Raw genomic sequence first — 114,034 nt, 5'->3', positions numbered from 1 at the left:
ACCGGCACAAGCGCCCCGAGGCGTCCTGGAAGCGTCGCTGGGACACGGCGATCGTCGTCGGCTCGCTGCTGCCGGCGATCCTGTGGGGCGTCACCTTCGCCAACATCCTGCGCGGCGTGCCGCTCAACGCCGACCACGAGTACGTCGGCGGCCTGCTGGACCTGCTCAACCCGTACGCCCTGCTGGGCGGCGCGACCACCCTCGCGCTGTTCCTCACCCACGGCGCGGTGTTCCTGGCCCTGAAGACCACCGGTGACATCCGCGAACGCGCGGGCGCACTCGCGGCGCGCCTGGGTGCCGGTGCCGCCGTGCTCGCGATCGGGTTCCTGACCTGGACGCTGAGCATCCGCTCCAGCGCGGCCGCCGTCGTGCTCGCCGTCGGCGCGGCCCTCGCGCTGCTCGGTGCGCTGACCGCCGCCCGGGTACGCCGGGAGGGCTGGGCGTTCACCGGCACCGCCGTGGCGATCGGCCTGGCGGTGGCGACCCTGTTCGCGGCGCTGTTTCCGAACCTGCTGCCCTCCACCCTGGACACGGCCGGCACGCTGACGGCCGCCAACGCCGCCGCCACCCCGTACACCCTGAAGATCATGACCTGGGTGGCGGTGATCTTCACGCCGGTGGTGCTGGCCTACCAGGGATGGACGTACTGGGTGTTCCGCAAGCGCATCGGCGTAGCCAACATCCCCCAGCACTAACTTCCCAGCGCCCCAGCCCGGTCCACCCTCATCGATCATGGAGTTGTGGTGCCCAGTTCAGGCCATGAGGTGCCTTTTGTCGCCCACCACAACTCCTTGATCGACGGGGGAGGGCGTTGGAGGGCGACGATCGGTGGGGGAGGGCGGCTGTCGGTGGGGACGCCCTCGCTACGGTTTGGCGATGCACGCCACTGTTCACGTCCGCGAACTCACCGCCGACGACCTTGACGCCGCCTGGGAACTGGGTCGGTTCGCGTTCGGCTCCGACGCGCAGCGACCGGCGTCCACGACCGCCCCGGTGCCCGGCCTGACCCGCTACGGCGCGTTCGACGACACCGGCCGGCTCGTCGGCAAGGCCGTCGACCTGCACCACGGCCAGTGGTGGTCCGGTCAGGCGGTGCCGGCCGCCGACGTGGCGGGGGTGGCGGTCGCACCCGAGGCCCGGGGCCGGGGCGTGGCTCGCGCCCTGCTCACCGCGCTGCTGCGCGGCGCCCGTGAGCGCGGTGCGGCGGTCAGCGCCCTGTACCCGACCGTCGCCGCCCCGTACCGGGCCTGCGGGTGGGAGGCCGCCGGGGTGCTGCGCACCGTCGACCTGGCCACCGCCGCGTTACCCCGGCACCGGCCCGCGTCGCACCTCACCGTCCGGGCCGGCACGACCGCCGACCTGCCGGCTGTCACCGCCCTGTACGAGCGGGTCACCCGGCACCGCAACGGCATGCTGACCCGCCAGGGTGAGCTGTACGACGTCCCCGACCGTGGCCTGCCCGGCGACGGGGTCACCCTCGTCGAGGCCAACGGCGACCTGGTCGGCTACGCCACCTGGCGGCGCGGCCGGGGTTACGGGGCCGATTCCGTGCTCACCGTCGACGAGGCGCTGGCCGTCACCGCCGAGGCCGCCCGGGAACTCGTCGGTGTGCTCGCCAGTTGGGCCAGCGTCGCGCCGACCCTGCGGCTGTGCCCGCTCGACGGCGACGCGGTCAGCGTCCACCTGCCGTTGGAGTCGGCCCGCGAGCACGAGCGGGACCTGTGGATGCACCGGCCGGTGGACGTGGCCCGGGCGGTACACACCCGGGGGTGGCCCGCCCACGCCCGGGGCACCGTCGACTTCCACCTCACCGACCCGCTCGCCGACTGGAACACCGGCACCTGGCGGTTGGCTGTCGCGGACGGGGCCGCCGAGCTGACCCGCGTCGACGGCGAGGCGGATCTGCGGCTGGACGTCCGCGGTTTCGCGTTGCTGTACGCCGGGGCGGCGCAGGCCCGGTCGGTCGCGCAGGCCGGTCTGCTGCACGGTGCCGCCGGCGTCGACCCGGCCGCCCTCGACCTGCTGGGCATCGGGGGCCCGGCGCAGTTGCTCGACTACTTCTGACCGGCCGCGCCGCCGACGGAGCCCGCGCGGTGGACGCGAGTGCCGCACGCGTCCACCGCAGCCGGCCCGCTTCAGCGGGCCTCGCGCAGCTCCGCCAACCGGGCCTCGATCTCGGCCAGCTCGGCGCGCAGCTTCTCGGCCTGCTGCTCCGCCTCGGCCCGCTCGGTGCCGAGGATCTGCTCCACCGCCTCCTGCACCCCCGGCACGTCGACCAGCGCCACCATCTTCAACGCCTCCGCCGGCTTCACCACGTACGGCTTGGCCAGGGCCTTGCTGCCCTGCTGCGCCGCGACGGTCCACTCACCGTCGGCGTACGCCAGGGTCACGGTGAGACCCGCGGGGCCCTTCGGCTTGACGGCCTTGACCGCCCGCCGCGCCGGCGGCTTCTCCGTCTGCTCCACCTTCGGTTCCTCCTGTCGCTGCGCGGGCACCCGCGGCGTGTCCAACACGAACTCCGGCGCGGCCACCGCGGGCGGCTCGGGCTCCGGCTCAGGCTTCGGCTCCACCACCCGACGGCCGGCGCCCTTGGGCGCCACGGCCAGGTCGGCGGGGGAGAACGGCAACTCGTCGCGCCCGAAGCGCACCACCACGAACTCGTCGGACACCTCGGGGTCGGTCAACTCGATCACCTGACCGACCTGACCGGCGATCTGCCCCGCCGCCGCGGTGAACACCACCCGCGGTTTGCGCCCGGCCGCCAACGCCTCCCGGATGCTCTGCACCTCGCTAGTGGACAAACCCTGGCCGGCATCCATCACAACCCTCTTCCGCACACCTGTTTGATTTGTGTCTTGATATCAGCCGGCTGCGACACCCGCCGCACGGGGTTCACGCGCGCTCAGCCGCCCAGTGCGCGCAGCGCCCGGTCCGCGTGCTCGTTCATGCTGACCTCGCTGTGGATCACCTCGATGACCCGCCGGTCGGTGCCGATGACGAACGTCATCCGCTTCGTGCTCAACGGCCCCAACGGCACCCGCCGCTTGACCCCGAGCTGCCGCGCCACCGCGCCGTCGACGTCGGACAGCAGCGGATAGTCGAAGCCGTGCAGCGCGGCGAATTCAGCCTGCTTCGCCACCGGGTCGCGGCTGATGCCCACCCGCGACGCGCCCAGCGCCGTGAACTCCGCGGCGAGGTCGCGGAAGTGGCAGCTCTCCGCCGTGCACCCCCGGGTCATCGCCGCCGGGTAGAAGAACAGCACCACCGGCCCGGCGGCCAGGAACTCCGACAGCCGCCGCGGCGTGCCCGTCTCATCCGGCAGCTGGAAATCCTGCACCACGTCGCCGACACCCACACCCGCCACCGCGCACCTCCGTCGTCTGATCGACCGCGCGGTGAGCGTAAGCGATCACTCCCAGAGCGCCGCCACCTCGTCGGCCTGCGCCCGCCGCGCCCCGGTCACCCCGCCACCGCCGAGCACCAACGCCCGCTGCATGTGACTCTCCTCTCGACGACCGACCCGCGCCGGTCACGGTAGCGTCGGCGCAGCCCGTACGCAGATCTTGGGAGGCACCGTGGCACCCGTCACCGTCATCACCGGCGGCGGCCGGGGCATCGGCGCGGCCACCGCCCGCCGGCTCGCCGCCGCCGGTCACCACGTGGCCCTGTGCTACCGCCGCGACTCCGCCGCCGCCGCGGCCGTCCTGGCCGACCTGCGGGCCGCCGGCGCGCAGGCCATCGCGGTACGCGCCGACACCACCGACCCCGAGCAGGTCCGCGCCCTGTTCGACGCGGCCGAAGACCTGGGCCGGCTCACCGGCCTGGTCAACAACGCCGGCGTCACCAGCCTGATCGGGCCCTTCACCGAGCTGCGCGTCGACGACCTTCGCCGGGTCGTCGACGTCAACCTCGTCGGCTACGTCCTCTGCGCCCAGCAGGCCGCCCGGCGGCTCACCGACGGCGGGGCGATCGTCAACGTGTCGTCGGCGGCCGCCACCCTCGGCAGCCCGGGGGAGTACGTGCACTACGCCGCCGTGAAGGCCGCCACCGACACCCTCACCGTCGGCCTGGCCAAGGAGCTCGCCGGCAAGGGCATCCGGGTCAACGCGGTCGCCCCCGGCATCGTGCGCACCGACATCCACGCCGACTCCGGGGTGCCCGACCGGGCGGAGTCCGCCGTCGGTCGTATCCCGTTGGGCCGCGCCGGCGAACCCGACGAGATCGCCGCCGCCATCGCCTGGCTGCTCGGCCCGGACGCCTCGTACACCACCGGCACGGTGCTGCGGGTGTCCGGCGGTCTCTGACCACGCGTACGCGCCGTCGGAGACCGCCGGACCCGGCTCAGTGGGTGAACAGCTTCGCCGCCGTGATGACGGTCTGCGCGACGCCGTAGCCGAGCAGCGCCGCCACCACCAACCAGGAGATCCACAACCGGGCCTGCTGCCCGGGTCGGCTGTCCTCGCTCATCGCGTACCACTCCTCAGCGCCGTCGTGTCCTCGTTCAGGTCCCGAACCCCGTCCTGTTCGGTCGCCGGTTCGTGGTAGCGCTGCGGCACCGGCCGCACCAGCAGATTCGCCACGAAGCCCACGGCCAGCACACCCACCATCGTGAACAGCGCCGGACGGTACGCCGCGGCCGTCAGCGAGCCCGGCTCGCCCTGCGCGTCGAGGAACCCGTTGATGATCAGCGGGCCCGCGATGCCCGCCGCCGACCAGGCGGTCAACAGCCGACCGTGGATCGCACCGACCTGGAAGGTGCCGAACAGGTCCCGCAGGTACGCCGGCACGGTCGCGAACCCACCGCCGTAGAACGACAGGATCACGCAGGCCAACAGGACGAACAGGGCGGTCGAGGTCTGCCCGATGAGCGCCAGCAGGGTGTACAGCAGCATGCCGACGCCCAGGTACACCAGGTAGATCGGTTGACGGCCGATGACGTCCGAGGTGGACGACCACGCGAACCGGCCGGCCATGTTGAACAGCGACAGCAGACCCACGAACCCGCCGGCCGCCGCGACGGTCACCGCCGAGGTGCCGTTGTCCCGGAAGAAGTCCTGGATCATCGGGCTGGCCTGCTCCAGGATGCCGATGCCGGCGGTCACGTTGCAGAACAGCACCACCCACAGCAGCCAGAACGCGCGGGTCTTCACCGCGTTCGCCGCCGACACGTTCGCCGTGGTGACCAGCGGTTTCGCCGCCACGCTCGCCGGGTCGAAGCCGGCCGGCCGCCAGCCCTGCGCCGGCACCCGCACGTTCGCCACGCCGAACATCATGATCACGAAGTAGCCCAGGCCGAGTGTGACGAACAACCACACCAGGGCGTTGCCCGACGCCGTCGACCCCGCGTTGGCCGGGTCGTACCCGGAGTCGTAGAACGACAGCAGCTGCCGCGACAGGGGAGAGGCGACCATCGCACCCCCACCGAACCCCATGATCGCCAACCCGGTGGCCAGGCCCGGCCGGTCCGGGAACCACTTGATCAGGGTGGAGACGGGGGAGATGTAGCCGATCCCCAGCCCGATGCCGCCGAGCAGCCCGTAGCCCAGGTACAGCAGCCACAGCTGCTTCGTGGCGATGCCCAGCGAACCCACCAGGAAACCCGCCGCCCAGAAACAGGCCGAGACGAACATGGCCTTACGCGGCCCGTTCGCCTCCACCCAGGTCCCGGCGACGGCGGCGGACAACCCGAGCATCACGATCGCGATGCTGAAGATCACCCCGATCGCCGTCTGACTGGTGTCGAAGTGGGCGATCAGCGAGTTCTTGTAGACGCTGGTCGCGTAGACCTGACCGATGCAGAGGTGGATGGCCAACGCCGCCGGGGGGATCAACCACCGGCTGTAGCCGGGCGGCGCGACGGTGTGCCGACGATCGAGTGCGGAAAGCATGGGCTGCTTCCTCTCCGATGGGGACGAGAAACGTCGCACCCAACGTGCCCACACCACTGACCAGCGGCAAACCTCACCGTCGCCGGACGGTCGCTCCGCTGAGCTGAGCGGTCACTCAGCACCGCGTGATCGACCCGGCCGCCGGAGTCGCGGTTCGTGCGAGCCGAGTCTGACCGCTACCGCAGGTCCGGGGTGTGCCAGCCGCCGGCCAGCGCGTCGGCGTCCGCCGGACCCCAGGTGCCCTTCTCGTACGACTGCACCGCCGCCGGCAGGTCCAGGATCGGCTCGACGATGCGCCACTCCTGCTCGATCGTCTCGGCACGCGCGAACCGCAGGTGCTGCCCGTCCATCGCGTCGTCGAGCAACCGCTCGTACGCCTCCTGTCGGCGACCGAGCGCCGCGCCGAAGTCGACGGACAGATCCACCGGACGGCTCGCCACCTCGGCACCCGGGCTCTTCGCCTGGATCGACATCGTGATGCCGTCACCGCGCCCGAGGCGGAAGCGCAACAGGTTCGCGGCCGTCGTGCCGCGCTCCGCCGGGATCAGGGAGCGCTGCGGCTGCTTGAACTCGACCACGACCTCCGTCGCCGTCCCCGGCAGGGACTTGCCCGTGCGCAGGTAGAAGGGGACACCCGCCCAGCGGGGGGAGTCGACCGTCAACCGGGTCGCCACGAACGTCTCCGTGTTCGAGTCCGTCGCCACGCCCGGCTCGTCACGGTAGCCGGCGTACTGCCCCCGGACGGTGGACTGCGGCGACAGCGGCGCGACCTGCCGCAGCACCGCGGCCTCCGACTCCCGGAACGCCTCGGTGTCGTCTCTGGCGGGCGCCTCCATGGCGATGAGCGCGACGACCTGAAGGATGTGGTTCTGCAGCACATCCCGGGTCGCGCCCACCGTGTCGTAGAACCCGGCCCGGCCCTGCGTGCCGAACCCCTCGGCCAGGGTGACCTGGATGTTGTCGATGTGCTCGTTGTTCCACAGCGGCTCGAAGAGCCGGTTGGCGAACCGGAAGGCGTAGAGGCCCTCGACGGCTTCCTTGCCGAGGTAGTGGTCGATGCGGAACACGCGCTCCGGCGCGAAGGCCGCGCCCAGCGTGCGATCCAGTTCGCGGGAGGACGCCAGGTCACGCCCGAACGGCTTCTCCACGATCACCCGACCCCGGTCGGCCAGGCCGACGGCCGCCAGGCCCTCGACGACGGACCCGAACACCGCCGGCGGGATCGCCAGGTAGAAGACCGGCCGTTCGGCGTCGCGCAGCCGCTGCGCGAGCCGCTGGTACGTCGTCGGGTCCGCGTAGTTGCCGGAGATCATCGAGAGGTTGTCCGCCAGCTGGTCGAAGATCTCGTCGTCGATCTCATCGTTGGCCTCGGCGACCGACTTACGGGCCATGGTCACCAGTTGCTGATCATCCCAGGCGGAGCGGGCCACGCCGATCACCGGGACGTCGAGGCGGTCGCGCCGGGTCAACTCGTACAGCGCCGGGAACAGCTTCTTCGAGACGAGGTCTCCCGTGACGCCGAACAGCACGACCGCGTCTGAGCGCATGCGCATGGCACTTCCATTCGATCATGTGCATCTGATCTTCCGAACGGACAACGGCGCGACCCACCGTGCGAATTCCCCTGGGAGCGGCACGAGTGAGCTCGGCGACAACGTTGTCTCGCCACGTACCTACGTTAAGGAAGGTTTACAGTACGGGCGGACCGCCGGTAGCCTGCGAGTCTCATCGACCAAGGTCGATCACGACGAGGCCTGGAGGTACCGTGCGTCGCCGACACACCCCCACACGGCTGCTGGCCATAGCCGCACTCGCCCTACCACTCATCCTGCCCGCCACACCCGCCCCCGCCGCACCTCCCACACCAGCCCGACACCTCAGCGACGTCATCCCCGCACCGGCCCACACCCACCCCGACGCACACAACGCCTTCCGGATCACCCCGCTGACCGTCATCCGCACCACCCCCGGCTCAACCGCCGCCCGGCGCATCGGCCACCAACTCGCCACCACACTGCGCCCCGCCACCGGCCACCCCCTGCCCGTCCTCCCCGTCCGCTCCACCCCGCTGCCCGAGATCGCCCTGCTCCTCGGCGGCACCGACAACCGCATCGGCCAGGAGGGCTACCAACTCGACGTCACCCGCCGCGGCGTCACGATCCGGGCCAACACCCCCGCCGGACTGTTCGCCGGCACCCAGACACTGCGCCAACTCCTCCCCGCCGACATCGAGGCACCCACCCCGCAACGCACCACCTGGACCATCCCCGGCGGACGCATCATCGACTACCCACGCTTCGCCTACCGCGGCGCGATGCTCGACCTCGCCCGGCACTTCCACACCGTCGACGAGATCACCGCCTACGTCGACCTGCTCAGCCAGTACAAAATCAACTACCTGCACCTGCACCTCACCGACGACCAGGGCTGGCGCATCCAGATCGACTCCTGGCCCCGCCTCACCACCGTCGGCGGCGGACCCGGCACCGGAGTCGACGGCGTCGGCCCCGGATACCTCACCAAGGCCGACTACCAGGCCGTCGTCGCCCACGCCGCCGCACGGCACATCACGATCATCCCCGAGATCGACATGCCCGGACACACCAACGCCGCCCAGTCCACGTACCCCGAACTCAACTGCGACGGCGTCGCACCACCCCCGCGCACCGACATCGCCGTCGGCTACAGCTCCCTGTGCATCAACGACGAACTCACCTACCGCTTCGTCGAAGACGTCATCCGCGAACTCGCCGCCATCACCCCCGGACCATTCCTGCACATCGGCGGCGACGAAGCCCACGCCACCACCGACGAGGACTACCGCACCTTCATGAACCGGGTCCTGCCCCTGGTCGCGAAGTACGGCAAACGCGCCTCCGGATGGAACGAGATCACCCAGGCCGACACCTCCACCGACCACGTCGCCCAGTTCTGGGGCACCGGCACCACCAACGCCAGCCTGGTCGCAGCCACCGCCCGCGGCACCAAAGTCATCATGTCCCCGGCGAACAAGGCCTACCTGGACATGAAGTACAACGCCAACACCCACCTCGGCCTACGCTGGGCCGGCCTCATCGAGGTGTCCGACGCCTACGGCTGGGACCCCGCCACCCGGGTCACCGGCATCGGCGAGAACGCCATCCTCGGCGTCGAAGCCCCACTGTGGTCCGAGACGCTACGCACCCTCGACGACATCGAATACATGGCCTTCCCCCGCCTGCCCGCCATCGCCGAACTAGGCTGGTCCCCACCCGCCAGCCACGACTGGGAATCGTTCCGAACCCGACTGGGGGAGCAGGCACCCCGCTGGCGACTGCAACAGGTCAACTTCTACCCTTCCCCGCAGGTGCCCTGGCTCTGAGCCGCACCCACCCGACCCGCCGCTCGTGGGCACCGGCCGACCCGGCCGGTGCCCACGACTATCGGCCGAGGACCATCGCATGCACCTGGCGTTCGACCAATCAGCACACACCGGACCAGCACTGGTGTGCCTACCCATGTTCAGCATGAGCCGCGCCGCCACCGCCACCGCCTTCAGCCCCGCCCTCGCCGGCACGGGCCTACGAGAGATCTACCTCGACTTGCCCGGCCACGGCGACACCCCCGCACACTGCCCACCCACATCCCAGGCGGTGCTCGACACCGTCTGCGCCTGGCTCGACAACCACCTCGACACGCCAGCCCTCCTCGCCGGAGGCTCCTACGGCGCGTACCTGGCGGCCGGCATCGCCCGCCAACGCCCCGACCTCGTCCGCGGCCTCCTGCTCGTCTGCCCCGGCATCACCATGGCCCGCCACAGCCGGCACCTGCCCGACGAACCACCACTCGACCCACCACCAGGCTGGCTCGACGCCGCCCCGGCCGCCCTGCACGCACACCTCGACACCGCCCTGGGCCACCGCACCCCAGCCGTCGTCGCGACCGTGCTCACGGCACTGAACTCCGGCGGTCCCGGCGACGCGAGATTCCAACAACGGCTCCAGAACGGCCCCGACTACGCCCTACCCGACGAGAACACCCACGTCGTCTTCCCCGGCCCGGTCAGCGTGATCACCGGCCGACAGGACGGCATCGTCGGCTACACCGACCAGTTCCACGCCATGCGCCACTACCCCCGCGGCACCTACACCGTGATCGACGCGGCCGGCCACTACCTGCCGTACGAACAACCCACCCTGCTGCGATCGCTCACCCAGGACTGGCTACGCCGCACGGGCGTCAGCACACCTCGCTGACGACGTACCGCCCTCAGGTCATCGTGGGGGATAGGGGAGAGCCAGCTAGGCGCTCTCGTACCGGCTCAGGGCGTAGCGGGCAACCCGGTGCGGCACAGTTCAAGAGCGTCTCGCGCACCGCGCAGAGCTGCGATCACGTTGCGCGAGGGTCGTACGTGCACGTCAGGAAGATCGCGACCAGCCGATCTGTCGGTGAGCGGGTAGGCCAGTTGCTCACGTCCGAGCCGGAACTGGGCGTCGATGCCGGTGCGGTTACCGCGCGGGTCCTGGCGATGCCAGCCGCCCGCGAGGTAGACGGCAACGAGGCCGTGCAGGAAGGGCCTTCGCCCGTCGGTCAGCTGTTGGTAGCACAACCCGGCCGGAACGCCGCCGGCCCGGGCCACGGCCACCAGCAGGTGCGACTTGGCATAGCAGAGGCCGACGCCAGCGCTGAGCACCTCGCTGGCGGTGACGGTGATCCGCGGATCCTGGGCGTCCACGGAGTGCCGGATCCGGTCACGAACCCATGCGAAGGCGGCCCGCGTGAAGTCGACGTCGTCCGGATGCGCCGCGCGTAGTTCACCAGCCAACGCTCGCACTGCCCGATGGTCCACCTCGACGACCGTGTCACCGCCCAGGTACTGCGTCGGTTCGCCCGCGACCAGTTGCATAGCTGTCCCTTTCCCCGCCGCTTGTCGGATCGAGGCCGCTCCATCGCACCATGACCCATCGCGTACGGTGACGGCGCCATCTCACCGCAGCCCCGCTCTGCCTGTCACCCTCATTCCCGGACACCAACTAGCTCCTGTCTGCGTTCGTGACCGACTGATGGGTTGTTTTCGGCGTCACGGAGGGCTTGGGTGGTGACCCGGGAGGCGAACAGGAACGCGGCGAGCGTCAGGCCGAGGGCTGAGGCCAGGAAGGGGGCTCGGATCCCCAGGCCGCGTCCGAGCAAGCCGCCGGCGAGGGCTCCGAGGGGGACGACACCCAGGACGACCAGGCGGTAGGCGGCGGTGACCCGGCCGAGGAGTTCGTCGGGGACCGCCGTCTGGCGCAGCGTGCTGACGACGATCTGGTTCAGCGAGGCGGCAACGGCGGCACAGAACATGCCGGCCAGGGCGAGGATCGTGTGGTGACCCAGGCCGAGGATGGCGTAGCTGGCGGCCGGGACGAGGGCGGCGAGCCAGGTGGTGGGACCGCCACCGATGCGCGGCACGACGTGTTCGGCGAGCAGTGAGCCGGCGATCGCACCGGCGGCGGGAACGGCCACGAACAGGCCGTAGCGCGACAAGGGCAGGTCTTACGGGCCGGTGACCAGCAGGACCAGCAACCCGCCGGTGACCGAGCCGAAAAAGTTGATCGCCGCCGAGATGAACGCGACACGGCGCAGCAGCTCGTGCCGCCAGAAGTGGGCCCATCCGGAGCGGATGTCCTGACCGATGCTGGTCGGGGTCGAATGGCGGCGCTGCCGCTCCCCGCCGGTGGCGCGCAGCGCGGGCAGCAGCAGGGCGGCCAGGCCGGCGAGGGCGAACGAGGCCGCGCCGGTGTAGAAGGCCGCGGACGCGGCCAGCGCGAACAGCGCCGCCCCGGCCGGCGGCCCGATGAAGGTGTTGATGACGGACTGGGTCGCGAACAACCGGCCGTTGGCGCGTTCGAGCTGCTCGCGGGGTAGGAGGCGGGGCGGGATGGTCAGGGCGGCGTTGTCGACCAGCGTCTCGGCGCAACCGGCCAGGAACACGGCGGCGTAGAGCAGCGCGACGTGCCGCCACCCGTTCGTCAGGGCCACGGCGAGCAGCGCGAACCCGGCGGCGCGCAGCCAGTTGCCGGCGGTGAGGATCCGACGCCGGTCCATCCGGTCGGCGAGCGCGCCAGCGGGGAGGGTCGCGATCAGCCAGGGCAGGAACTGCACCACCGTCATGCCCGCCACCAGGAGCGGGTCACGGGTCAGCGTGGCGACGAGCAGTGGCGCCGCGGTCTGCAGCAGCCAGTAGCTGTCGACGTGCACAGCCGAGAGCCCTCAGAACCACAAGCAGGCAGGGCTCCGGGCGCGCAAGTTGCGGGAGGACGCTTCTCCCAGCGTTGTCAGTTAGCGGGCAAGGCGATGGTTTCCAGCCAGGCGCTCAGGCCGGGCACGACGGCGTGGAGGTCAGGGCCGTTGACCGTTGCGCTGGCGGCGGCACGAGCTTCGGGGGTTGCGTTGAACGCGATGGCGCAGCCGACCACACCGAACAGCGGCACATCCGATCGCCCGTCACCGATGGCCGCGCAATGCCGGAGTTCGACGCCCAACTCGGCGGCCACTCTGACGGCGAAATCGCGCTTGGCCTGCTCGTCGAACTGCTCGGCGACCTCGCCGCTGTAGCGGCCGTCGACGACCTGCAAGCGTGGTCCGCACGCTCGGTCGAAGCCGAAGCGGCTGCACAGGTAGGCGCCGACGAAGTCCCACGCCAGCGTGGCCAGCACAGGCACGAGCGAGTGAGCCCGGCACCACGAAACCGTCTCCGCTATGCCGTCCACCAGCGGCATCGACTCCAGAAACGCCTGGGCTTCAGCGGGCGTCCTGCTTGCCCACCCACGAGCCTCGAGCACGCAAGACTCGTCACTGCTCAAGGTGCCGGCTCCGTAGCCGGCTTGTATTTCTGCGATCTCCTTGGCCATTGCCGACGAGCTCGGCGAGGTGCTGGCCGCTGCTGGTCGGCGTCAGCGTTCCATCGACATCAAAGAACACCGCTCCACGGATCATGGATCGCGACGATACCCGTCAGGCGTGGGCTCCAGCACCGGCCCGTAGTGCGATTCGATAATGCACATTATGTAAAGTTAGGTGTTCTGGCGGCCCCCCGTCGTCGTCCGAGCGAGGTCAGTCGCGCGTCAGGCCGGGCGGACACGCGTCCTCGTCCGGGCCGACGAGGCGCAGGTTGACCAGCGGGTTACGCCGCAGCGCCGTGAGCACGGCGACGCTGGCGCCGATGTCGGTCCAGGTGTCGTCCCACAGGGCGGAGACGAGCCAGGACCGATCCGCGGGAAAGAACAGGTCGGGCAGTGACCCGTCGCCGCGTAGGTGACCGGTGCGCCAGGTCAGGGCCTGTTCCGGTCCGGCCTTGACCAACATGTATCGCCAGCCCCAGTAGAGGGACACCCGTGGCGCGTGCGGGAAGACGACATCGTGCGCGCCGGTGTCGAGGAAACCCAACCACCACGGCTGATCCGGCGTGCACGTCACCAGCTCGTCGATCACCGCGTGTTCGTGGGCGTCGATCCCGACCCCGTCAGGTGGGTGGAAGGTGCCGTACGCGTCGAACACCGGCGGGATCGCGGCGGTGACCGAGGAACCCTGCGTGGTACGCCCGGCGAGCCAGGCGACGTCGGTGGCTGTGCCGATCCGCCAGGTCCGACCGTCCTTGCCGACGTCCATGGGCTCCGTCCGGGGCGCCGGGTCCTCCGCGTCGCGGCCGACGTTGCTCGGCGTCGCGTGCGGGGCCCATCCGGGTTGGCATTCGACTCGCCACCGGTGCCCCGCGGAGCAGGCCAGATCCGTCGGACCGCCCACGTCCCGGTACACGGTGGGTGTGCCGGGACGACCGCAGGTGGGACAGGTGCCGGCGGGCGACGTCATGTCGCGCACGATACGGGCTCCCTCGCCGGTCAGCTTGGCCCTCTCCCCTCGCGCACCCGCTTCCCGGAAACCCGAAAATGCTGCATAATATCCCTTATGCATGACAAACAGGACGAATCGCTCGTAGTGCTGATCGAGGAGTTCCTGACCGCCCGCGCCACTCGCAAGCCCTCCCCCCACACGTTGGCGGCGTACCGGCGGGACTTGCTCGCGGTCGCGGCCCTGATCGCCGAGGATGCCACCACTCCCCTCCCCCTGCCTGCGCTGTCGATCATCGAGCTCTCCCCCCGGGTGATGCGGGCGGCCTTCGCCCGGTTCGCCGCTCCCCGGGCACCCGCGTCGGTGCACCGGGCCTGGTCCACCTGGAACAGTTTCTTCACGTTCCTGGTGGCCGACGGGATCGTGGCCGGTAACCCGATGCCGGCGGTCGGGCGACCCCGGGCGCTTCTCCCCCAGCCGAAGCCGCTGCGCGGCGCGGACACCCCCGAGGTGCTGCTCGCGTCCGCCGCGCGCAACGAGGGTCGGCAGCGCGATCCGTGGCCGGAGCGCGACGTCGCGGTGTTGGCGGTGGCGCTCTGCGCCGGGCTGCGCCTGTCGGAGTTGTTGGCGCTGCGGGTCGGCTCGCTGGGTGGCCGCTCTGGTGAGCGGCGGATCGAGGTGCTCGGGAAGGGCGGGCGGCCCCGGGTGGTGCCGATCGAGGCGGATCTGGACCGGGTGCTGAGGGACTACCTGGACAGTCGGGTGCGGCGCTTCGGTTCCCGGTCGGTACGCCCCGACTCGGCGTTGCTGGTGGATCGGCGGGGCGAGCCGTTGCGCCGTGGTGGGCTGCAGTACCTGGTGGAGTCGTGTTTTCGGCGGGCGGGCATCGGTGACCGGGTGCCGCGGGGGGCGCGGTTGCACGCGTTGCGGCACACGTTCGCGACGCGGCTGGCTGAGGATGGGGCGAGCGCGGCGGAGATCATGCGGTTGTTGGGGCACGCGTCGTTGGCGTCGTCGCAGACGTACATCGAGGTGACGGCCGGGCAGCAGCGCGACGCGGTGCGGGCGAATCGCACCAACCGGGCGCTGGCCGGCCTGGGGGCGGTGGGCCGGGTGCGGTGAGCGGGGTCAGTGGGCCCGCTGGTCGGTGTCGTCGGCGGTGGTGGGCAGTGGGCCGAGAACCGCGTTGATGATGTGGATGCGCGCGTTGGTGGCCTGGTAGTCGGCGCACACCGCGTCGGCGCGGTCGTCGAGACGGGCGGTGGGTCCGGTGCGGGTGAGGGTGACGGTGGCGCCGTCGAGGGTGGTGGCGGTGCCGGCGGTCACCAGGTCCTCGATGGAGTGGGCTCCGGCGATCAGGTGCGCCTTGAGCAGGGTGCGCAGCTGGTCGTGGTGGCGGGCCATCAGGTCGTCCCAGTTGTCCTCGGAGAACTTCGCGGCGAAGGCGTCGTCGGAGGGCGCGAGGATGGTGACGCCGGTGTCGGTGGGCAGGTCGGTGAGGGCGCCGCTGGTGCGCAGGGCCGCCTCGAACGTGGTGAGGGTGGGGATCCACCGTAGTGCCTGGTCGACGGGTTGGCTGGCGAGGAAGGTCGGGTTTCCGGGGTCGGTGCCGGTGGGCAGGGCGGCGCAGAGTGGTCCGGTGACCTGGGGTGCGCCGGTGTTGGCCGGTGGTGTGGTGTCCGTGGTGGCGGTGCAGGCGGTGGTGGCCAGTAGGAGGGCCACTGCGAGCAGGCGCGGGGTGTGGGACCGGGGGCGGGTGGGGTGCGGCACGACGGTCTCCACAGGGGTCGGGGGTGGGGTGGGGCGCCGGCGGTACGGGGCTGGTGCCCGTACCGCCGGCGCGACTAGCTGACGGTCACAGTGCCGCGCACTGGTTGGCGCGCGGGCCGTTGACGGTGTTGGTGACGCCGAGGTTGGTCGGGGCGGTGCTGTTCGCGGTGCAGTTGAGCGGGCCACGAATGGTGTTGCCGGCCAGCAGGGGTGCGTCGGTGCCGGTGGTGTTGCCGGTCAGGTTGGCCGGGCCGGCGATCGTGACGTCGATGATGGAGATCGCGTCGGTGGTGTTGGTGATCTGGACCGGGCCGTTGATGGTGCTGTCGGCGATGAGGACGCCGGCGGCGCGGGTGGCGTTGACCGGCCCGCTGATGGTGGTTCCGGTCGCGACGAGTGCCGCGCCGGCCCGGACGGTGACCGGGCCGCTGATGGTGGCGTCGGCGGCGCAGGTGAAGCCGGTGACGGCCAGTGGTCCGTTGTGTCGGCCGGTGAGGGTCGGGTAGACGCGTTCGCCGTCGGTCAGCTTCTCCACGCCCTTGGTGTCGAGCAGGAGCGGGATGAGGCCGCGTTCGGGCTGGTTGAGGGGTACGTAGTAGCCGTCGCTGGTCTTGATGACCTTCCAGCCGTGTGCGGCGATGCGCTGCGCCACGGTGGTGCCGACTCCGCCTGGTCCGTCGGTGCGTGCGCCGTTGTACTGCTCGTCGGTGAGCTTGTAGGCGCAGGGGGCGTTGTCGAGGATGAGGTCGGCCGGCGGTGCGTCCAGCGGCGGGGTGCTGTCGCCGGGGTGCGGGGCGGGGTGGGCGGGGATCGGTCGGGAGCCGCGGAAGACCAGGCGGCCGGTGTTGGCGGCCTGGATTTCGATGGACTCGGCGCGGGAGGTGAGGATGTCGCCGCGGTCGGCGCGGTGGTAGTCGAGGAACTGGTGGAAGGTCCACAGGGCCGAGTAGGTCTTGCGGCGTCGGTTGTTGGCGGTGTTGCCCTCGTCGGGTCGGGTCTGTCCGCCGGAGCTGCGCAGTTCGAGCAGGGAGTTGGCGACGTTCTTGAGGCCGAGGGTGTTGCGCAGGATGGTTTCCTCGCTGAGGCCGACGTTGCCGCCGCCTTCGCAGCCGTACGGGCAGGCCCACCAGCCGGCTTCGGCGCCCTTGGTGTACATGTGGTTTTCGATCATGTCCTGGGACTGGTCGAAGATGGGTTGGGCGACGTTCTGGTGGCGGGGCGGGAGCATGGGCAGGTCGCCGGCGCGGGAGTTGCCGTACTCGTGGCCGTCGTAGCCGGCGACGGGTCGGTAGTCGCGGACCATCTTGATGTACGCGGCGGTCTCCGGCTGGCGGATCAGTGAGTAGTCGCGGTTGAGGTCCTGGCCGGTGGAGTTGCCGCGGGTGTTGTTGGCGCGGCCGTCCCCGTTGATGGTGGGGACGATCAGGACGGTGGTGTGGCTGAGCAGGTCGGTGATGCGGGGGTCGGTGCTGAAGGCGAGTTGCCGGGCCATGATGAGGCAGGCTTCGCGGTCGCCCGGTTCGTTGCCGTGCACGTTGCAGTTGATGGCCACGGGAGCGGTGGCGGCGACGGCCTCGGGGGTGGCGGCCGGGGTGGGGTAACCGATGACCATCATGTTGATGGGTCGGTTCTGGACGGTGCGGCCGAGTTCGACGACGCGGACGCGGTCGCTGAGGGCGTCGATGGCGGCGGTGTAGGCGTACTCGTCGGTGTCGCTGGTGTACTGCGCGGCGTGGGCGGTTTCCCACTGGGTGCGCAGTTGCTCGCCGGGGGTGCCCGGGTTGCCCCAGGGTGTGGTGGTGGTGGCGACGACCGGGTCGGAGTAGGGCTGTTCGGTGGTGCCGGCGCGGGCGCGTACTCGCCATTGGAAGGTGTCGCCGGGGTTGAATCCGGCGTCGGCGAAGGTGGGTGCCTGTTGGTTGATCTGGCGGTTGGGGCGCCAGATGCCGACGATGGTGGGTGCGCCGGTGGGGGTGCCGTTGGTGTCGACGGCGGTGCGTTCGATCTGGTAGTCGGTGGCACCGTCGACGGGTTGCCAGGCGAGGGTGGCGTACCCGTCGCCTTGGCGGATGGTGAGGTTGGCGACCTGGGTGGGGTCTGCCGCGCTCTGGGCGTTGGCGGGGGTTGGTGCGGTGGTGAGGGTGACGGCGAGTAGGGCGGACACGGCGATGAGGGTGGATCGTTGGCGTCTCATGTGGCCTCCGACTAGTTGATCGTGGCGCGTGTCGCCCCAGCATGATCGTCGGAGTTGGTCGATGCAATGATCTTGAGGGAATCTTGCGGCTCGGTGCCGGTCAGGGTTCGATGAGGCCGGCGCGGATGGCGTACCGGGTGAGGTCGAGTCGGTCTCGCAGGCCCAGCTTCTGCAGCAGGTTGCTGCGGTGCCGCTCGACGGTCTTGATGCTGATGAACAGCAGTTCGGCGATCTCCTTGGAGGAGTGTCCCTCGGCGACGAGTTTGAGGATCTCCTCCTCGCGGCCGGTGATGGCGCGTTCGGGTACCGGTTCGCCGTTGCGGACGCGGTCGAGGTAGTTGCGGATCAGCGCGGTGACGGCGCCGGGGTAGAGGAACGGTTCGTCGCGCATGGCGGCGCGGCATGCCTCGACGAGGTCGCGGTCGGCGACGGATTTGAGGACGTAGCCGTTGGCGCCGGCGCGCAGGCCTTCGAAGAAGAACTGTTCGTTGTCGTACATGGTCAGGATCAGGACCCGCAGGCCTGGTTGTTGTCTGATGAGTTCGCGGGTGGCCTGCAGGCCGGTGAGTCGGGGCATCGCGATGTCGAGGATGGCCAGGTCCGGTTGGTGCAGGCGGGCCTGTTCGAGGGCTTCGGCGCCGTCGCTGGCCTCGGCGACGACGGTCAGGTCGGGTTCGCCGTCGAGGATGAGACGCACGCCGCGGCGTACCAGCGCGTGGTCGTCGGCGAGCAGGATGCGGATGGGTGCGCTCATGCCAGGCCTGCCGGGTCGGGTACGTCGAGGGTGACTTCGGTGCCGCCGTCAGGGCCGGGGTCGATGGTGAGGTGGGCGCCGATGAGCAGTGCCCGTTCGCGCATGCCGCGGATGCCGGCGCCTTCCGGCTGGCCGTCGATGCCGCGACCGTTGTCGCGGATGCGCAGCCGTACGCCGTCGCGGTGTGGGATGAGGGTGATGTCGACGCGGCTGGCGGCGGCGTGCCGGGCGACGTTCGTGAGGCCTTCCTGGGCGACGCGGTAGAGCACCAATTCGACTTCCTCGGTGAGTGCGGGCAGATCGGGTGCGAAGTCCCGGCGGACCTGGAGACCGCTGTGGTGGGAGATCTCGGCGAACAGTGAGCGCAGGGCGGCGATCAGGCCGAGTTCTTCCAGGACGCCGGGTCGCAGGCGGCGGGCGATGCGGCGGATTTCGTCGAGGCTGTCGCGGGTGGTCTCCTGCACCTGGTGCAGTTCGGCGCGTAGGTCGGGTGGGGCGTTGTCGGCGACGCGGCTGATCTGTAGGAGGACGGCGGTCAGGGTTTGGCCGATCTCGTCGTGCAGTTCCTGGGCGATGCGCCGGCGCTCGTTCTCCTGGGCGGACAGCGCCCGGGCGTTGCTGGCGGCGCGGTCGGCTTCGAGTCGGTCGAGCATGGCGTTGAACGTGCTGATCAGGGCGGCGATGCCGGCGTGCCCGGTGACCGCGGGGCGGGGCCCGGGGCGGAGCAGGTCGATGGTGGTCATCGCCCGGGTGAGGCGTTGCAGCGGTGCCAGGCCGACGCGCAGCAGGAGCGCGTTCGCGACGAGCATGACGGCCAGTCCGCCGCTGAGGATGAGCGCTTCGGTGAGGACGAACGGTGTCGACACTGTCACGGGGCCCAGCAGGACCAGGACGGTCGCCGCGGTGAGGACCGCGGCATTGATCAGGAAGATCCGCCAGAACAGCGACACCGTGCCCGTCCTCCCTCGGTGTGTCTCGGCCCCTTCATGGTCGCCGGGCGCGGCTTCCCGGGGATGTCGACGCTCCGGTACCTCAGGATCTCGTCGGCGTCGCGTGGGTGTCTATGGGGGCTGGCTCTCATGTTGTGCGGTGGTCAGCGCCGTGGAATGAGTGTTGGCCCCGATGTCAGGAGCACCCCTGGTTGGCGACGGTTGAGGAGCAGACGACACGGGGGCCTTCGGGGCTCGCGGAGAGGGGGGCGGTGGATGACCACGGCGGGCTGGTTGGCGGTGGCGGTGTTCGCGGTCGTGTACGCGCTGATCGCTACGGACCGGGTGGACCGGGTCGCCGCGTCGGTGGGTGGCGCGGTGCTGATGCTCGCGGTGGGGTTGACCGGTACGCAGGAGGCGTTCTTCTCCACGGACACGGGCATCGACTGGCGGGTCATTGTCCTGCTCATCGGGATGATGATCATCGTGTCGGTGCTGGGTCGCACCGGCGTTTTCGAGTATCTGGCGATCTGGGCGGCGAAACGGGCTCGGGGGCGACCTTACCGGCTCATGGTGATCCTGGTGCTGATCACCGCGACGGCGTCGGCGCTGTTGGACAACGTCACAACGGTCCTGCTCGTCGCCCCGGTGACGATCTCCGTGTGTCGGCAGCTCGGCGCGCCCGTGGTGCCGTTCTTGCTGGCGGAGGTGTTCGCGGCGAACCTCGGCGGGACGGCGACGTTGATCGGTGACCCTCCCAACATCATCATCGCCGCTCGGGCGGGGCTGTCGTTCAACTCGTTCCTGGTGCATCTGGCGCCGCTGGTCGTCGTGCTGCTGGGTGTGCTGTTGCTGTTCTGCCGGGTGCTCTTCCGGTCGGCGTTGACGTACCACCCGGAACGGGTCGGGCCGGTGCTGGCGATGCGGGAACGCGACGCGATCCGGGAACCGCGCCTGCTGCTGGTCAGCGGCATCGTCCTGGTCTTCGTCCTCGCCGGGTTCGGCCTGCACACCGTCGTGCACCTGGAACCGGCGGTGATCGCCCTGACCGGCGGTGTCGTCCTGCTGGGGGTGTCACGGCTGGAGACGGGCAGTGTGATGCGCGACGTGGAGTGGCCCACCCTGGCGTTCTTCGCCGGCCTGTTCGTCATGGTCGGCGCGCTGGTCGACACCGGTGTGATCCAGGTGGTGGGCACCTTGGCGACCGACGCGGTCGGCGACAACCTGCTCGGCGCGTCGTTGACCCTGATCGGTGGCGGGGCGCTCATGTCGGCGTTGGTCGACAACATCCCGTCGGTGACCGCCATCAGCCCGATCATCGATCAGCTCGTCGCGGCGAACGGCGGCATGGAACAGGCCGGCATGCTGTGGTGGTCCCTCGCGCTCGGCGCGGGGCTCGGCAGCAACGCCACCGTGGTCGCCGCCGCCTCGAACGTGGTGATGGTGGGCCTGGCGCAACGGGCCGGGTACCCGATCTCGTTCTGGCGGTTCACCCGCGACGGCCTGCTACTGACCATCGTCACCGTGGCGCTGGCCGGCGTCTACGTGTGGCTGCGCTACTTCGTCCTCGGCGGTGCGCCGTGACGTTGCCGTCGCTGTACCTGCTGCTGGCGGCCGGGACGCTGGTCGCGTTGGTCAGCGTGGGCGCGGCGAAGATCGCCGCGAAGGCCGGGATGCCGGTGCTGCTGGCGTACCTGGGCGTCGGGTTGCTGCTCGGCGAGGGTGGGCTCGGGCTACCGTTCGACGACGCCGCGTTGGCGCAGGCGCTCGGGTTGGCCGCCCTCGCGGTGATCCTCGTCGAGGGTGGTCTGACCACGCGGATCAGCGACGTGCGGCGGGCGTTGCGCCCGGCCGGCGCGCTGGCCACCCTCGGTGTGTTCATCAGCGTCGCCGTCACCGCCACCGCCGCGCACTACCTGCTCGGCCTGCACTGGCAGCTGGCGCTGCTGCTCGGCGCGATCGTCTCGTCGACCGACGCGGCCGCCGTCTTCTCGGTGCTGCGCGCCGTGCCGCTGCCCCGGCGGCTGAGCAACCTGCTGGAGGCGGAGTCGGGGCTCAACGACGCGCCCACGTTCATCCTGGTGCTGGCGTTCAGCGCGACCAGTCTGACCACGCTGTCGCCGGGCGGGATGCTCGCCCAGATGAGCTACCAACTGGTGGTCGGCGCGCTCGCCGGCGTCGGGGTGGGCGTGGCGGCGGTGTGGCTGCTGCGCCGGCTGACCCTGCCCACCTCGGGGCTGTATCCGATCGCCACGTTCGCGTGCGGGGTGCTCGCGTTCGCCGGCGCCGGCCTGGTCCAGGCCAGCGGGTTCATCGCCGCCTACCTGGCGGGTCTGGTGCTCGGCAACGCCGGCCTGCCACACCGGCGGGCCACCGAGTCGCTGGCCGAGGGGCTCGGCTGGATCGCGCAGATCGGCCTGTTCGTCATGCTGGGTCTGCTGGTCTCGCCGGCCGACCTGCCGGCGGCGATCGTGCCGGCGTTGGTGGTCGGCGCGGCCCTGCTGCTCGTCGCCCGGCCCGTGTCGGTGCTGCTGACCCTGTTGCCGTTCCGCATCCCGCTGCGTGAGCAGGTGTTCCTGTCCTGGGCGGGGTTGCGCGGGGCGGTGCCCATCGTGCTGGCCACGGTGCCGGTGGTGGCCGGCACCCCGGGCAGCCTGGTCGTGTTCAACATCGTCTTCGTGCTCGTCGTGGTGTTCACCGCCATCCAGGCGCCGTCGCTGCCGTGGCTCGCCCGCACACTCGGGCTGGTCCCGCACCGCGTCGGCCCGGACCTGCAGGTGGAGATCGCCCCGCTGGACAACATCGACGCCGACCTCATCAATGTCACCATCACCGAGGGCTCCAAGCTGCACGGCACGTACCTGGACGAGTTGCGGCTGCCGTACCCCACGGTGGCCCCGCTGGTGCTCCGCGACGGTGTCGCGTTCGTCCCGGCGGCGGACACCCGGCTGCGCACCGGCGACGACCTGCTCGTGCTCACCACCCCGGCGGTGCGTGAGGCCACCGAACGTCGACTGCGGGCGGTCAGCCGCGCCGGGCGGCTGGCGCACTGGCACGGCGAGTACGGCGACCCCGAACGGGTCGCGGAATCACCAAGGAGGAGTCCGGCATGGAAATCGAACGCATCACCCTGCCCAGCGTCGGCGTCTCGTACTCGTTCGTCACCGGCGACGGCACCCGACTCGGCGTGATCTGCCACCCCAACGGGGCCCGCGACATCGCCCTGTACGACCGCGACGACCCGGCCGACACGCGCGCGGCGGTGGCGCTGTCGCCGCTGGAGGCCCACCACCTCGTCAGCCTGCTCGACGCGACCCCGGTCGTCGACCTGATGGCGGACAGTGACGCGGACCTGGCCGCGGTGACGGTCGCCCAGGTGCCCATTCCCGCGGGCGGCGACTTCGACGGTCGACCCCTGCGGAGCCTGCGCAGCGACGCCGCCGTCGTCGCGATCGTGCGCGACGGGCACCTCACCCTCAACCCCGACGGCGGGTGGACCCTGCGCTACGGCGACACGCTGATCGCCGTGGGCACCCGCGACGCGATCGACCACCTGGCGCACGTCGTCGCCGGCTACGTCACCGGCGGCATGACACCACGAAAGGCGTGACGGCGGCCCATGCTCAGCTGCCGGTGGCCTCAGCCGAGGTCGACCAGCAGGGGCCGGTGGTCGGAGATGGTGGACGGCGGGGCGGTGACGGCGCGTACCGGTGGGAGGTGGTAGAGGGCGTGCCGGTCGGCGAGGATGTGGTCGAGTTGGACCCGGGGCTGCCCGGACGGGTAGGTGGGACGTCGGCCCAGCGGGTGCCAGCCGGAGATGAGCCGGGCCGCGCCGGCGGGCAGGTTGAGGTCGCCGAGCAGGACGCGGGGGGCCGGTAGCGCGCGCAGGGCGCGGACGGTCTGGCGCAGTTGGCGGGCGTTCCAGCCCGGCACGAACGACAGGTGCGTCGCGGCGACGGTGAGAGGGCCGTGCGGGGTGTCCAGGACGGCGGCGAGGACCACCCGGGGTTCGTCGTGCAGCAGGACGAGCCCCCCGCGAGGGCCGGGCACGTAGACCGGGGAACGCACGGGCGCCGGTTTGAGCCGGGTGACCTGCCAGCTGCGGACGGGGTGTCGGCTGATCAGGCCGACGCCGTAACAGGGTTCGCCGTGGCCGTCGTCGTCGTGGCGTAGCGGGCGGAACTGTTCGCCGGGAGTGCCGACGACGGCGGCGGCGAAGCGGTGATGCGGTGCGTCCAGGGCGCGGGCGGCGATGGCGGTGAGGTCGAGGTTGCCGCTGCGGTGTTGGTCGCGGTCGACCTCCTGCAGGGCGAGCACGTCGGCGTCGAGGGCGCCGATGGCGGCGGCGAGTCGGTCGGAGTCGACGAGCCCGTCGGTGAGGGACCGTCCGTGCAGCAGGTTGAAGGTGGCCAGGCGCACTCCTGCACCTTACGTCCCCGTGGCAGGGTTGCCGGGTGGTGAAGGTGCTGCTGTGCTCGATGCTGGTGTTCGTGGCGGTCGGAGCGTTGGGGGTGTGGTTGCGCCGTACGCGCGGTCGGTGAGGTGAGGCTGACCACTTCGGGCCTGGTCGGCGCCGCCCCGGTGCGCAGAATTGCCACCCATGGACCCCGTATCGCTGACTACCCTGCTGGCCGCCGCGACGATGGCCGGGTGGGTCGACGCCGTGGTCGGTGGTGGCGGGTTGTTGCTGCTGCCGGCGTTGCTGGTGGCCGCCCCGGGGTTGCCGGTGGCCACCGCGCTGGGCACGAACAAACTGGCCGCGATCTTCGGTACGGCCACGGCGGCGGCGACGTACACCCGCAGGACCAAGCTGGACTGGCGGGTGGCGGGGCCGGCGGCGGGGTTGGCGGTGCTCAGCGCGGGTGTGGGTGCGGCGTTGGCCGGGTCGGTGCCGGCGTCGGCGTACCGGCCGGTCGTGTTGGTGGTCCTGGTGGCGGTGGCGGTGTTCGTGCTGCTGCGGCCCCGACTGGGGGTGGTGGCGCAGTCGCAGCGGCGCACCCCGGCGCGGGTGGCGGTGGTGATCGCGGTGGCCGGGGTGGGCATCGCCCTGTACGACGGGTTGATCGGGCCGGGCACCGGCACGTTCCTGGTGTTGGCGTTCACCGCGCTGATCGGGGCGGACTTCGTGCACGGCTCAGCGATGGCGAAGATCGTCAACGCGGGAACGAACCTGGGTGCGCTGGTGGTGTTCGGGGTGACCGGGCACGTGTGGTGGCTGCTGGGCGCGGCGATGGCGGTGTGCAACATCGCCGGCGCGGTGCTGGGCGCGCGGATGGCATTGCGGCGCGGCTCGGGGTTCGTGCGGGTGGTGCTGCTGGTCGTCGTGCTGGCGTTGGTGGCGAAGCTGGGTTACGACCAGTGGATGGCCCGCTGATGGCGGTGCGGGCGGAGCACGACCGGGCGGTCCTGGCGCGGTTGCTGGGCCGCGATCCGGTGCTGCACGCCTACCAGTTGGGTGACCTGGACGACTTCTTCTGGCCCTACACGTCGTGGTTCCGTCGCGGTGAGCAGGTCGCGTTGCTGTACCACGGGGTGGATCCGCCGACGTTGCTGGCGTTCGCCACAGCGGCGGACACCGCGGCGCTGCGGGTGTTGCTGACGCAGGTGGCGCCGCTGCTGCCCGCCCGGCTGTACGCACACCTCTCCCCCGGGCTGACCGACGCCCTGGCGGGAACGTTCCGGATTGACGCCGGTGGCCGGCACCACCGGATGGCGTTGACGGATCCGGCCCGGCTGGCGGCGGTGACGCCGGCGGGTGTGCCGCTCACCGCGGCGGACCTGCCGTCGCTGCGGGAGTTGTACGCGCACGCGTACCCGGGTAACTGGTTCGACGAGCGGATGCTCGACACCGGGCAGTACCTGGGGGTCCGCGAGGGCGGTGAGCTGGTCGCGGTGGCCGGGGTGCACGTGTTCTCACCGGCGTACAAGGTGGCGGCTCTGGGCAATGTCACGACACATCCGAGCTGGCGGGGGCGGGGGTTGGGCGCGGCGGTGGTGGCGGCGTTGTGCGCGCGTCTGCGGGAGAGCGTCACGCACGTGACGTTGAACGTGAAGGCGGACAACGCGACGGCGGTACGCCTGTACGAGCGGGTGGGGTTCACCCGGTTCGCCGACTACGACGAGTGGACGTTGACCGCGCTGGCGGGCTAGGGCCTGTTTCGGCTGGGTGAGTCGAAGCGCCCGGCGCGGATCTCGCGCAGGGCCCGGCGGCGGGTGTCGCCGCGCAGGGTGTCGACGTAGAGCTGCCCGCGCAGGTGGTCGGTCTCGTGTTGCAGGGCGCGGGCCAGGAACCCGCTGCCGGCGACGGTCAGCGGCTCGCCGTGCTGGTCGACGCCGTGGGCGGTGGCGTGCAGGGCCCGCACGGTCGGGAAGTACAGCCCGGGGATGGACAGGCAGCCCTCCTCGTCGTCCTGGAGCTCCTCGGACAACTCCAGGGTGGGGTTGATGAGGTGGCCGCGGTGCCCGTCGGCGTCGTAGACGAACACCTGGGCGCTGACGCCGATCTGCGGTGCGGCGACGCCGGCGCGGCCGGGGGCGCCGAGCAGGGTGTCCATCAGGTCGGTGACGAGGGCGCGCAGCTCGGCGTCGAACGTGGTGACCGGCTCGCACGGGGTACGCAGGACGGGGTCGCCGATGATCCGGATGGGCCGCATTGTCATGCCGACAAGATTATCCGGCGGCGCGACCGGCGTGGACGGGCACCTTTGACGCCGTGTCGATGGCTGGCCGGCCGCCTCGAACTGGTCGAGGCGGCCCACCGCCACGGCCTGAGCGGGTGTTTCCCGCTCAGGCGCCGGCGCCACCGTCGACCGGCACGATCGCGCCGTTCACGATCGACGCGCGATCGCTGAGGAGCCACCCGGCCACCTCGGCGACCTCCCGAGGCGAGGCCATCCGGTTGAGCGGGCTGAGCGCCCGGATGCGCTCGGTCACACCGGACGACGCCGCCTCCCATGTGTCGATCATCTCCGTCGCGGTGCCACCGGGCGTGATGCCGTTCACGCGGATCCCCTGTCGCCCCCAGGTCACGGCGGCAGTCTCGGTGATGCTGTTGAGCGCGCGCTTCATCGCGCCGTACGCCGGCAGTTCCGGGTTCGCGCGGCGACTGCCGATGCTCGAGTTGTTGACGATCGCCCCGCCACCACCTCGGCGCATGAGAGCGGCCTCAAGGTTCATCGCATACCACTGCGCCCGGAAGTTCACAGCGAACTGCTCTTCAATGTCGTCGTCGCTCGTCGTGTCGAGCGGGCCGGGCTGCTGGATTGCGGCGCCGTTGTTGAACGCGCCGTCGAGCCGTCCGTGCAGCGCCTCGATGCGGTCGACCGCGTCGCGGATGCTCGCCCGGTCGGCGAGGTCGACCGTCACGGCGTCCGCGACGCCCCCATCCGCGCGGATGGCGGCGACGATCCGCTGAAGCGCGTCGGCGCTGCGGGAGGCGAGCACGACCGCCGCGCCTTCGCGTGCGAAGAGCTGGGCGGCGGCCGCCCCGATGCCGCGGCTGGCGCCGGTGATGAACACGACCTTGCCGGTGAGCAGGCCGATGGGTGTGATGTCGGTGTTGTTCGCCATGAGGTGATCCTGGGTCGATTTCCAGGTCGGATGCAGGCACTGTCCGTACCAGGATCCGCCGCCGCGCGGGGTGCAGAATTGCCGTATGGACAAGCAGGACCTCGGCGCGTTCCTACGGAGCTGTCGCGAGCGGCTCCGGCCGCAGGACGTCGGCCTGCCCTCGGGCCCGCGACGCCGGACACCGGGTCTTCGCCGTGAGGAGGTGGCGGTCCTCGCGCACATCTCCACGGAGTACTACGTGCGGCTCGAGCAGGGCAGGGCGCCGCGGCCGTCGAGCGAGGTCCTCGCCGGGATCGCCAGCGCCCTGCGGCTCACCGACACCGAGTCCGATCATCTGCACGTCCTCGCGGGGACCGCACCGAGCCGTACGGGGGTGCATCGGCGCGACGTCCGCCCGAGCATCCTCACGCTCCTCGATCGGCTGCCGCAGACGGCCGCCTTCGTGACGTCCGCCGCTTTCGAGGTGCTGGCCTGGAACGATCTCGCTGCCGCGCTGATGGAGGACTTCGCCCCGCTGACCCCGCAGGAGCGCAATCTCGCCCGCCGGGCGTTTTTCGGGTCGCCGCGCGCGGACGTGGCACTGTACGGGGTCTCCGACGCTGCGGAGTTCCGGCACCACGTCGTCACCGGGCTCCGATCCACCGTCGCCCGCTACCCGTCCGACCCCGCGGTGACCGAACTCATCGCCGAACTCCGCGCGGGCAGCGCCGATTTCGCCCGGCTCTGGGAGCGGCACGACGTGCGGGGCGCGTCGATGCTCACCAAGACCTTCCGTCACCCGGTCGTCGGGGAGATCACCGTCGACTGCGACAGGCTCACCCTCGCCGACCGCGACCAGCACCTCGTGCTCTACAGCGCGCCGCCGGGATCGCGCGACGCCGAGGCCCTGGCCTTTCTGAATGCGGTCGGGGCCGGGTACGGGGTGCGGTGACACCAGCCGGACAGCGCGGTGTGAGTCAGCCGTCGGCGAGGGTGGCCCGGATCGGGCGGCTCTTGGCGGCCGCCTCGGCAACCTCCGCCTGCGGGTCGCTGCCCCAGGTGATCCCGCCACCGGCCCACACGTGTAGCCGCTCACCATCGGCGGCGGCGGTGCGGATGGTGAGGCCCAGGTCGATGCGGCCGGGGGCGACCCAGCCGAGCGCGCCCATGCCGGCGCCGCGTCCGACGGGTTCGAGGGCGGCGATCTGGTCCAGGGCGGCGCGTTTCGGCGCGCCGGTGACCGAGCCGCCGGGGCAGACCGCGCGCAGCAGGTCGGCCAGACCCAGCCCGTCGGCGACGGCCGCGGAGATCGTCGACTCGGCCTGCCACAGGTCACACCAGCGGCGTACCGCGAAGAGCTCGTCGACGCGCACGGTGCCGGTGCGGGCGACGCGGGCCAGGTCGTTGCGTTCCAGGTCGACGATCATCACGTGCTCGGCGCGTTCCTTCGCGCTGGCGCGCAGCTCCCGCTCGCCGGCTGTGGTGGCCGGGCGGGTGCCCTTGATGGGTCGGGTGACGAGGCGGCCGTCGGTGAGTTCGATCAGCGTCTCCGGGGAGGCGCAGCCGATCGCCCAGCCCGCGCCGGTGAGCGTGCCGCCGTAGCGGGCGCCCGGCAGCGCGCCGAGTCGCCCCAGGGCCGGCAGCGGATCACCGGTGTAGGGGGCGGCGGCGTGCCCGACGACGTTGACCTGGTAGACGTCGCCGCGGCCGATGGCCTGGCGGACCGCTTCGACCGCTGCCGCGTGCTGCCCCGGGGTCCAGCTCTCCTGCCAGTCACCGAGCCGCCAGGGGCCGACGCCCCGCAGTGGTGGTGGTGGTGTTTCGGCGTGGCCGTACACCACCACGGCGACCTCCGGCAGCGCCGGTGCCGGGTTCGGTGGGCCGGCTGGCGCGCCGGCGAGCAGTGCGCCCGCGGCCGCTGAGACGTACAGGGCTGCGCCGCAGGGACCGCCCTGGTCGTGGTTGGGCGCGGGACGTGCCAGGTCGTCCAGCGGCAGGCCGTGGGCGGCGAGGAACTCCTCGACGAGCATGGCGGGATCGCCGCCGTCGGCGCGGCGCCACTGCAGGCGGGCGTGTTCGACGAGCGCGCCCCGGCACGCGGGTGGCGCTGCGGGCGCATCGACCAACACCTGTGGGAGCGTTTCCACGCCGTATGGTCCGACCTTCCTCATCCGTTCAGTGGATTTCTCGCGCACCAGGCGGGCACCTGCTCGATGCTGGACACTTTCGCTTGGTACTGTGCGTCACTGGTCATGTGAACCATGACACAGTGCCCCCACAGTCCGGAGAACCCGATGTGCCAGCACCAACCGACCTGTCCCTCCGCTGAAGCTACCGACCGGGAAGCCGCGCGGGTCCTCGCCTGCTTCCGTGAGCAGGGCTGGAGCCTGCTCTGCAACGGTGTCATCGTCTTCGAGGACACCGGCGAGTTGCTTCCCGACGGCAGCAGCATCGCACCGCACCGCGGCCCCGCCCGCCACGCCCTCGTGGCCTGATCGACCACTCAGAGTCACCGAATAGCCGCCGTCGACCCAGGCTAGTCCCCCGGTAAGGGACGTCCCCGCCCAGGTCGCAGCGGCTGCCGGGGCGGCCATACCGCCCGCCCCGGCGCGCCGACGTCAGTCGTCGGTTGTCAGTCTTCGAACGCCTCCGGCGACGGGCACGAGCAGACCAGGTTCCGGTCACCGTACGCGCCGTCGATGCGCCGCACCGGCGGCCAGTACTTCCCGGCCCGGTCCACCCCGGCCGGGTACGCGCCCACCGACCGCGGGTACGCGTGCGACCACTCGTCACCGCTGACCATCGCCGCGGTGTGCGGCGCGTTGGTCAGCGGGTTGTCCCCCGCCGGCCACTGCCCCGACGCTACCTGCTCGATCTCCGCGCGGATCGCGATCATCGCGTCGCAGAACCGGTCCAGCTCGGCCAGGTCCTCGCTCTCGGTCGGCTCCACCATCAGCGTCCCCGCCACCGGGAACGACATGGTGGGCGCGTGGAAGCCGTAGTCGATCAGCCGCTTCGCCACGTCGTCGACGCTCACCCCGGTCGCCTTCGTCAACGGCCGCAGGTCGAGGATGCACTCGTGCGCCACCAGGCCCTTGTTGCCGGCGTACAGCACCGGGAAGTGTCCCCGCAGCCGCGCCGCCACGTAGTTCGCGGCGAGGACCGCGACCCCGGTCGCCCGGGCCAGCCCCTCGGCGCCCATCATCCGCAGGTACGCCCACGGGATCGGCAGGATGCCCGCCGACCCGTACTTCGCCGCCGAGATCGCCGGCGTGGAGTCCACGTGCGCGCCCAGCGGGTCGCCGGGCAGGAACGGCGCCAGGTGCGCGCGGACCGCGACCGGGCCCACACCGGGGCCACCGCCGCCGTGCGGGATGCAGAACGTCTTGTGCAGGTTCAGGTGCGACACGTCCGCGCCGAACTTGCCGGGCTTGGCGAACCCGACCAGGGCGTTGAGGTTCGCCCCGTCGACGTACACCTGCCCGCCGGCGTCGTGGACCTTCGCGCACAGCGACGCGATGCCCGTCTCGTACACGCCGTGCGTCGACGGGTACGTCACCATGATCGCGGCGAGCGCGTCCCGGTGCTTGTCGATCTTCGCGTCCAGGTCGACGAGGTCGACGTTGCCGTCGGCGTCGCAGGCCACCACCACGACCCGCATACCGGCCATCACCGCCGACGCCGCGTTCGTGCCGTGCGCCGACGACGGGATCAGGCACACGTCGCGGTGCGTCTCACCGCGCGACGCGTGGTACGCGCGGATCGCCAGCAACCCGGCCAGCTCACCCTGCGAACCGGCGTTGGGCTGCACGCTCACCGCGTCGTAGCCGGTCACCTCGGCCAGCCACGACTCCAGCTGACCGATCATCTCCCGGTACCCGACGGTCTGCGAGTCCGGCGCGAACGGGTGGATGTTCGCGAACTCCGCCCAGCTGACCGGCTCCATCTCGGTGGTCGCGTTCAGCTTCATCGTGCACGACCCCAGCGGGATCATGCCCCGGTCCAGGGCGTAGTCGAAGTCCGACAGGCGCCGCAGGTAGCGCAGCATCGCCGTCTCCGAGTGGTGGCTGCGGAACACCGGGTGGGTGAGGAAGTCACTGCCGCGGGTCAACGCCGCCGGCAGGGCCGCGTCGACGGGCCCGTCGACGGCGGGCACACCGAACGCCGCCCACACCTCCTGCAGGTGCGCCTCGGTCGTCGTCTCGTCGCAGGACATCCCGACCTGGTCGGCGTCGACCAGCCGCAGGTTGACGCCCCGCTGCGCGGCCGCCTCGACGACCCGCGCCGCCTGACCCGGCACCCGGGCGGTGACGGTGTCGAAGAACGCGACGTCCGCGACCGGCACGCCGCCGGCGCGCAACCCGGCCGCGAGCCGCGCCGCCATCGCGTGGGTACGCGTCGCGATGTCCCGCAGCCCGTCCGGGCCGTGGTAGACGGCGTACATGCCGGCCATCACCGCGAGCAGCACCTGCGCGGTGCAGATGTTGCTGGTCGCCTTCTCCCGCCGGATGTGCTGCTCCCGGGTCTGCAACGCCAACCGGTAGGCCGGGTTGCCGTCCGCGTCACGTGACACCCCGACCAGACGCCCGGGCAGCATCCGCTCCAGGCCCGAACGCACCGCCAGGTAACCGGCGTGCGGCCCACCGAAGCCCATCGGTACGCCGAAACGCTGGGTGGTGCCGGCGGCGATGTCCGCGCCGATCTCCCCCGGTGCGCGCAGCAGCGTCAACGCCAGCAGGTCCGCCGCGACGGTGACGAGGGCGCCGACGGCGTGCGCCGCCTCGACCAGGCCCGCGTGGTCGCGTACCGCCCCGGACGCCCCCGGGTACTGCAGGTGCACGCCGAAGAAGTCCGCCGGCAACTCGTCGCGCTCCACGTCGAGGACCCGCACGTCGATGCCGAGCGGCTCGGCCCGACTGGTGATCACCGCGATGGTCTGCGGCAACGCGTCGGCGTCGACGACGTACACACTGCTCTTGCTCTTGGACGCCCGCCGGGCCAGGGTCATCGCCTCCGCCGCCGCGGTGCCCTCGTCGAGCATGGAGGCGTTCGCGGTGGCCAACCCGGTCAGGTCGGTGACCATCGTCTGGAAGTTCAGCAGCGCCTCCAGGCGGCCCTGGCTGATCTCCGGCTGATACGGCGTGTACGCCGTGTACCAGGCCGGGTCTTCGAGGACGTTGCGGCGGATCACCGCCGGGGTGTGCGTGCCGTGGTAGCCCAGCCCGATCATGGAGACGGCGACGGTGTTACGCGCCGCGAGGGCCCGCAGCTCGGCGATCGTCTCGGCCTCGGTGGCCGGGTCGGGCAGGTCGAGGGTGCCGTGCCAGCGGATCACCTCGGGGATCGCGGCGTCCATCAGCTCATCGATCGAGTCGTGGCCGACGATGTCCAACATTCGACGCTCATCGTCTGGGCCGGGACCGATGTGACGGGTGGCGAACTGCTCTACGGTCATCAGGGGCACTCCCGGGGCGAGGTCGACATGTCGGCCTCCCCCTCTGTCGCACCCACGGGGGCGCTCCACAGTGCCTGCCCACGAGGTCCTTTTGCCTGAGAGGTTCCGGGGAGGATTTGCCCCTTCGGCGCCGCCCTACGTGCTATCGGGCGGTCTCTCCCACGTGGGTGTTACCGGCGTGGTCAACGCTACCAGCGCCCGTGTTTCCGGCAGATGTCCTACCCCCGCGGCCCCTCGCCGCGCCCGGGAGCCCGGACCGGGGCGGCCCGGGTCGTCACACCGGCAGCGGCGCCCCGGCGCCGACGCGCGCGGCCAGCTGCGGCAGCACCGCACCCAACGGCGCGTCGACGCACACGGTGGCGTGCCCGTCACCCCGGGTCGGCCCCTGGTTGACGATCGCAACCGGAATGCCCCGTTTGACGGCGCGAATCACGAAGCGGCGCCCCGACATGACCGTCAACGACGACCCCAGCACCAGCACCGACCGGGCCTGCTCCACGGCCGCGAAACACCGCGCCACCCGCTGCGGCGGCACCGTCTCACCGAAGAACACCACGTCCGGTTTCAACATCCCGGTGCCGCAGATCCCGCAGTCCACCGGCCGGAACGCCGCCACCTGCTCGTCGGGGAGATCAACATCACCGTCCGGGTTGACGCCGGCGACGTGGGCCACGAAGTCCGGGTTGGCCTCGCGCAACCGCCGGTCCAGCTCCTCCCGGGAGGTCAGGTTCCCGCAGTTCAGGCAGGTGACCTCGTCGAGACGACCGTGCAGCTCGATCACCGACGGGCTGCCGGCCGCACCGTGCAGACCGTCGACGTTCTGGGTGATCACCGTGTCGACCAGGCCGGCGTGCTGCAACCCGGCCACCGCCCGATGCCCGACGTTCGGCGCCGCGCCGGCGATCAACCGCCACCCCAGGTGGCTGCGCGCCCAGTACCGCCGCCGGGCCAACGGATCGCGGGTGAACGCCTGGAAGGTCATCGGCGGGTTGCGCCGCGCCACCCCACTGGGCCCCCGGTAGTCCGGAATCCCCGACTCGGTGGACAGGCCGGCGCCGCTGAGCACCACCACCCCACCACCGGCCACCAGTGAGGTCAACACGTCGAGGTTCTCCATCACCTCTCCATGCTGCCTCAACCGATCCGCTAACGCCGAGCCCCGCGCCGGGTGCGCAACCCCACCCGACGCGGGTGACCGCGACCGCTACACCGCTACACCGCGACGACGTCGGCGACGACGCAGGCGATGTTGTCCGGCGCCCCCTCGCCCCGCGCCAGCTCGATCAACCCCCGCACCGTGCCCTCGGGATCGCCGGTCGCCGCCAACGCCGACCGCAGGTCGCCCCGGTCCACGACCGCGGACAACCCATCGGAGCACAGCAGGTACCGGTCACCGGGCTGCGCGGTGCGCAACGCCAGATCCGCCTCGACCTGCCGGCCGCCACCGAGGGCCCGCACCAGCACCGCCCGCCGGGGATGCGCCGCGGCCTGATCCCGGTCGAGCCGGCCCTGATCAACCTGGGTCTGCACCCACGTGTGATCCTGCGTCAGCAGCGACAGCTCACCACCGCGCAGCAGATAGACCCGGGTGTCACCCACGTGCACCACCGCCAGCCGGGAACCGCTGAACAGCAGCGCGGTCAGCGTGGTCACCGGCTGGTCGGTGTCGGACGCCAACCCGCGTACCGCACGGTCGGCGTTGCTCACCGCACCGGCCAGCACCGTCAGCAGGTCGGCGGCCGGCACGTCGGCGAACGCCAACGGCGTCACCGCGGCGACGGCGGCGGCGCTGGCGGCCGCGCCGCCAGGACCCCGCATCCCATCGGCCACCGCCAGCAACCGTCCGCTGGCGTACGCGACATCCTCGTTGCTGTCGCGCACCAGCCCGGTGTCACAACCGGCCGCGTAACGGACGGCAACAGCGCAATTCGAGTCGGACATGGTGGCGCCCCCTTCAGACAGGTGATCCACGAGGAGGGTGGCGAGCCGGGCCCGAACCGCGGTGTCGGCGCTGACCTGCCGCCAGTACGCGGTGACCGCCTCCGCCGCCGCCGTGGGCTCCAGCCCACACACCACCCGGATCTGCGCCAACGGCATGCCGATCCGACGCAACTGGCCGACCAGCCGCGCCACCGACACCTGAGCCGGGTCGTACAGCCGGTAACCGGACTCCGGATCCACAGCGGCTGGCACCAGCAACCCCACCTGGTCATACAGGCGCAACGCCTTCGGCGTCAGCCGCACCGCCCGGGCGAACGCCCCGATGGTCATCAGCCCCACGTCGACATCCTCCTCGTACCGGTCACGGCGACCGGCAACCACCAGGCTCAGGGTTACCCGAAGGTCAAGGTCAAGCCGCCGCCGACGGTAGGTTGGGCGCATGCGCGTCGTCATCGCCGGAGGCCACGGCAAGATCGCCCTACTGGTGCAACGCCACCTCACCGGGCGCGGCGACACCACCGTCGGTCTCATCCGCAACCCCGACCAGGCCGCGACCCTACGCGACGCCGGCTCCACCCCCGTCGTCTGCGACCTGGAACACACCCCCGTAGCGCAGCTCGCCGCGCACCTCGACGGCGCCGACGCGGTGATCTTCGCCGCGGGCGCCGGCCCCGGCAGCGGCGCCGCCCGCAAAGACACCGTCGACCGGGCCGCCGCCGCGCTACTCGCCGACGCCGCCACCCGCGCCGGCGTCCACCGCTACCTGCTCGTCTCCTCCATGGGCGTGGACACCCCACCCACCCCCGGCACCGACGACGTGTGGGCGGCGTACCTGCGCGCCAAACGCGCCGCCGAGGACGACCTGCGCGGCCGCGACCTGGCCTGGACGGTGCTGCGACCCGGCCGGCTCACCGACGACCCACCCACCGGGCGGGTCACCCTCACCCCCCACGCCGCTCGTGGCGCGATCAGCCGCACCGACGTCGCCCACGTCCTCGCCGCCCTGCTCGACGAACCACGCACCACCGGCGCGACCCTCGAACTCGTCGACGGGCCCACCCCGATCACCGAGGCCGTCCGCGCCGCCACCACCTGACCAACCCGGCACGGCGGCGGCGGTCAACCGCGCCGCCGCTCGGCCTGCAACAGCCCCTGGGTCAGCGCTGGTGGTGGCGCGGCAACGCCGACTGCCCCACCACACCACCCACGAACGGCGCCCCCGGCGTCTCCGCCGCGATCCGATCCATCGTGCGCGCCAACTGCTCACTGCCATCGTCGAGATGCCGCGCCGCCGCCTGCATGTGCGACACCATCATCTCGCCGAAAATCCGCAACGCCTCGCGGGTCGCCACCGTGTCATCGAAGCTCGGCCCCGCCGCGCTGCGGTACTCCGCGACCGCCCGCTCAGCCTCCTGCTTCGCCTCCGCCTGCGCCGCCTGCAGGTAACTCTCGTACTGCACCCGGGCGTACTCGGCGACCCGACGCGCATAATCATGCGCCTGCGCGATGATCTGCTCCGCCTCCCGCTGCGCCGCCGACAGCAGATTCACCTCCCGCGCCGCCGGAACCTTCGCCGCCGCCGCCGTACTCGGAATCACCCCATGCCGGTGCAACTCCACCCGGTCGGTCAGCCGCTCGTTCTCCGCCCGCAACGTCGCGATCTGCGTCGCCAACAAGTCCAACTCGTCAGCGACCTGCACCCGGAACCGGTCCACGTCAGCGTTGTCGTAACCACGCCGAGCGAACGACGCGGCACCGAACTCCCACCGCCGAACCCGATCCGCGGTCATCCGCACCTGAACACCGCCGGAAACCTGCACCCCGTCATACCGACTGATCGGCGTCGCGCTCACCTGCGCTCACCTCCGTTCGCGACTGCGGGGCTCGCAAGCTCACTCCTCGCGCTCACCTGCGCCCACTCCCGTTCGTGTCACCCGCAGCCGACTGCGGCACCGCCGTCCGCCATGCCGGGCCGTACCACTGCGCGCCCAGCCCCTCGTGGTGCACCTGACCCTCGTGGTAACCCGCCTGAACCAACGTCCGCACCGCGTGCGACACCATCTGGTCCGACCCACACACGAACACGTGCCGGGAACGCCAGTCACCATCGGCCAACGCCCGGTCCACCGCCTGCACGAACTCCCCCGGCCGGTGCACGTCGGCACCCACCACGTACGTCACCGTCAACCACGGATACGACGACGCCAACTTGTCGATCGCGTCGCTGTCGTAGAACTCGCTGCGGGAACGGGCCCCCACGTAAAGGTCCACCCGCCGGCGGGAACCCTCCGCGGCCACCTGCTCCACCAACGCCTTCACCGGCGCCCAGCCGGTACCCGCGACCAACAGCAACAGGTCACTGGAGCCCGCCGACCACAACCCCAACCGGTCCCCCACCGGCGCCGCCAGGTGCAGCCGATCCCCCACCGCCGACCCGTACACCAGCCGCGACGACACCGCGCCACCCGGCGCGGCCCGCACATGCAACTCCAACGTGCCGTCCGCCCGCGGGGCGTTCGCCGGCGAGTAGTACCGCCACGACCGCACCGACGGGTGCGACACCCCGATCGACTGACCCGGCGTGAACGGCAACAGGTACTGCGGACGCACCGTCAACACCGCCACGTCGAACGCCCGCCGCTCGTGCGCCACGATCTCCGCCACCCACCACGGCGGATTGACCGCCTCAGCCGCCTGCGCGGCCTCCATCATCACCTGGGCGACCAACCCGTACGCGGCCGTCCAGTCCGCCGCCAACTCGTCGGTCCACTGCTCGGCGAGGAAATGCTGCAACGTCGCCACCAGCGCCTCACCGACCGCCGGGTAGTGCTCCGCGCGGACCGCGAACTTGCGGTGATCCGCACCGAGATCCTGCAGAAACCCCACCAACCGATCCACCTGATCCACGTTGGACACGATGTGGCCCAGCGCGGTCACCAGACGATCCCGCTGACCGGCCATGTTCGTGGGGAACATCTGCCGCGTCTCAGGATGAGCGAGGAACAACGTCGAGTAGAAGTAGAGCGGCACCTGGTCACCATGACCGGCGACCACCGACCAGCTCTGTTTGAGTCGCGCCGCGTCCACGCTCAGACGCCCGACCCGTTTCCAGCAGCCACCACCTGGCCCTGCACCTGCCCCAGCACCGTCTGCACGTCAGCCAGGATGTCCGCCGGCACCCCCAGCTCGGTCAACGTCACCGTCAGGTGCTCGCCCACCTTCGCGTAATGCCCCACCGGAATGTTCAACGGCTGGTGCGCCTCGGCCAACCCCCGACCGGTGTACTCGTTCGGGCCACCCAGCACCACGGTCAACATCAACGCCAGGTGCCGCCGCTGACCCGCCATGTCCACACCAGCGAAGTAACCCGCCAACTCCGGGTCCGCGAGCACCTTGTCGTAGAACAGCTCAACCGCCGCCTTGACCGAACTCGCACCGCCAATGCGGTCGTAGTGCGAAACGGGAGCAGTCTCTTCCGTAACCGTCACGGTCGTTCCTTCCGGGGGTGAAGGGTCCAGAACCGTGAGGGACCATAGCGTGTCAAGCGCCTCCGGTCAGGGCCCCCATATCGGATTCCCGACAACGCGCTACCACGCTGCGTCACCACTACTCGAAAGTAGATCCACCGTCGGCCACCACAGCGACACGCACCGTATCCACAATGGACCGTTCAGCTCCATCGACACCCACCACCGTTACCGAGGGTCGCGACAAAACCAACCGGAAAAAGACCGGGAAATGGGAACGCTCAACCGGCGCGTCGCCGCGCCCGCCGCGCCGCCAACTCGTCACCCACCGGATCCGACCCCGACACCACCGACTCCACCGGGCCGCTCGTCGCCGGCTCCGCCGGCAGATGCGACAACGACCCCTGGATCTCCTTGAAAGCCCCACCGATCGCGATGCCGAAGACCCCCTGGCCACCCTGCAACAGGTCGACCACCTCCTCCGGAGACCGACACTCGTACACCGTCGTCCCATCAGAGATCAGCGTGATCCCCGCCAGATCCTCCACACCACGCGACCGCAACGCCTCGATCGCCTTACGGATGTTCTGCAGGGACACCCCCGCATCCAACAACCGCTTCACGACCTTCAACACCACCAGGTCGCGGAACGAATACAACCGTTGCGTCCCCGAACCCGAAGCATCACGAACGCTCGGCACCACCAGCGTCGTCCGCGCCCAGTAATCCAACTGCCGGTAACTGATACCCACCGCGTGGCAGGCCGTCACACCCCGGTAGCCAACCGAACCGTCACCCTCAGCCGCCACACCTGGCGACGAGACACCCGGCTCGTCGAACTCTGCACCCGGATCGGAATCCTGCGGCTCGTGCATCCGGACAACCTCCCCGTCAGTGTGGCAACGCATCGTTTCCTCCGACGCGCACCCCTCGACATGGAAACCCTATAGCGACCGCCAAGGGTTACCACGGAGGAACCGACGCGACACGCCGCGCAGCCACCGAGAAAGATCACCAACCGAGCCCGGGCACACCTCAGCCCGCGAAATCCTCCGGACGCACCTGCTCCAGGAACTCGCGGAACTTCTCCACCTCGTCCTCCTGCTCATCAGGGATAACGATCCCCGCCTCGCTGAGGACCTGCTCCGCACAACGAATCGGCGCACCGACACGCAACGCCAACGCGATCGAATCGCTCGGCCGCGCCGACACCCGCACCCCATCGCCGAGCAACAGATCCGCGTAAAAGACGTTCTCCTTCAGCTCGGTGATCTCCACCGCCTGCAAGGGCGCCTTCAACGCCGCCAACACATCCCGCAGAAGATCATGCGTCAACGGCCGGGCCGGCTTGACCCCCTGCTGCTCATAAGCGATAGCCGTCGCCTCGACCGCACCGATCCAGATCGGCAGATAGCGGTCCCCCTCGACCTCCCTGAGCAGGACGATCGGCTGGTTGCTGGGCAGCTCCACCCGAACTCCGACCACGCTCAGCTCGCGCACCGCCGCCTCCGTGTCGTTGTCACCTACGCCGCACCGCGCCCTTTCCCTGCACGGTACACGGACCGCGACACGGCCGTCCCATGCGCTACAGCACCACGCCCGCGCCGAAAAGGGGTTACCCCGGCAAGCCTACGGCACGCTTCCCGGAAGAGATCTTTCCGCTCAGCCACCACCCACCGGGCACCCGTCACCGACCCAACGTCGACCGCAGACCCACCCGCACCAACGCCGCGTGCAACTGCTCCGACAACGCCACCAACTCACGCGCCGTCTCCGCCGCCCGCGCCCGCGCCGCCGGATCACTCTGCCGCGCCAACGGCGCCACCAACTGCGCGAACAAACCGACCTCCCGGTCCGCCGCCGTCCGATAACCCCGCAGATGCCGCGGCTCCAACCCGTACGACGCCAACCCCGCCACCGCCGACGCGATGATCAGAGCATCCGCGTCATACCACCCCGGCGGATCCGACACCAGCACACCGAGCCGCTCCAACTCCACCAACGTCGACTCGTCGATCCCACTACGCGCCACCAGATCCGCCCGGCCGAGCCGCACCTGCGACGACTCGGCCGGCTCCACCGACTCACGACCCGGCACCGCACCATCAGGACCAACCGCCACCAACGCCGGCCGCGACCGCCCCGGCTGCTCACCAGCCGAATCCCACTGGGCCAACTGCTCCCGGATCACCCGCAACGGCAGGTACTTGTCCCGCTGCGCGGTCAACACGAACCGCAACCGCGCCACATCGTCCCAGCTGTACTTCCGGTAACCCGCCGCCGTCCGCTGCGGCTCGACCAAACCCTCAGCCTCAAGAAACCGCAGCTTGGAAATCGTGGTATCCGGAAAATCCACCCGCAACTGCCCAAGCACCTCACCGATGCTCATCAGCGGCTCAGACCCAGCCGCCCCGGGTGACATGGAGGCCGCAGGCTCGTTCACCCCCGGCCGGCCTCCTCCTCCGGGCGCGGACCGGCGATGAACACCACCCGGAACTTACCGATCTGAACCTCATCACCATTGCTCAACGTGGCCGCCTCAACCCGCTCACGATTCACATACGTGCCATTGAGGCTGCCCACATCCCGCACCGTGAACGTCCCACCATCGCGGTGGAACTCCGCGTGCCGACGCGACACCGTCACGTCATCCAGGAAGATGTCACTGTCCGGGTGCCGGCCACTGGTCGTCACATCGTGGTCCAACAGGAACCGGGCACCCGCATTCGGACCTCGACGAACCACCAGCAGCGCCATACCCGGCGGCAACGAACCGGACATCCGGCTCGGCACCACATCGGTGTCCGGCCCCTCCAGCACTTCGTCGAGCGAACCGAGATTGAGCGTCGAAGTGACGTCGAGTGGGGGGAACTCGTCGTCTGGCCGCGTCATGGGACCACCTCACGGATCTGTTCGGTCGGCGTCGGGTAATGGCGGGTCTGGCCGCCGGGCACGTGAACACCCGGCGGCTGGCTCCCCGTGCCCGGGAAGGCAATTCCGCAACGCTCAACTATTGGGTTCTCGGTCGACTGGGCGAGCCTAGCCAGCGCCGAAATGCAGGGCAACCGGACGCGCGCAGACATCCCACGCACCGGATCAAGCACACTCAGCCTTCGGTGATCTTCTGATACGCGGCTGCCGTGAGCAACCCATCAGTCGCGGTCGGATCATTCGGCGTGATCTCCACCAGCCAACCCGCACCGTACGGATCCGTGTTGATCAGCTCAGGCGTGTCCGCCAACGCATCATTGCGCGCCGCCACCGTACCGGCCACCGGCGCGTAGATCTCCGACACACTCTTGGTCGACTCGATCTCACCCAGCGAGTCACCGGCCGCGACCACCGCACCCGCCTCGGGCAACTGCACGTACACGATGTCACCGAGCGCGTCCTGCGCGAAGTGAGTGATGCCGACCCGGACCGAAGCCGTGCCGTCACCCGCCACCCACTCATGCTCGGCGGTGTATCGCAGATCCTCGGGAATCACCAGACGCGTCCTTCATCCATCGGTGCCCCGGACCACCCGGGTCCGGCGCGGCCGCGCCGGTCAGGAGACCGGACGGGCGTGTTCCAACTTGATCGGCACGTGCAGCGCCGAAACCTCGGCAACCTCACGCTCCCCAAACGTCACGTTACCGCCGCCACCCCGGACCGACGCCACCACCCCACCAGGAATGTTCAACGCCGTACGCATCGTCGCCGGATCACCGATCACCGTGATCGTGTACGGACCCGTCAACCGACGCCCCTCCACCACCAACGAACCGTTCTCGCCATCCAGGAAGTACGTCGACGCGATGATCCGCACGGTCGCCCGATCCCCACCGGAGATCTGCATCGCCTCCGCGCCCGCACCCCGCAACTCCTGCACCGCGTCCAACACTCGGTTCGCCGAGATCGGCTTGGCACCGGAGTCGAACTGCACCGTCAACCCCGGACCCACCGCCGGCAACGTCCCCGCCAGGATGCCCAGTTCGTCCGCCCGCCGCGTCGCCTCATCCAACGCCGCCTGACGACCCTGCTCACCCGAACGCAACTGCCGCTGACTCTCCTCCAGGGCCCGAATGTCCTGCTGCAGACGACTCTCCCGCGCATCCAGATCCGACAGAATCCGAACCAGGTCCTCCTGCCGCGTCGCCCCCAACGTCGGGTCCGTGGACGTCGTCTTGAACTGCACGACCAACGTGAAGCCCAACAACGCCAACAACGCCACGATCATCACCCCGGCCGCACTCCACCGGGACCGACCCGCCACCGGCGACGCCGACTCCCCGACCGGCTCAACCAACCCGTCAGAGCCCGCCACCGGCTCCCCCGACCGCGACACCGCGCTCAGGTCCACCGTCACACCATCGTCAACCGGCTCCACACCCGGCTCCGCCGAGGGCTCGTCATCCGAGCGCCCCGGCCGCGCGGGCTCCTGCGGCGCCAACGGACTCAACTCGTCCGGATCCGGCGCATCCGGCCGCGGATCCGGCTCACCCGCCGGCCCACCCGGCCGCACCGGACCCGCCGGCTGCGGCCACCCCGTCCCCGTGTCGGTCTGCTCGTCACTCATCGCAACCCAACCTACGCCCGGAACAGGTGCCGACGGATCGCCGCCACGTTGCCGAAGATACGCACACCCAACACAACGACCACACCGGTGGACAACTGCCCACCCACCCCCAACTGGTCACCCACATACACGATCAGACCAGCGACCAGCACGTTCGAGATGAACGACACCACGAACTGCTTGTCATCGAAGATGCGGTCCAACCGGGCCCGCACCCCACCGAACACCGCGTCCAACGCGGCCACCACCGCGATCGGCAGGTACGGCTGCAACGCCGCCGGCACCGTGGGATCAAGCCACACGCCCAGCACCACACCGGCGAGCAACGCCAGCACCGCGATCATCGGCCACCTCCGGAGGGGCTAACAGTCGTCGCCGGACCGGACGACCCGGGACTGCCGGACCGGACACCCGACGCGGAAGGGCTCGGACTGACCGACGGCTTGGCGTAGCGTAGCTGCGGCTCCGGTGCCGCCGGCAACGTGAGGTCATCCGACTCCCGCACCCCGAACGACAACCCCGTCTTCTGCGCGACCTCCCGCATCAACGCCGCGTTCCGGCTCTCCTCGAACTTGCGCCGCATCGAACCCGGCCCGATCGCCGACACCTCGTACGGCCCGGTCACCGGCCGGAAATCCACAAGCATCGCCTCACCCGCCGACCGGATCGTCGACGTCGACGTCAACCGCTGCCCGTTGATGGCGATCGCCTCCGCACCGGCACTCCACAACGCGTTCGCCACCCCCTGCAAGTCGCTGTAGAGCACCCGGGGCGGCCCAGCACCGGCACCGGTCACCGCGTCGGCATTGTCCGGCGCGTCCGCCAACCGCACCACCACACCATCACCACGCACCCGACCCAGGCCGGTACTCGCCTCCAGGTTGCGCAACCGGGCGGCGGCCGACCCACTCAACGCCGCGTCCCGCTGCCGGCTGACCTCCTCACGCAACTGGTCCGCGCGGGTGGACAACCGGTCGGTCTGGCGCTCCCGCTCCTTGATCTGCGCCACCAGACCCGACCGGGCCTGACTGCGCCCCGGCTCGTCGGCCATCGTCTGCCGGTACGCCACCGCGAACAGGAAACCCAGCAGCACCACCACGACCAGGCTCACCGACCGCGCCGGCAACGCCCGCCACCCACGCGGCGGAGCGGACTGCGCCGAGCGCCGACGTGCGGCGGCCGCGTCCGCATAACCCGGATCCAGCGGGTTGCGGAACAGCTCGGTGAGGAAATCCGGCGCGTACACCCGGTCCTGGCCGGGTTTCCCCAGCCGCGGGGCGCTCACGCCACCGCCCTCGGGCCGCGCGCCGCGCGCACCAACCGGGCCGCCTGCACGACGTACATCCCGCCGGCCACCCAGTAGAGCACCAACCCCCACCAGCCCAACGCCCAACCGATGGCGCTCGCGGCCGTCGCCACGTCGGTCGCCGCGGTGGCCAACAGCAGCACCGGGAACGCCGCGAGCAGCAGGAAGGTGGCGGTCTTGCCCACGTAGTGCACCGGCGGCGGCCCGTACCCGTACCGGCGAAGCACCGCCAGCGAGGCGAGCAGCAGCAGCTCACGGGCCAGCAGCGCCGCGGTGAACTGCCACGGCACCACCTCCCGGGCGGTGAAGGCGACCAGGGTGGCGAGGATGTAGAGCCGGTCGGCGAGCGGGTCGAGCAGCTCCCCCAGGCGGCTCACCTGATGCAGGCGGCGGGCGATCCAACCGTCGACCCAGTCGGTGGTGCCGCCGATGGCCAGCACCACGACCGCCGCGACGTCGGCCCGTTGCACCAGGAACAGGTAGAGGAACAGCGGCACGCCCAGCAGCCGTCCGAAGCTGATCAGGTTGGGCAGGGTGAGCACCTGGTTGCCGGGTGCCTCGTCACCGGTGTCCCGCGGTTGCTCTGCCCGAGCCGGCCGACGCGACACCGGTCCTCCTTCACGGCACGCGGGCCCCCGGGCCGGCGCGGGGCGCGGCTGAGGGTCGTACGCGCTGTCGGGCCGACCAGCGCCGGCTCTCCCCTGCGGGCCCCGGGTGGGGCCCTTTCCCCTGATGCGGCCCGCGATCACCGAGATCGCGGGCCGGGTAAGTGCGCTGCCACTATATCGGGCTTCCTCGCGCTGGCCGGGCGCCGCCGCCGGGCTGTCGGTGCGGCTGTGCCGCACTGTGGCGTGGATCACCACGCGTAGAGCGTCCTAGGACACTAGTGGAGGAAGGGACACGACCTCAGGCCGTCTGGGCGGCGGAGCCGGTTTGCTGCTCGGGCACCGCGCTCGCCGCCCGAGCGAACCCGGCCAGCGCCAGCAACAGATCGTGTTGCATCCGCGCCGGCATCCGATCCAGCACCGCCTGCACCGCACGCTGCCGCCGCTCGGCCAACTCCCCCAACAGGGTCAACGCGGCGGCGGTCGGCACCAACCGCACCTCACGCCGGTCACGCGGGTCGGCCATCCGGCGCAACAACCCGGTCGCCTCCAACCGGTCGCACAGGCGGCTCGCCGACGAGGGCACCACGTCCAGCAGCTCCGCCAACCCGTTGACGTTGGTCTCCGGGCGGGCGCTGATCAGCGCGAGCACCCTCAGCTGGGTGGGAGGCACCTGGTGGCGCGACGCCGCCGAATCGAGCACGGCGATCAGCGTCCCGGCGGCCGCGTCGATCGCCGCGGCGAGATCCGCAGGTCGCTCCACCTGATGTCCCCTGCCGTCGTCGCGCTGGTGCCCGCCCGGCAACGCGGCCGCAAAGCTCACCCCGTGCCCCGCTCGCGTGGACCGTGCCAGTCCAGGCAGACCACGACGGCGTCATCGCGCAGATCGGAATCCGCGTGGTAGGCGTGCAGTTCGCGCATCACCGTACCAACCGCCTCGGCCGGTGGCTGCAGCCGCGTGGCGCGCAGGGAACGCGCCATCATCCGCTGCCCGTACGGCTCCTGACCCGGCGGCTCGGCCGCCCACACCCCGTCGCTGACCACGAAGAGGCGGTCACCCGGTACGAGTGGCAACTCCTGAACCTCGTAGCGGGTCTCGGCGAACATACCCAGCGGCAGCTGCGGATCCAGCTTCATCGGCTCGACCGTGGACCCGCGCATCCGCAACAGATGGGGTGACCCCGCGTCGACCGCCCGCACCCGGCCGGCGCGGGTGTCCACCTCGAGCAGCAGGGTGGCCACGTACCGGGCACCCCGATGCTGGTAGAAGACCGTGTCCGAGGCCAGCTCGGCCTGTTCCACCAGACTGCCGCCGGAGCGACGCGCGTTGCGCATCGCGTTGACCGTGACGGCGGTCAACAGGGACGCGGCCAGCCCGCTGCCCTCGCCGTTGAGCACCGTGACGGTGAGCCGATCACCGTCCAGCGACCAGTCGAAGTGGTCGCCACCCACCGTGTACGCCGGTTCCAGCTGACCGGCCAGATCGAACGCGTGGTGCGCCACACCGCGACCGGGCAGCAGGTCCCACTGCATCTCGGCGGCCATCGTCAGCCGCTCCCGACGCCGGGCCCGCCGGTAGCGGTCGGTCTCCCGGTCCGCCGCGCGCATCGCCACCGCCAGAGCGCCGGCGATGTCCGTGGCACGACCGGTGACCGCCGGATTCGGTACCGCCGGCAGCTCGATCAGCAGCACGCCCAGCCGCTCCCCCCACACCGTCAACGGCAGGTAGAGCCGGCACGGGCCGGTGCCGTCGCGGACCGGTTGCTGGCTGCTGAAGCAGCGCTGCGCCATGGTGTGGCAGGCCAGGAACCCACCGGCCGGCAGGTCCGGGTCCAGCACCGGCCAGAGGCCACTGATCCGGTAGTCGGCGACGAAGACGTCGGTGCGCAGCGCGCCCATGGTCGACCGGATCGCCCGGTCCGCCGCCTCCGCCAACTGGTCGGGCGGTGCCTCGCGCAACGCGCGCGACACCACGTCCGGCGCGTCTATCATCGTCGCCCTCCCCAGAAACTTGCTACAGGGCAAGCATCATACGGACGGCGGCGGACCGATGATCGGGGCGGTCAATCCTCCACGCGGGTCGCGAGCACGCCGTGGAACGCGTCGGGCACCCGCGCCGGCGACCCTTCCGGCCGCCACTCGACGACCGGGACGATCCCGTCCGCCGTCGGCACCCACCGCCCCAGCAGGGGCGCGAACGCCGCCGGTGGACGCATCCGGAACTGTGGCCCCATCATGGCCAGCGCCTGCGGATGACCGGCGAGCTCCTCGGTGTCGAAATCCACCGCGAGCAGGCTGCCCGGCGCCGCGGCGGCGTACAGCTCGTCGAGGGTACGGGTCAACGTGGCGTCGTCGAGGAACGCGGCCAACCCGAGGAAGACCACTCCGACCGGGCGGCGACCCCACCCCGGCACGAAGCGGTGCAGCTGCGCCGGATCGATCGAGCCGATGTCGGTCGCGTCGCCGAAGCCGTAACCGGCCCGGTCGCTGCCGGCGAGGATGCTCTGTCCCAGTCGGATGGTGACCGGGTCGACGTCGGTGTAGAGCACCGTCGCCTCGGTGGCGACCTCGTGCACGTTGCCCATCGTCGGCACCCCCGCGCCGAACACCAGGAACCCGTCCACGCCCTGCTCGACCATGGCCCGCACCGCTCGACCCAGGAACGCCCGCAGCTCCCGGAACACCGGCGCGCACGGCCCGTACGCCTGCTCGAACGCGCTCGCGGCGGCCACGTCCACGGGGAAGTGATGCTGCCCCCCGAGCCAGAAGTCGATCATGCGAGCGGTGCTCGGTTGGTCTGGTTCACCCATCGGCGACGCTCCCTCCCCGGTCGGTCGTCGCCAGCGTACCGACCGGGGCGCGCTCAGCGGTATCGCGGCGCGGGGGCGTCCGGGCCGGTGATACTGGCCGCGAGCGGAGGTGGGCGGTGAACTCGGCGAACAACGCGGCGGTGGTGGTCGGCGTCGACGGCTCGGAGTCGGCACTGCGCGCCGTACGACTCGCCGCCACCGAGGCGGCACGTCGGCACCGGCCGCTGCGGGTCGTACACGGCTTCATCTGGCCGCTGCTGCACGTACCGCTCTCCCCCGCCCCCGGCGCGCCGCCCGGCGGTGGGCTGCGCCACCGGGCCGAGGAGCTGGTCGAGGCCGCGGTGCGCGAGGCCGAGGCGACCGCGCCCGGGCTGTCGGTCTCCGGCGAGATCATCGACGGCGAGGCCGCCGCGGTGCTGGTGGGCGAGTCCCCCACCGCCGCGCTCATCGTGCTCGGCGACCGTGGGCTGGGCGGATTCGCCGCCCTGGTGGTCGGCTCGGTCGCGGTGCAGGTCGCCGCGTACGCCGACTGCCCGGTGCTGGTCGCGCGCGGCGCGCAACGCCCCGACGAGCCGGTGCTGGTCGCGGTGGACGGTTCGGACGCCTCCCGGCAGGCCACGGAGTTCGCCGCCGAGACCGCCGTGTCGCTCAACGTGCCGCTGGTGGCGGTGCACGCCTACCGGCATCCCGGCAGCAGCGCTCCGGGTGACATGCAACCCCTGGTGTACGACGAGGCGAAGCTGCACGCCGAGCAGGAGCGGATGCTCGCCGGGTGGTTGACCGGGCTCACCGAGTCCCACCGGGGTCTGCGGTTGACCTGCCGGGCGGTGCACGGCCGACCCGGCACTGTGCTCGCCGAGGCGTCCGGCTCCGCCCAACTCGCGGTCGTCGGCGGGCGCGGGCGCGGCGAGGTGACCGGGTTGCTGCTGGGGTCGGTGAGCCAGTCGATGCTGCACCACGCGCAGTGCCCCGTCGTCGTGGTTCGCGGGCCCCACTAGCCCGTCGGGGTTGGTCCGCCGCCAGACGGGTAGACGGCCGCGGTACGCCCAGCGGACGGTGGGCAGCACCAGGCGCCCAGACCGACGGAGGAGGCACAGATGCCAGGACCACGACCGGGCAGTAACGCCTACGACAAGCAGCGGGCGCGGTTGCGCAACGCGATCGACGACGCTGGCCGCCGCGTACCCGACGGCAAGGCCAACCAGGTCGCGAACCGGATCCTCCAGGAGGATCGCGGCCAGCGAGGCGTGGTGCGCGGCGAGCGCACGTACGGCCCGAAGAGCGAGCGCGAACCGGGCGACCCGAAGTGAGGAGGGTCGACGTGGCCGACGGCGCGATCGCAGGCGCCGTCGGCAGTACCGCGCTGAACGTGGTCAGCTACCTCGACGTGGCGCTGCGGGCCCGACCGCAGAGCGACGTCCCACAGGAGACCGTCGACAAGCTGGCCGGGATCGCGCACGTGAACCTGGGAAACGGGGCCCGGGCGGCCAACCGCCGCTCGGGCCTCGGGCCGCTGATCGGGTACGCCCTGGGCATCGCCGCGGGGGTCGGGTTCGCCCTCTACGCCGGTGGTCGGCGTCAACCGTTGCCGGTCGCCACCGGCCTGCTCGGCGCGGGCGTCATGACCATGACCGACGGGTCGATCACCGTGCTCGGGATCAGCGACCCGCGCACCTGGCGGCGCTCCGACTGGATCTCCGACATCATCCCGCACGTGGCGTACGGGCTGGCGGCCGCCGCCACCTGGAACAGGTTGCGGCGGCCGCCAGGTCGCGGTCGCTAGGGTCAGCGGGTGTCGTCCTCGGCCACCGGCTCACCGGCCGGGCCGTACGGCGACACCTGCCCCTTGGGCACCGGTCGACCGGCGTCCCCGCGCGACGAGCCACGGTTGAGCGGGTGCCCGGTCGGCTGGGGCCCCTTGCTGTCCTGGCTGGTGGCGCCCTTCGCGTTACGCCGGAGTTCTGCCTGCTGCGGGTTGACCACGGGTGTCTCCCTTCCGGGTACGGCAGTCGGCATCGACCGCCTGCACCGCCGGCATACCCGCCCGCCCCGGTGGCATTCCGGCCGCGGTCACCGGTGCGGCGGCTAGCGGGCCCGCAAGTGGGTAACCCACCGGGGTGGGCAATGATCGAAGTGTGGTGCGGGTCCTGCTCGACCGGCGTGGCCGCACCTACGCCGAGGAGGCCGGCATCCGGCTCTCCGACCGGCCGGGACCGCTCTACCAGCTGCTGGTGCTGACCACGCTGCTGAGCACCCGGATCCGGGCGTGCGTGGCGGTGGACGCCGCGCGGGAGTTGTTCGCCGCCGGCTACCGCACCCCGCAGGCCATGGAGGCGGCCAGCTGGCAGGAGCGCGTCGACGCGCTGGGCCGGGGCCACTACCGCCGCTACGACGAGCGGACCGCCACGATGCTCGGCACCGGCGCCCGACTGTGCCTGGACCGCTGGCACGGTGACCTGCGACGCCTGCACCGGGAGGCCCAGGGCGACCCCACCGGGCTACGGCGGCGACTCACCGAGTTCCCCGGCATCGGACCCACCGGAGCGGACATCTACCTCCGCGAGGCGCAGGCCGTCTGGTCGGACGTACGCCCGTACGCCGACCGTCGGGCCCTGGCCGGGGCGAAGCGGCTGGGCCTGCCGGGGTCACCGGACCGGCTCGCCGGTCTCGTCGACGAACCGGACTTCGGCCGGCTCGCCTCCGCGCTGGTACGGGTGGCGCTGGGAGAGGAGTCCGCCGGTGAGGTCACCCGCGTCGCCGCCCGCTGAGGCGGCTCACTTGACCGTCTTGTCCCCCGGGCGGGTCAGGTGCCACACCAGCAACGCGGCGAGCAACGCCAGGACCACCACCCCGCCGGAGATGCCACGGCCCTCCTCGGGGCTGCGGCCGGCGCTGCCGAAGTAGATCACCGCGAGGCCGGCCAGCACCGTGACGAACGTACGCAACCCTCGGTCCTTCACGTCTGGCACGCTAGGCGCGCCGTGGGCGTCGTCGCGCCGATTCGGGTGTGGTGTCAGCCTTCCGGGTGATGCTCAGCGTTCGGTGACGAACCCGCAGAGGCGTACCCGGCGCACCGCCCGGTCGGCGACCTCCACCACCTGCAGGGTCAACCCGGGCAACCGCACCGTCTCACCCGGGGAGTCCGGCAGGTGCCGCAGCCGGGCCAGCACCAGGCCCGCCACCGTCGTGTAGTCCCGCGACAGCGGAAAGCTCAGCCGCACCCCCAGGTCGGGCAGGTCGTGCAGCGGAAAGTCACCGGGCACCAGCAGCGACCCGTCCGGTTCGCGCACCACGCCGTGCACGTCGCGGTCGGTCTCGTCGTACAACTCGCCGACCACCTCGGCCAGCAGATCCTCCATGGTGACCATGCCGTCGATGCCCCCGTGCTCGTCGACGACCAGGGCCAGTTGCTGATGCTCCTGCCGCAGTTGGCGCAGCGCGTCGGCGACCGGCAGGGTCACCGGCAGCAGCAGCGGCGCCCGGACCCGCTCGCCCACCGCGACGGTGCCGGCCCGCACCAGGTCACGGATGTGCACCACGCCGAGCACCTCGTCCAGCCCGCCGGGACCGGTGACCGGAGCGCGGGACCGTCCGGCGGCGGCGAGCCGCCGGACGCCCTCGTCGGCGGTCAGACTGGCCGGGAGCGTGGTCACCTCCCGCCGGGCCACGAGGATCTCGCGCAACGTCCGGCCGGCGATGTCGAACGCGCCGGTCAGGATCTCCCGCTGCTGGGCCGACAGGCCACGCTGGCTGGCCAGCATCTCCCGCAACTCCTCCTCGGTCATCTCCTCCCGGTTGGCCCGCGGATCACCGCCGGCGAGCCGCACCACCGCGTCGGTGGCCCGACTGAGCAGCCACACCGCCGGCCGGGACACCCGGGCCAGCAGGTCCAACGGGCCGGCGCTCAGCAACGCCCACCGCTCGGCCCGTTGCATCGCCAAGCGTTTCGGGGCCAACTCGCCGAGCACCAGCGTGACGAAGGTCAGCAGCACCGTCACCAACAGCACCGCGGCGGGACGCGCCGCCCCCCCGAGGAAACCCAACGGTCCGACCAGCGGACCGGCCAACGACACCGCGGCCGCCGCCGAGGCGAGGAACCCCGCCAGGGTGATGCCGAGCTGAATCGTCGCCAGGTAGCGGTTCGGGTCGCGCGACAGCCGCACCAACCGGTCGCCGGCACGGCTGCGTCGCCCCAGCCGCCGCAGCTGCCCCTCGCGCAGGGTCACCAGCGCCATCTCACTGCCGGAGAGCGCGGCGTTGACCAGCACCAGCACGGCCACCAACGCCAACTGCCCGAGCTGACCGCCCATCGCATACCCCCGTCCGCCGCCTGAGGTCACTCAACCGCAGCGGGGCGCACCGCGGGCCTGGTTTGCGACCGCCCGGTCAGTCGACCTCCAGGTCGTCCAGGGAGATGGCATGGGTCATCAGCCACCGGGCCAGCGCCGACATCCCGAACAGCCACAGCGGCACGGACTCGGTGGGGCCATTGGTGGCGTAGATGGCGAAGCGCAGATCCGGCGCGCGGTACGCCTCGATCCGCCACCGGTGCTGCCGGTCCCGCCAGACCGCCGAAGGGTCCATGGCGTCACCGTAGGTGACCACCGCCGACCGGGGGGCCGGTTGGCTCAGCACCGCCCGCTCAGCCCGGCACCACCGTCGTTCCCATCACGATGCGGGCAACGGCCACCAGGAGGTTGATCCCGACGCCGGCGAGGATCAACCAGCCGACACCACGCCAGCCCGAGCCCCGGTCGACGACCGGCACCGGCGGCGGTCGCCACAGCTCCCGGTAGGTCCAGGCCAGCACACCCACCCCGAACGGCAGCAGCCCGATCCAGAACCAGAACCATCGGGTACCGGCCAGCGGCGGCGCACCGCCGATCAGCCGACCCAGCCACAGCACTGTCAGCATGCCAGCGAGCAGACCCGCGGCGTTCCTGATCCGGTACACGGTGACGTCCGCGGGCGTGGTCTCCGAAATGGCCGCGAGCTGGGTGTCCCGCCAGCTCAGCCCGGCACCCGACGGGTCTGGCTCGCCGACGTACGGATCGGAGGCGGGCGGTGCGCCGAAGGCGTACCAGGTCTGGCCGTTGCGCACCGACCAGACCAGCAACCCGCCGTGCGGCGCATACCGCGACCGAGGTTGACTCGCCCAGTACGCGCCGCCGTCGTCCCAGCCGTTCGCCCGGTGGAAGGCCACCACCTGGCCGGTCGCCAGATCGCGGTCGAGCTGGGCTTCGGTCGACTCGCGGGGCTGCACCCACCAGGCCAGACCGGCCCACAGCACCCAGAGCACCGGCAGCCCCCAGCGCAGCGCCACCGGGACGGCCTCCCGCCACCGGCCGCTGGACGGCCGCGACGGGGACGGGGACACCTCGACCATCCGCCCACCGTCGCACCCCGACGCGATCCTGTCAGTCCCGAAGGGGGTGCCTGCTCAGCTGACGACGATCCGGGCGTCGTCGGGCAGGCGGCGGGTCGCGCCCCGCCGGTCCAGCAACTCCAGCAGGGGCACCGCCACCCGGCGGGTGGTGTCCAACGCCTGCCGGGCCGCGGAGAGGGTGAACGGCTGCGGCAGCCCGGCCAGCACCCGCACCGCGTCGTCCAGCGCGTCGGGCAGCAGCACCACGTTGTCGGCCAACCGCAGCAGCGCACCGGCCCGCACCGCGGCACCGATCTCCCGGGGGCCCAGACCGAGGTCGACGAGGCGGTCCGCTTCGGGGGCGCGGAACGGCCGGTCGCCGTACTCGGCGCGGACCCGCTGCACGGCCCGGGCCACCGGTTCGGGCAGTGTGTCGGCGTTCGCCGCCCCGACCCGACCGGAGTTGATCCGCAGCGGCGGCCGGACCAGCGCCTCGACCAGCACCCGGTCGGGCAGGCCGAGGCGTTGCCGCAGCGCCTCCACCGGCATCCCCGGCTCCAACGGGTGCTCCCGAACGTGGCGGGCGACCTCCTCAGTCAGCCGCTCCCCGAGCCGCCGCCAGTACGCGGGGTCGGCCAGCCAGTCACCGGCCACCGGCTCGGCGAACGCCGGCCTGTCCCGCCCCGGGTCGGCGGTCACCGGGACACCCATCCGGATCAACGCGCCGGCCCGGATCAGCCGGCGACGGCGCAGCTCGCTCGCCAGGTCCCCTCGACCGTCCAGGTCGGCGAGGACCTGGGCGCGAGCGGCCGCCGCACCCCGTCGGGCCAGCGGTGGGGGCGACACGTCCAGCACCCGCACCCCGCCGCTGACGTGGTGGCGCCCCGGGTCCCGCAGCAACGCCCGGTCACCCACCAGCAACGGCAGCGGGCGGGCCAGCCGCAACCGGACGGTGTCCGGGCCGAGCGGACGCACCCGTACCGGCACCGCCGCCGACCCGACGTGCAGGGTGAGGGTGGCCGGCAGGTCCGCGGCCGGGTCACCGGCGAGCCGGACGTCGACGAGGTCGGTGTGGTGAAACCGGCCGGGGGTGAGCAACGCGTCGCCGCGGCCGAGCCGGTCGCGGGGCGTACCGCGCAGGTTGACCGCCACCCGGGCGACCGCCGCCGCCTCCGGACGGGCCGCGCCCAACGAGTGCAGGCCCCGGACCCGCACGGGTTCGTCGGCGCCGGCCAGCTCCAGCTCGTCACCCACCCGCAGCCGGCCCGCGCCGAGCGTGCCGGTGACCACGGTGCCGCTGCCGCGCACGGTGAAGCTGCGGTCCACCCAGAGCCGGACCGGGTCGTCCACCACCGGGGCGGGCAGCTCGGCGGCGAGCCGGTCCAGGGCCGCCCGCAACTCCGGTAGGCCGGCGCCGGTCAGCCCACTGACCGCCACCGCCGGCACCGCGCCGAGGCTGGTCGCGGCGATCTCGGCGCGGGCGCGGGCCGTCGCCGGGCCCGGGTCGGCCAGGTCCGCCCGGGTCACCGCCAGCAGGCCGTACGCGACGCCGAGCGCGTCCAGCGCGGCCAGGTGCTCGGCGGACTGCGGCATCCACCCCTCGTCGGCGGCCACCACGATCAGCGCCGCCGGGACCGGGCCGACCCCGGCGAGCATGTTCGGCACGAACCGCTCGTGCCCGGGTACGTCGACGAAGGCGACCGTGCCGCCGGACGGCAACGTCGTCCAGGCGAAACCCAGGTCGATGGTCATCCCCCGGCGGCGTTCCTCGGCCCACCGGTCGGGTTCCATACCGGTCAACGCCCGGACCAGGGTCGACTTGCCGTGGTCGACGTGCCCGGCGGTCGCGACGACGAACACGGTCAGTCGTCCCCGGGGACGCGCAGCACGGCGGCGCGGACGGCCTCGTCGGCGTCGGCCGGCACACAGCGCAGGTCGAGCAGGAGCCGGCCGCGCACCACCCGCCCGAGCACCGGCGGGTGCCCGGTGCGCAGCGGCGTCGCGTACCGCTCGGGCAGGCTCAGCGCCCACGAGTCCAACTCCACCCCGGGGGCGCCGCCCCCGCCGACCACCGCGACGGCCGGCACCACCTCCGCCTTGCGGCCGTCCGCGCCGAGCCGGTCACGCAGCCGCTCCACGCGTTCGCGCAGGACACCCGGGTCGGCGTGCAGCGCCGCCCGGGTGGGGGTGTCCGGTTGGTGCAGGGTGGCGGCCAGCGCCGCCAGGGTGAGCTTGTCCACCCGCAGCGCCCGGGCCAGCGGGTGGCGACGCAGCCGGTCGATGACCTCGACGTCACCCAGCAGCAGCCCCGCCTGCGGCCCGCCGAGCAGCTTGTCGCCGCTGGCGGTGACCAGCGCCGCGCCCGCCCGCAGGGTGCTGGCCGCGTCCGGTTCGTCAGGCAGCAGCGGGTCCGCGCCGAGCAGCCCGGAGCCGATGTCGGCGACCACCGGCACCCCGAGCGTGGCCAGTTCCCGAACGTCGGTGGCGGAGGTGAAGCCGGTGACCCGGAAGTTCGACGGGTGCACCTTGAGCACGAAACCGGTCTGCGGGCCGAGGGCTGCGGCGTAGTCCGCGAGGCTGGTGCGGTTGGTGGTGCCCACCTCCCGCAGCCGCGCACCGGTGCTCTCCAGGAGATCGGGCAGGCGGAAACCGTCGCCGATCTCGACCAGCTCGCCCCGGCTGACCACGATCTCCCGGCCGGCGGCCAACGCGGTGGCGGCCAGCACCAGCGCGGCGGCACCGTTGTTGACCACGTGCACGGCACCCGCGTCGGGCACGGCGGCGGCCAGCGCGTCGAGCGCGCCGCGACCACGGCGGGCCCGCCGGCCGGTGGCCAGGTCCAACTCGACGTCGGTGTGCCCGGCGGCGGCCACCACCGCGGCGACCGCAGTGGACGACAGCGGCGCCCGACCCAGGTTGGTGTGCAGCACGACCCCGGTGGCGTTGAACACCACCCGGGGGCCGGGCGTGGGCAACGCGGCGACCGCCGCGTCGCGTACCTCGTCGGGGTTGAGTTCACCGCGGCGGGCGCGGTCCTGCGCGCGGGTGATGACCGCCTTGACCTGGTCGCGGCCGAGAGTCGCGGTAGCGGCGGCCAGCACCGGATCGGCGAGCAGCGCATCCGTACGGGGCACCCGGCGTCGCCGGTCCACCGGGCCGTCGCCCATCACGTCATCTCCTGCGAGCGGTTTGGCGGAGACGGACGGGAATCGAACCCGCCTGGCCCGGGTCCCGGACCACTCCGGTTTTGAAGACCGGGAGGGGCACCAGCCGCCTGAACGCCTCCACCGGACATTCGATCACACCGCGGGCGGGACCGCCCGATCAGATGGAAGATCCATGCCGCTTCGCCGCGCGTCGACCCGTTCGCGCTGGGGCACCACCGTGTACCGGGGGTCGCGGGCCGAGGCGACCCCACCGTAGAAGATGCCGAACCGGGTCAGCACCGACGCGGCCAGCAGCGCGGCCCCTGAGACCGCCCCGGCCACCCGGCTGCGCCGGCCCAGCAGCGCGCCGGCCACCCCGACGGCGGTCAGCAGCCGCCCGGCGCGCAGCAACCGACCCGGCCGGCCCAACCGGTAGGGCTCGCTGAGCAGGCCGAGGCGGGTCTCCACCCGATGCGCGCCGTACAGCTCCAGGGCCGCGCCGGCCACCGCCATCCGCCGCGCCGGGCCGGCCTGGGCCGGCGGCGCGGCGAGCAGACCCACACCGGCGCCGCTGGCCAGGGCGCTGCCCGCGAAGATCACCGGCAACTCGGGGTACGCCTCATGCCACGACGGCACCGCCGTGTCGGCCAACAACACCCCGGTGTACGTCGCCAGCGCCGGCGCGCTGACGGCCGCGAACAGCCCAGCGGCGTGCCCGACCGGCGGCAACGTCCGGCCGGCCAGCCCCAGCAGACCGCGCCGGGGCAGCACACCGGCCGCCTCGGCGATCGCGGCGACACCCGCCGCCGGCCCGTACGCGGTGAGGATCCAGGTGCCCATCGACATCGGCGAGGTTGGCTTGGCCACCCGCAGCATGTGGTGGAACCGTGCCGGCCGGCCCAGGTCCTTCACCAGGAAGACGGCGCTGGCGCTGACGGCGGCCAACGCGGTGACCCGACCGGCGCGCCGCAGCGCGGGCCGGCCGGTGAGCTGCCCGCCCGCCGCGAGCAGCGACGAGCCGGCGGCCAACCCGCCGGTGAACAGGTACGCGGCGATGTCCCACTTCCAGACCGGCCCCTTGAGGATGGGCCGACCGTAGTACGACGTGAACGTCGCCTCCGGCACCCGCACCTCCTCGCCGCCGCCGCGCCGCCCGCCCCGCCGACGGGAACGGCCTCGCCGCTCTGCACCCGTCGCTGGCTCTGCACCCGTCGTCAGTTCTGCGGCCGTTGTCAGCTCTGCACCCGTCGGGGCGCCGGGCTGCTCGTCGCTCACCTGGGGTCGGTCGCTGCCCTCGGCGACGAGGCGCTCGCGGAAACGACGGAACCGGTCGCCCACGGGGCGCGGCGCGGTCATGAGGAACCTCCGACGAACGCGGCGACGGTCGCCGCCGCCATGGCGAGCGCGGCGAGGCCGGCCCGCTTCCACATCTTCGGCAGGTCGCGGGTGGTCACCACCGGGTCCGGCGGCAGCCCGTACACCTCCGGCTCGTCCAGCAGCAGGAAGAACGCCCCGTCACCACCCACGCCGTCGTCCGGGTCGTGCCCGTACAGACGCGCCTCTGGCACACCCCGCTCATGCAGCGTCGCCACCCGGGCAGCGGCCCGCTCCCGCAACTCATCCAGAACGCCGAACTGGATCGACTCGGTCGGACACGCCTGCGCACACGCCGGCGTCATCCCCGCACCCAACCGGTCATAACACAGCGTGCACTTCCACGCCCGACCATCACCCTTACGCTGATCAATCACCCCGTACGGACACGCCGAAATGCAGTAACCACACCCGTTACAGATGTCCTCCTGCACCACCACCGTCCCGAACTCCGTCCGGAACAACGAACCCGTCGGACACACGTCCAAACACGCCGCATGCGTGCAGTGCTTACAGACGTCCGACATCATCAACCACCGAAAATCCGTACGACCCTCCGCACCCGACCCCCGCCCCGGCGGCTGCGCACCCGGCATCCCCAGAAACTGCGGCCCCGCGTCGTCCGGCCGGTCAGGGCCGGCGTCGACCGGTGCGCCGAGGACATCCGCCGACGCGCCGCGATGCCCGGCCGGACGCGGCTGCTCGATGAACGCCACGTGTCGCCACGAGTTCGCGGTCAACGCACCGGTGTTGTCGTACGACATCCCGAGCAGGTCCAGGCCGCTCGCGGGGACGCCGTTCCACTCCTTGCAGGCCACCTCGCAGGCCTTGCAGCCGATGCAGACGCTGGTGTCGGTGAAGAACCCCATCCGTGGCGGCGCGTCCTCGTAACCAGCGTCCGGCGCCGGGTCCAGCGGACCGTACAGGCTGTTCGGGTCAGGAAGCACCGCGCCCGCTCCCCTCACTGTCGGTGGTCACGGCCGGGGCGTGCTGGCCCGGGGTGATCCCGGCGCGCCGCTGGTAGTCGGCCACCAGGTCGAGCAACGCCGGCCCGGTGGGACGGCGACCCGGGCATACGTCGCAGGTGCCGACCTTGCTCTCCTGGATCAGCACGTTCGGGTCCAGGCTGATGCCGAACAGGTCGTTGGCCGAGTCACCGGTGACCAGGCCCTCGAACCCGAAGTGGTACGGCAACCAGACCTGGTGGATCACCCGGCCATCCACCCGCAACGGCGTGAGCCGGTCGGTGACCAGCACCTTCGCCTCGATCACCGCGCGGCCACTGACCAGGTGCGCCCAGCCCAGGTGCGTCAACCCCACCTCGCCGGCCAACTCCGGGGACACCTCGACGAACATCTCCGGTTGCAACTCCGCGAGGGGTGACACGCTCCGGCTCATCGCGCCCGCCGTGTGGTGCTCGGTGAGCCGGCTGACCGTGAACACGTACGGGAACACCTGACTGTGCTCCTGCGGCGGACTCGGATTCACCGAGTTCACCGGATGCGCGTACATCTTGCGGGTCGGGTTGGCCTGCTGACCGTAGAGCGGGTTACGCACCGGCGACTCGACCGGCTCGTAGTGCGTCGGCAGCGGCCCGTCCAGCACACCACTGGGCGCGTACAGCCAGCCCTTGCCGTCGCCCTGCATGACGAACGGGTCGTCACCGGCGATGCCCTCGGGCCCGGACGCGCCGGCAGGCGGCCGGTACGACGGCGGTTTGGTCTTCTCGAAGTCCGGCACGTCGTAACCGGTCCACTCGCCCTTCTCCGCGTCCCACCACACGTAGCGCTTGCGTTCAGACCACGGGTTGCCGTCCGGGTCGGCTGAGGCACGGTTGTAGAGGATCCGCCGGTTCGCCGGCCACGCCCACCCCCACTCGGCGGCCACCCAGTCCTGCTCGTGTCGGGACCTGCGCCGGGCAGCCTGGTTGACGCCGTCCGCGTACACCCCGCTGTAGATCCAGCAACCGATCGCGGTGGAGCCGTCCGCGCGGGCCTCGGCGAAACCGGAGAGCGGACGGCCGGTCGACACGTCGTACCCGTTGATTTCGCGCAGCACCGCCTCGGCGCTCGGCTCCGCGTGCGGACCGTGCGTCGGGTAATCCCAGGCGAGGTCGAGCAACGCCCGGTCGCGGGGCAGCGGCGAGTCGGCCAGCTTCTCCCGCAGTTTGCGGCCCAGGTGGTAGAAGAACCACAGCTCGGAGCGGGCGTCACCCGGCGGCTCGACGGCCTTCTCCCGCCACTGCAACAGCCGTTGCGTCTGGGTGAACGTCCCCTCCTTCTCCACATGCGACGCGGCGGGCAGGAAGAACACCTCGGTACGGCACTCCTGCGGCACGATCTCCCCGGTCGCGACCTCGGGACCGTTCTGCCAGAACGTCGCACTCTCGATCATGAACAGATCCCGAACCACCAACCAGTCGAGATTCGCCATTCCGAGCCGCTGCGCCCGACCGTGCGCCGACCCGACGGCCGGGTTCTGCCCCAGCAGGAAGTACCCCTTGATCTTCCCGTCGATCATGTTCAGCACCTGCTGGTACGTGCCATGGTCGCCGGTCATTCGGGGCAGGTAGCCGTAGCAGAAGTCGTTCTCCGGCGTCGCCGCGTCACCCCAGTACGCCTTGAGCAGGCTGGCGGCGAACGACCTGGCGTTGCCCCAGAAACCCTTCTGCCCCGGGTGACGGATGCTGTCCACCCACTCGTCGAAGCTCGGGTGCTCCGCGTGATGCGGCATCGGCAGGTAACCGGGCAGCAGGTTGAACAACGTCGGGATGTCGGTCGAACCCTGAATGCTCGCGTGCCCCCGCAGCGCCATCACCCCGCCACCCGGACGGCCCATGTTGCCCAACAACAACTGGATGATCGCGCCCGTACGGATGTACTGCACACCCACACTGTGCTGCGTCCACCCCACCGAATAGATCAGCATCCCGGTGCGGTCCCGACCCGAATTCTCCGTCCACGCCCGCGCCAACTCCAGGAACTGCGCCTGCGAAATACCGCAGACCCGCTCGACCATCTCCGGGGTGTAACGGGCGAAGTGCCGCTTGAGGATCTGGTAAACGCAGCGCGGATGCTGCAACGTCTCGTCACGCCGAGTCTGCCCGTCCACCTGCGCACCGTGCGACTCGTGCGTCAACCCCGCCGCGCTGTCCCGCTCCTGGGCGGTGTGCCCACTGCCCGACGAACCCTCGTGCCCCTCGTACTGCCAGCTGTCCTGCACGTAGGTGCCGGTCTCCGGGTCGAAGCCGGAGAAGAAGCCGTCGCCGTCCTCGGTGTCGCTGAACTCCGCGCTGACGATGGTGGCCGCATTCGTGTACGCGAGCACGTACTCCCGGAAGTCCAACTCATTGTCCAGGATGTAGCGCACCACCCCACCGAGCAACGCGATGTCCGTGCCCGCACGGATCGGCAGGTACGCATCAGCGACCGCACTCGTGCGGGTGAACCGCGGGTCGACGTGGAAGACCTTCGCCCCCCGACGCTTGGCCTCCATCACCCACTGGAAGCCCACCGGGTGCGCCTCAGCCATGTTCGAACCCTGGATGACGATCACGTCAGCGTTGGCGATGTCCTGCTGAAAATCCGTCGCACCGCCACGACCGAAACTGGCCCCCAGACCGGGGACGGTGGCGGAGTGTCAAATACGGGCCTGGTTCTCGATCTGGAGCGCCCCCATCGCGGTGAACAACTTCTTGATGAGGTAGTTCTCCTCGTTGTCCAGCGTCGCCCCACCCAGACTGGAAATACCCAACGTCCGATTGAGCGGCCGACCCTGCGTGTCGACGTCCTCCCAGGTCTGCTCACGGGCCGCGAGGATCCGGTCGGCGATCATGTCGAGCGCCGTGTCGAGGTCCAGGTCTTCCCACTGCGTCGAGTACGGCCGGCGGTAGCGGACAGTCGTCTGCCGCAACGGGCTCGTCACCAGACTCTTACTGGCCGAGCCCTTCGGGCAGAGCCGACCCCGCGAGATCGGGCTGTCCGGATCGCCCTCGATCTGGGTGACCTGCCCGTCCTTGACGAACACCCGCTGCCCGCAGCCGACGGCGCAGTACGGACAGACCGACCGGGCCATGCTGTCTGCGGTGTCGGTACGGGCGGTCAGCGCGCGGGACCCGTCGGACTTCGCCGCCGCACCCCGGCCCAACGGGTCCGTGCCGGTGAGCTGCCGGTAGACCGGCCAACCCTCGATAAAGGTCCGTAGCCCCAACCCCGACACCCCCCTCCCACGCGAGCGACCCCCTGAACATAGGTCAACTGAGACAGGTTCGCGAACCGGGGATACAGACAGCGCCGCCCCCGGCCTTGTGGGCCGGCGGCGGCGCTGGTGTCGGTGTGCAGGTCGCTTCTCCGCGAGAGGCACGACGCGGCTCCAGCCGAACAAGGACATGAAGCGCCGCTGGCCGGCACCCCGGGTTGCGGGTGCCGGCCAGCGGTCGGTGTCCTGCTGTGCTGCTGTCGTGGGGTGGTGCTGTCGTGCGGTGGTGCTGTGGGTCAGCTGTTCCAGTACTGGGCAACCAGGTCAGCAGCCTGCTGCTCCCACTGGGCGTAGGCGTCCGGGTAAGCCGACACCTGCACGGTCTGCGCGGCCTGGGTCAGGGGCATGTCCTGCCACCCGTCGACCTGCTTGAGGCCCTTCAGGAACGCCGTCGTCGAGTACTCAGGGTTGGTGATCTGCTCCGGGGTACCCCAACCACTGGACGGGCGCTGCTGGAACAGGCCCAGCGAGTCGTGGTCGTTCATGTCACCCAGGTGACCCAGGTTCTCCAGCTTCGACTCCTGCAGGCTCGTCGCGATGGAGATGACCGCGGCGCGCTCGGGCATACCGGCCTTCTTCGTGGCGGCGATGATCGCCTTGACGTTGGCGGTCTGCTCGTCGTTGAGGGTGATGTGGGACTGGTCGCCCTGCGGCTTCGGCGCCGACTGCACGGCCATAGCGACGGGCTTGGTGTCCACGGTCGGGGTGGCGGCGTGGGCGGCGATCGGGCCGGCGAAGACGCCACCGGCGAACGCGAGACCAGCAACGGACAGCACGCTCTTACGGATGATCGTGTTCATGAGGGGTAGCTCCTTCGGGGGTAGGAACACCCACGCACACCGAATCCGGGGGGATGGCGGCGGGGTGTGAGCACCTCGTCCGGCGCTGCACAAACAAGGGGAAAAGTCTTGGGGGATGACGCCCCGCTGGGCGTCGTGGTCGGCGACCTGCGAGCGGGGGGCTCGTGGCGCCGGGTCCCTGTGTAACGACCAGGCGGCGGGGGTCATTCCCGGGGGCGACTCACCTGCCAAGCACCTCGTCGAGGCGGTGCGGTCGGTCGTGGGACTGCAACGACCGCCGGGCCGGGGTCATTCCCCGGGGCCCATCCCGTCCGGCACCCACATGGGGGCGGTGCCTGCGGCCGGTCGTAGGGACTTGCAACGACCGGGGGCCGGGGTCATTCCGGGGGTGGCCCAACCGCCCGACACCCGCATGGGGCGGTGCCTGCGGCCGGTCGTGGGGACTGCAACGACCGGGCGGTGGCTGGCATTCCAACCTGCGCGACCACCCTGCGGGGCGGGCGGCGGATCGGGGCTGCCGGGCGGTGGTGCTGCGATCGTCAGGGGATGTAACGACCCCGGGCCCGCCACGATTCCGGCCCACGGGTGCACCCCGCCACACCCCACAACCACCCCTGACCGGACAAACCACCCACACCCCGTCAGGCCGGCGGCGTCAAAACGGCCCTCACCCGGGCGATCCACTCGGGTTCATGAAAACCGGGGGATCCGGGACGCCGGGACACCCCGACTTCCTGAAACCCGAGTCGATCACGAAGCGGCCGGGCCGCGCGGATCGCGCAAAACAGGCACATGCCGCGAACCAGGCACACATCGCGCGCCGCACGGAGGTGTGCGGACACGCCTGGGACAGCCACCTGGAATCATCCTGAGCGACACCGGCTTCGGTGGGCGTTACCCTGACACCATGCAGGCCGTCTCCCCCACCGCGACCGGCGTGGCTTACCTGGCCCGCCCGGGTCGCCCCGCTGTGGTGGCGCGGACGCTCGCCGAGCTGGCCGGGCCCACCCGAGGTGTGGTGGAGCTGCCGGTACGGCTGATGTGGAACGCCGAGCGCACCTTCGACCTCGGCGACCCCGACCAACTGCTCTGGATGTACGAGAACGTGCTTCGCGAGACCACCCGGGCCGAGGATCTGCGCGCTCTGATCAACGGGCGGACACTGCGTCGGGTGTGGCGACTGCTGAACCTGCCTCGGGGCGTACGCCAGGCGTGGGAGAGCCGGCACCGCGGCCTGCGCGCGGCGTGATCCAGCCTCATCTGCACGAGTTCTACCGGGAGGTCGCCCGGGTGGCGTTGGGCGCCGCCGGGCCGTACCGGTTCGTTCTCGGTGGTGGGGTGGCCTGGGCGGCGCACGGGCTGGTTGCCCGGCCGACGGAGGACGTCGACCTGTTCGCGGACGTGGAGGGCGCCGCGGCGGCGGCGTCCACCGGGGTGCGGGTGGCTTTGGAGCGGGCCGGGTTCGTGGTCAGCGACGCCGACCCGGACAGTGAGCTGGCGGAGCTGTTCGACGGGTACGAGCAGGACATGAAGGATTTCGTGGTGAGCCGCGACGGACGGCAGATCCGGCTGAGCCTGGCCCGGTTGGACCGTCAGCAGAGCCCGGTGGTCATGGACCTCGGCCCGGTGATGGACGTCCGGGACCTGGTGGCCAACAAGATCGCGGCGCTGGTCAACCGGCGGGAGGTTCGCGACTTCATCGACGTGGCCGCGGCCCTCGACCACTACGACGTGACCGAGCTGTTGGTGCTGGCGCGGCAGGTCGACCCCGCGCTGGACCCGGACGACGTGCGCGCCGCTGGCCGTTACCTGGACCGGCTCTCCGACCAACGCTTCGGCCGGTACGGCCTGGGAGCCGCCGACGTCGCCGCGATCCGGGAACGCTTCGCCGCCTGGCCCCGCTGACCACCGCGCCCCACGACAACACGCCACCCGCGAACACCCGCCGCGCTAAGACCCGCCGCGGACACACACGACACCGCCGGGTGGGCGTCCCGGCCAACACCCACCCGGCGAACACCCACCCGGCGGCGGATCACTTGGTGGGTCGACCGCCCGTGACCCCCAGGATCTCGCCCGTCACGTAGCTGGACTCCTGTGAGGCGAAGAAGACGTACGCGGGCGCCAGCTCGGCCGGCTGCCCGGGGCGGCCCTCCGGGGTGTCGGTGCCGAACTGCTTCACCTTCTTCTCCGGCATGGTCGCCGGGATCAGCGGCGTCCAGACCGGGCCCGGCGCGACGGCGTTGACCCGGATGCCCTGCTCGGCCAGGTCGGCGGCGAGCGCCTTGGTGAAGTTGGCGATCCCCGCCTTCGTGGTGGCGTAGTCCAGCAGCTGCGGCGACGGGTCGAACGCCTGGATCGACGCGGTGTTGATGATCGTCGACCCCTCGGCCAGGTGCGGAATGGCGGCCTTGCAGAGCCAGAACATCGCGTACAGGTTGGTCTTGAACACCCGGTCGAACTGCTCGGTGCTGATCCCGAGGATCCCCTTGTCCTGCGACATCTGGTACGCCGCGTTGTTGACCAGGATGTCGAGGCCGCCCAGGTCGCGTACCGCCCGATCGACCAGCTCCTGGCAGTGCGCCTCGTCGGTGATGTCACCGCGTACCGCGATGCCCCGACGCCCGGCGGCCTCGACCAGTCGGAGCGTCTCCCGGGCGTCGGCGTCCTCCTCCTCGCCGAGGTAGGAGATGAGCACGTCCGCGCCCTCCCGGGCGAAGGCGATCGCGACCGCCCGGCCGATCCCGGAGTCACCGCCGGTGATCAGCGCCCGCTTGCCGTCGAGTTTGCCGCTGCCCCGGTACGACTCCTCCCCGTGGTCCGGTCTCGGGGTCATCTCCCCGGTCGAGCCAGGCGCTGACTGCTGCTGTCCGGGCTGACCGGACTGCCCGCCGTACTGGCTGGTCGGGTCCTGCTGGGTGTGCTGGTCCTCGCTCACCGATGTCTCCTCGGGCCGCGCGGAAAGCGGGGGCGCTTCCGCGAAATCTCGTCCCTGACCGCCGTACCCTGCGTCGGCCTGCGGAAACCGCTGCACCGGTCGGGGCCGACGTGGCGGGAGGGTCAGCTGCTGGTTATGGTGCGCGAGGCGCTCACGAGGCGCGTCCACCCCATGGAAAGGCACGTCATGACCTCTCCCACCGGCCCGTCGCGCCGCCAGTTGCTCGTCGCCGCGGCGGCCGCGGCGACCACTCCGCTGATCGCCGCCGCGCCCGCCCAGGCGGCCGGCAAGCCCCAGCCGCGCACCTGGGACCTCACCCTCCTGGGCACGTCGGACACCCACGGCAACGTCTACAACTGGGATTACTACCGCGACGCCGAGTACGACGACAGCAAGCAGAACGACGTCGGCGTCGCGAAGCTGGCGACCCTGATCAACCAGATCCGTCGGGAGCGGCGCGGCAAGGCGACGCTGGTGCTCGACGCCGGCGACACGATCCAGGGCACGCCGCTCGCCACCTACTACGCCAAGCAGGAGCCGATCACCGCCACCGGGGAGAAGCACCCGATGGCGCGGGCGATGAACATCATCGACTACGACGCGGTGACGCTGGGCAACCACGAGTTCAACTACGGTCTGCCGTTGCTGGACCTGTGGACCCGCCAGCTCGGCTTCCCGGCGCTCGCCGCGAACGCCGTCAACGCGAAGACCGGCAAGCCGGCCTTCCTGCCGTACGTCATCAAGAAGGTGTCCCTCGGTTTCGCCGCGCCGACCCTGCGGGTCGGCATCCTGGGGCTGACCAACCCCGGCGTGGCCATCTGGGACAAGGGCAACGTCGAGGGCAAGCTGCGCTTCGACGACATGATCGCGACCGCCGCGAAGTGGGTGCCGATCATGCGGGCCCGCGGCGCGGACCTCGTGCTGATCTCCGCGCACGGCGGTGACAGCGGCACCTCCAGCTACGGCCCCGAACTGCCGAACGAGAACCCGGTGGCGTTGATCGCCCAGCAGGTGCCGGGGATCGACGCGATCCTCTTCGGTCACGCGCACAACGAGGTGGTCGAGCGGTTCGTCACCAACGAGCGCACCGGCACGCAGGTGCTGCTCTCCGAACCGTCGAAGTGGGGCCAGCGGCTCACCCGGATGGACTTCACCCTCACCCGTGAGCGGGGCCGGTGGACGATCACCAAGAAGTCCGCCACCATGCTGAACACCAACACGGTGGTCGAGGACCCGAAGGTGCTCGCCGCCGTGCGCGCCCAGCACCAGAAGACCGTGGCGTACGTCAACCAGGTCGTCGCGGCGTCCAGTGTGGAGTTGTCGGCGGCGGAGTCGCGGTACAAGGACACGCCGATCCTGGACTTCATCAACCACGTGCAGACCGAGGTGGTCGGGGCGGCGCTGGCCGGCACCGCGTACGCGGACCTGCCCGTGCTGTCGATCGCGGCGCCGTTCAGTCGTACCGCCGTCTTCCCGGCCGGCGACGTCAAGATCCGCGACGTGGCTGGCCTGTACGTGTACGACAACACCCTCGAGGCGGTCGTGCTCAGCGGCGCCGAGGTGCGCGCGTACCTGGAGTACTCGGCGAAGTTCTTCCGTACCCTCGCGCCGGGCGCCCCGGTCGACCCGGAGCAGATCAGTGACCCGGCCGTGCCGGACTACAACTATGACGTCTTCTCCGGCGTGGACTACGACATCGACATCGCCAAGCCGGTCGGGCAGCGGATCACCCGCCTGGTGCTGGCCGGCACCGACACTGCGGTGGCGGACAACGCGCAGTTCGTGGTGGCGGTGAACAACTACCGGCGCAGCGGCGGCGGCAACTTCCCGGGCATCGTGAAGACGCAGGTCTACAACGCGCAGCAGGAGATCCGTCAGCTGCTCATCGACTGGGCGCAGGCCCGGGGCGCCATCGACCCGGCCGACTTCTTCCAGCCCAACTGGCGACTGGTACGCGAGGGCGTGCCGGTCTTCTGACCGCAGGGCACCGTCAACGGGCCGTGGGTGGCGACACCCGCGGCCCGTTGTGCGTTGTCAGCCGGCGTGGCGCAGGTCCCAGTGGACCGGGTCGTCCCACACCTCGGGCCGATCGCTTCGTGACTCGGTTTCGGTCAGCTCGACCCGCTGCTCGGGGCGGACGGCGGGCGGCAACTCCCCGAACCGTACGTGGCGCAGGAACGCGTACTCGTCGTCGGTGAACGGCTGCTCGGCCATCAGCGCCTCCTCCTACTCCCCTGCGATTGTCCGTCGGCGCAGGGGCTGGGCACCAGTAGCCGTGCACACACCCTGTAAGGCGTCCTAGGATCCTGGGTGAGCGGTGGTGGCCTGGCGCGACGGTTGGGACAACCGGTCGAGCACCGCGAGGGCCGCCCGGATGGGTCGGCGGCGCAGCATCTCGTCAAAGCTCGCCCGCCCCTGGCAGAACTGAACGAACATCCGCCAGCCCGGCGGGGTCGCCAACAGGGCGTGGAACACCTCCGGGCGGCGGGTGAACACGTCGAGCAGCCGGAACCCCGCCCGCATCTCCGGCACCAGACGCTCGGCCACCGCCCGCTCGTACCCGGTCAGATCACCATCGGCGACCGCCGCGCCAGCCAGCTCGCCGGAGCGCAACGCGAAGCTGATGCCCTCCCGACTCCACGGCTCCAGCAGCCCCGCGGCGTCCCCCACAACCAGCACCCGGCCGTTGCGCAACGGCGAATCCTCCGCGCGGCAACGGGTCAGGTGACCGGAGTCGTGCTCCGCCGGCAACCCGGTCAACCCCAACCGGTCGACGAACCGCCGCAGATAGTCGCGGGTCCCCTCCCCCGCGCCGCGAGCGGCGATCACCCCGACCGTCAGCCGGTCACCCTTGGGAAAAACCCAGGCGTACGACCCCGGCATGGCCCCCCAGTCCAGCAGCAGCCGACCCCGCCACCGCTCCTGCTCGGCCGGCGGCACCGGAATCTCCACCTCCAGACCCAGATCCACCTGCCGGTACCGCACCCCGACGTGCCGGGCGGTCACCCCCGACGAGCCGTCCGCCCCGATCACGGCACGGGCCGCGATCGTCGTACCGTCGGCCAGTCGTACGCGTACCCCCTCGGGGTCCTGCTCGATCCCGCGGACCGCGACCCGCTCCCGCACCTGCGCGCCGGCGGCCACCGCCGCCGCGCGCAGCCGGTCGTCGAACTCCTCACGACGCACCATCGTCACCACCGGAGTGCCGTGGCGGCGGGTGAACTCCCGACGGCCATCGCGGGTGAACGTCACCCGGTCCACCCGGTCGTGGGCGGGCACCTCGATCCGATCCCGCACGGCCGCCAGCGAGGTGCCGATCAGGCCACCGCCGCAGGTCTTGTACCGCGGATGCGCGGCCCGCTCGACAACAAGGGTGGAGACGCCCGCACGGGCAGCGGCGTGTGCCGCGGACAGCCCGGCAGGGCCAGCGCCGACGACGACGAGATCCCAAACGATCACGGAAGCAGCCTAGGGCACGCCCCCGGACGACCACCCGACCCGCCTACCGCCGCGACCGCCCGATCGGGTGCGCATCTTCGGTCACCGAGGGGGTAACCGGCGCACGGCAACCGCCACCACGATGGCGGACGGGCAGAGGAGGAATCATGCAGCAGGTGCAACTGTCGGAGGCCGAGCAACGGGTGTACCAGGCGGTCACCACCCTTGAGGCGCGCGGGCAGGTGCCCTACCCGGACCTGATCGCCGAGGAGTCCGGGCTGACCGAGGAGCAGGTGGGCAGCCCCCTGCACCTGCTCACCGAGAAGGGCCTGCTGCACCGCGAGGACTCCCCGATGGCCGGCCTCGACTTCGGTCCCCGGTTCTGCGCCCGCCAAATGGCGTGACCCGCGGGACCCACCGGCACGGTTCGCCCCCCGACGACCCGGGTAGCGGTCAACAATGGGTGATCGACGGTCGACGGGGGGCACGATGAGCGCGGCGTCCACGCCGCAGCCGGTAAGCGCAGCCGAGAACCGCCGACGCTGGCAGGCGGTCGGCGTCGGACTCGTCGCCGCGTTCATGACGCTGCTCGACGTGAGCATCGTCAACGTCGCCGTGCCATCCATCGACCGGGCGCTGCACGCCTCATCCAGTGACCTACAGTGGATCCTCTCCGGGTACGCCCTCACCTTCGGCCTGGCGCTGGTGCCCGCCGGCCGCTTCGGCGACGCCCGCGGACGGCGCAACGCGTTCGTCTTCGGCATCGCGCTGTTCACCATCACCAGCGCGCTCGCCGGCCTCGCCACCTCGCCGACGTGGCTGGTCATCGCCCGACTGCTCCAGGGCGCCGCCGCCGGCGTCGTCAACCCACAGGTCATCGGGCTGATCCAACAACTCTTCCACGGGCCCGAACGCGCCCGCCCATTCGGGCTGCTCGGCGCCACCATCGGCATCTCCACCGCCGTCGGACCACTGCTCGGCGGACTGCTCATCGCCATCGGCGGCGAGGAGCACGGCTGGCGCTGGGTCTTCTTCGTCAACGTGCCGGTCGGTGTCCTCGCGGTGATCCTCGGCTGGCGGTTGCTGCCCGGCAGACCCACCGGTCAGCCCGGGTGGCGACGACTCGACCCCGTCGGCGTCCTCCTGCTCGGCGTCGGCGTGGTCCTGGTCCTGCTGCCACTCGTGCAGGAACAGCAATGGCGAACCCCCTGGAAGTGGGCGCTCATCCCGACCGGCCTGGCGGTGCTGGTCGCCTTCGGGCTCTGGGAGCGACGGTACGCACGCCACCACCAACCCCTGTTCGACCTACGACTGTTCAACCTCCAGTCGTACACCCTGGGCTCGATCCTGGCGCTCGTCTACTTCGGCGGCTTCACCGCGATCTTCTTCATCTTCACCCTGTTCCTCCAGATGGGCCTCGGCTACAGCGCCCTCATCGCCGGCCTGGCCATCACCCCCTTCGCCCTCGGTTCGGCGGCCGCCGCCGTGCTCGGTGGTCGCATCGTCAACCGCTTCGGCCGACCACTGGTCGCCATCGGTCTGCTCACCGTGGTCGTCGGACTCGCCGCGACGGTGATCGCGCTGCACCTCGCCCCGCACGCCCCAGCACCCTGGGTCACCGCCGGCCCCCTGCTCGTCGCCGGCATCGGGAGCGGGCTGGTGATCGCCCCCAACCAGACGATCACCCTCTCCGAGGTGCCGGTAGGGCAGGCCGGCAGCGGCGCGGGCATGCTCCAGACCGGCCAACGAATCGGCGCCGCCGCCGGCATCGCCGCCGTCGGCTCGCTGTTCTTCTCCACCCTGGCCGACAGCCACGGCGACTGGACCTCCGCCTTCGAACAGTCCCTCATGCTGGCCAGCGGCATCATCGCGCTCGCGTTGGTCGCCGCGCTGATCGACATCTGGCGCACCCACAACCACAAGAGCTGACCCGGGTACGCCGCTGGCCGGCACCCCGGGTTGCGGGTGCCGGCCAGCGGTCGGTGTCCTGCTGTGCTGCTGTCGTGCGGTGGTGCTTGTGCGGGTGGTGCGGTCGTGCCGTGGTGCGGTCCTGCTGTGCGGTCGGTGTGGTGCGGTGGTGCGGTGGTGCGGTGGTGTTGTGGGTCAGCTGTTCCAGTACTGGGCAACCAGGTCAGCAGCCTGCTGCTCCCACTGGGCGTAGGCGTCCGGGTAGGCCGACACCTGCACGGTCTGCGCGGCCTGGGTCAGGGGCATGTCCTGCCACCCGTCGACCTGCTTGAGGCCCTTGAGGAACGCCGTCGTCGAGTACTCAGGGTTGGTGATCTGCTCCGGGGTACCCCAACCACTGGACGGGCGCTGCTGGAACAGGCCCAGCGAGTCGTGGTCGTTCATGTCACCCAGGTGGCCGAGGTTCTCCAGCTTGGACTCCTGCAGGCTCGTCGCGATCGAGATCACCGCGGCCCGCTCGGGCATACCGGCCTTCTTCGTGGCGGCGATGATCGCCTTGACGTTGGCGGTCTGCTCGTCGTTCAGGGCGATGTGCGACTGGTCGCCCTGCGGCTTCGGCGCCGACTGCACGGCCATAGCGACCGGCTTGGTGTCCACGGTCGGGGTGGCGGCGTGGGCGGCAATCGGGCCGGCGAAGACGCCACCGGCGAACGCGAGACCAGCAACGGACAGCACGCTCTTACGGATGATCGTGTTCATGAGGGGTAGCTCCTTCGGGGGTAGGAACACCCGAACCACCAAGGGGGGGCGGCGGCAGGGGTGTGAGCACCTCGTCCGGCGCTGCACAAACAAGGGGAAAGTCTTGAGGGGTGACGCCTCATGGGGCGTCGGGGGTCGGCGGCCTCACGGGCGGGGGGCTCGTGGCGCCGGGTCCCTGTGTAACGACCGACCGGCGGGGGTCATTCCCGGGGTTGGCTCACCTGCCAGGCACCCTCGTTGAGGTGGTGCGGTTGGTCGTGGGGGCTGCAACGACCGGGCGGTCGGGGTCATTCCCGGGGGTTGGCCCACCTGCCAGGCACCCACATCGAGGCGGTGCGGTTGGTCGTGGGGACTGCAACGACCGGGCGGCCGGGGTCATTCCCGGGGGGTTGGACCACCTGCCAGGCACCCACATCGAGGCGGTGCGGTTGGTCGTGGGGACTGCAACGACCGGGCCGAGGCTGGCATTCCCACCTGCCGAACCCGGCGTCCCGCGCCGGTGAGGGGCGGCGGTGGTGCTGCGATCGTCAGGGAGTGTAACGACCCTGGGCCCGCCACGATTCCGGCCCACGGGTGCACCCGACCACACCCCACAACCACCCGCCACCGGACAAACCGCCCACACCACGTCAGGGCGGCGGCGTCACATCGGCCCTCACTCTGGTGATCCACTCGCGTTCATGAAAACCGGGGGATCCGGGACGCCGGGACACCCCGACTTCATGAAACCCGAGTCGATCAAGAACGGACCGGCCGCCTGAAATCGGGCATGCGCGGATAAAATTCCCTAGGTTGCCTAGAAAGGCGACCTGCCAGGAGGGCCGGCGCTGGAAGGCCGCGCCGAAGACCGACGCAGGAAGTCGGCACTGGCATGACCTTCGTCGGCACAGCCGGCACTGGAGCGACCGGCACCGGCACGAACGACATAGGCACGACCACCCCACGCACGATCGACACCGGCACGGGCGGCACCGGCACGGGCGGCTCTCTGGACGGGGCTGGCGCCCGCCGGAGTGTTCCGACGGGCGCCAGCTTCACTGCGATCCGGGCACAGCCCGGCGGTGTGGATTAGTGCGCCGCACCACCGAAGCGCTGCCGGCGACGCCACGCCAGGGTCAGCAGAAGCATGACCGCTCCGGCACCGACCAGGCCGCCACCGAGCTTCATGGGTGTGCCGAGGCTGTCACCCGTGACGGGCAGCGGCTGCTTCTTGTGCAGCACCCGCAGCTCCGTGCTGGCGGTACGGCCGGACTCCCGACCGGTGGCGGTGAAGGTCAGCAGACCCGTCACCGACGGCCGGTAGCTCTTGGTGAAGCGGCCCTCGGCGTTGGTGAACGCCGTGAAGTTCAGCGGCGCGCTCGCCTGGTACGCCACCGGCTTCATGGCGACGGTGGTGCCGTCGCTACGACGCGCCGGCGCCTGACCTGCTGCCGGGGCGGCCAGCGGGGTCACCGTCACCGAGATGTCGACGGTCTCGTTCGGGCCGAAGTTGGTACCGGTCAGCAAGACCGTCTCGCCGAGGAAGATCGTCGGACGGTTGACGGTCAGCGACGCGACGGTCGGCGGGTACGGCGGCGGTTGGGGCGGGTCAGTGGTCGCGCTGGGCGCCGGCTGCGGCTGCGCCGCGCCCGCTGCCGTCGGCACGGCTACCACGGCCAGGCCGACCGTGAGCGCCATGATGATGCGGGATAGCCGCATGATTGGTTCCCTCCTACTGATCACAGCTTGGTGCGGAATGAACTTGGGTGGTCCAGGGGCTGGCGGTGGGGGTCAGCCACAGCTCGGCCTGTCCGACGCCGGTCTTGGCCGTCAGGACGGTGACTTCCAGCGCTCTCTCGGTGCCGGGGCCGACGTCGACGTTTGCTGTCGCCACCTGGCGGCGGCGTTCGGTGCCGCTGCCGAGCGCCGTCTCGGTCCCGTCCAGTCGGGCCTCGAGCACCGCTCCACCAGCCGGGCTGAAGATCGACACCAACGTGCGGGCGGTGTACGGGTCGCCAGCCAGACCGAGGCCGAGCACGGACTTGCTCAGTCCGGACTTCGGCGCCGTCGAGCGCAGGGTCACCCGCAGCCGGAGCTCGCGGCGGCCATCGGGCCGACATTCGCCGACCGTCAAGTTCGCCGTCGGCCGCAGGTAGTAGCCGAGCTTCGCGCCGCTGCCGTCGTTGAGGAACACGCCGACAGTTGGCACGGTGTCCTGTTCCGGAAGCGTCCCGGCCATCCGGCTTCCGCCGAATGTCCGCTGTTCCTCGGGTCGGGCACTCCAGAACAATATCCGGCGTTCGGTGATAGCACGGTCAAATGCGGACAACAACACCCGTGGGTTGACATTCTTCTTAAAGAAGGCGTCAAACACCGAGGCGGCGGAGGCCGCGAAGAAGGCGTCCTGCTGGTCGATGTCGAGGTTCTGGTAACTGTCGCTGAGCAGGGTCTGCACGACCTTCTCGCTGGCGAGCGGAACACCGCCGGGCACCAGCACCGGACCGGTCGCCTTGAGCAGGTAGGACAGCACCACCGGGTCGACGGCGAGCACGCCGTCGACCGTGGTGCCGGTCTTGCGGCGGAACATCTCGCGGTACAGCGTCGCGGCGGTCGGGAAGTGCGGGGACAGGTTGACGTCGGCCGGGTACATGCCGGGCAGGTCCGTCCAGAGGGCCTGGACCTCGGCGGGCACCTTCACCGCCGGCCGGAACAGGCCCAGCGAGGCACTGCTGCCCTGCTTGCCCATCTTCACCTTGCCGTTTTCCGCCTCGATCATCGCGTACGCGCCGAACATGCCGCCCGTGGCGCGCAGCTCGGCGAGGTTCTGCGAAACGAGCAGGTAGCGGCGGGGTCCGTTCGCGCCGAGCAGCGGCGGGAGCAGTCGGGCTCCCTGGTCGGCGGCCGTGGTGAGGCTGGCGAGACGGTCGATCTCGTCGCGCAGGTCGCTCAGCGCCTGCCGGATCTGGCTGACCAGGCTGTCGGCCGGCACCGCCGCCAGGTTCTGGCGCGTACGCTGCACCGACTCGTGCACCTCGGTCAGCTGCGACGAGACGGCGGCGAGCCGGGCGAGGTCCAGCCGGCCGCCGGTCGGCACCAGGCTGGTCAGATCCGCCCGGAGCAGGTTCGGGAACGCGTGCCGGGCCAGTTCGTCGATGGCGACGGCGATCTGCGCGACGGCGTCGAGGTCGTCGCCGGCGATGGGCGTACGCCGGGCCAGCCGCCAACTCGGGTCGGCCGTTGCCGCGCGCGCCGCGTCGGCCTGCTCCTGGAGGGCGGCGAGCGTCCGCAGGCCACGCTCGGTGTCCCCGCCGACCACCTGGGCGCTCAGCTCTCGGGCCAGACCTGCGGCGTTGAGCAGGTGAGCGCGCGCCTGCCAACCGCGGAAGCCGACCCACCCGCCGGTCGCCAGCAGCAGCGAGCCGACCACCAGGGCGCCAAGGAGGGCCCGTCGCAGCCGGGCACGCCGACGACGCCGGGACCGGCTCCGCCGCCGGGTCGGTCGTTCGCTCACTGTTACACCACACTCTCGTTCGCGGAACCGGACAGAAGGTCGATTCCCTGACGTTCTTAGCACGCCCTTGGGAATTTCGTACCGTTATTGCAGTTGTCGCCCTTTAAGCGAGCTTTCTTCGTGGTTCCGTGGCGGCCTCGGGGACCCGACCGGCCGCCTCGTGCAACAGCCCTTCGATCTGGTCCACGCCGGCGGGCAGCGACATCTCCCGCAGGTAGGCGGCCCGCCCGCGGCGACCCATCTCGGTGCGGGTCGGTGGCGGAATGGTGGCGGCCAACCAGAACCGGTCGGCCAGCGTCGCCCAGTCCTCCGGTGGGCAGGACAGCCCAGCCCGAGCCCGTTCCACCAGCTCGGCCGTGTCGCCGCCGGCCGACGCGATCACCGGCGCGGCACAGGAGAGCGCGGCCTGGAGCTTGGCGGGCACCGTGCCGCGCAGCTCCGGAAGGTCACGCATCATGACCAGCTGGTAGTCGGCGGCCGCATACAGCTCGGGCATGTCGATCGGCGACCGACGCTCCAGGAACCGGACATTGTCCGCACCCAGCTCGGCGGCGAGCCCCCGCACCCGCCGCTCCGCCGCTCCCGAACCCACCAGGACCAGATCCATCGTCCGGTCCAGCGCCGCGGCCGCCCGGACCGCGGTCTCCAACCCCTGCCGCTCCCCGATGGTTCCGGCGTGCATCACCACGCACCGACCGTCTCGACGGACCAACTGGCGGGCTGCCGCGCCGGCTGTCGCCGGGTGGAAGATCCGCTCGTCGGTCCAGTTCAGCACCAGCCGGACCCGGGCCGGGTCGGCGCCGGCGGCGACCACCAGGTCCCGCATCGACGGCGCGGCGACCGCAATTCGCGCCGCGGTCCGGTAGACCCGCGTCATCGCGCTGCCCAGCCGGGTTGCCCAGCGTCCCTCACCGTCCTCCTCGGCGCCGTCGCGGGCCCAGACGTCCTGCACGTGCAGCACCGCCGGCACCCGACCGAGCAACCGCAGCACCCCGGCGGCGGCGAACGTGGTCGCCGGCAGCTGGAAGACGTAGAGCACGTCGATGCCGGCGAGGAACCGGCGCGCGACCAGCCCGGCGCTGCCGGCGAAGGAGAGGTAGCTGGCCATCCGCCCGCCGATGGAGGCGGCCCGCCCCGGGTACCGGGGCACCCGTCGGACGCTCAGCCGTTGGCTGTGCGTCTCGTGGTGCCACCGCTGTCGCCAGCCGGGGTAGACGTGCCCGCCGGGGTAGTCCGGAAAGCCGGTGAGGACCCGTACCTCGTGCCCACGCGCGACCAACTCCTCGGCGAGGCTCCCGGGGATGAACGCCGGCTCCGGCGGAAAGTGGTACGACAGGATGCCGATCTTCACCGGTTCTCCCCCGTCCCACAGGGATCTCCGGCGGCCGGCGCGGCACCGCGACCGGCGCGCCCCCGGCCCGCGTACGATGCCGACAACCCCTCCCCGCACGGCCACCGGCGTCGACGCACCGCCCCCGCGGTGCGGGCGCCCGTGTCCGTACCGATGAGAGGGGCACCGATGGCTGATCGCGTGTTGTTCGTCTGCCACGCCAACCTGTGCCGGTCGCCGATGGCCGAGTACCTGGCCCGCCGGCTGCTGGCCGGCCAGTCCGTCGAGGTGGCCAGTGCCGGCACCGACGCGATCGACGGGTTGGGCATGCACCCGTACGCCATGGAGATCGCGACCGAGAGCGGCGCGGACCCGGCGGCGTTCCGGACCCGGGGTCTGCGCCCCGAGTACCTGGTCGACGCGACGCTCGTGCTGACCGCCACCCGACGCCAACGCTCGATCTGCACCGCGTTGGCGCCGGGGGCGCTGCACCGGACGTTCACACTGCGCCAGTTCGGCCGGCTGGCCGCGGCGGCCGAACTGCCCGCCGACTCGGCCGACGACCCGTTGCGGGCGGCGATCGCCGCCGCCGCCCAGGCCCGGGGACGGCTGCAACCCACCGCCCCGGACGAGGACGATCTTCGGGACCCGATCGGCGGTACCGCGGCCGACTTCCGACGCTGCGCTGAGGAGATCGAACAGTCGCTACGACCCCTCGCCGCGCTCATCGGGGCAGCCGGGTGAGTTCCTGGGTGTGGTCGGGGACGCCGTTGACCCCGTCGGCGGTCGCGCTGTGCCGGCCGGACGCCGCCCGGTCGGCCGGCACCGAGGCCCCGGTGGTCGAGGTCACCACCCGGTAGGCCTCGTACTGGTACGCCTCGGCCTTGGCCACCTTGGCCATGTTCAGCACACAGCCGAGCAGTCGGACCGAGACCGAGTGCAGGGACCGGGCCGCCGCGGCGACCTGGGTCCGTGAGGTACGGCCCTGCTGGGTCACCAGCAGCGCGCCGTCGGCCTGCACGGCCACCACCACGCCGTCGGTCACCGCGAGCAGCGGCGCGGTGTCGATGATCACGATGTCCGCCGACTCGCGCAGCGCCAGCAGCAGGTCCGACATGGCCTTGGAGCCGAGCAGTTCGCTCGGGTTCGGCGGGGCCGAGCCGCTGGGCAGCACCAGCAGCGACTTGTCGCCCCAGCGCTGCACGACGTCGCCCACCTTGACGTCGCCGACCAGCACGTCGGTGAGTCCGACGCCGGCGTCCAGGCCCAGGTAGTCGTCGACCTTCGGGCGGCGCAGGTCGGCGTCGACCAGCAGCACCCGCCAGCCCGCCTCGGCCAGCGCGATGGCCAGGTTGCAGGAGAGCGTCGTCTTGCCCTCGCCCTGCAGGGCGCTGGTCACCGCGATGACCCGGGCCGGCTCGTGGACGTCCACGAAGCGCAGGTTGGTGCGCAGCTTGCGGACCGCCTCGGCGCGCGCCGACGTGGCGGCGTCGCCCACGATCAGCGGGGCGCTGCGGGCGTTGGCCTCGAACGGGATCTCCCCGAGCAGCGGGCTGCCGGCGGCGCGTTGCAGGCCGGCGGCGTCGCGCAGTCGGACGTCGGCGACGCCCCGCAGGATCGCCAGGCCGATGCCGAGGATCAGGCCGATCACGCCACCGAGGCTGAGGTTGCGGATCGGCTGCGGCGAGACGGGGTTGGCGCTGACCCGGGGGCCGCTGACCACCTCAATCTTGATGGGCGCCTTGCCCTCGGGCGTCGTCTCGACCTTCTGTACGAGTTCGACGAACTTGTTGGCGAGGCTCTCGGTGACCCGCAACGCGCGGGTCTGGTCGGTGTCGGTGACCGACGCCCGCAGCAGCACGGTGCCGGCCTCGGTGGAGGTGCTCACCCGGCGCTGCACCTCGTCGGCGGTGAGGCCGACCGGTGTCTCGGCCACGACGCTCTGCGCCAGGCGGTCGCTGCTGAGCAGGTCGGCGTACGACTTGACGCGCTGTTGAAGGAAGAGCCCACCCTGGTAGGCGTCGGTGACGCCGGTGTTGGGGGTGGTGACGAAGAAGGTCACCGAGGCGACGTATCGGGGTTGGGCCCGTACGGTCAGAAACGCCGAGACGCCGAGAGCCACCATGACCGTGACCAGCGCGACCCACCAGTGCCGACGCACGTGGCGCAAATGGCGGAGCAGGTCCATCAGGAGCGCCCCCATGCCGGTCCGGTTACGGCAAAGAACTTCACGAAAACCCCCAAGGTCGTCTCTAAACTCGTGAAACCATTAAAGCGGCTCATGCGGCTTATGTCCGGAGTTATGCATTTTCCGACGGCGAGATGTGCGCCCGCTTGACCAACCCGACAAACGCCCATTCGGCTGCGGCGACAACGGGGAAAAAAGTCGAAGTCCGATCTGAGGCGTCCGATCGGCCCAGCGTCGGCCGCCGACCTCGCCGCCGGATAGGGTCTACGGTGGTGTGCCGGGAAGTCTGGTCGGCGAGTGGATTCCTGCCGTCCCGACTCCCCTAGGTGAACCCCACAGATGACCTCCCGCACCCCATCAACCGGGCCACGTCCGCCGAAGATTCGGCTGTTCTCCCGCTCATCCTGGCCACAGGCCCGGCACCTGGCCGACGTGCTGCGTACCGAGACGGTCGGCGGCGCACTGCTGCTGGTCGGCGCCGTCATCGCGCTGATCTGGGCCAACTCCCCGTGGTCCGACTCGTACACCCGGCTCGGTCATGTCGTGCCCTGGCCCGGCGCGCCCTGGCACCTCGACCTGGACCTGGCCACGTGGGCGGCGGACGGCCTGCTGGCCATCTTCTTCTTCGTGGTGGGCCTGGAGCTCAAACGGGAGTTCGTCGCCGGTGACCTCCGCGACCCGCGCCGGGCCGCGCTTCCGGTCGTGGCCGCCCTCGGCGGGATGCTGCTGCCGGCGCTGATCTATGTTTCGGTGATCCTGAGCGCGGGCGGGGCGGGCCTGCGCGGATGGGCCATTCCGACCGCCACCGACATCGCCTTCGCGCTCGCCGTGCTCGCGGTGGTCAGCTCACACCTGCCGCAGGGCCTACGCGCATTCCTGCTCACCCTCGCGGTGGTCGACGACCTGTTCGCCATCACCATCATCGCGATCTTCTACACCGCTGACTTCCAACTGATTCCGCTGCTCGCCGCGTTGGCGCCGATCGGACTCTTCGCGGTGCTGGTGCAGCGGGGACGGACCTGGTGGTGGGCGCTGATCCCCCTCGCGATCGCCGCCTGGACACTGATGCACGCCTCGGGGGTGCACGCCACGGTGGCGGGTGTCCTGCTCGGCTTCACCGTCCCGGTGCTCGCTCGCCGGCCGGCGAGCGGCGACCAGTCGGCCAGCGGCAACCACGTGACCGGCAGCGACCAGTCGGCCAGCGGCGACGCGCAGGCCGGCGAGGGTGGGCTCGCCGCGCACCTGGAGCATCGCTGGCGGCCGGTGTCAGCCGGCGTCGCGGTGCCGATCTTCGCCCTGTTCGCCGCCGGAGTCACCCTGCGCGGCACCGACCTCGGCGCCCTGCTGAGCGACCCGATCGTGATCGCCATCGTCGCCGCTCTGGTGTTCGGCAAGAGCATCGGCATCCTCGGCTCGACGTACCTGCTCGCCCGGTTCACTCGCGCCGAACTCGACGAGGACATCACCTGGGCCGACCTGCTCGGGATCGCCCTGCTGGCCGGGATCGGGTTCACCGTCTCGCTGCTCATCGGCGACCTGGCCTTCGGGGCCGGCAGCACGGCCGACGACCGGGTCAAGGCGGCCGTGCTGCTCGGCTCGGTGATCTCCGCCGGGCTGGCCGCGACCGTGCTCGTCCGCCGCAACGCGGCGTACCGGATGGTGGCCCAGCGGGAACAGCTGGACGCCGACCGGGACGGCGTACCCGACGTCTACCAAAACCCCGACGCCCGGTGAAGGCCGGCGCGCCGAACCCCGGTCACTGACGACGTTCGGCCGGCGGCAGGTCCTCGGTCTCCTCGGCCAGCGCCTCGGCCGCCGGCCCGGTGAGGTCATCGCCCGGCACCGCCACCGCCTCGACGCGATCCTGCTCGTCGGGCTTCCCGCCGGGCGGCGGCTCCGGAGCGGTGCCAGCGCCGGAGAAGCCGTACTCGTTCGGTTCGTCGTGCCGGCTCATGTGATCATCCTCCCGCTTTTCCCGCTTCACCTGTTGACGCCAACGGTAGGTGGTGATCGTCGTCGGCGCAGGGCGCCGGGGATTGTCGACCGGACCATGGTGGTGGCCTGCTCAGCGCCATGCCGAGCACCTGACGCAGGACGATGATCGCCGCCGCACCGGCCAGGCCGCTCCAACCCGGCTCGCCCGCGAGCCGGAGCACCCCGGCCGCGGTGAGCACGTCCAGCAGGATCCGCACGCCGCTGCGCAGGGCTCTCGTCGTGAGCGTGGTGACCACCCCGGCGACCAGCGCCAGGGCGGTGACCGCCGTGACCAGAGCGCCCATCACGCGCGCCGCTCCCCCTCGGCCACCTGACGCTGCTCCTGACGGATCTCGCGGCCGAGAAAGTAGTTCAACGCCGTCCGGATCGTGGCGATCGCGGCGAGTTGGCCGATCTGCGTGAACGACGGGGACACCGCCGTACGCAGCACGTCGGCCGCCAGCTGGAATTCCAGACCGAGCGTCAGAAAGCGACCCAGGGAGAGCCGGATCGGCGTGAAACGGGCGGCACTGCGGTGTCGCAGCCCCTCGACCACGAACCGCACCGCCGCCCACACCGCGCCCACGAAGATCACCAGCGCGCCGGCCACCTCCACCACGGCAACCAGCACCTGATCGCCCTGGCGCAACAACTCGGCCGGCTCCACCCCGGGCCGTTACCCGCCCTCGGTGCAGCTAGGCCCTCACGTCAGCTCGTTCACCGCCTCCAGGATCAGCCAGAGACCGGAGATGGCGAAGAGGATCGCCGCACCGTACTTGATGGTCTTCTCCGGCAGCCGCCGACCGAGCATCCGGCCGACCATGATGGCCAGCGCGTCCGCGGCCACCATGCCGATGGTGGAGCCGAGCCAGGTGCCGAACCAGCCGTACTTGGTGGCGAGCGTGATCGTGGCGAGCATCGTCTTGTCACCCAACTCGGCGAGGAAGAACGCCACCGACACCGCCACCAGCGCGGTCTTGTTGGTCTTCTCGGCCTTGCGCTTCTCCTCCTCGGTGAGCTTGTCCCCACGTAGCGTCCACGCACCGAACCCGAGGAACGCCACGCCGGCCACCAGGGAGATCCACTCGGTCGGCAGCACCGCCCCGAGACCCACACCGATCGCGACCGACGCCAGGTGCACCACCGCGGTGGCGATCGTGATGCCGATCAGCACCGGGATCGGTTTGAACCGCGTGGCGAAGGTCAGCGCCATCAGCTGGGACTTGTCCCCCAGCTCGGCGACGAAGATGACGCCGAAGCTGACGACCAGCGCGGCGAAAAATCCCTCCATGACGTCCTTCCCGTTCACGCCGGGAGGAGGTACAGGGGCGCCCTCGACCCGGCTGCAACAGCCTGAGTCGAAGGTCTCGCCCGCCCCGGAAACCGGGGCCGCGTGGCCGGATGCGGAACGCACCAGTATGTCGACCACGACATTGGGGGCTACTCCCCTTCGCGCGGCCAGCCTATCGGATCACCACCCGGACCGGCCGGGTCGGGTGAACAGGCTCACCGCGCCCGCGCCAGCGTGACACCGAAGAGCGCGTCCGGATCGGTCCAGAACTCCGCCGTGGCGAAGCCGGCCGAGGCCAGCTCCGCGGCGATCCCCTCCCGATGGAACTTCGCCGAGACCTCGGTACGCAGCTCCTCCCCCGCCGCGAAATCGACAGTCAGCCCCAGCACCCGCACGCGCATCGGCCGAGTCGCCCGCAACCGCATCTCGATCCACTCGTGCTCGGCGTTCCAGACGGCGACATGCGCGAACGCGGACGGGTCGAAGTCGGCGCCCAACTCACGATTGATCACGTGCAGCACGTTGCGGTTGAACTCGGCGGTGATCCCGGCCGCGTCGTCGTACGCGGGCACGATCACCGACGGGTCCTTCACCAGGTCCGTACCGAGCAACAGCCAGTCACCGACCTCCAGCGCGGCGCGCATCGCCGTGAGGAACTCAGCCCGCTCGGCGGGCAACAGGTTGCCGATGGTGCCGCCGAGGAACACCACCAGACGCTGGCCGCCGGTGGGCAACCGATCCAACTGCCGGGTGAAGTCCCCCACGATGCCCCGCACCCGCAGGCCGGGATAGTCGGCGGCGATCTGGGCGGTGGAACCGCGCAGCGCGCTGACCGACACGTCGAGCGGAACGAACGTGCCCAGCCCACCCCGACGGGTGAAGGCGTCCAGCAGCAGGCGGGTCTTCTCCGACGAACCGGAACCCAACTCGATGAGCGTCTTCGCCCCGGTCAGCGCCGCGATGTCGGGCGCGTGCGCGGCCAGCACGGCCCGCTCGGCCCGGGTCGGATAGTACTCGGGCAGCCGGGTGATCTCCTCGAACAGCTCGCTGCCCCGGGCGTCGTAGAACCACTTCGGTGGCAACCACTTCGGCCCGGCGCTCAGCCCGGCCCGGACATCGTCGCGCAGGCCGCGCTCCAGGTCACCCTCTTCGAGGTAGACCTCCAGGGGTTCCGCCGTCATCGGTTCGCTCCTCTGTTCGATCAACCGTCGCCGGCCCGCCCGGCGCGGCGCACCGGGGTCGGCAGTGGACGTACCCGCATCTCGTCCGCGGTGGCGACGACGAGGTGCCCCTCCGGCACCGACCGCCACCCGGGATCGTCGTCGTGTGGCTCGGAGGCGAGCAGCACCGAACCCGGCGTCTTGCGAACCGACAACGCGTGCCCCACCACACTGGCCACCACCCGGTGCCCGTCGGTGAGCAGCACGTTGAGCCGCGACCCGGGCGCGGCGGCGGCGACGTCGGTCACCGTCCGCCCCACCGCCTCGCCCGCGTCGACGCCAGCGCGCAACCGATGCCGCACCAACGCCCACAGCAACGCCGAGTCGGTGGCGGCGTCCAGGGTGAGCAGGTCACGCACCGGCAGAGCGGCGGCCAGCGGCACCATCGAATCCGGCCAGCCACGGATGACACCGTTGTGGCTGAACAGCCACCGCCCCTGCGCGAAGGGCGCGGCGGCACCGTCGAGCACCGCCATCCCGACCGTGGCCGAGCGCACCGCCGCCACCACCGCCGCGCTACGGGTCACCGCCGCGAGCTGGGCGATGGTCGGGTCACTCCAGATCGGCTGCGCCCGCCGGTACCGCACCGGCTCACCCTCCCCCGGGTACCAGCCGACACCGAACCCGTCGGCGTTGATCGTCCCGCCGCCGCGCATGTCGCGCGGAGCCCAGGACTGCCGCACCAACGAATGCGGCGGATCGAACAACACCTCGGCCAGGGTGACCGGCGGCCCCAGATAGGCCAGGTGGCGACACATCAGCGCCCCCGGCCCGCCGCCGGGCCGCCGGTCGTGCGGCGACTCACCGGTACGACTCGTCCGGCCGCACGTCACGGGCGCAACGGAACCCGCTGAAGATCTGCCGGCGAATCGGATAGTCCCAGTTGCGGAAGGTGCCCCGACAGGCGGAACGGTCGGTGCCGAACGAGCCACCACGCAGCACCCGGTAGTCGTCGCCGAAGAAGACCTCCGAATATTCGCGGTACGGGAACGCGGTGAACCCCGGGTGCCCGCCGAACGCGGTGGAGGTCCACTCCCAGACATCGCCGATCAGCTGGTGCACCCCCAACGGGGAGACGCCCGCCGGGTACGCGCCCACCGGCGCCGGCCACAGATGACGCTGGTCGAGGTTCGCGTGCGCCTCGGTCGGGTCGTCGTCCCCCCAGGGGTAGCGGCGCGACCGCCCGGTCGTCGGATCCCACCGGGCCGCCTTCTCCCACTCCGCCTCCGTCGGCAGACGCTTACCGGCCCACGCCGCGTACGCCTGCGCCTCGTACCAGCACACATGCACCACCGGCTCGTCGGCGCGGACCCGCGCCCACCGGCCGAAACGCCGGTACGACCAGTCGTCGCCGTCACGGCGCCAGTGCATCGGGGCGCTGAGCTGCTCCCGAACCCGATGAGCCCAGCCGGGCGGGCTCCACCAGCGCTGCTCGGAGTAGCCGCCATCGGCGATGAAGGCCGCGTACTGACCGTTGGTCACCGGCGCGGCGTCGATGGCGTACGCCGGGAGGTCGACCCGGTGCGCCGGACGTTCGTTGTCCAACGCCCACGGATCCGTGTCCGTGCCCATGGTGAACTCGCCCGCCGGCACCAGCACCTCCGCGCCGATCCGGACCGACGGCTCGGGCGGCGGCGGGGCGTGCAGCACCGCCGGCCCCGAGCGCAACTGATGGGTGGCGAGCATGGTCTCGTCGTGCTGCTGCTCGTGCTGCACGATCATGCCGAAGGCGAACCCGTCGGCGACCAGTGGCCGCTCGGTGAAGGCCACCGAGTCGAGCAGATCGTGCACCTTGTCCCGAACGGTGGCCAGGTAGGCGCGCGCCTCCGCAGGCGGCAGCAACGGCAGCGCGGGGCGGTCCCGACGCGGCTGCCTGAACGCGTCGTACAACTCGTCGATGTCACACCGGACCGGCTCCCGGCCCCCGACGTCCCGGACCAACCAGAGCTCCTCCTGATTACCGACATGGGCGAGGTCCCAGACCAGCGGCGACATCAACGGTGAGTGCTGGCGGGTCAGATCAGCGTCGTCGACCACCTCGGTCAACAACGAGGTGCGGGCGCGGGCCCGCGCCAACTCCACCGCGATGCGGTCGCGCAACCGCTCCCCGTCGACGCCACCCGACTGCGGGGCTCGCAACCGCTCCCCGTCGACGCCACCCGACTGCGGGGCTCGCAACCCCGGCTCACTCCTCGCACTCACTGGTCTCTCCTCTCAGCGGCGGCCAGCCGCTGGCGTACCCCTCGCCGGATCTCGTCGTGGATGCTGGCCGGCAGGTCCAGGTGGGGTAGGGCGGTCAGGGCCAGGTGGAGCAGGGCCGCCGCGGCGGCGGCCAACGCCGGGTCGGCCAGACCGTGCCGGGCGGCGGCCGACCAGCGGTGCGCCACCGGCGCGGCGATGGTGTACGCCTCACGCACGGTGCCCGGATCGTCGAACAGGGCGGTCAGCACCGCCAGCGGAATTCGCCAGTCCCGATCGGGCTGAGCGTCCAGGTAGCGCAGCTCCAGGTAGCCGCGCGGCCGCACCGGTGGAAAGAGGGTGCTGACGTGGTAGTCGAGGTCATCGGTGGTGGGTGGTTGTGGCAGCGCGCCGTCGAGCCAGTCGGCGAAGGTCACGCCGTGCGGCGCGGCCCAGTCGGCGTCGCGCCGGCGCAGACAGAGCAGCGGCGCGGCGAGCACGTACCTGACCCAGGCGTCGGTCGGATCGTCCCCGGCACGGGCCGGTGACCAGACCGGTCTGGTCCGGGCCGGGTCGATCGCCAGCCAGGCGGCCATCCGGGCGGAGGCCCAGCCGGTGCGCCGCCCAGCGTGTCGGGAGGCGGAGGCGAACGCGGCGAGCAGCGGGGGCCCGACCGCGTGCGCCGCGGCCCAGCGGTGCGCGACCTGGCCCGGCTCACCGGCGTCGAGGCAGATCTGCAGGCCGGCGGTGCTGTACATCATCGTGCGGCCGGCCGCGCCGTGGCGGTCGAAGGCCCCGCGCATCGCGCGGTAGCGGGGGGTTTCCACCACCGGGCGGGGCCGTCGGTGGGGGTCGATGCCGCTGCGGCCGAGGATCAACCCGGCGGCGGCCAGCAGGTCGGTGACCTGGGCGATGTCGGCCTCGGTGGCGCTGATCAACGCGGCGACCGAGGGGCGGGGCAGGGTGGAGATCTCCAACTGGCCGCCCGGCTCCAGGGTGACCAGGCCGCCGTGTCGAAGCGGCTCGGCCGGGCTGGTGGCATCCAGCGTGGTGGGGCGGTGTCGCCCCAGCGCCATCCGCAGCCGCGTCGCGTCGACGGGGCGGGCGGGATCGGCGGCGTCGTGCACGGTCCATTCCAGTTCGACGCCGGTGTGGGTGGGTGGGCCGGTCTTGAAGCAGATCCGGGCGAGATGTCGGACTGCGGCTGCGGACTCGCGCAGGATGGCGCTGCGGTCCAGCTCAGGCGACGTCACCAAGGGTCAGGCCCCCTCTCCATGCGCCGGTTCCGGCACACCGTGCCACCGTAAACCCACCCTCCGACACCGTCGGGGGCGCGCACGGCACCACCAACCCCTGTCTAACAGACGAATGTCCGATCCAGGGCGGAACCAAACCGCTGCCGCCGCCGACCGTTCAGCCGGCGGCGGGGTGGTCCGGTCGCGCCCGGGGCGGCGGGGCCTTCGCCGACGCGGCCGGCTTGCCCTTCACCGACGCGGTCGGCTTGCCCTTCGCCGACGCGGTCGGCTTCGTCTCGGGCACCAGCCGCTGGCAGTACGCCTCGACCTCGGCGGGGCCGCCGGCAGCGGTGACCAACCGCTGGAAGGCCGGCGTGCGCAGCGCCTTCTCCCGCTGGTCGGGTGCCTTCGCCTGCCACGCCCGGCACTGTCCGTGCAGCTGGGCGGCGGAGGCGGACGCGGCCGGCGGCGTGGCGGTGTCGGGTGACGGGGCGCCGGGGGCCACCGACCGACCGGCCTCGGGCGAGCGGGGTAGGTCCGGCGGCGGCGAGGGTGAGGTGCGCGACGGCGCCGGTACGACGGGTTCTGGCGCCCGGTCCCGGGTGACCGCGGCGAAGGCCGCCCCCGCGGTGGCGGTCGCCGCCACCGCGCCGATCCAGGCCACCGCACCGGTGGTCACCCGACGGCGGCGTCGCTGCACCACGCTCGGCGTCGGGTTGGCCCGGGCGGCCCGGAAGGCGGCCAGCGCGGCCTCCTCGCCGGCCAGCTCGCCCGGTCGGGCCGGGCCGGCCGCCGCGGCGAGCAGAGCGGCCACCGGATCGGCCCCTCGTACGGTCGGGAGGGCCTCGTCCGCCTGAGGTGAGGTCGTGTCCGTTCTCGTGGGCGCGGTTCTCGTGGGCGCGGCCCACGGGCCCTGATCGGGCCCGGTGTCCACCCGGGCGTGGGCCGAGTCGAGCAACCGCTCGGTGTCGGCGTTCTCGGCCCGCCCGAACGGGTTCATCGGGAGTCCCCTCACGTCAGCCGTCCGCCGGTTCGGTGTGCGGTGCCCGCAGGGCGGAACCGCTCCCGGTGCGGGGCGTCGGCACCTCGTCGACCCCGACCGCTGACCCGGTCGGGGTCTGCCGGGCCAACAGGACCGCGAGCCGGCGCAGGCCGCGGTGAGCGGCGGTCCGCACGGCACCGGCCCGGCGGCCCAGCACCCGGCCGGCCGATCCGGCGTCCAGCCCGATCACGGCCCGCAGCAGGACCGCTTCGGCTTCCCGGGGCGGCAGGGTGGCGATCAGCGCGAGGGCGGACTCGGTACCGATCGTCTCGCTGGCCCGCTCGGCGGTGTCGGCGTCGCTGGCCAGTTCGGCGAGCGCCTGCACCGGGACCGGAAGCGAGGGCCGACGGCGCAACCGGCGCAGGTGGTCCATCGCGCGGTTGCGGGCGATGGTGACCGTCCAGGCCCGGAACTCGCCCCCGGTGAAGCTGGGCAGGTCACGGGAGATCTGGAGCCAGGTCTCGGAGGCGACGTCCTCGGCCTCGGCCCCGACGAGGACGGTCAGATACCGCAGCAGCCCAGGCTGGAGGCTGCGGTAGAGGAAGCGGAAGGCCTCTTCGTCCCCGGCCTGCGCGGCGGTCACCGCCTCCGACAGGTCGGCGGTCATGCCCGGCCCACGCATCGTCGCTGGCGTGCCGGCCCGCCCAGGCGCGCGGGGGCGGGCCACGCGGTACGGCTCGCCCGCCCGATCAGCACCCGCACCGCACCGCCCTCCGCCGCTCTGATTGTGCCCACGACCATGATTGTCGGGGCGGCGTGTCCGGGGCGCCAACGCCAGGGGGCCGGCCGGCGCGCTGCCCGCCAAGGTAGCCGGGAGGGCCCGGGCCGGGCTAACGCTAAAAGGGGGCTCCCGACCCGACAAGCCGGCGTCGTGTCACGGAAGAGTGACAATTATCAACGCTGCGGGACGGCGCGTCGTCGTAACGGCCGGTGAGCTGGGGACGCCAACCACGTCTGGCGGCGCTTTCTTGCCACGGTGGACGGCACGAACGACGGAAATTGTCGCTTTTCGTGACACCGCAGATCCGCAGCGTCACCGCCGCCGGGCGTCCACACAGGTCAGGCCGGATCAGTCAGGCTGAACCAGCCGCCCGGCGGCCCTGCCGCAGCGCGCCGCCCCGCGCCACGCTAGGTACGGTAATGCGGTGTTGTCATCGGAGGTCGTGCTCAGCGGTCGCTACCGCTTGGACGAACGTGTCGCCACGGGCGGCATGGGCGACGTTTGGCGTGGCTCCGACCTGATTCTCGGCCGGCAGGTCGCGGTCAAGGTGCTGCTGCCGGCGCTGGTCTCCGACCCCGATTTCATCGCCCGGTTCCGCGCCGAGGCCCGGATCATGGCGGCGTTGCGGCATCCCGGCATCGTGCAGGTCTTCGACTGCGGCGCGGACGACCTCGCCGACGGTGGCCGGGCCGACTACCTCGTCATGGAGTTCGTCGCCGGCGAGCCGTTGTCCAAGCGGATCGAGTCGGCCGGGCGGCTCGAGGTGGCCGAGACGATGTCGATCGTGGCCCAGGCGGCCGCGGCCCTCAACGCGGCGCACCGCGGCGGCATCGTGCACCGCGACGTCAAGCCCAGCAACCTGCTGGTGCAGGAGGACGGCACTGTCGTCCTGGTCGACTTCGGCGTGGCCCGCTCCACCGACATCACCAGCATCACCAGCACCAACGCGGTGCCGGGCACCGCCCTCTACATGGCGCCCGAGCAGGCCGCCGGCCGGCCGGTCAGCGGCGCCACCGACATCTACGCCCTCGGCGCGGTCACCTACTGCTGCCTCACCGGCAGTCCGCCGTTCACCGGCGACAATCCGCTGCAGGTCGCCGTCCGGCACCTGGACGACGAGCCGCCGGAGTTGCCGCACGACATTCCCGAGGCGGTCCGCGCCCTGGTGTCGCGCGCGCTGGCCAAGGACCCGCAGGAACGGTTCAGCAGCGGAGCGGCGATGGCCGAGGCCGCGCGGACGGCGGTCACCGGCGGCGAGCCGCCGACGGCGATGGCCACACCGATCGCGCTGCGCGACGCCGGGCCGGGCACCCGCACGGACGCGGCGGCCGGCGCGGCGGTGGCCGGCAGTTCGCGGGCCGAGCGCCGGCGGGGTCCACTGGTCGGCGCGGCCGCGGCCATCCTGGTCGCGTTGGTCGGGCTCAGCGCGGCGCTGGCCGCGACGCGCAACGCCGGCGAGGACCCGGCGGTCCACCTGCCGACCACCTCACCGACGGTGGCACCGAGCGGCCCGGTCGACCTGCCCGCGGCGAACGAACAGATCACCAGCGTCGACCCGGACCGGCCGGACCGCAAGCACGTCCCCGGCAACGCCCCGTCGGCCACGCTCTCCGCCACGCCGAGCTCGCAGCCGAGCGAGACCCCCACGTCACCGACGCCGACGGCGGAGGTCACCGCGCCGCCGACCAGCGCGGCACCGACCACCGCGGCACCGAACGATCCACCGCCGCCGACGGACCCGCCCACCACCACGAGCGCGCCGGTCGATCCGGACGTACCCGCCGGCGGCTGAACCGCCCGGCTCGTCGCCGCCCCGGCGGCCCCACCAGCACCGATATCCCCAAAACGGACTTACGGCGTGGAAAACGCCTCTACGCTCTCCGCAGGCCATTTACACCATCTGCTGCGGGAGCCTGGGTGAGCGCTGAAAAGCTGGTCGTCATCGGTCAGGGGTATGTCGGACTGCCACTGGCCATGCGGGCCGTCGAGGCGGGGCTCGACGTCGTGGGTCTCGACGTCGACGCCGACCGGGTCAAGCGGCTCGCCTCCGGCGAGTCGTTCGTCGAGGACATCCCGGCCGATCGTCTGGGCCGGGCGTTGGGCAGCGGCCGCTACCACCCCAGCACGGAGTACACCGACGCCGACGGGTTCGACATCTGCGTCATCACGGTGCCGACCCCGCTGCGCGACGGCACCCCGGACCTGAGCTTCGTCGAGCAGGCGGGCATCGGCATCGGCCCGTACGTACGGCCGGGCTGCACGGTCATCCTCGAGTCGACCACGTACCCGGGCACCACCGAGGAGCTGCTGCGTCCGCTGTTGGAGTCGGCCAGCGGGTTGACCAGCCCCGGCGACTTCCACCTCGGCTACAGCCCGGAACGGATCGACCCGGGCAACCCGACCTGGCGACTGGAGAACACCCCGAAGGTGGTCTCCGGTGTGGACCCGGCGTCGCTGGCCCGGGTGGACGACTTCTACCGGCGCCTCGTGGAACGCACCGTGCCGGTGGACTCCACCCGCGTCGCCGAGCTGACCAAGCTGATCGAGAACACCTTCCGCCAGGTCAACATCGCGTTGATCAACGAGCTGGCGATGCTCTCGCACCACCTCGACATCGACGTCTGGCAGGCGATCGACGCCGCCTCGACCAAGCCGTTCGGCTTCATGCCGTTCCGGCCCGGTCCCGGTGTCGGCGGGCACTGCCTGCCGATCGACCCGTGCTACCTGTCGTGGCAGGTCAAGCGCCGCCTCGGTCGGCAGTTCCGGTTCATCGAGCTGGCCAACGACGTCAACCACGAGATGCCCGAACACGTCGCGCAGCGGATCATGGGAGGGCTGAACCGGGACGGCCGGGCCGTCAGCGGCGCCCGACTGCTGCTGCTCGGTCTGGCGTACAAGAAGAACACCGGCGACATGCGCGACTCCCCCGCCGTCGACGTGGCGCGCCGGTTGCAGGCCCTCGGCGCCGAGGTGCACGCCGTTGAGCCGTACGCGGAGGCGCACCAGATCCCCGCCGGGGTCACCGTGGTCGGGCTCACCGAGCGGGAGGTACGCGCGGCCGACGCGGTGGTGGTGGTCACCGACCATGACACCTTCGACTACGACCTGGTGGTCGAGCACGCCCGCTACATCTTCGACACCCGCAACCGGTGCGTCGGCCCGACGGTCGAGCGCCTGTAGACCCGGCACCGCTGGCCGGTCCCGCCGCCGGGGGAAGATGGCGGGGCCGGCCAGCGGATGTCCGCACCCGCCGGGGCGAGACCCGGCCGGTAGGAACCGCGACCGGGTCACTGGTCGCTGAGCGCCTCGACGACCGGGCGGGACAGCGCCCGGCGGGCCGGCAGTACCGAGGCGAGCAGGGCGGCCAGCACCGCGACGCCGAGGGTCAACCCGAGTTGGCCGAGCGGCAGCACCACGTGGAAGTCGCCGCCGAGGCGGTCCAGCAGGGCCATCGTGGACGCGCTGACTCCGGTGCCGAGCCCGATGCCGAGCACCACGCCGACCAGCGCCATCAGCACCGCCTCGACGGCGAGCACCGCCCGCATCCGCGCCCGGGTGAGCCCGACCGCCCGCAGTACGGCGTTCTCCCTGGTCCGCTCGACCACCGACAGACTCAGGGTGTTCGCGACGCCGACCAGGGCGATGACCACGGCCAGGGCGAGCAGCGCGGTGACGAGGGCGAGCAGCATGTCCACCGTGCCGGTGAGCATCTTCTTGTACGCGCCCTGGTCCATGAGGTTCACCGTCGGGTAGCGGCCCAGCACCGCGATGATCGCGTCACGGGCCTGCTCGGGGCGCACCCCGCTGGCGGGGTCAATCTCGGCCAGGTAGCCCCGCTGGGCGGGGAAGAGCGCCGCGAAGTCCTCGTCGGACAGGTCGATGACGTGACCTGCGGGCACCTCGCCGGTGGCGGTGTCGTCGGTGACGACGGCGGCCACCCGGAACGACGTCCCCCGCACGGTCACCGAGGAGCCGACCTGCCAGCCGCGGGCCTGTGCCAACTCGCGGTGCACCAGCACCTGCCCCGGCCCGACCCGCTCGGCGTCACCGGCCAGCACCCCGCTCAGGGTCCGACCGACCAGCGCCGGGTGGGCCGCGCGGATCTCGACGTCGTCGACGACCGTACGACGCTGCTCGTGCACCACCCCCAGTTCGGGGCGGGCGGCGAGCTCACCGACGAGCGCGGCCGGCAGGTTCTGACCGATTCCGCTGACCACGAAGTCGGTGCCGATCTGGGCATCCACGCTGCGTTCGATGCCGTCCTTGGTGCTGCGCGCGCCGACCATGAACGCCGAGACCAGTCCGATGCCGATCACCAGCGCGGTGGCCGTCGCGGCGACCCGCCGCGGATTGCGCACCGTGTTGGCGACCGCCAGCTCACCGGTGGCGCCGAGCACAAGTCGTACCGGCCAACCGAACACCCGGGCCAGCGCGGGGACGAGCACCGGCCCGAACAGCACGATCCCGAAGAAGGCGAGCACCCCACCGGCCGCCACCAGCACCAGTTGGCCGGCGCTGGCGGCGCCGGCCAGCGCCGCGATCCCGGCGGCGAGCACCACCGCGCCGACGCTCAACCGAAAACGACCAGCACCCTGGCTGGGCTGCACGGCGGCTTCGGTGAGCGCGGCCACCGGGGCGATCCGCGTTCCCCGCCAGGCTGGCAGCAGGGCGGCGCACACGGTGAGCCCGGTGCCCAGCAGCAGGCCGGTCAGCACTGTCGAACCGGTCACGGTCAGGCCGCCGGTGACGGGTACGTCCAGGTGGGGCAGGAGCAGCCGCAACCCGGCGGCGAGGGCCGCCCCGAGCAGCACCCCGAGCGCGGAGGCGACCAGGCCCAGCACGGCCGACTCCAGCAGGGTGGACCGGAAGACCTGTGCCCGGGTGGCGCCGATCAGACGCAGCAGCGCGGTCCGTCGGGTGCGCTGTGCGAGCACGATCGCGAAGGTGTTGGCGATCACGAAGCCGGCCACCACGATCGCGACCCCCACGAAGATCAACAGCAGCATGCGGAACTGCCTCATGTTGCGGACCGCGGCCTCCACGGCCTCGTCGAGGATCTGCTGGCGACTCTTCACAGTGGCTTCGGCGCCGGCCACGGCGCGTACCCGCTCGGTCAACGCCGCCACGTCGACGCCCGGTCGGGCCGCCACCATGATGCGGCCGTAGCCCCGCTCACCGGTGAGCGCCAACGCGTCCGACCCGACCAGGCCGACGAACGGACCGCCGACGTCGCGGACGGTCCCGGCCACGTCGACGGTGCCGACCAGGGTGTACGGGCGGGCCGCCCCACCGGTGGCGCCGATCCGGACCGCCGCGCCGAGCCCGAAGCCCTGCTCGGCCGCCGTCGGCGCGTCGAGCACCACCTCCCCGGCCCGGTCGGGCAACCGGCCGGCCACCAGGTCGTACGAGCGCAGGGCGTCCTCGGTGGGGACGGCGACCAGCATGGTGAAGCCGAGCACCGGCCGCCCGTCGGCGCCGACGATCCCGGCGGTGTTGGTCAACTCGCCGGCGGCGGCGGCCACCCCGTCGAGCGTCCGCACCCGGTCGATGAGAGCCGGGGGCAACACCTCGCGGCCGGCCGGGTAGACACCCAGGTCGGTGTGGCGGTCGAAGGTGCCGGCCCGCTCGTACGCGCCGGCCTGCATGCCGTCCACGAAGATCATCGTGCCGGCGACGAACGCGACGCCGAGCACGATGGCGAGCGCCGAGAGCAGCATGCGCAGCGCCTCGGCACGCAACGAGCGCAGGGTCAGGCGGATCATGCGGTGCTCCCGGTGCAGGTGGCGGATCGGACCCCACCGACGCTAGGGCCGGCACCGGTCCGTTGATCTCCACCTGCGCGCTCGACCTGCCTGCGCCCCGGGTCGCGCCGCGCCCGTGCACCGCTACGACCCAGGTCGTACGCGGCGTCATCCGCCCGGCGTGACCAGCCCGCTCTCGTACGCCAGGACCACCGCCTGGACCCGGTCGCGCAGCTGGAGCTTCGCCAGGATCCGCCCGACGTGGGTCTTCACCGTCGCCTCGGCCACGTGCACCCGGGCGGCGATCTCCGCGTTGGACAGCCCCTGGGCGACCAGCAGCAGCACCTCCCGTTCCCGTTCGGTGAGCTGCGCGAGCCGGGGGTCGGCGCTCGGGGCGGTGCCGAGCTGACCGGCGAACCGGTCCAGCAGGCGTCGGGTGATCGACGGGGCCACCACCGAGTCGCCCTGGGCCACCACCCGGATCGCGGCCAGCAACTCCTCCGGCGGAACGTTCTTGAGCAGGAATCCACTCGCCCCGGCCTGCAATGCCGCGAACGCGTCCGCCTCGGTGTCGAAGGTGGTCAGCACCAGCACCCGGGGTCCACCCGGGGGCCCCTCGGCGCAGAGCCGCCGGGTCGCCTCCACCCCGTCCATGGTGGGCATCCGGATGTCCATCACGACGACGTCGGCCTCGGTGCGGGCGAGCACCCGCAGGGCGTCCGCACCGTCGATCGCCTCCCCGACGACCTCCAGGTCGGGCTGGGAGTCCAGCACCATCCGGAACCCGGCGCGAACCAGCGCCTGGTCGTCCACGATCACTACCCGGACCGTCATGCCGCGATCACCTCCGTCCGTTGCCGGCTCTGACGTTGACGCCCTCTCCGCCCTGAGGGGTAGAGATTCCGGTCTGCTACACCGCCGAAGCGGCAAGCTCCCGGCGGGTTACCGCTTCCCCGCGCGGTGCCGGCATGGGTGCCGGTCTTACCCGCGCTCCACGGTCGTTGAGGTCCGCCCGCCCGGCGGCCCTGATGTTCCTGGCGGCGTTCACGTCTCGGTCGTGCAGGCTGCCACATGGGCAGCCCCACGTCCGGACGTTGAGCGCCATCTTGTCGTTGATCCGGCCGCAGTCCGAGCACATGCGGGTCGACGGGAAGAACCGATCTACCCGGGCGAAGGTGCGCCCGTACCGGGCAGCCTTGTACTCCAGCATGGCCGTGAACTGCGACCACCCAGCGTCGTACACCGACTTCGCCAACCGTGTCCGGGCGAGACCGGTCACGCACAGGTCCTCGACGAACACCGCTTGGTTGTCGCGGATGATCTGCGTCGAAAGCTTGTGCTGCCAGTCCCGCCGGGTGTCGGCCACCTTCGCGTGCGCGCGGGCGACCTTCACCACGGCCTTCCTACGGTTGTTGCTGCCCCGCTGCTTACGGGACAAGCCCTGCTGCAACCGACGCAGCTTGCGGGCTGCACGACGCAGAAACTTCGGCGCGCTCACCTTCGTCCCGTCGGACATCACCGCGAAATGCGTCAGCCCCAGGTCAATGCCGACCTCCGACTCCCGCTCGGGCAACGGCTGGTCGGCGGTCTGCACCACGAACGAGGCGAAGTACCGACCGGCGGCGTCCCGGACCACCGTCACCGACGTCGGCGCAGCCGGCAACTCCCGCGACCAACGGACTTCCAGATCGCCGATCTTCGGCAGCCGCAGTCGACCGTTGTCGAGGACCTTGAACCGGGCGTTGGCGGTAAACCGGACCGCCTGCCGGCTGTCCTTACGGGACCGGAACCGGGGAGCGGCGACCTTGCGACCCTTGCGCTTACCCGACACCGAGGCGAAGAAGTTGCGGTACGCGGTGTTCAGGTCCGCGAGGGCCTGCTGCAACACTACCGACGACACCTCGCCCAGCCACGCCCGCTCCGGCGTCAACTTCGCCACGGTAACCCGCTTGGACAGCTCGGCGTCCGTCGGATACGGCAGGCCAGCGTCGTGTGCTTCCTGACGCACGCGCAGCCCGTCGTTGAACACCACCCGCGCACACCCGAACGCCTTCGACAACGCCTCACGCTGGACGCCATCCGGGTAGAGCCGGTAGTTGTACCGAAGCTGCACGGGGCCGAATCTAACACTGGCCTATGACTGACCTCGGAGACATCCGCACCGGTACACACTGCACTTTCGCGTTGCACGCCCACCTGCACCAACCACCTGTGGTCGGCGTCGTACTTCGCCGGCTCCGTCGGTGGGGCACCCTGAGCGTCCTGCGGCATTACATCGAGCAACAGAACCGTCCGGCCCAGGGCACGCTCGGGCCTTGCCGGCCCTCCCACACCGGCCTTCACCACCGCCCTGAAGGACGGTGCACTAGCCCGCATTTCGGTAGCGGCAGCCGGACCTCGACCTGCCAGCCCCCGGTCGGCCGGGGACCGGCGGTGAGGCTGCCGTCGTACACCGTCACCCGCTCCCGCATGCCGAGCAGGCCGTGCCCCCCGGACGGCGCCGGACTGACCAGCGGGCGGCCGCGACCGTCGTCGACCACCCGGACCACGACGGCCTCGGCGGTGTACGACAGCACGACCTCGACGCCGGCGCCGACACCGGCGTGCTTGAGCGCGTTGGTCAACGCCTCCTGCGCCACCCGGTAGAGGGTCAGCTCCAGGCCCGGCGGCAGGGCCGGTGGCGCACCGGTGACGGTGCTGCGGATGTGCAGCCCGGCGTCGTCGAACCGGGCCAGCAGGTCGGGCAGTTCGGCCAGGGCGAGGCGGCGGTGCTCGGGGTCGGCCGCCACCGCCAGTTCGTCGGCCCCGTCCGCGCCGGCCGGGCCGGCGTCGCGCAGGACACCGACCAGCCGGCGCATCTCTTCGAGGGCCTGCCGGCCGGTGTCCGCGACCACCTTCACGGCGGTCCGCGCCTGGGCGGGGTCACGGTCGAGCATGAACCGGGCGCCGTCCGCCTGGACGATCATCACGGCCATGCTGTGGGCGACAACGTCGTGCAGCTCACGAGCGATCCGGGTGCGCTCCTCGGCGACCGCCGCCCGGGACTCGGCCTCCCGCTCGCGTTCCAGGGTCGTGGCCCGCTCCTCCAGGCTGAGGACGTACAGCCGGCGGGTCCGCACGTTCAACGCGACCAACCACACCGCACCGGTGACCAGCGCGTACCACAGCGCGGTCATCCACCACCGGATGCCGCTGGGGGCCTGCGCGGCGGCCAGCAGCACCCCGACGGCCGCGACTCCGCCGGCCAGCACGCCGTCGCGCAGCCGCCGGCCGTACTTCACCACGCTGTAGAGGGCGATCAGGACGGCGACGTCGTAGATGAGCGGACCCCACCGGGCGACCACCTGGATCAGGGCGAGCACCGCGACCGCCACGGTCACCGCGACCGGGTGGGTACGGCGGAACAGCAACGCCACCGCCATCCCCACGCCGACCAGCGAGGCGGCCCAACCGCCCGGCTGGCTCACCGCCGCCGCCAGGGACAGGGGCGCCACCAGGCCGGCGACGGCCACGTCGAAGGCGACGCTGCGCAGCGGGCGACCGAACAGGGTGCGTCTCACGGTCACCCAGCGTACGTGCCGGGGCGCTGGGTGCTTGTGCCCCGCGCCCGGGCTCAGCGGTCGAGGATTTCGCGCATGCGGTCGATCTCGACGCTCTGCTCGGTGGCGACGGAGTTGGCGAACTCGTTGAGCGTCAGGTCGGAGCCGACCGTGAGCAGGTTGGTGGCCATCTCGATGGCGCCCCGGTGGTGCTCGGTCATCATCTGGACGAAGAGCCGGTCGAAGTCCGCGCCACGGACCGCGGCGAGCTGCCGCATCGCCTCGGGCGACTGCATGCCGCGCATGGTGCCGTGGTCGTGGCCCGGCACCTCGGCCGGGAGGCCACGGGTCTGCAACCAGCCCCGCATCATGCCCATCTCCGGCCCCTGGCTGGCCCGGATCCGATCGGCGATGGCACGGACGGTGGGGTCGGCGGCCCGGTCGGGGGCGAGCTCCGCCATCGCCAGGGCCTGCGCGTGGTGCGGAATCATCATGCGGACGAACCAGACGTCCAACGAGTTGTGCGGGGCGGGGCCGGCGTCGCGGACCTCATGGGCCGCGCGGGTGGCCGCCGGCTCTCCCGGACGGCCGGGCGCGATGACGGTCAGGTCGGTGGGGACGGGACTGGCGCTCGGCGACGCGACGGAGGTGACGGGCGCGGAGACCGGCTGCACGGCGCCCGTACCGGTGTCGCCGCCGAGGTGGATCATCATGAACGCCACCAGCGGCACCGCGACAGCCAGTGTGACGACCGCCAGGGTCCGTGCGCGCCGGCTGGTCATGGGCCACTCCCTGCAGTCGAGGTCACCGCGATGTTATCCATTGAAGAACACACTTTCATGTGACCCCGATCACATCGACGTTCTTCGTCGGGCGGTAACGTGTCAACCATCGTCTCCCCCTTGCGAAGGGCCCCGCCGATGATCAGACTCCCCCAGCCACGGTTACGACAACTGCGCATCGTGGCGGTGGCCACGACCGGCCTCCTCGTCGCCAGCGCCCTCGTCGCCCCGGCGAGCAACGCCCAGACGGTGCCGCAGGCGGCCCCAGCCCCTGCGCTCACCAACACGATCCCCGGCGTCGACGAGATCGTGAGCAGCCCCAACCTGCGCCAGATCGCCAACGTGCCCAAGGTCGCCCCACTGGACGCGACCAACAGCGACATCGCCTTCCAGGGCAAGTACGCGTTCGCCGGCAACTACAACGGCTTCGTCATCTACGACATCTCGCGGCCCAGCGCTCCGAAGGTCACGGCCCGGGTGCTCTGCCCGGGGTCGCAGAACGACATTTCCGTCCACGGTGACCTGCTCTTCCTCTCCACCGACTCGTCCCGCAGCGACGACTCCTGCAACAGCACGGCGCAGGGGGCCGACGTGAAGGACTCGTGGGAGGGCATCAAGATCTTCGACATCAAGAACAAGGCCAACCCGCGCTACATCAAGTCCGTCGAGACTGCCTGCGGCTCACACACCCACACCCTGGTGCCGGGCAAGGACCGCAAGGCCGTCTACCTGTACGTCTCGTCGTACAGCCCGCGGGCCGAATTCCCCGACTGCCAGCCGCCGCACGACTCCATCTCCATCATCAAGGTGCCGGTGAAGAAGCCGACCGACGCGGCCGTGGTCGCGACGCCGAACCTCTTCCCCGACGGTGGCTTCCCGGGCAGCGGGACCGGCTCGGCGACCACCGGTTGCCACGACATCACCGCGTACCCGTCGAAGGACCTGGCCGCCGGCGCCTGCATGGGTGACGGCATCCTGCTCGACATCAAGAACCGGGAGAAGCCGCGCGTCATCAACCGGGTACGCGACGAGGTCAACTTCGCGTTCTGGCACTCGGCCACCTTCAACAACTCCGGCACCAAGGTGATCTTCACCGACGAGCTGGGTGGTGGCGGGGCGGCGACCTGCAACGAGGCCGTCGGCCCGAACCGCGGCGCGGACGCCATCTACGACATCGCCGGCCGCGGCAACGCCCGGACGATGACGTTCCGCAGTTACTACAAGATCCCCCGGGCGAACGCCGACACCGAGAACTGCGTGGCGCACAACGGCTCGCTGATCCCGGTGCTCGGCAAGGACATCATGGTCCAGGCGTGGTACCAGGGTGGCATCTCGGTCTTCGACTTCACCGACTCGGCCAAGCCGAAGGAGATCGCCTTCTGGGAGCGGGGCCCGCTCTCGGCCGACACGTTCGTCGGTGGTGGCACCTGGTCCGCGTACTACTACAACGGCCACATCTACTCCAACGACATGGTCAAGGGCCTGGACGTCCTGGAGCTGAACGACTGGCGTACCTGGACGGCCAAGCTGACCCGCTACTCGGAGCTCAACGTGCAGACCCAGCCCAGCTACCTCGGCTGGTAGGCACCGCGCACCACACCGGGCCCGGCCCCCGATCCACGGGGGTCGGGCCCGGCCACGTCCGGGAGAGCGGACCCGTCAGCTCATCGGCAGGTGGTAGCGCCGCTCACCAGCACCGGTAGCGGTGACCAACCGGACCTCGCCGCTGCGCAGACCGTACGTGACAGACCAGCGGGTGTGCCCCTGACGGACGGCGGCAAGCAACCGGTGCGCCGCGGCGACGTCCAGCACCGCGTCGGCGTCGGTCAACGCGGCGGCGATCTGCCCGTACCGGCGGTCGGTGCGCCGCCGCTGCTCGGGCACCCCGACGACCGGTACGTTCGTCAGCGCCTGCCAGCCGCCCGTGCCCCGCTCGACCCGCAGCTCACCATCGACGAACTCGATCACCGCTGACGCTCCGGTCGCGTCGGCCAGCAGGTAGTGCAGCGGCGGCCCACCGTCGAAGTCGAGGTTGTGCCCGCTGAACACGGCGATCGCCTCGTCGACGGTGGCGGCCCGGTCCAGCACCAGCCGCAGGATCCGGACCGAGCCGACGGTGGGCCTGCCCGGCACCGGCCGGGCCGTGGCCGCGTCGTCGGCGGCGAGCCCCACCGCGAGGCCCCGCTCGTTCATCCCGTCGAAGGGCAGCAGCGGAGCGTTGAGCAGCCGTCGGTCCCCGGCCGGGTCCGCGCCGACCCCGAGGTAGGAGATGTCGACCAGCGACAGGGACGCGTACCCGTCCGGCGGGTCGGTCCGCAGCACCAGCGCCGGGTTGGCGTCCCAGTCGAAGTTGCGGGCGAACACGGGCCGCTCGGGGTCGCCCGCGGCGACGAACAACGAGCAACCGAACGGGCTGGGCGCTGCGGCGTCGGTGCCCACCGTCGGGTCGTACGCCCCGACGTAGGTCATCTCGTACAGCGGCAGGTCGTCCACCCGACGCAGGCTGGCCATGGTCTGCTCGACCTGGGTGGCGTCCTGCCGGGAGGCGGTCGGCGTGGCCGCGGGCACCGGCGACGCGATCGGCGGCGCACCTGCCGACCCGGGTGTCGTGCAGGAGGTGAGGGCGAGCAGCAGGGCCGTCGAGACGGCCGGCAATGTCCTGCGCATACCCGTTGGACGCTATGGGACCGATCGACGGTTGTCCACCGCCCCGGTGCGGTCTGTCGGATTGCGTCGCCGGGGTGATCCGGCCGGCTTTGCGTGGACGCCGCCCGCGCCTATGGGACGGGTCACCAAGACGGCCGCAGCGGAGGCGGACGGCCGGACACTGTGCCAGCGTGATTCCACGTGACACTCGCCGTCGGCACCCCGCCCGCCCCGCCCGCCCCGCCCGTACGCTGGCGTCCCCAGCCGCTCGACCTGGTGGCGGTGTTCCTCGCGGTGGCCGGCGCGGCGTGCGCGCTGGGTGGGGTGCTGCCCCGCGCCGACACCACCGCCACCCTGCACCGGGTCCTGCCACTGCTGCTCTTCCTCGGCTCCGTGATCGTGCTTGCCGAGCTGACCGCCGTGGCAGGAGTCTTCGACGTGCTGGCCAGCCGGCTGGCCCGCGCCGCCGGGGGCAGTTGGGCGGCGCTGTTCCTGCTCTGCGGCGGCCTGGCCACGCTGACCACACTCGTGCTCAACCTGGACACCACCGCGGTGCTGCTCACCCCGGTGCTGCTCGCGCTGGCCCGCGGCCTGCGCGTCCCGGCTGCCCCGCTCGCGGTCACCACGGTCTGGCTGGCCAACACCGCCAGCCTGCTGCTGCCGGTGTCCAACCTGACCAACCTGCTGGCCGCCGACCGGATCGGGCTGGCCCCGCTGGCCTACGCGGCGCGGATGGCGCTGCCGCAGCTCACCGCGGTCGCGGTCACCCTGGCGCTGCTCTGGTGGGCGTGGTGGCGGCGGCACCGCCCGGCCGGAGGCCGCTTCGTTCCACCCACCCGCCACGTGCCCTCGGATCCGGTGCTGCACCGCATCGCACTCGCCGGTTGCCTGCTCTTCGTCGCCGGCATCCTCTCCGGCGTGGAGATCGCCCTCGCCTCGACGGTCGCCGTCGCGGTGGTGCTGCTCGGGTTCGTCGTCCGCTCCCCCGCGACGCTGCGCCCGGGGTTGGTGCCGTTGCGGCTGCTGCTCTTCGTCACCGGCCTGTTCCTGGTGGTGCAGACCCTCGGCCGGTTCGGGCTGGACGACCTGGTCGTCGGGCTGCTCGGCACCGACGGCGGGGCGCTCGGGGCGCTGCGCGCCGGTGGCACCGGTGCGGTGCTGGCGAACGCCGTGAACAACCTGCCGGCCTACCTGGCCGGCGAGTCGGTGCTGCACACCGGTGACGGAACCCGGCTGCTGGCACTGCTGATCGGCACCAACATCGGGCCGCTGGCCGCACCCTGGGCGTCGCTGGCGACCCTGCTGTGGTTCGAGCGGTGCCGGGCGGCCGGCGTGGCGGTGCCGGTGACCCGGTTCGTGGTGACCAGCGTCCTGCTGGCGGTCACCGGCACGTTCGCCGCGGTCGGCGCGCTGCTGGTGACGAGCTGAACGCCCGTCACCAGCAGCGCGATGGAGCGGGACACGTCACCCGGCGGCGCGCTCCACGGCGAACATGAAGCAGCCGTACACCACGTTGCGACTGTGCAGCTCGTACACGGCCGGGTCGGCGAACAACTCGGCGATCACCGCCTCCGGGTCCGTGCCGTCGTGCAGGCGACCGCCGTGGATCCGGCCCTGCCGGTCGTACGCCCGCAGGACCTGGGCTCGCCCCCGCCAGGCCGGCGGGTGGCCACCCGCCGGCTCCGGTCCCGAACAGGCGACGGCGTGCGCGAAGACCGGACCGATCTCCCGGTACGGGCCGGCGGCGCCCGGCGGCGCGTAGCCGAAGAGCAGCAGCGCCTCGCCTGCCTCGGCGTCGCGCAGGCAGCAGCGCAGCGGTTCCCCGCCGCCGGCCGGGAGCGCCTCGACGGGCCGGTCGGCGGCGTCGTGGCGGGTGCAACGGACGGTGTCGAGCGTCCGGGCCTCCAGGGCACGGATCAGGAAGGCGGTGCTGGTCGTCATGCGTCCAGCCTGGCCCGGCGACGGCGCGGATGCTGGCGGTGATCGGACCTGACGCTGGTGGACCCAGGCTCAGTCCCGGTACACGGCGATCTGAAGTTCGGTGACGCCCTTCTCCGGGGTGTCCGGACAGTAGTCCAGGTAGACCTCGCGGGCGAACCCGTCGGTGCGGTAGCCGTTCTCCTCGATCCACCGGGCGAGCGCCTGCATGCTCGGCTCGACGTCGTCCATCGCACCGTGATGGATGATCGTCGCGGCGGTGGGCACCGGGGCCAGGTCGCGCACCGCGACGTCGGGGGCGGCGGACGGCTCGGCGTCGACGAGCACCCCGGCGTGTACGACGACGGCGTCCCCGCCGGGATCGACCGGCTCGTACCAGGCGATGGTGGGCCCGGTCGGGGTGACGCCGGCGGCCGACAACCGGCGGAACAGCTCGGGGTAGAGCGGCTGGATCACCGGGCCGATGTCCTCGCCCTCGTAGCTGGCCGCGATGGCGGTCAGCTCGGCGACGCGGACCGGCGCGATCTCTTTGAGTACGACGTCCTGGCTGGTCATCCGACCCTCCGACTCGATCATTCGGAGCCTCGCTTCGACGGCCGTCAACCGGGCCGTGTCGGCGGCCAACTGCTCCGCCAGCTGGCTGCGGCGCAACCGCAGCATGCCGCGCAGCTCGGCCACGTCGACGGCGTCGTCGACGATCGCGCGCACCTGTTCGAGGGTGAGGCCCAACTCCTTGAGGGCGATCACCCGGTTGAGTCGGCGCAGCTGGTCCGCCCGGTAGAACCGGTAGCCGGTGTGCGGGTCGACGCTGGCCGGGCGGAGCAGCCCGATGCTGTCGTAGTGACGCAGCATCCGCACCGACACCCGGCCGAGTCTGGCGAAGTCTCCGATGGTGAACATGGTCCCCCCACACTCGTCCCTGACACCGTGTCAGAGTCAAGCGTGGCGTGGGGGGCCGTCAGTTGCGGGCCGGACGCGGGCCGACCAACCGGCGCACCACCGGGGCCGCGTTCCACTTCGCCGCCCCGACCAGGTCGCGGGCGTGCTCCAGGACCGTGTAGTCGGGTCGGGTCAACCCGTCGGCGATGGCCCGGTCCAGGTCGTTGCCGCAGCGGCTCAGCACGCTGTCGAAGTCCCGACGGACCGGCTCCTGCAGGTCGTATCCGAACGAGCGGTGCAGCCGGGCGAAGAGCGGCTTGTACAACCGGACCCGCTCGTGCAACCCCGACGAGTACGACATCGGGTTCTTCGGACGACGCACGATGTACTCGGGCAGCATGTCGGCGAACGCCCGCCGGACGATCCACTTCTCCTGCCCGCCGCGCAGCTTCAGCTCCACCGGCAGCCGCATCGCCAGCTCCACCACACTGAGGTCGAGGAACGGCACCCGGGCCTCCACGCCGTGGGCCATGGCGGCCCGGTCGACCCGCTGCAACTCGGTGCGGCACAGGTTGCGGATCCGGTGCAGGAACAGCCTGCGGGCCGCCGCCGGGCCGACCTGGTGGTACATCGGGTACCCGCCGAACAGCTCGTCGGAGCCGTCACCGGTCAGCACCACCTTGATGCCCAGGTCCCGCAGCCGCCGGAAGATCGGCACCGAGACGACCGCGTTGATGATGTCGCCGTACTCGGTCAGCTCGGAGATCCGGATGGCCTCGCGGACGTCGGCGAGCCGGATGTCGCGCGGACGCAGCTCGACCACCACATGCGGCACGTCGAGGTCGGCGGCGAGCCGCCGGGCGTACGCCACGTCGGGGCTGTCCGCCACGCCGACCGTCACCGCGACGCAGTCCGGGTGGATGTCGCGCACCTGCCGCAGGGTCAGTGAGCTGTCCAGACCACCGGAGAGCACCACCCCGACGGTCAGGTCGGTCTCCACCCGCATCCGGATCGCGTCGCTGAGCGCGGCACGGACCAGCAGCGCGGCCTCGTCCGGGTCGTCGATGACCGGCAGGCCGTCGCCGAGGGTGAGCAGGTCGACGTACGGGCTCACCCGCACGTGCCCGTCCGCCTCCGCCCAGCCGTGGTGCCCGGGCGGCACCTCGACGATCGGGGCGCCGTGCCCGACGAGCGCCTTGACCTCGGAGGCAAGCTGCAGGCAGCCGGGGCGACGGGCCCAGTACAGCGGCTTGACCCCGAGCGGGTCGCGGGCCAGGTACGCCCGTCCGGTGGCCCGTTCGACGACCGCGAAGGCGAACTCACCACGCAGCCGGGTCACCGCCGCCTCGCCCCACTGCTGGAACGCGGCGAGCAGCACCTCGGTGTCGCTCTCGGTGCGGAAGCTCTGCCCCAGGCGGGTCAACTGCGCCCGCAGCTCCCGGTAGTTGAAGATCTCGCCGTTGAAGCAGAGCAGCCACCGCTCGTCGGTCGACGTCCACGGCTGCACCGCCCGGTCCCGGTCCACGACCCGCAGCCGGCGGGTGCCGGCGAGCAGCCCGCTCTCGGACCGGGTCTCGGTGACCTCGCCGCGCGGGGCCAGAGTGGCGAGCATCCGCCGGAAGGTCGCCGGGTCGGCCTCGGGGCCGATGCTCAACGCGATGCCGCACACCGGCTCAGACCCCCATCTCGGCCTCGTACGCCCGGCGTAGGCGACGCCGGGCGGTGGGCGCGAGGCACAGGTGCCAGGCCTGCCCCTCGTCGATCACGTTCAGCTCGCCGGCCTCCTGCCGGCTCAGCAGCAGCTCCGCCAGGGCGTCCCGCGCGCCGAACCGCTCGAACCAGGCCAGTTCGACGTCGACGGAGTAGCCGAGGCAGTGTCCACTGGGCAGCATCGCCGCGTAGCCCAGGCGGCGCAGCCGGTACTGGTGTTCGGCGCTGCGGACCAGGCTGGTCACCCAGAGCGGCGGGGTGCCCGGCGGCGCGACGGCGGTGAACTCTCGTCCGATGTCGTTGAGCAGCGCCACCACCTCGCGTCGGGCGCGGCGGAACAGCAGCCCCGCGGTGTGCGGGGTGGCGTCGGGGCGTAACCGGCGGCGCAGCCCGCGGGCGGCCCGGCCCAGTATCGTGGCGGGCTGCTCCTGGTAGCGGAAGCGCAGCAGGTCGCGGCGGCGCAGCCACTCCAGGTCGACCAGCTCGGCGCTGCCGTTGACCTGGTCGTCGGTGACGAAGGTCGGCGCGTCCTGCCACCACAGCACGTCGATGCGGGAGAGCAGGTAGATCCGGACCAGCGCGTTGAGGTCACTGGCCGAGGTGCGGTGGTTCGGCTGGTAGCGGGCCATCTCCAGCAGCAACGTCTCGCGCGCGCCGATCAGCCCCTGCGGCGTGGCGTCGAGGACCGCCGCGAGCGCCGGCTCCCGCAGCCGCTCGTCGATGAGCACCTGCCGGGCCCGGGTGCTCGCCGCGTCGGCCAGGGCGCCGACCTCGACCAGCAGGTCGGCGACGGCGGCCCGGTAGGCGGCCAGGTCGGGCGCCGAGGTGGGCAGGCGGCGGGGGGCCGTGCCGGGGGGCCGACGGCGGGCCGGGGCGGTGGGCGACGGAGGCGAACCGGGTTGCTGTCCCGGGCTACGGCTGGGCACTCGCATGACGGGTCCCTCTCTCCGGTCACGGCACTGGTGGTTCGCCCTGAAACACACCGTAATCGTCAGGACCGGAAGGGACCGAACAATCCTCCTATCTCCCCCCGAACGGAGCACGAACGACGCGCTCGCGGGGTGTGGTCGTGGGGTGGGGTGCCTTTGGAGCTGATGTCGTCAACGCATCACCGCCGCCGGCTTCGCAAGCAGCCCCCGTGATGCCACAAACGATTCAGCTCCAAAGGCACCGACCAACACAGCAACCCACCGACCGCCGACCGCCGACCGGCCGCCACCATCAGGCGCCGGCCGGCACCGTCAGGCGCCGGCCGGCACCGTCAGGCGCCGGCCGTCGGCACCAGGGCTTGCACCTCGGCGTACGACGGGAGGACCGCCGGTGCGGTGGGCCGGCCGAGGCGGACGGCGTCGGCAGCGTCGAGCGCGGCGCCCAGTGCGGCCCGGAACAGCAGCGAGCCGGTACTGACCCGGGCCACCCCGGCGGCGCTCAGCTCGGCCAGTCCCGGGCCGCCCGGCTGGTACAGCGCGTTCACCGGAGCGTCGATGCGTTCGGTGAGAATCCGCAGCGTGGCCAGGTCGACGGTGCCGGGTACGAAGATCCCGTCGGCGCCGGCCGCCCGGTAGGCACGAGCACGGGCCAGGGTCTGCGGCAGCGGGTCGTCCACACCGAGCCACCAGGTGTCGGTGCGGGCGTTGACGAACAGGTGCGGCACCGCCGACTTCACGGCCGCGACCTTGGCGGCAACGCACCCGGGGTCGGCCAGCGTGCCGTCCGGCCGGCCGTCCTCCAGGTTGATCCCGACCACGCCGAGCCCGGCCAGCTCCGCCGCGTAGTCGGCGACCGCCGCCGGGTCGTCGCTGAAGCCGGCTTCGATGTCGACGCTGAGCAGGACCGCAAGGGTGGCGAGCCGGCGGGCCAGTGCCAGGGTCTCGCCGGCGGTGGACCCGGTGCCGTCGGGTCGGCCCGCGGTTGCGGCCACGCCGAGACTGGTGGTGCCGACCGCCGGGTGCCCGCGCGCGGCGAGCGCCGCGGCCGAGGCGTGGTCCCAGGCGTTCGGCAGCAGCAGGGGCTGGTCGCCGTGGTGCAGGGCGCGGAAGCGCGCAGATCGCTCGGTCATCGGGTGCTCACCTCAAGGTTGATCGGAACGCGCAGGGTCGGGTGCGTCTCGTGCCGCAACGGGGTCGGGATGCGCCAGCACCGCTCCCGCAGCACGTCGTGCACCCCGGCGGCCAGCGCCAGGGCGTGCCGGTCGCCGGGGCAGCCGCGCTCTCCCGTCCCGAAGGTCAACATCGCGGCGCCGGGCCGACCGGGCTGGAACGTCGCGGGCTCGGTGAACGCCTGTGGGTCACGGTTGGCCGCGTCGAAGCGCAGCAGCACGGGGCTGCCCGCCGGCAGTTCCTGCCCGCCCAGCCGTACCGCGTCGACGGTGACCCGTCGGGTGGCCCGGACCGGCGGGTCGAGGCGCAGCACCTCGGCCAGCAGGTCGGCGGTCGCCGCCGTGGCCGGTGTTCGCGGCGCGGCCGTGGGCAGCAGGTGATGGGCGGCGGCACCGATCAGGCCGGCCGTCGCGTCGCACGCCTGCACGAGCAGACCGATCAGGTTCGCGCGCACCTCTGGCGAGCCGTGCGGCGCGAGCGTCAGCAGCGCCACCACCGCCCGGTCGGCCCGCGCGGTCAACGCCGGGTCCACCCCCGGGTGGTACGCCGCCGCGACGTCCGCGACCGCCGTCCCGGCGGCTGCCGGATCAGCGAAACCGAGGCGCTCGGCCAACGCCCGCAGCGGCACCGGCCGGGCCAGTTCCCGCATCACGTCGACGCGGTCGCCGGCCCGGTCGAGCACGGCCACGGTCAACCGCGCGGCATCCTGCCGCAGCTCGTTCGGGTCCAGTGGCGCCAGCGCCGCGACCACGACCGCCCGACGCTCGGGGTGCTGTCGCGGCGAGCTGAACCGGCTGACCGTGGCGCGCAGCCAGGCGAGGGTCCCCATCGGACCCGTATCGACGGCCGGTACCTGGAACGCCGGGTGGGTCAGCGCGGTGCGCAGGTCGGCGTGGCGCGTCACCGTCCAGCCGCGCTCCGGCGCGAACGAGGGCGGGCCACAGGTTGGCGTTTGCGGGGCGGGCGCGATGACGGGCCAGTTGTCGGTCACCGCCCGACCGTAGGGCGGGAACCTTTCGGCCCGCACCGAACGATCACGTCGCAGTCGGCTGAGGTCGCCGGTCAGGCGCGTCCGCTCGTGGGCGGCGCGGCCACCGGCGGATCGAGGGTGTGCGCGGGGATGGACAGGGCCGCGGCCAGGCCAGCGCGGCCGGTGGGCGTGAGCCGGACGGCACGGCCGGTGCCGGGGCTGATCCAGCCCAGGTCGGTGAAGCGGCGGCAGAGCGCCGCGCCGAGCGCGCCGGCCAGGTGTGAGCGGCGTTCGGTCCAGTCCAGGCAGTCGCGGACCACCGGGCGGCGGGCGGCGCGCAGCACGTCGACGGGTACGCCCAACTCGGCCACCCAGGCCCACCCGTCGGGTGTCAGCGCCAACCCGCTGGACCGGTCGAGCCGGCGCTCGGTGAGCAGCGCGTCGTACATCAGCACGCCCAGCCGCCCCGCCAGGTGGTCATAGCAGGTCCGCGCGTACGCCAGCGAAGCGGTGGCGGTGGTCGCCCGCAGCGACCCGCTCGGCGCGGGCGTGGCCGGGGCGTGCCCGGCCAGGTCCTCGATCAGCCGGGCCACCGACGGCCCGGCCAGACGCAGGTAGCGGTGTCGGCCCTGCCGTTCCTCGACGAGCAGCCCACCCAGCACCAGACGGGTGAGGTGGTCGCTGGCCGTCGATGGTGCGACCCCGGCGCGTCGGGCCAGCTCACCGGCGGTCCACGCCCGCCCGTCGAGCAGCGCCAGGCACATCCCGGCGCGGGTGCCGTCGGCCAGCAGGGCCGCCAGCTCGGCCATTCCCCGGCCATCGGTGCCAACGCTCATCGCGTCAGTCTAGGGAGGCGGGCGTCGAGCCGGTGATCAGCGCCGTCAGCGGTGCCGGGTCAACGGGGTCACGGTCCGGTCTGTGCCGTCGTAACTGCGAGCGGCGTCGAACGCGCCCGTCGGCCGCTGGCCACCGGCGACGGCACGGGCCATCCGCAGGTCCGCGTTGCGGAAACGCAGGGCCAGGCTCAGGTGCGGCACCCACGCGTCTGGCGCGTGCCATGGGCGGTGACCGTCGGCTTCGGCGAGGACATCCCAGACGGCGGTGTGCAGCGCGGTCAGCGCCGGGGTGGGTCGGACGAGCCAGACCAGGGGGGCGCTGCCGTCGAGGACCACGACCCGCTCGAGCGTGACCGGCACCGGCAACGCGGCGTCGAACAGCTCGGCCAGCCGGTGCTCGACTCCCGGCGGGAACTCGGCGACAGCGGCGAGGGTGAGGTGCGGACGGTTGGTCGGATGGATGTTGCGGGCCAGGCTGGGCAACCCGGCGGCGGCCAGTCGGCTCCAGACCGCCCGGACCGCGACCTCCACGCCGGGTGAGCAGACCAGTTCCACCGTACGCACCCCGACACGGTAGCCGGGTGGTGAACGCCACCGCGCAGGTCGGGACTGGGCCCCACCGTCAGGCCGGGTGGCGGCGGAGCGCGTTCCCGCCGGACGCCGGGTTGACCTCACCCGCGGTCCGGGCGCGGTGGGTCAGGTCGAAGATGGCGACGACGGTGATGGTCGCCGCGCCCAGCAGGCCCACCGCCAGCGGCGGGAGTTGCGCCGCCACCGGGCTCAGGAGGAGGCACGCCACCACGGCCGCGAGGCAGTGCTTCGTCAGGCGGCCGAACACCCACACCTCGAAGATCATCCGCCCGACGAGGAAGGTCAGCGGCCCGACCAGGATCGCCACGACGTTGCCGGCCGACCGGTGCGCGTCGGGCCCCTTCAGCATCAGCTCGCCGCCGATGCCGGTGAGCAGGATGCCCGCCACCATCAGCAGGTGGGTGTAGCTCGCCCGCAGGTTGAGCCGGTACGGGTCCACGGCGGTGTCGATCTTCGCGGCGAGACTGCTCGTGGTGCGGTAGAAGTAGGTCCACCAGAGGAAGACAACCGTCCAGAAGGTGAGCAGGAACGCGGTGGTGTCGACCAGGTCCCGGCTCGACAGCCGGTAGAAGTTGCCGGTGGCCAGGATCGTCTCGCCGAGGGCCAGGATGATGAACTGCCGGTACCGCTCGCTGAGGTGTTCGCCGGAGAGGTGCCACTCGTCGGCCCGCGCCCGGCCGAGCCGCGGTACCGGCCACCCCAGCACCGGCCCCGAGTAGTCGATCGCCAACGCGGCCCCCCACAGGAGGACACGCGTTTCCGCGCCGCTGGCCGCCGCCCCGGCGAACCAGAGCACCGCGGACAGCAGATACCAGACGATCCCCCGTACCGGCCGACGCCAGGATGGGGTGCCGCGCAGGTAGAAGGCCATGACCAGGGTTCGGCCGAGGTGAATCCCGAGGTACGCGCCCACGAAGACGAAGGCCTGATCGCCGAAGGCGTCCGGGACGTTGATGGACATCAGCAGGCTGCCGAGCATCACGCAGATGATCACGACCTGCACCGTGGGTCGTTCGCAGTCGAGGCTGTCGGTGGCCAGGTTGGTGTTGTACCAGATCCACCAGAAGGCGAGCAGGAAGATCACGGCCTGCGCGTCGGCGAGCAGGCTGGGCTCTTCGACCAGGGTCGCCGACAGCCGGCCGAGGGTGAAGATGAAGACGAGGTCGAAGAACAACTCGACGGCGCTGGACCGCACCGGGTCGACCGGACCCGCCGCGACTTTTCTGGGCATTTGTCCATCTTGGCAGCCGATGGGGAGACGACGACCAGAGCGCCGCTATCGCGTGCCGCGCAGACCAGGCGCGGTGCCGCTGCTGTCGACGCTCAGAGCCAGCCGTTGTCCCGGGCGGTACGGACCGCCTCGGCCCGGTCGGCAGCGCCGAGCTTCTGCACAGCGGCGGAGAGGTGGTTACGAACGGTGCCGGTGGACAGGTGCACCCGGCGGGCGATCACCGCGACCGGGGCACCGACCTCGGCCAGCCGTAGCGTCTCCAGTTCCCGTGGGGTCAGCGGGCACGGGGGCAGGGTCAACGCGTCGGCGGCCAACGACGGGTCGACGTAGCGACCGCCACCGTGCACCCGGCGAATCACGTCGGCGAGCGCCCCACCCGGCGCACCCTTGGGCAGGAACCCTCGCGCGCCGGCGGTCAGCGCCTGGCGCAGGTGCCCGGGCCGGCCGTGCCCGGTCAGCACGACCACCGCGCAGTCAGGTCGAACCCGGGTCAGCTCGGCGGCCACCGCGATGCCGTCCAGGCCCGGCATCTCCAGGTCCACCACTGCCACGTCCGGGCGGTGCGCCAGCGCCGCGCTGACGGCCGCCGGACCGTCGGCGGCGTGCGCCACCACCTCGACGTCCGGTTCCAGGTCGAGCAACGCGGCGACGGCGACCCGGATCAGCTCCTCGTCGTCGGCGAGCAGGACGCGGATCACGACGGCGCCGGCACTGTGGCTTCGAGGGTGAAGATCGCGTCTTCCCGGCGTACCCGCAACTCTCCCCCGGCGGCGGCGAGTCGGTCGGCCAACCCCCGCAGGCCGTGGCTGTGCGCGTCCGGGCCGCTGTCGTCGACGCCGTCGTTGGCCACCGTCATCCTGGCCACGTCATCCTCCCGATCGATGCGGATCCGGCACCAGTCGGCCCGACTGTGCCGCAGCACGTTGGTGCTCGCCTCGCGTAGCACCGCCGCCAGCTCGATGGCTGCGGGCTGCGGCAGGTCCGCCGGCAGTGGCAGAACTGTGCACCGCACCCCGCAGGAGCGCAGCACCCCCACCACCGCGGTGAGCTGTTCGTCGAGGTCGACGGCCCGGTAGCCGTGCACGGTCTCCCGTACCTCGCTCAGCGCGGAGGCGGCCAACCGTTGCACCTCGGCGGCTTCCCTCCCGGCCCGTTGCGGGTCGACCGGAGCGAGCCGGGCGGCGAGTTCGGCCTTCAACGCGATCACCGTGAGGCGGTGCCCGAGGACGTCGTGCACGTCGCGGGCGAAGCGCAACCGCTCCTCGGCGGCGGCCAGCCGCGCCTGGGCGGCCTGGCCCTGCCGGGCCTCCACGAGCAGGTCCCAGAACCAGACCTGGAACCCGTTGACGGCGGCCACTGCCGCGCCGATCCCACCGGTCACGGCGAGGTGGCGCGGAACGGAACCGCCGGTCCACCAGGCCACCGCGACCGCCACCGCCAGGACGCCGACCGCGACCGTCAGCCCGGCCCGCCACCGCACCAGCAGCGGCGTCATGCCGATCAGCGCCGCGCCGAGCCAGGCCCACGTCGGCCACCTGCCGGCCGCCACCGGACCCACCAGCGGAACGGTCAGCACCGCCACCGCGACCAGGCTCAGCTCGGCCCGCCGCCGCCAGCGCCGGTCGAGCCACGGCGTCACCGCCGCGTACAGCACGACGGTCTGGGCGATCACGAAGGCGAGGATGCCGACCGTGCCGAGCACCACCCGGCCCGGGTCGGCCTCGCGGGTCAGGCCGACCGCCGGTAGCAGGACGCTCGCCCAGATGCCGCTGGCCAGCGACACCAGCGTCGCGGCCCGGGCGCGGCGCAGCCGTCGGTCCGCCCGGGGAGTCACCGCCTCGCTCGCCACGCACCGATCCTAGGGCCGTCCCTGGCACGGTCCACCCCTGCGAACTGTCACGGTTGGACCGTGCGGCCCGCACGGTTTTCCGGTGACGATCGGGTCTGCCGGCCGCACCGGGTGCACCGGCAGGGTCGAGGCATGAAAAACACCCGGATGTACGCGGACAGCCGCACCGCCGTACCGTCGCCCGCGCCAGTGCCCACCGACGAGCCGACCCCCTCGGCCCCGACACCGACCGCCGCGGCACCGGCGAGCAGCCGGCGGCTGCTGTGGCACCTGGGCGAGATGGCCCTGGCGATGGTCGCCGGGATGCTGCTGCTCGGGCCGTTGTGGGACCTGGCCGGCACCGCGCTGGGCATCGGCGACGCGCTGGCCCGGCCGGAGGTCGCCGCACTGGTGATGGCCACGAACATGACGGTCGGGATGACGGTGGGGATGCGCTACCGGGCGCACCGCTGGCACGCGGTCGGCGAGATGGCCGCCGCGATGTACGTCCCGTTCCTGCTGTTGCTCGTGCCGTTTCGGGCCGGCCTGATCGACGCCGACGCGCTGCTGCTCGGCGGTCACCTGCTGATGATTCCCGCGATGGTGCTGGTGGCGGTCCGACACCGGCACGAGGCGTCGGCGCCGGCACGCCGACACCGGGTCGTGGTGGCGCTCGCCCACCGCTGGCCGGCCGGGTTGGCGCTGCTGATGACCGTGGAGATGTGGGTCGACCCGAGCGTGCTCAGCCCGTGGACGATGCTGGTGCTGCCGGGCGGCTACCTGCTGATCGGCGTGGCCCGCCGCACGCTGGGCGGGCGCGGCGTGCTCGCCACCCAACTCGCCGGTCTGGCCGTCTGGGTCGCCCTGACGCTGGTCGCGGTGAAGGCCGGCGGGCGGACCGCCGACTGGCTGGTGGCGTTCGGGTGGTTGGCGCACGCCGGCTGGGACCTGGCGCACCACCGCGGCCGGGTGGTGCCGCGCGGCTACGCCGAGTTCTGCGTGGTGCTCGACGTGGCCCTCGCCGCGGTGATGGTACTGGCCATCCTGACCACCGACGCCTGATCGAGGCCGCCAGCGGGATCGTGCAACAGCCGCAGCACGGGCTCGGGGAGCGCACTTGTGGCGGTCGCCGCAACGGCCCCGACGGCGTGATGAAAAGCTTGGCACATGAGTTCCGCACCTGCACAGCACGACGCACCGCTTGACGCCACCACCGACGGCACCGACGAGGTGAGCGCCTTCACCGAGCTGGGGCTGCGCGCCGAGTTGCTGGGCGCGCTCGCCACCCTCGGTTACGAGGAGCCGACCCCCATCCAGCGGGAGGCCATCCCACCGCTGCTGGAGGGTCGGGACCTGCTGGGTCAGGCGGCCACCGGCACCGGCAAGACGGCCGCGTTCGCGCTGCCGCTGCTGAACCTCATGACGGCGCACCGCCAGGGCGGTGACCCGGTGGCGCTGGTGCTGGTGCCGACCCGGGAGTTGGCGGTGCAGGTCTCCGAGGCGTTCCACCGCTACGGCAAGGACCTGGGCGCGCGGGTGCTGCCGATCTACGGTGG

At 71.8% G+C, this 114,034-nt stretch carries 111 protein-coding genes, 1 tRNA gene, 1 pseudogene and 1 riboswitch (2 of these 114 running past the window's edge); of the genes and pseudogenes, 31 read left to right on the top strand and 82 right to left on the bottom strand.

Annotated features, from left to right (window positions below; genetic code table 11):
• Positions 1-695, top strand: the 3' portion of a protein-coding gene (gene cydB / locus EV382_RS08775) for a cytochrome d ubiquinol oxidase subunit II (RefSeq protein WP_130401080.1). The gene continues 304 nt to the left of window position 1, outside the view; the window shows 695 of its 999 coding nt (coding positions 305-999); its start codon lies off the left edge, out of view; its stop codon occupies positions 693-695.
• A 181-nt stretch (positions 696-876) separates the two neighbouring features.
• Positions 877-2,064 (top strand): GNAT family N-acetyltransferase, encoded by a 1,188-nt coding sequence (locus EV382_RS08770; protein WP_130401079.1) that lies wholly within the window; start codon positions 877-879, stop codon positions 2,062-2,064.
• Positions 2,065-2,135: 71 nt separating this feature from the next.
• On the opposite strand, the gene EV382_RS08765 is transcribed toward EV382_RS08770, so the two are convergent.
• Both EV382_RS08765 and EV382_RS08760 read right to left on the bottom strand, forming a co-directional pair.
• Positions 2,136-2,819: a hypothetical protein gene (locus tag EV382_RS08765; protein WP_130401078.1), complete on the bottom strand. Its 684-nt coding sequence runs from the start codon at positions 2,817-2,819 to the stop codon at positions 2,136-2,138.
• Between the two features lie 83 nt (positions 2,820-2,902).
• Complete coding sequence (locus EV382_RS08760; RefSeq protein ID WP_279636465.1) at positions 2,903-3,364, bottom strand: peroxiredoxin; 462 nt, start codon at positions 3,362-3,364, stop codon at positions 2,903-2,905.
• 211 nt (positions 3,365-3,575) lie between these two features.
• Between EV382_RS08760 and EV382_RS08755 the strand changes: the two genes are divergently transcribed.
• The gene (locus EV382_RS08755; protein ID WP_130401076.1) at positions 3,576-4,304 is read left to right on the top strand and encodes an SDR family oxidoreductase; all 729 of its coding nucleotides are present in this window, start codon (positions 3,576-3,578) and stop codon (positions 4,302-4,304) included.
• 37 nt (positions 4,305-4,341) lie between these two features.
• Here EV382_RS08755 and EV382_RS33775 read toward each other — a convergent pair whose 3' ends face one another.
• The 3 genes from EV382_RS33775 to zwf form a co-directional block, all read right to left on the bottom strand.
• A complete protein-coding gene (locus tag EV382_RS33775) occupies positions 4,342-4,467 on the bottom strand; it encodes an MFS transporter small subunit (protein WP_256443348.1) in 126 nt (41 codons plus the stop codon).
• Entirely contained in the window at positions 4,464-5,888 is a 1,425-nt protein-coding gene (locus EV382_RS08750) for an OFA family MFS transporter (RefSeq protein ID WP_130401075.1), read from the bottom strand. Before EV382_RS08750 ends, EV382_RS33775 begins: the two co-directional genes overlap by 4 nt.
• 176 nt (positions 5,889-6,064) lie before the next feature.
• Positions 6,065-7,441: a glucose-6-phosphate dehydrogenase gene (zwf, locus tag EV382_RS08745; RefSeq protein ID WP_130401074.1), complete on the bottom strand. Its 1,377-nt coding sequence runs from the start codon at positions 7,439-7,441 to the stop codon at positions 6,065-6,067.
• A 212-nt stretch (positions 7,442-7,653) separates the two neighbouring features.
• Here zwf and EV382_RS08740 point away from each other — a divergent pair, with 212 nt between their 5' ends.
• Positions 7,654-9,249, top strand: a complete 1,596-nt coding sequence (locus EV382_RS08740) for a beta-N-acetylhexosaminidase (protein WP_130401073.1) — start codon at positions 7,654-7,656, stop codon at positions 9,247-9,249.
• A 79-nt stretch (positions 9,250-9,328) separates the two neighbouring features.
• A complete protein-coding gene (locus tag EV382_RS08735) occupies positions 9,329-10,123 on the top strand; it encodes an alpha/beta fold hydrolase (protein WP_130401072.1) in 795 nt (264 codons plus the stop codon).
• Positions 10,124-10,188: 65 nt separating this feature from the next.
• Here EV382_RS08735 and EV382_RS08730 read toward each other — a convergent pair whose 3' ends face one another.
• The 4 genes and pseudogenes from EV382_RS08730 to EV382_RS33045 all read right to left on the bottom strand — a co-directional run bounded on the left by EV382_RS08730 (position 10,189) and on the right by EV382_RS33045 (position 13,718).
• Positions 10,189-10,773, bottom strand: a complete 585-nt coding sequence (locus tag EV382_RS08730; RefSeq protein WP_130401071.1) for a transglutaminase-like domain-containing protein — start codon at positions 10,771-10,773, stop codon at positions 10,189-10,191.
• A gap of 110 nt (positions 10,774-10,883) precedes the next feature.
• A pseudogene (locus tag EV382_RS08725) lies at positions 10,884-12,107 on the bottom strand (MFS transporter).
• A 77-nt stretch (positions 12,108-12,184) separates the two neighbouring features.
• A complete protein-coding gene (locus EV382_RS08720; protein WP_208758344.1) occupies positions 12,185-12,760 on the bottom strand; it encodes an HAD family hydrolase in 576 nt (191 codons plus the stop codon).
• 202 nt (positions 12,761-12,962) lie between these two features.
• Positions 12,963-13,718 carry a hypothetical protein gene (locus EV382_RS33045; protein ID WP_244236595.1) on the bottom strand — a complete coding sequence of 252 codons (756 nt, stop codon included), beginning with the start codon at positions 13,716-13,718 and terminating at the stop codon, positions 12,963-12,965.
• Between the two features lie 96 nt (positions 13,719-13,814).
• Here EV382_RS33045 and EV382_RS08710 point away from each other — a divergent pair, with 96 nt between their 5' ends.
• Positions 13,815-14,819 carry a tyrosine-type recombinase/integrase gene (locus EV382_RS08710; protein WP_130401070.1) on the top strand — a complete coding sequence of 335 codons (1,005 nt, stop codon included), beginning with the start codon at positions 13,815-13,817 and terminating at the stop codon, positions 14,817-14,819.
• Between the two features lie 6 nt (positions 14,820-14,825).
• Here the strand turns inward: EV382_RS08710 and EV382_RS08705 are convergent, their stop codons facing one another.
• From EV382_RS08705 to EV382_RS08690, 4 genes are all read right to left on the bottom strand, one after another.
• Positions 14,826-15,467: a fasciclin domain-containing protein gene (locus tag EV382_RS08705; protein WP_165435749.1), complete on the bottom strand. Its 642-nt coding sequence runs from the start codon at positions 15,465-15,467 to the stop codon at positions 14,826-14,828.
• An 85-nt stretch (positions 15,468-15,552) separates the two neighbouring features.
• Positions 15,553-17,661, bottom strand: coding sequence for a M14 family zinc carboxypeptidase (locus tag EV382_RS08700; protein WP_130401068.1), 2,109 nt, complete (start codon positions 17,659-17,661; stop codon positions 15,553-15,555).
• 100 nt (positions 17,662-17,761) lie between these two features.
• Positions 17,762-18,415, bottom strand: a complete 654-nt coding sequence (locus EV382_RS08695; RefSeq protein ID WP_130401067.1) for a response regulator — start codon at positions 18,413-18,415, stop codon at positions 17,762-17,764.
• Positions 18,412-19,365, bottom strand: a complete 954-nt coding sequence (locus EV382_RS08690; RefSeq protein ID WP_130401066.1) for a HAMP domain-containing sensor histidine kinase — start codon at positions 19,363-19,365, stop codon at positions 18,412-18,414. The genes EV382_RS08695 and EV382_RS08690 overlap by 4 nt, the downstream gene beginning before the upstream one ends.
• Positions 19,366-19,620: 255 nt before the next feature.
• Here EV382_RS08690 and EV382_RS08685 point away from each other — a divergent pair, with 255 nt between their 5' ends.
• The 3 genes from EV382_RS08685 to EV382_RS08675 are packed head-to-tail and all read left to right on the top strand — an operon-like array spanning position 19,621 to position 22,954.
• Positions 19,621-20,928 carry an ArsB/NhaD family transporter gene (locus EV382_RS08685; protein WP_130401065.1) on the top strand — a complete coding sequence of 436 codons (1,308 nt, stop codon included), beginning with the start codon at positions 19,621-19,623 and terminating at the stop codon, positions 20,926-20,928.
• Entirely contained in the window at positions 20,925-22,535 is a 1,611-nt protein-coding gene (locus tag EV382_RS08680) for a potassium/proton antiporter (protein WP_130401064.1), read from the top strand. The genes EV382_RS08685 and EV382_RS08680 overlap by 4 nt, the downstream gene beginning before the upstream one ends.
• A complete protein-coding gene (locus EV382_RS08675; RefSeq protein WP_130401063.1) occupies positions 22,454-22,954 on the top strand; it encodes a cation:proton antiporter regulatory subunit in 501 nt (166 codons plus the stop codon). The genes EV382_RS08680 and EV382_RS08675 overlap by 82 nt, the downstream gene beginning before the upstream one ends.
• A gap of 29 nt (positions 22,955-22,983) precedes the next feature.
• On the opposite strand, the gene EV382_RS08670 is transcribed toward EV382_RS08675, so the two are convergent.
• Complete coding sequence (locus EV382_RS08670) at positions 22,984-23,763, bottom strand: endonuclease/exonuclease/phosphatase family protein (protein ID WP_130401062.1); 780 nt, start codon at positions 23,761-23,763, stop codon at positions 22,984-22,986.
• A gap of 181 nt (positions 23,764-23,944) precedes the next feature.
• Between EV382_RS08670 and EV382_RS08665 the strand changes: the two genes are divergently transcribed.
• Positions 23,945-24,718 carry a sulfite exporter TauE/SafE family protein gene (locus EV382_RS08665; protein ID WP_165435748.1) on the top strand — a complete coding sequence of 258 codons (774 nt, stop codon included), beginning with the start codon at positions 23,945-23,947 and terminating at the stop codon, positions 24,716-24,718.
• A complete protein-coding gene (locus tag EV382_RS08660; RefSeq protein ID WP_130401061.1) occupies positions 24,703-25,494 on the top strand; it encodes a GNAT family N-acetyltransferase in 792 nt (263 codons plus the stop codon). The genes EV382_RS08665 and EV382_RS08660 overlap by 16 nt, the downstream gene beginning before the upstream one ends.
• On the opposite strand, the gene def is transcribed toward EV382_RS08660, so the two are convergent.
• Together def and EV382_RS08650 are read right to left on the bottom strand one after the other, a co-directional pair.
• The gene (gene def, locus EV382_RS08655) at positions 25,491-26,003 is read right to left on the bottom strand and encodes a peptide deformylase (protein ID WP_130401060.1); all 513 of its coding nucleotides are present in this window, start codon (positions 26,001-26,003) and stop codon (positions 25,491-25,493) included. The two genes, EV382_RS08660 and def, sit on opposite strands and share 4 nt — an antisense overlap.
• A gap of 127 nt (positions 26,004-26,130) precedes the next feature.
• Positions 26,131-26,913 carry an SDR family NAD(P)-dependent oxidoreductase gene (locus tag EV382_RS08650; RefSeq protein WP_130401059.1) on the bottom strand — a complete coding sequence of 261 codons (783 nt, stop codon included), beginning with the start codon at positions 26,911-26,913 and terminating at the stop codon, positions 26,131-26,133.
• Positions 26,914-26,998: 85 nt separating this feature from the next.
• Here EV382_RS08650 and EV382_RS08645 point away from each other — a divergent pair, with 85 nt between their 5' ends.
• Positions 26,999-27,844 carry a helix-turn-helix transcriptional regulator gene (locus EV382_RS08645; RefSeq protein WP_130401058.1) on the top strand — a complete coding sequence of 282 codons (846 nt, stop codon included), beginning with the start codon at positions 26,999-27,001 and terminating at the stop codon, positions 27,842-27,844.
• 25 nt (positions 27,845-27,869) lie between these two features.
• On the opposite strand, the gene EV382_RS08640 is transcribed toward EV382_RS08645, so the two are convergent.
• On the bottom strand, positions 27,870-29,090 hold the full coding sequence (locus EV382_RS08640) for a chorismate-binding protein (protein ID WP_208758581.1): 1,221 nt from the start codon (positions 29,088-29,090) through the stop codon (positions 27,870-27,872).
• A gap of 96 nt (positions 29,091-29,186) precedes the next feature.
• On the opposite strand from EV382_RS08640, the gene EV382_RS08635 reads away from it, so the two are divergent.
• A complete protein-coding gene (locus EV382_RS08635; protein WP_007460326.1) occupies positions 29,187-29,387 on the top strand; it encodes a DUF5999 family protein in 201 nt (66 codons plus the stop codon).
• Between the two features lie 137 nt (positions 29,388-29,524).
• On the opposite strand, the gene gcvP is transcribed toward EV382_RS08635, so the two are convergent.
• The 3 genes from gcvP to EV382_RS08620 form a co-directional block, all read right to left on the bottom strand.
• Entirely contained in the window at positions 29,525-32,347 is a 2,823-nt protein-coding gene (gene gcvP, locus EV382_RS08630) for an aminomethyl-transferring glycine dehydrogenase (RefSeq protein WP_130401056.1), read from the bottom strand.
• Between the two features lie 73 nt (positions 32,348-32,420).
• Positions 32,421-32,519: riboswitch (glycine riboswitch) on the bottom strand.
• A gap of 102 nt (positions 32,520-32,621) precedes the next feature.
• Positions 32,622-33,464: an NAD-dependent protein deacetylase gene (locus tag EV382_RS08625; protein ID WP_130401055.1), complete on the bottom strand. Its 843-nt coding sequence runs from the start codon at positions 33,462-33,464 to the stop codon at positions 32,622-32,624.
• Positions 33,465-33,559: 95 nt separating this feature from the next.
• Entirely contained in the window at positions 33,560-34,627 is a 1,068-nt protein-coding gene (locus EV382_RS08620; protein ID WP_130408597.1) for a MerR family transcriptional regulator, read from the bottom strand.
• Between the two features lie 100 nt (positions 34,628-34,727).
• Here EV382_RS08620 and EV382_RS08615 point away from each other — a divergent pair, with 100 nt between their 5' ends.
• The gene (locus EV382_RS08615) at positions 34,728-35,384 is read left to right on the top strand and encodes an SDR family oxidoreductase (protein WP_130401054.1); all 657 of its coding nucleotides are present in this window, start codon (positions 34,728-34,730) and stop codon (positions 35,382-35,384) included.
• A 61-nt stretch (positions 35,385-35,445) separates the two neighbouring features.
• On the opposite strand, the gene EV382_RS08610 is transcribed toward EV382_RS08615, so the two are convergent.
• From EV382_RS08610 to EV382_RS08540, 15 genes are all read right to left on the bottom strand, one after another.
• The gene (locus tag EV382_RS08610; protein ID WP_130401053.1) at positions 35,446-36,141 is read right to left on the bottom strand and encodes a DivIVA domain-containing protein; all 696 of its coding nucleotides are present in this window, start codon (positions 36,139-36,141) and stop codon (positions 35,446-35,448) included.
• Between the two features lie 52 nt (positions 36,142-36,193).
• Complete coding sequence (locus EV382_RS08605) at positions 36,194-37,375, bottom strand: globin domain-containing protein (RefSeq protein WP_130401052.1); 1,182 nt, start codon at positions 37,373-37,375, stop codon at positions 36,194-36,196.
• A 2-nt stretch (positions 37,376-37,377) separates the two neighbouring features.
• Complete coding sequence (locus tag EV382_RS33770) at positions 37,378-37,776, bottom strand: group I truncated hemoglobin (RefSeq protein WP_130401051.1); 399 nt, start codon at positions 37,774-37,776, stop codon at positions 37,378-37,380.
• A gap of 260 nt (positions 37,777-38,036) precedes the next feature.
• Positions 38,037-38,630 (bottom strand): MerR family transcriptional regulator, encoded by a 594-nt coding sequence (locus tag EV382_RS08595; RefSeq protein ID WP_130401050.1) that lies wholly within the window; start codon positions 38,628-38,630, stop codon positions 38,037-38,039.
• A 160-nt stretch (positions 38,631-38,790) separates the two neighbouring features.
• On the bottom strand, positions 38,791-39,255 hold the full coding sequence (locus EV382_RS08590; RefSeq protein WP_130401049.1) for a bifunctional nuclease family protein: 465 nt from the start codon (positions 39,253-39,255) through the stop codon (positions 38,791-38,793).
• A 187-nt stretch (positions 39,256-39,442) separates the two neighbouring features.
• Positions 39,443-40,144 carry a transcriptional regulator FtsR gene (gene ftsR, locus EV382_RS08585; RefSeq protein ID WP_208758343.1) on the bottom strand — a complete coding sequence of 234 codons (702 nt, stop codon included), beginning with the start codon at positions 40,142-40,144 and terminating at the stop codon, positions 39,443-39,445.
• A 50-nt stretch (positions 40,145-40,194) separates the two neighbouring features.
• Positions 40,195-40,647 carry an oxoglutarate dehydrogenase inhibitor Odhl gene (odhI, locus tag EV382_RS08580; RefSeq protein WP_007071101.1) on the bottom strand — a complete coding sequence of 151 codons (453 nt, stop codon included), beginning with the start codon at positions 40,645-40,647 and terminating at the stop codon, positions 40,195-40,197.
• A gap of 214 nt (positions 40,648-40,861) precedes the next feature.
• The gene (gene gcvH / locus EV382_RS08575; protein ID WP_130401047.1) at positions 40,862-41,242 is read right to left on the bottom strand and encodes a glycine cleavage system protein GcvH; all 381 of its coding nucleotides are present in this window, start codon (positions 41,240-41,242) and stop codon (positions 40,862-40,864) included.
• Between the two features lie 60 nt (positions 41,243-41,302).
• The gene (locus EV382_RS08570; RefSeq protein ID WP_130401046.1) at positions 41,303-42,313 is read right to left on the bottom strand and encodes a DUF881 domain-containing protein; all 1,011 of its coding nucleotides are present in this window, start codon (positions 42,311-42,313) and stop codon (positions 41,303-41,305) included.
• Positions 42,314-42,324: 11 nt separating this feature from the next.
• Positions 42,325-42,657, bottom strand: coding sequence for a small basic family protein (locus EV382_RS08565; RefSeq protein ID WP_130401045.1), 333 nt, complete (start codon positions 42,655-42,657; stop codon positions 42,325-42,327).
• The gene (locus tag EV382_RS08560; RefSeq protein WP_130401044.1) at positions 42,654-43,598 is read right to left on the bottom strand and encodes a DUF881 domain-containing protein; all 945 of its coding nucleotides are present in this window, start codon (positions 43,596-43,598) and stop codon (positions 42,654-42,656) included. The genes EV382_RS08565 and EV382_RS08560 overlap by 4 nt, the downstream gene beginning before the upstream one ends.
• The gene (gene clsA, locus EV382_RS08555; RefSeq protein WP_130401043.1) at positions 43,595-44,227 is read right to left on the bottom strand and encodes a cardiolipin synthase ClsA; all 633 of its coding nucleotides are present in this window, start codon (positions 44,225-44,227) and stop codon (positions 43,595-43,597) included. Before clsA ends, EV382_RS08560 begins: the two co-directional genes overlap by 4 nt.
• A 298-nt stretch (positions 44,228-44,525) precedes the next feature.
• Complete coding sequence (locus tag EV382_RS08550) at positions 44,526-44,987, bottom strand: MarR family winged helix-turn-helix transcriptional regulator (RefSeq protein ID WP_130401042.1); 462 nt, start codon at positions 44,985-44,987, stop codon at positions 44,526-44,528.
• A 56-nt stretch (positions 44,988-45,043) separates the two neighbouring features.
• Positions 45,044-46,216: a PP2C family protein-serine/threonine phosphatase gene (locus tag EV382_RS08545; RefSeq protein ID WP_130401041.1), complete on the bottom strand. Its 1,173-nt coding sequence runs from the start codon at positions 46,214-46,216 to the stop codon at positions 45,044-45,046.
• A 71-nt stretch (positions 46,217-46,287) separates the two neighbouring features.
• On the bottom strand, positions 46,288-47,034 hold the full coding sequence (locus EV382_RS08540; RefSeq protein WP_130401040.1) for an SAM-dependent methyltransferase: 747 nt from the start codon (positions 47,032-47,034) through the stop codon (positions 46,288-46,290).
• A gap of 116 nt (positions 47,035-47,150) precedes the next feature.
• Here EV382_RS08540 and EV382_RS08535 point away from each other — a divergent pair, with 116 nt between their 5' ends.
• From EV382_RS08535 to EV382_RS08525, 3 genes are all read left to right on the top strand, one after another.
• Positions 47,151-48,032 (top strand): universal stress protein, encoded by an 882-nt coding sequence (locus tag EV382_RS08535; protein WP_130401039.1) that lies wholly within the window; start codon positions 47,151-47,153, stop codon positions 48,030-48,032.
• A 99-nt stretch (positions 48,033-48,131) separates the two neighbouring features.
• Positions 48,132-48,344 (top strand): phosphatidylethanolamine-binding protein, encoded by a 213-nt coding sequence (locus tag EV382_RS08530; RefSeq protein WP_130401038.1) that lies wholly within the window; start codon positions 48,132-48,134, stop codon positions 48,342-48,344.
• Positions 48,341-48,817 carry a hypothetical protein gene (locus EV382_RS08525; RefSeq protein WP_130401037.1) on the top strand — a complete coding sequence of 159 codons (477 nt, stop codon included), beginning with the start codon at positions 48,341-48,343 and terminating at the stop codon, positions 48,815-48,817. Before EV382_RS08530 ends, EV382_RS08525 begins: the two co-directional genes overlap by 4 nt.
• A 2-nt stretch (positions 48,818-48,819) precedes the next feature.
• Here EV382_RS08525 and EV382_RS08520 read toward each other — a convergent pair whose 3' ends face one another.
• Complete coding sequence (locus EV382_RS08520; protein WP_130401036.1) at positions 48,820-49,017, bottom strand: hypothetical protein; 198 nt, start codon at positions 49,015-49,017, stop codon at positions 48,820-48,822.
• A gap of 134 nt (positions 49,018-49,151) precedes the next feature.
• On the opposite strand from EV382_RS08520, the gene EV382_RS08515 reads away from it, so the two are divergent.
• Positions 49,152-49,802, top strand: coding sequence for a hypothetical protein (locus EV382_RS08515; protein WP_130401035.1), 651 nt, complete (start codon positions 49,152-49,154; stop codon positions 49,800-49,802).
• 6 nt (positions 49,803-49,808) lie between these two features.
• Here the strand turns inward: EV382_RS08515 and EV382_RS08510 are convergent, their stop codons facing one another.
• The 11 genes from EV382_RS08510 to EV382_RS08460 form a co-directional block, all read right to left on the bottom strand.
• Entirely contained in the window at positions 49,809-49,994 is a 186-nt protein-coding gene (locus tag EV382_RS08510; RefSeq protein ID WP_036410487.1) for a hypothetical protein, read from the bottom strand.
• A 72-nt stretch (positions 49,995-50,066) separates the two neighbouring features.
• Positions 50,067-51,344, bottom strand: a complete 1,278-nt coding sequence (locus EV382_RS08505) for a hemolysin family protein (RefSeq protein ID WP_130401034.1) — start codon at positions 51,342-51,344, stop codon at positions 50,067-50,069.
• Positions 51,345-51,420: 76 nt separating this feature from the next.
• On the bottom strand, positions 51,421-51,618 hold the full coding sequence (locus tag EV382_RS08500; RefSeq protein ID WP_030327722.1) for a hypothetical protein: 198 nt from the start codon (positions 51,616-51,618) through the stop codon (positions 51,421-51,423).
• A 58-nt stretch (positions 51,619-51,676) separates the two neighbouring features.
• Complete coding sequence (locus EV382_RS08495; protein ID WP_130401033.1) at positions 51,677-52,420, bottom strand: hypothetical protein; 744 nt, start codon at positions 52,418-52,420, stop codon at positions 51,677-51,679.
• A 54-nt stretch (positions 52,421-52,474) separates the two neighbouring features.
• A complete protein-coding gene (gene selB / locus EV382_RS08490; protein WP_130401032.1) occupies positions 52,475-54,259 on the bottom strand; it encodes a selenocysteine-specific translation elongation factor in 1,785 nt (594 codons plus the stop codon).
• Positions 54,260-54,261: 2 nt separating this feature from the next.
• Positions 54,262-55,566 (bottom strand): L-seryl-tRNA(Sec) selenium transferase, encoded by a 1,305-nt coding sequence (gene selA / locus EV382_RS08485; RefSeq protein ID WP_130401031.1) that lies wholly within the window; start codon positions 55,564-55,566, stop codon positions 54,262-54,264.
• Positions 55,567-55,589: 23 nt separating this feature from the next.
• Positions 55,590-55,685 (bottom strand) — tRNA-Sec (locus EV382_RS32665).
• Between the two features lie 13 nt (positions 55,686-55,698).
• Complete coding sequence (nrfD, locus tag EV382_RS08480; protein WP_130401030.1) at positions 55,699-56,901, bottom strand: NrfD/PsrC family molybdoenzyme membrane anchor subunit; 1,203 nt, start codon at positions 56,899-56,901, stop codon at positions 55,699-55,701.
• Positions 56,898-57,866 carry a 4Fe-4S dicluster domain-containing protein gene (locus EV382_RS08475; RefSeq protein WP_130401029.1) on the bottom strand — a complete coding sequence of 323 codons (969 nt, stop codon included), beginning with the start codon at positions 57,864-57,866 and terminating at the stop codon, positions 56,898-56,900. Before EV382_RS08475 ends, nrfD begins: the two co-directional genes overlap by 4 nt.
• Complete coding sequence (gene fdh, locus EV382_RS08470; RefSeq protein ID WP_279636464.1) at positions 57,856-61,128, bottom strand: formate dehydrogenase; 3,273 nt, start codon at positions 61,126-61,128, stop codon at positions 57,856-57,858. Before fdh ends, EV382_RS08475 begins: the two co-directional genes overlap by 11 nt.
• A 284-nt stretch (positions 61,129-61,412) precedes the next feature.
• Complete coding sequence (locus tag EV382_RS08460) at positions 61,413-61,976, bottom strand: hypothetical protein (protein ID WP_130401026.1); 564 nt, start codon at positions 61,974-61,976, stop codon at positions 61,413-61,415.
• A gap of 907 nt (positions 61,977-62,883) precedes the next feature.
• On the opposite strand from EV382_RS08460, the gene EV382_RS08455 reads away from it, so the two are divergent.
• Both EV382_RS08455 and EV382_RS08450 read left to right on the top strand, forming a co-directional pair.
• Entirely contained in the window at positions 62,884-63,225 is a 342-nt protein-coding gene (locus EV382_RS08455; RefSeq protein WP_130401025.1) for a hypothetical protein, read from the top strand.
• Entirely contained in the window at positions 63,222-63,881 is a 660-nt protein-coding gene (locus EV382_RS08450; protein WP_130401024.1) for a nucleotidyl transferase AbiEii/AbiGii toxin family protein, read from the top strand. Before EV382_RS08455 ends, EV382_RS08450 begins: the two co-directional genes overlap by 4 nt.
• Before the next feature lie 130 nt (positions 63,882-64,011).
• On the opposite strand, the gene EV382_RS08445 is transcribed toward EV382_RS08450, so the two are convergent.
• Complete coding sequence (locus EV382_RS08445; protein ID WP_130401023.1) at positions 64,012-64,914, bottom strand: SDR family oxidoreductase; 903 nt, start codon at positions 64,912-64,914, stop codon at positions 64,012-64,014.
• Between the two features lie 186 nt (positions 64,915-65,100).
• On the opposite strand from EV382_RS08445, the gene EV382_RS08440 reads away from it, so the two are divergent.
• Positions 65,101-66,891: a bifunctional metallophosphatase/5'-nucleotidase gene (locus EV382_RS08440; protein WP_130401022.1), complete on the top strand. Its 1,791-nt coding sequence runs from the start codon at positions 65,101-65,103 to the stop codon at positions 66,889-66,891.
• Positions 66,892-66,948: 57 nt separating this feature from the next.
• Here the strand turns inward: EV382_RS08440 and EV382_RS08435 are convergent, their stop codons facing one another.
• Positions 66,949-67,128, bottom strand: a complete 180-nt coding sequence (locus EV382_RS08435) for a hypothetical protein (RefSeq protein ID WP_130401021.1) — start codon at positions 67,126-67,128, stop codon at positions 66,949-66,951.
• Between the two features lie 84 nt (positions 67,129-67,212).
• Entirely contained in the window at positions 67,213-68,373 is a 1,161-nt protein-coding gene (locus tag EV382_RS08430; RefSeq protein ID WP_130401020.1) for a geranylgeranyl reductase family protein, read from the bottom strand.
• A 146-nt stretch (positions 68,374-68,519) separates the two neighbouring features.
• Here EV382_RS08430 and EV382_RS08425 point away from each other — a divergent pair, with 146 nt between their 5' ends.
• Positions 68,520-68,756, top strand: a complete 237-nt coding sequence (locus tag EV382_RS08425; protein WP_030491902.1) for a hypothetical protein — start codon at positions 68,520-68,522, stop codon at positions 68,754-68,756.
• Positions 68,757-68,841: 85 nt separating this feature from the next.
• Positions 68,842-70,281, top strand: a complete 1,440-nt coding sequence (locus EV382_RS08420; RefSeq protein ID WP_130401019.1) for an MFS transporter — start codon at positions 68,842-68,844, stop codon at positions 70,279-70,281.
• Between the two features lie 174 nt (positions 70,282-70,455).
• On the opposite strand, the gene EV382_RS08415 is transcribed toward EV382_RS08420, so the two are convergent.
• The 4 genes from EV382_RS08415 to EV382_RS08400 all read right to left on the bottom strand — a co-directional run bounded on the left by EV382_RS08415 (position 70,456) and on the right by EV382_RS08400 (position 75,860).
• Positions 70,456-71,019: a hypothetical protein gene (locus EV382_RS08415; protein WP_130401018.1), complete on the bottom strand. Its 564-nt coding sequence runs from the start codon at positions 71,017-71,019 to the stop codon at positions 70,456-70,458.
• A 1,068-nt stretch (positions 71,020-72,087) separates the two neighbouring features.
• Positions 72,088-72,717 (bottom strand): hypothetical protein, encoded by a 630-nt coding sequence (locus EV382_RS08410; protein WP_130401017.1) that lies wholly within the window; start codon positions 72,715-72,717, stop codon positions 72,088-72,090.
• A 13-nt stretch (positions 72,718-72,730) separates the two neighbouring features.
• Positions 72,731-74,509: a DUF4012 domain-containing protein gene (locus EV382_RS08405; RefSeq protein WP_130401016.1), complete on the bottom strand. Its 1,779-nt coding sequence runs from the start codon at positions 74,507-74,509 to the stop codon at positions 72,731-72,733.
• Between the two features lie 103 nt (positions 74,510-74,612).
• The gene (locus EV382_RS08400; RefSeq protein WP_130401015.1) at positions 74,613-75,860 is read right to left on the bottom strand and encodes a glycosyltransferase family 4 protein; all 1,248 of its coding nucleotides are present in this window, start codon (positions 75,858-75,860) and stop codon (positions 74,613-74,615) included.
• A 168-nt stretch (positions 75,861-76,028) separates the two neighbouring features.
• On the opposite strand from EV382_RS08400, the gene EV382_RS08395 reads away from it, so the two are divergent.
• Positions 76,029-76,583, top strand: coding sequence for an arsenate reductase/protein-tyrosine-phosphatase family protein (locus EV382_RS08395; RefSeq protein WP_130401014.1), 555 nt, complete (start codon positions 76,029-76,031; stop codon positions 76,581-76,583).
• Here the strand turns inward: EV382_RS08395 and EV382_RS08390 are convergent.
• Positions 76,564-78,042, bottom strand: coding sequence for a tyrosine-protein kinase domain-containing protein (locus EV382_RS08390; protein ID WP_244236594.1), 1,479 nt, complete (start codon positions 78,040-78,042; stop codon positions 76,564-76,566). The two genes, EV382_RS08395 and EV382_RS08390, sit on opposite strands and share 20 nt — an antisense overlap.
• 324 nt (positions 78,043-78,366) lie before the next feature.
• Between EV382_RS08390 and nhaA the strand changes: the two genes are divergently transcribed.
• A complete protein-coding gene (gene nhaA / locus EV382_RS08385) occupies positions 78,367-79,761 on the top strand; it encodes a Na+/H+ antiporter NhaA (protein WP_130401013.1) in 1,395 nt (464 codons plus the stop codon).
• Between the two features lie 22 nt (positions 79,762-79,783).
• Here nhaA and EV382_RS08380 read toward each other — a convergent pair whose 3' ends face one another.
• From EV382_RS08380 to EV382_RS08335, 10 genes are all read right to left on the bottom strand, one after another.
• Positions 79,784-79,981: a hypothetical protein gene (locus tag EV382_RS08380; protein ID WP_130401012.1), complete on the bottom strand. Its 198-nt coding sequence runs from the start codon at positions 79,979-79,981 to the stop codon at positions 79,784-79,786.
• A gap of 4 nt (positions 79,982-79,985) precedes the next feature.
• Complete coding sequence (locus EV382_RS08375) at positions 79,986-80,306, bottom strand: hypothetical protein (protein WP_130401011.1); 321 nt, start codon at positions 80,304-80,306, stop codon at positions 79,986-79,988.
• Positions 80,306-80,668 (bottom strand): DUF1622 domain-containing protein, encoded by a 363-nt coding sequence (locus EV382_RS08370; protein WP_130401010.1) that lies wholly within the window; start codon positions 80,666-80,668, stop codon positions 80,306-80,308. The genes EV382_RS08375 and EV382_RS08370 overlap by 1 nt, the downstream gene beginning before the upstream one ends.
• Before the next feature lie 36 nt (positions 80,669-80,704).
• Entirely contained in the window at positions 80,705-81,292 is a 588-nt protein-coding gene (locus EV382_RS08365) for a TMEM165/GDT1 family protein (protein ID WP_130401009.1), read from the bottom strand.
• Between the two features lie 215 nt (positions 81,293-81,507).
• On the bottom strand, positions 81,508-82,473 hold the full coding sequence (gene egtD / locus EV382_RS08360; protein WP_130401008.1) for an L-histidine N(alpha)-methyltransferase: 966 nt from the start codon (positions 82,471-82,473) through the stop codon (positions 81,508-81,510).
• 20 nt (positions 82,474-82,493) lie between these two features.
• On the bottom strand, positions 82,494-83,270 hold the full coding sequence (gene egtC, locus EV382_RS08355) for an ergothioneine biosynthesis protein EgtC (RefSeq protein WP_130401007.1): 777 nt from the start codon (positions 83,268-83,270) through the stop codon (positions 82,494-82,496).
• A gap of 43 nt (positions 83,271-83,313) precedes the next feature.
• Positions 83,314-84,651, bottom strand: coding sequence for an ergothioneine biosynthesis protein EgtB (gene egtB / locus EV382_RS08350; RefSeq protein WP_130408593.1), 1,338 nt, complete (start codon positions 84,649-84,651; stop codon positions 83,314-83,316).
• A gap of 59 nt (positions 84,652-84,710) precedes the next feature.
• Positions 84,711-85,946: an ergothioneine biosynthesis glutamate--cysteine ligase EgtA gene (egtA, locus tag EV382_RS08345; RefSeq protein ID WP_130401006.1), complete on the bottom strand. Its 1,236-nt coding sequence runs from the start codon at positions 85,944-85,946 to the stop codon at positions 84,711-84,713.
• Positions 85,947-86,103: 157 nt separating this feature from the next.
• The gene (locus tag EV382_RS08340; protein ID WP_130401005.1) at positions 86,104-86,925 is read right to left on the bottom strand and encodes a hypothetical protein; all 822 of its coding nucleotides are present in this window, start codon (positions 86,923-86,925) and stop codon (positions 86,104-86,106) included.
• A 16-nt stretch (positions 86,926-86,941) separates the two neighbouring features.
• Complete coding sequence (locus tag EV382_RS08335) at positions 86,942-87,574, bottom strand: RNA polymerase sigma factor (RefSeq protein WP_130401004.1); 633 nt, start codon at positions 87,572-87,574, stop codon at positions 86,942-86,944.
• Between the two features lie 538 nt (positions 87,575-88,112).
• Between EV382_RS08335 and EV382_RS08330 the strand changes: the two genes are divergently transcribed.
• Complete coding sequence (locus tag EV382_RS08330; RefSeq protein ID WP_130401003.1) at positions 88,113-89,480, top strand: serine/threonine protein kinase; 1,368 nt, start codon at positions 88,113-88,115, stop codon at positions 89,478-89,480.
• Positions 89,481-89,605: 125 nt separating this feature from the next.
• The gene (locus tag EV382_RS08325) at positions 89,606-90,868 is read left to right on the top strand and encodes a nucleotide sugar dehydrogenase (protein WP_130401002.1); all 1,263 of its coding nucleotides are present in this window, start codon (positions 89,606-89,608) and stop codon (positions 90,866-90,868) included.
• A gap of 107 nt (positions 90,869-90,975) precedes the next feature.
• On the opposite strand, the gene EV382_RS08320 is transcribed toward EV382_RS08325, so the two are convergent.
• From EV382_RS08320 to EV382_RS08295, 5 genes are all read right to left on the bottom strand, one after another.
• Positions 90,976-93,450 (bottom strand): ABC transporter permease, encoded by a 2,475-nt coding sequence (locus EV382_RS08320; RefSeq protein ID WP_130401001.1) that lies wholly within the window; start codon positions 93,448-93,450, stop codon positions 90,976-90,978.
• Between the two features lie 147 nt (positions 93,451-93,597).
• A complete protein-coding gene (locus EV382_RS08315; RefSeq protein WP_130401000.1) occupies positions 93,598-94,263 on the bottom strand; it encodes a response regulator in 666 nt (221 codons plus the stop codon).
• 76 nt (positions 94,264-94,339) lie between these two features.
• The gene (locus tag EV382_RS08310; protein ID WP_130400999.1) at positions 94,340-95,542 is read right to left on the bottom strand and encodes an RNA-guided endonuclease InsQ/TnpB family protein; all 1,203 of its coding nucleotides are present in this window, start codon (positions 95,540-95,542) and stop codon (positions 94,340-94,342) included.
• A 226-nt stretch (positions 95,543-95,768) separates the two neighbouring features.
• A complete protein-coding gene (locus tag EV382_RS08300) occupies positions 95,769-96,995 on the bottom strand; it encodes a sensor histidine kinase (protein WP_130400998.1) in 1,227 nt (408 codons plus the stop codon).
• A 47-nt stretch (positions 96,996-97,042) separates the two neighbouring features.
• Entirely contained in the window at positions 97,043-97,750 is a 708-nt protein-coding gene (locus EV382_RS08295; protein ID WP_130400997.1) for a DUF305 domain-containing protein, read from the bottom strand.
• 138 nt (positions 97,751-97,888) lie between these two features.
• On the opposite strand from EV382_RS08295, the gene EV382_RS08290 reads away from it, so the two are divergent.
• Entirely contained in the window at positions 97,889-99,334 is a 1,446-nt protein-coding gene (locus EV382_RS08290) for an LVIVD repeat-containing protein (RefSeq protein ID WP_130400996.1), read from the top strand.
• 75 nt (positions 99,335-99,409) lie between these two features.
• Here the strand turns inward: EV382_RS08290 and EV382_RS08285 are convergent, their stop codons facing one another.
• Positions 99,410-100,417 (bottom strand): linear amide C-N hydrolase, encoded by a 1,008-nt coding sequence (locus EV382_RS08285; RefSeq protein ID WP_130400995.1) that lies wholly within the window; start codon positions 100,415-100,417, stop codon positions 99,410-99,412.
• A gap of 180 nt (positions 100,418-100,597) precedes the next feature.
• Between EV382_RS08285 and EV382_RS08280 the strand changes: the two genes are divergently transcribed.
• The gene (locus EV382_RS08280) at positions 100,598-101,824 is read left to right on the top strand and encodes an ArsB/NhaD family transporter (RefSeq protein WP_130400994.1); all 1,227 of its coding nucleotides are present in this window, start codon (positions 100,598-100,600) and stop codon (positions 101,822-101,824) included.
• 36 nt (positions 101,825-101,860) lie between these two features.
• Here the strand turns inward: EV382_RS08280 and EV382_RS08275 are convergent, their stop codons facing one another.
• From EV382_RS08275 to EV382_RS08225, 11 genes are all read right to left on the bottom strand, one after another.
• A complete protein-coding gene (locus EV382_RS08275) occupies positions 101,861-102,337 on the bottom strand; it encodes a DUF1203 domain-containing protein (protein WP_130400993.1) in 477 nt (158 codons plus the stop codon).
• A gap of 69 nt (positions 102,338-102,406) precedes the next feature.
• The gene (locus EV382_RS08270) at positions 102,407-103,234 is read right to left on the bottom strand and encodes a MerR family transcriptional regulator (protein WP_130400992.1); all 828 of its coding nucleotides are present in this window, start codon (positions 103,232-103,234) and stop codon (positions 102,407-102,409) included.
• Between the two features lie 58 nt (positions 103,235-103,292).
• The gene (locus EV382_RS08265) at positions 103,293-104,882 is read right to left on the bottom strand and encodes an asparagine synthetase B family protein (RefSeq protein ID WP_130400991.1); all 1,590 of its coding nucleotides are present in this window, start codon (positions 104,880-104,882) and stop codon (positions 103,293-103,295) included.
• A gap of 4 nt (positions 104,883-104,886) precedes the next feature.
• A complete protein-coding gene (locus EV382_RS08260) occupies positions 104,887-105,855 on the bottom strand; it encodes a DUF5715 family protein (RefSeq protein ID WP_130400990.1) in 969 nt (322 codons plus the stop codon).
• 329 nt (positions 105,856-106,184) lie between these two features.
• Entirely contained in the window at positions 106,185-106,982 is a 798-nt protein-coding gene (locus EV382_RS08255) for an isocitrate lyase/PEP mutase family protein (RefSeq protein WP_130400989.1), read from the bottom strand.
• A complete protein-coding gene (locus EV382_RS08250; protein ID WP_244236593.1) occupies positions 106,979-108,013 on the bottom strand; it encodes a cytochrome P450 in 1,035 nt (344 codons plus the stop codon). Before EV382_RS08250 ends, EV382_RS08255 begins: the two co-directional genes overlap by 4 nt.
• Before the next feature lie 71 nt (positions 108,014-108,084).
• Positions 108,085-108,828: an ArsR/SmtB family transcription factor gene (locus EV382_RS08245; protein ID WP_130400988.1), complete on the bottom strand. Its 744-nt coding sequence runs from the start codon at positions 108,826-108,828 to the stop codon at positions 108,085-108,087.
• Positions 108,829-108,873: 45 nt separating this feature from the next.
• Positions 108,874-109,392 (bottom strand): 2'-5' RNA ligase family protein, encoded by a 519-nt coding sequence (locus tag EV382_RS08240; protein ID WP_130400987.1) that lies wholly within the window; start codon positions 109,390-109,392, stop codon positions 108,874-108,876.
• A 58-nt stretch (positions 109,393-109,450) separates the two neighbouring features.
• Positions 109,451-110,650 (bottom strand): low temperature requirement protein A, encoded by a 1,200-nt coding sequence (locus EV382_RS08235; RefSeq protein ID WP_130400986.1) that lies wholly within the window; start codon positions 110,648-110,650, stop codon positions 109,451-109,453.
• Between the two features lie 92 nt (positions 110,651-110,742).
• On the bottom strand, positions 110,743-111,348 hold the full coding sequence (locus EV382_RS08230) for a response regulator transcription factor (protein ID WP_130400985.1): 606 nt from the start codon (positions 111,346-111,348) through the stop codon (positions 110,743-110,745).
• Entirely contained in the window at positions 111,345-112,499 is a 1,155-nt protein-coding gene (locus EV382_RS08225) for a sensor histidine kinase (protein ID WP_130400984.1), read from the bottom strand. Before EV382_RS08225 ends, EV382_RS08230 begins: the two co-directional genes overlap by 4 nt.
• Positions 112,500-112,631: 132 nt before the next feature.
• Between EV382_RS08225 and EV382_RS08220 the strand changes: the two genes are divergently transcribed.
• Positions 112,632-113,540 carry a hypothetical protein gene (locus EV382_RS08220; protein ID WP_208758339.1) on the top strand — a complete coding sequence of 303 codons (909 nt, stop codon included), beginning with the start codon at positions 112,632-112,634 and terminating at the stop codon, positions 113,538-113,540.
• 105 nt (positions 113,541-113,645) lie between these two features.
• On the top strand, positions 113,646-114,034 hold the beginning of the coding sequence (locus EV382_RS08215) for a DEAD/DEAH box helicase (RefSeq protein ID WP_130400983.1). It continues 1,345 nt past the right edge of the window; 389 of the gene's 1,734 nt are visible here — the first part of the coding sequence; its start codon is at positions 113,646-113,648; its stop codon lies beyond the right edge, outside the window.

The organism is Micromonospora violae, assembly GCF_004217135.1.
Taxonomy (GTDB): domain Bacteria; phylum Actinomycetota; class Actinomycetes; order Mycobacteriales; family Micromonosporaceae; genus Micromonospora; species Micromonospora violae.
This window is presented reverse-complemented; position numbering and strand designations above follow the sequence as displayed.

What these genes read in the sequence shown, in the direction of transcription:
- EV382_RS08770 (WP_130401079.1), top strand. Translation starts at nt 877, where the DNA reads ATGCACGCCACTGTTCACGTCCGCGAACTCACCGCCGACGACCTTGAC.
- EV382_RS08765 (WP_130401078.1), bottom strand. Translation starts at nt 2,819, where the DNA reads ATGGATGCCGGCCAGGGTTTGTCCACTAGCGAGGTGCAGAGCATCCGG.
- EV382_RS33775 (WP_256443348.1), bottom strand. Translation starts at nt 4,467, where the DNA reads ATGAGCGAGGACAGCCGACCCGGGCAGCAGGCCCGGTTGTGGATCTCC.
- EV382_RS08750 (WP_130401075.1), bottom strand. Translation starts at nt 5,888, where the DNA reads ATGCTTTCCGCACTCGATCGTCGGCACACCGTCGCGCCGCCCGGCTAC.
- zwf (WP_130401074.1), bottom strand. Translation starts at nt 7,441, where the DNA reads ATGCGCATGCGCTCAGACGCGGTCGTGCTGTTCGGCGTCACGGGAGAC.
- EV382_RS08735 (WP_130401072.1), top strand. Translation starts at nt 9,329, where the DNA reads ATGCACCTGGCGTTCGACCAATCAGCACACACCGGACCAGCACTGGTG.
- EV382_RS08730 (WP_130401071.1), bottom strand. Translation starts at nt 10,773, where the DNA reads ATGCAACTGGTCGCGGGCGAACCGACGCAGTACCTGGGCGGTGACACG.
- EV382_RS08720 (WP_208758344.1), bottom strand. Translation starts at nt 12,760, where the DNA reads ATGGCCAAGGAGATCGCAGAAATACAAGCCGGCTACGGAGCCGGCACC.
- EV382_RS33045 (WP_244236595.1), bottom strand. Translation starts at nt 13,718, where the DNA reads ATGACGTCGCCCGCCGGCACCTGTCCCACCTGCGGTCGTCCCGGCACA.
- EV382_RS08710 (WP_130401070.1), top strand. Translation starts at nt 13,815, where the DNA reads ATGCATGACAAACAGGACGAATCGCTCGTAGTGCTGATCGAGGAGTTC.
- EV382_RS08700 (WP_130401068.1), bottom strand. Translation starts at nt 17,661, where the DNA reads ATGAGACGCCAACGATCCACCCTCATCGCCGTGTCCGCCCTACTCGCC.
- EV382_RS08695 (WP_130401067.1), bottom strand. Translation starts at nt 18,415, where the DNA reads ATGAGCGCACCCATCCGCATCCTGCTCGCCGACGACCACGCGCTGGTA.
- EV382_RS08685 (WP_130401065.1), top strand. Translation starts at nt 19,621, where the DNA reads ATGACCACGGCGGGCTGGTTGGCGGTGGCGGTGTTCGCGGTCGTGTAC.
- EV382_RS08675 (WP_130401063.1), top strand. Translation starts at nt 22,454, where the DNA reads ATGGAAATCGAACGCATCACCCTGCCCAGCGTCGGCGTCTCGTACTCG.
- EV382_RS08665 (WP_165435748.1), top strand. Translation starts at nt 23,945, where the DNA reads ATGGACCCCGTATCGCTGACTACCCTGCTGGCCGCCGCGACGATGGCC.
- def (WP_130401060.1), bottom strand. Translation starts at nt 26,003, where the DNA reads ATGACAATGCGGCCCATCCGGATCATCGGCGACCCCGTCCTGCGTACC.
- EV382_RS08650 (WP_130401059.1), bottom strand. Translation starts at nt 26,913, where the DNA reads ATGGCGAACAACACCGACATCACACCCATCGGCCTGCTCACCGGCAAG.
- EV382_RS08645 (WP_130401058.1), top strand. Translation starts at nt 26,999, where the DNA reads ATGGACAAGCAGGACCTCGGCGCGTTCCTACGGAGCTGTCGCGAGCGG.
- EV382_RS08635 (WP_007460326.1), top strand. Translation starts at nt 29,187, where the DNA reads ATGTGCCAGCACCAACCGACCTGTCCCTCCGCTGAAGCTACCGACCGG.
- gcvP (WP_130401056.1), bottom strand. Translation starts at nt 32,347, where the DNA reads ATGACCGTAGAGCAGTTCGCCACCCGTCACATCGGTCCCGGCCCAGAC.
- EV382_RS08625 (WP_130401055.1), bottom strand. Translation starts at nt 33,464, where the DNA reads ATGGAGAACCTCGACGTGTTGACCTCACTGGTGGCCGGTGGTGGGGTG.
- EV382_RS08615 (WP_130401054.1), top strand. Translation starts at nt 34,728, where the DNA reads ATGCGCGTCGTCATCGCCGGAGGCCACGGCAAGATCGCCCTACTGGTG.
- EV382_RS08595 (WP_130401050.1), bottom strand. Translation starts at nt 38,630, where the DNA reads ATGCACGAGCCGCAGGATTCCGATCCGGGTGCAGAGTTCGACGAGCCG.
- ftsR (WP_208758343.1), bottom strand. Translation starts at nt 40,144, where the DNA reads ATGAGCATCGGTGAGGTGCTTGGGCAGTTGCGGGTGGATTTTCCGGAT.
- odhI (WP_007071101.1), bottom strand. Translation starts at nt 40,647, where the DNA reads ATGACGCGGCCAGACGACGAGTTCCCCCCACTCGACGTCACTTCGACG.
- EV382_RS08570 (WP_130401046.1), bottom strand. Translation starts at nt 42,313, where the DNA reads ATGAGTGACGAGCAGACCGACACGGGGACGGGGTGGCCGCAGCCGGCG.
- EV382_RS08565 (WP_130401045.1), bottom strand. Translation starts at nt 42,657, where the DNA reads ATGATCGCGGTGCTGGCGTTGCTCGCCGGTGTGGTGCTGGGCGTGTGG.
- EV382_RS08545 (WP_130401041.1), bottom strand. Translation starts at nt 46,216, where the DNA reads ATGATAGACGCGCCGGACGTGGTGTCGCGCGCGTTGCGCGAGGCACCG.
- EV382_RS08540 (WP_130401040.1), bottom strand. Translation starts at nt 47,034, where the DNA reads ATGGGTGAACCAGACCAACCGAGCACCGCTCGCATGATCGACTTCTGG.
- EV382_RS08530 (WP_130401038.1), top strand. Translation starts at nt 48,132, where the DNA reads ATGCCAGGACCACGACCGGGCAGTAACGCCTACGACAAGCAGCGGGCG.
- EV382_RS08505 (WP_130401034.1), bottom strand. Translation starts at nt 51,344, where the DNA reads ATGGGCGGTCAGCTCGGGCAGTTGGCGTTGGTGGCCGTGCTGGTGCTG.
- EV382_RS08500 (WP_030327722.1), bottom strand. Translation starts at nt 51,618, where the DNA reads ATGGACCCTTCGGCGGTCTGGCGGGACCGGCAGCACCGGTGGCGGATC.
- EV382_RS08495 (WP_130401033.1), bottom strand. Translation starts at nt 52,420, where the DNA reads ATGGTCGAGGTGTCCCCGTCCCCGTCGCGGCCGTCCAGCGGCCGGTGG.
- selA (WP_130401031.1), bottom strand. Translation starts at nt 55,566, where the DNA reads ATGGGCGACGGCCCGGTGGACCGGCGACGCCGGGTGCCCCGTACGGAT.
- nrfD (WP_130401030.1), bottom strand. Translation starts at nt 56,901, where the DNA reads ATGACCGCGCCGCGCCCCGTGGGCGACCGGTTCCGTCGTTTCCGCGAG.
- EV382_RS08460 (WP_130401026.1), bottom strand. Translation starts at nt 61,976, where the DNA reads ATGAACACGATCATCCGTAAGAGCGTGCTGTCCGTTGCTGGTCTCGCG.
- EV382_RS08455 (WP_130401025.1), top strand. Translation starts at nt 62,884, where the DNA reads ATGCAGGCCGTCTCCCCCACCGCGACCGGCGTGGCTTACCTGGCCCGC.
- EV382_RS08440 (WP_130401022.1), top strand. Translation starts at nt 65,101, where the DNA reads ATGACCTCTCCCACCGGCCCGTCGCGCCGCCAGTTGCTCGTCGCCGCG.
- EV382_RS08435 (WP_130401021.1), bottom strand. Translation starts at nt 67,128, where the DNA reads ATGGCCGAGCAGCCGTTCACCGACGACGAGTACGCGTTCCTGCGCCAC.
- EV382_RS08425 (WP_030491902.1), top strand. Translation starts at nt 68,520, where the DNA reads ATGCAGCAGGTGCAACTGTCGGAGGCCGAGCAACGGGTGTACCAGGCG.
- EV382_RS08420 (WP_130401019.1), top strand. Translation starts at nt 68,842, where the DNA reads ATGAGCGCGGCGTCCACGCCGCAGCCGGTAAGCGCAGCCGAGAACCGC.
- EV382_RS08415 (WP_130401018.1), bottom strand. Translation starts at nt 71,019, where the DNA reads ATGAACACGATCATCCGTAAGAGCGTGCTGTCCGTTGCTGGTCTCGCG.
- EV382_RS08410 (WP_130401017.1), bottom strand. Translation starts at nt 72,717, where the DNA reads ATGCGGCTATCCCGCATCATCATGGCGCTCACGGTCGGCCTGGCCGTG.
- EV382_RS08395 (WP_130401014.1), top strand. Translation starts at nt 76,029, where the DNA reads ATGGCTGATCGCGTGTTGTTCGTCTGCCACGCCAACCTGTGCCGGTCG.
- EV382_RS08390 (WP_244236594.1), bottom strand. Translation starts at nt 78,042, where the DNA reads ATGGGGGCGCTCCTGATGGACCTGCTCCGCCATTTGCGCCACGTGCGT.
- nhaA (WP_130401013.1), top strand. Translation starts at nt 78,367, where the DNA reads ATGACCTCCCGCACCCCATCAACCGGGCCACGTCCGCCGAAGATTCGG.
- EV382_RS08380 (WP_130401012.1), bottom strand. Translation starts at nt 79,981, where the DNA reads ATGAGCCGGCACGACGAACCGAACGAGTACGGCTTCTCCGGCGCTGGC.
- EV382_RS08375 (WP_130401011.1), bottom strand. Translation starts at nt 80,306, where the DNA reads ATGGGCGCTCTGGTCACGGCGGTCACCGCCCTGGCGCTGGTCGCCGGG.
- EV382_RS08365 (WP_130401009.1), bottom strand. Translation starts at nt 81,292, where the DNA reads ATGGAGGGATTTTTCGCCGCGCTGGTCGTCAGCTTCGGCGTCATCTTC.
- egtD (WP_130401008.1), bottom strand. Translation starts at nt 82,473, where the DNA reads ATGACGGCGGAACCCCTGGAGGTCTACCTCGAAGAGGGTGACCTGGAG.
- egtC (WP_130401007.1), bottom strand. Translation starts at nt 83,270, where the DNA reads ATGTGTCGCCACCTGGCCTATCTGGGGCCGCCGGTCACCCTGGCCGAG.
- EV382_RS08340 (WP_130401005.1), bottom strand. Translation starts at nt 86,925, where the DNA reads ATGAACCCGTTCGGGCGGGCCGAGAACGCCGACACCGAGCGGTTGCTC.
- EV382_RS08335 (WP_130401004.1), bottom strand. Translation starts at nt 87,574, where the DNA reads ATGACCGCCGACCTGTCGGAGGCGGTGACCGCCGCGCAGGCCGGGGAC.
- EV382_RS08320 (WP_130401001.1), bottom strand. Translation starts at nt 93,450, where the DNA reads ATGATCCGCCTGACCCTGCGCTCGTTGCGTGCCGAGGCGCTGCGCATG.
- EV382_RS08315 (WP_130401000.1), bottom strand. Translation starts at nt 94,263, where the DNA reads ATGACGGTCCGGGTAGTGATCGTGGACGACCAGGCGCTGGTTCGCGCC.
- EV382_RS08295 (WP_130400997.1), bottom strand. Translation starts at nt 97,750, where the DNA reads ATGACCAGCCGGCGCGCACGGACCCTGGCGGTCGTCACACTGGCTGTC.
- EV382_RS08290 (WP_130400996.1), top strand. Translation starts at nt 97,889, where the DNA reads ATGATCAGACTCCCCCAGCCACGGTTACGACAACTGCGCATCGTGGCG.
- EV382_RS08285 (WP_130400995.1), bottom strand. Translation starts at nt 100,417, where the DNA reads ATGCGCAGGACATTGCCGGCCGTCTCGACGGCCCTGCTGCTCGCCCTC.
- EV382_RS08275 (WP_130400993.1), bottom strand. Translation starts at nt 102,337, where the DNA reads ATGACGACCAGCACCGCCTTCCTGATCCGTGCCCTGGAGGCCCGGACG.
- EV382_RS08270 (WP_130400992.1), bottom strand. Translation starts at nt 103,234, where the DNA reads ATGTTCACCATCGGAGACTTCGCCAGACTCGGCCGGGTGTCGGTGCGG.
- EV382_RS08260 (WP_130400990.1), bottom strand. Translation starts at nt 105,855, where the DNA reads ATGCGAGTGCCCAGCCGTAGCCCGGGACAGCAACCCGGTTCGCCTCCG.
- EV382_RS08255 (WP_130400989.1), bottom strand. Translation starts at nt 106,982, where the DNA reads ATGACCGAGCGATCTGCGCGCTTCCGCGCCCTGCACCACGGCGACCAG.
- EV382_RS08245 (WP_130400988.1), bottom strand. Translation starts at nt 108,828, where the DNA reads ATGAGCGTTGGCACCGATGGCCGGGGAATGGCCGAGCTGGCGGCCCTG.
- EV382_RS08235 (WP_130400986.1), bottom strand. Translation starts at nt 110,650, where the DNA reads ATGCCCAGAAAAGTCGCGGCGGGTCCGGTCGACCCGGTGCGGTCCAGC.
- EV382_RS08220 (WP_208758339.1), top strand. Translation starts at nt 112,632, where the DNA reads ATGAAAAACACCCGGATGTACGCGGACAGCCGCACCGCCGTACCGTCG.